The sequence below is a fragment of the Staphylococcus sp. OJ82 genome, from assembly GCF_000294465.1.
In the GTDB taxonomy this organism is placed as follows: domain Bacteria; phylum Bacillota; class Bacilli; order Staphylococcales; family Staphylococcaceae; genus Staphylococcus; species Staphylococcus equorum.
Window position 1 is genome coordinate 1 of sequence record NZ_ALPU01000002.1, and the last position, 115,343, is coordinate 115,343.

Below are 115,343 nucleotides of genomic sequence, written 5' to 3' on the forward strand. Positions count from 1 at the left end.
TATAAAACGCGTTCTCCTTTTTTATAAATACTTTAATTTCACTACCTAACTCACTCTACATACCCTAGTTCATTAACTACTTTGACCATGTCGTCATGAATGACTAAAGTTGCGTGGTTATCATAAGGTGTATGGTCTTTATTAATGATAACTAGGTTCTGTCCTTGAAATTTCGAAATAAGTCCTGCTGCTGGTTGAACTACGAGTGACGAACCTAGGACGACTAAAGTATCGGCTTCTTTTATTTTATCTAGTGCATTATAAATCGTATTTTGATTTAATAATTCTCCATAAAGTACAATATCAGGTCTAATAGGACTTCCACACACTTCACATTCGCGTAAATGATGCTTCATCACATAATATTTGAAATATGCCTTATGGCAGTCAATACAATAGAAATGATTTAACGTACCATGCAGTTCATCTACATTAAGACTCCCCGCATCAGAATGTAGACCGTCGATGTTTTGAGTGATAACCCCTAATGAACGTTTATCTTGTTCTAGTTGAGCAATCCATTGATGAACAAGGTTCGGCTGTTTATCAGCTAAAAGTAAACGTTTATGATAAAAATCAACAAATCTTACTGGGTCATCTTGAAGATAATCCGTACTTAATAAATATTCAGGCGCGTAGCCATCTTTTGAAATTTCATCAAATAGCCCACCCATAGAACGAAAATCTGGGACACCACTTGCGACAGACACACCTGCCCCTGTAAAAAACGTGATTTTATTAGAATCATTAATGATGTTCTTGAATTGTTCAATCCTGTCATTCATGCATTTCACTCCATTAAAAATTTAAAAATCATACTCCTAACCTTTAAATTAATTTTAAATTTTAAAAAGTAATTTAGCAAACAAAACATATACTTAAGCTGCTACATAGGACGGTAGATTATCTCTTGTTTAAGGGCATATTTACGCTCCTTTTGAAATTATATTATTATTTTATTGAATTTAATATTTAAAACTTATACTAATTAATTCCAAAAGTATGCTATATTTCTAATAATTATATGCATAAATTTTAATAACTAAAGGCGGTTTGGGGCTTTGAAGAAACAGAAACTAAAGTTAAGCACATTGATTATTATTGTAGTATGTATTGTAGTGTTATTTTCACTACTTATTACGAGTGTATTGATTAGTAAGACAATTAAAGAAACTATACATCAAACAACTGAAGAGAAGGCTGAAGTAATTGGTAAGACCGTTGCTCAGTCTGAGATTGTTCAATCTACTTTGAAAAAAGGTGACAATGATAACAGCATACAAACGTATGTGTCTGAAATACAACAATCAACGGATGTGAGTTTTATTGTTGTGATGGATATGAAAGGGATACGAAAATCGCACCCCAATGAAAAACTCATTGGTAAGCATTTTAAAGGTGGCGATGAAACGAATGCACTGCACGGTAAAGAAAGTGCTTCGATTTCTAAAGGGACACTCGGTGAATCATTAAGGTCATTTACACCTGTTTATGCTGATGGTAAACAAGTTGGAGTAGTTGCCGTTGGTGTGCCAATGAAAAGTGTTTCTGAAGCACTTGCAGATGGCAATAAGCAGATTATCATTGGGTCAATTGTTGGACTGATTGTCGGTGCCATTGGTGCATATTTACTGTCTAGATATATTAAGAAAATTTTACTGGGTTTAGAACCATCGAATATCGCTAAGATACTTGGAGAGAGGAACACGATGTTGCAATCTGTTCATGAAGGTATCGTTGCTGTTGATAAAGAAGGTAAGATTAATTTAGTGAATAAATCAGCGAGGGATATATTTAATAAGGCAAATTTAAAAGGCAATCCGATTGGCATGAAGATTGATGATTATATGGAGTCGACACAACTACCAAAAGTACTCGAGTTAGGTAAACCAGAATTGGACAAGGAACAAAATATTAATGGAGTGAAGATTTTGGTTAATAGAGTGCCGCTGGTTGTAAATAATGAAATTGTTGGTGCAATTTCAACATTTAGAGATAAGACAGAGGTGAACAAACTTTCGGAACAGTTAGTAGGCGTAAAGACATATGCTGATACATTACGTGCGCAGTCACACGAGTTTAGCAATAGGTTGCACGTGATTTCTGGTCTGCTGCAAATGGAACATTATGATGATTTAAAACAGTATATACATGAGATTGTTGAATTGGGTAGCGAAGAAAATGGTAGTATTACGTCGAAGATTAAAGATCCTGTGTTAGCTGGATTCTTAATTGGCAAATTAAGTTTGGCGAGAGAACAAAATATTAAATTGTCTATTATCAGCCATACAAAGATTCCTGAACCAAAACACTCATATATTACTCATGAAATGATTACGATTATAGGTAATTTAATAGATAATAGTATAGATTCTTTAAGCGCATCTGCTGTTAGTGAGAAAACAATTGATGTACATTTGAAATATATAAATAACGCATTAATTATAGATGTTGTAGATTCAGGCTTAGGTCTAAAAGATGAATTAGCACATCAGATTTTTGAAAAGGGCTACTCTTCTAAAGGTGAGGATAGAGGCTATGGGCTACACCTTGTTCAACAAAGCGTAGAGAAACTTAACGGCGAAATAAAAGTAGCTTCTAATGTAGAAGGCAATGTGACATTTTCAGTCATTATAAGTTATTCAGAAAAGGGGGGGACTATAAATGTTAAATATCTTAATTGTTGAAGATGATCCAATGGTTGCACAAATAAATCAACAATTTATTAAAAAAATAGATGACCAAACTTCAGTTGATATTGCCTCAAATGTTAAAGAAGCTATAAAACATATAGAAAATAAAGAAATTGATTTACTATTGTTGGATATATACATGCCTGAGGAAAATGGATTAACATTTCTTAAATATGTAAGAGAGCAAGGTTATAAAATAGACGCAATTCTCATCACAGCAGCTACGGATATCGAGGAGATTCAAACTGCATTTCGTTACGGCGCTGTAGATTATTTAATTAAGCCCTTCGACTTTGAGCGTTTTCAACAATCATTGTTGAGGTATAAAAAAGGGCTCACATTCTTTAATAAAACGAGTAGTATTAATCAAACGGATATTGATGCTGATTTTCTCAACAAGGAAATTGTTGATCGTGATTCAGAGCTCAAATTACCAAAAGGTGTGACGGAAGCAACGTTACAAGTGATTATTGATAAAATGAAATACTTTGAAGAAAATGAATTCTCTACAGATGACATCTCAAAGCGCGTTAATATTTCGAGAGTTTCTGTAAGAAAATATTTAAAGTTTTTAACGGATATAGAGGTTTTAGAGGAATCTTTAAATTATGGTATAGGGCGTCCCATTAATTTCTATAAGATTAAAAAGGATAATCTTCAGTATTTAAAGGGTTATATAGAATTATAGTGAAATGTTACCGAATCGAAGGGGTGAAATTCCTTTTGATTCGGTTTTTTTAATTACAAAAAGATAATTAAAATTTCATAAACTATAAATTTATATTGTCTATGAATAGAATAGATTTATACGTAACAAGGGGGTTAATAATGAATACGAAAGCAAATTTGAAAGCGCTTACTAATGATGGGATGCCAATAGAGAGCAGCTTTAAAAGTTTAGGAAAAAGGCTGATTAATATTAAAGTAGGTGTGTTGCCATTACCACTTTACTTAACACTAGCTGCAATTATATTAGCTGCATCCGTATATAATACATTACCTGCAGACATGATTGGTGGATTCGCAGTAATCATGATTTTGGGTATCTTGCTAGGAGATCTTGGTCAAAAATTGCCGATTTTAAAAGATATCGGTGGACCTGCTATTTTAGCATTACTTGTACCATCTGTTTTAGTGTTTTTAGATGTTATTAACACATCTTCAATGGAAGCGGTTACAAGTTTGATGAAGACATCGAACTTTTTATATTTCTATATTTCTTGTTTAGTTGTTGGAAGTATTTTAGGTATGAATAGTAAAGTGTTAATTCAAGGATTCACACGTATGTTTGTGCCTTTACTAGTGGGAACTATTCTAGCAGTATCTGCTGGTTTATTAGTCGGCTTATTATTTGGTTATGATATTAAGCATACATTGTTTTATATTGTTGTACCTATTATTGGAGGAGGTATTGGTGAAGGTATTCTCCCATTATCCATTGCATACTCATCTATATTAGGAGGAAGTGCTGAATCGTTCGTTTCTCAAATGATTCCAGCAGCAGTAATTGGTAATATATTTGCGGTTGTCACTGCGGGAGTCATGATGCGCGTAGGTGAAAAACATACAAAGCTTTCAGGAAACGGAAAATTAATTAAATCTGAAAACATAAATGAAACAAATGATGATAAAGAAGAGAAAGAAAAAGTCATTGATTTCTCACTTATGGGAGCAGGTTTACTCATTGCTTGTAGTTTCTTTATTGTCGGTACACTTGGTCAAAAATTCATAGGTATACCGGGGCCAGTTATTATGATTCTATTTGCAACAATTATTAAATGTTTGAAAGTAATGCCACACAAAATGGAAGATGGTGCACATAATTTATATAAATTTGTATCTACAAGTTTAACTTGGCCATTAATGGTAGGTCTTGGAATGTTGTACATACCTTTAGAAGATGTCGTTAAGATTGTTACACCAGCTTATGTTGTCATATGTGCATCAGTCGTATTAACCATGATTGTTTCTGGTTATTTTGTAGGTAAATTGATGAAAATGTATCCAGTAGATGCCGCTATCGTGACGGGATGTCATAGTGGTCTAGGCGGTACAGGAGATGTAGCTATATTGTCAGCATCTAAACGTATGGCACTTATGCCATTTGCACAAGTTGCTACCAGAATAGGCGGCGTATCAACAGTAATCATGGCCACGTTTTTGTTAAAAATATTAAGTTAAATCATAATACTATATAAGGGGTAATAAATATGTCAGTAAGAAATGAAACTACATATTCTATCAGTTTACACCATGAACGTTCAGGAAAAATAGAGATTACGAGTAAAGTAGAGGTTAATGATGAACAGGATTTGAGTGTCGTATACACGCCTGGTGTATCTGAAGTATGTAAGGCGATTACAGAAGATGAATCAAAAGTAAATTCGTTAACAGCGCGAGGTAATATGATTGCTGTAGTTACGGATGGTACGGCTGTACTTGGACTAGGTGATATTGGACCCAAAGCGGCTATACCAGTTATGGAAGGGAAAAGTATTTTATTTAAAAAACTGGCAAATGTAGATGCATTTCCGATTTCATTAAATACAAAAGATACTGAAGAAATTATATCTATTATAAAAGCGTTAGAGCCTAATTTTTCTGGAATTAATCTAGAAGATATATCCGCACCACGTTGTTTTGAAATTGAGAAGAGATTAATTGAAGAACTTGATATTTCAGTATTTCATGATGATCAGCATGGAACGGCAATCGTTGTGCTTGCAGCATTAATCAATGCACTTAAATTTGTTCAAAAAGAGGACTATTCTTCAAAAATAATTATTAATGGTGCAGGCTCAGCAGGTATTGCGATTGCTAAGTTGTTATTAGAAGCGGGATATAATAATATTACGCTGGTCAGTCTAGAAGGTGTCTTAAATAAATCAGAAACATGGATGAACGGCGCTCAACAAGATATTGCAACATATACAAATCCTGAAAGATCTACAGGCACATTGGATGATGTCATTCAAAATGTAGATGTATTTATTGGTGTATCAGGTCCCAAAGCGTTAACAAAAGATCATGTACAGTCAATGAATGATAACCCAGTTGTTTTTGCATTAGCCAATCCTACCCCAGAAATATACCCAGAAGAAGCAATAGAAGCTGGAGCTACAATCATTGGAACAGGACGTTCAGACTACCCTAACCAAATCAATAATTTATTAGCGTTTCCTGGAATATTTAGAGGCGTATTAGACGCACAATCAAGTGACATTACTACAGAAATGAAAATAACAGCAGCTAAAGCAATTGCTGGCTCAATAAGAGAAGATCAGTTGGCAGCGGATTTCATCATTCCGAATGCGCTAGATAAAAACGTCACTCACCAAGTCGCCGAAGCGGTTAAGCATAGTGCGAAAAATGAAGGGAAAATATTAGTTTAGAATGAAAAAGAAACAATTGACAGATTCATCATGCTACACAAAATAGAAATTGAGTAACCTGAAGCAGATGAATTCTAAATAAGTATTGAAAAAGCTGACAACATTATTTTCGTTGTCAGTTTTTTTTAATTTTATAAGTTACGTTTAAGATTGAAAAATTAATCAATAGGTCATTATTATAATATTGACTTTACTTATAATTCACGTTACATTATAAAACGTAATTATTACGATTTATAAAAGGGAGTTATGTCTAATGAGTAAAATTCCAGTAACTGTTTTAAGTGGCTATTTAGGTTCAGGGAAGACTACGTTGCTCAATCACATTTTAAAAAATCGAGAGGGACGTAAAATAGCAGTTATTGTAAATGATATGAGTGAAGTTAATATTGATAAAGATTTGGTTGCAGAAGGCGGCGGCTTATCGAGAACAGATGAAAAACTCGTTGAATTATCAAATGGCTGTATCTGTTGTACTTTGAGAGATGATTTATTAAAAGAAGTGGAACGTCTCGTGCACAAAGGAAATATAGATTATATTGTCATTGAATCTACAGGTATTTCAGAACCTGTACCCGTTGCCCAAACATTTTCATACATAGATGACGAACTCGACATTGATTTAACGTCGATATGTCAGTTAGACACAATGGTGACAGTTGTAGACGCGAATCGATTTACTAATGATATTAACTCAGAAGATTTATTGGTCGATCGAGACCAAGGTGCTGATGTTACGGATGAACGCACAATTGCAGATCTACTAATCGACCAAGTTGAATTCTGTGATGTCCTGGTATTGAATAAAACAGATTTAGTTACTGACAAGGAATTACAGAAACTTGAAAATGTACTGAGACAGTTACAACCTGAAGCAAAATTAATTAAAACTGTGAATGCAGAGGTAGAATTAAACGAAATTTTAAATACGGGACGCTTTGATTTTGAAAAAGCGAGTGATTCTGCAGGATGGATTAAAGAATTAACTGAAGGTGGCCATGCGACACATACCCCAGAAACTGAAGAATATGGTATTAGTTCTTTTGTTTATTCCAGAAGATTACCGTTTCACGCGAAACGTTATAACACATGGTTGGAAAATATGTCAGATAACATCGTGCGTTCCAAAGGTATCGTGTGGCTCGCGCAATATAATGAAGTCGCTTGTTTATTATCACAAGCTGGGTCATCTTGTAACATTAGTCCAGTGACTTACTGGGTAGCTGCGATGCCATTAGAACAACAAAGACAGATTTTGCACGAAAGAACAGATGTAGCAGAAACGTGGGATATTGAATATGGTGACCGAAATACACAATTTGTCATTATCGGAACGGATTTAGATACTGAAAAAATTGAACGTGAACTCGATGCATGTTTATTAAATCGTTATGAAATAGAGCAAGATTGGGGCAGTTTAGCAGACCCTTATCAATGGGAGATAAGTAAGCAACAATAAACCAAAAGAGGAAGCATTTGATTATAATGCTTCCTCTTTTAGTATTTAATTATTTTTGTGATAGGTGAATACTATTTATTTCTTTTTTGGTCTTTGTTTTCTACCAATCAATAGTAAGCAAGCGCCTAAAATTAATGACACCCATAGTGGTAGTTGGCTTTGACTTTGACCTGTGTTTGGTAATTGTTGTGCTTCAGTTGAATGACTATGATCATTTGACGCGTTTTGTTTATCGAGATTAACGTCCTCTTTATCAAGTATAGTGTTTGTTGTACTTGTTTTATTAATGCTTGTATTATATTTAGTACCATTTTGGTTATGCGTTTCTGTAGCTAGATGATGTTTAGGTTGTTCTGATTGTGAAACTGATTTTTGATTTTTCATCGTATTATTATATTGGGTATCGACGGGTGCTGTAGAAAAATCAGCTGATTGAACTGTCGAGTTGTTATTTAACTGAGACGAGTCATTTCGAACATTTGATGGAGTTTCAGAAATTAACGCGTCAGGGTTCTCAATTGCTGAATTTTGACCGACAAGAGGGTCTTCCGAATGATGTTCAATTTCAGGTTTTTCGTCATTCGAATCAATAGTATCATTATCTTCACCATCGTTGACAGGTGGGTTGTCATTTTTAGTGTTGTCTTGGTCATTAGGATGAGCTTGTTCACTTCCACCAATCTCATCTAACTCAAATGTAGATGTAGTGCCTGACAATTCAAAAGATACGATTAACATTGGTTTACCTGTCGGGCTGTCTTCTGCAGATACAAAAGTAATACCCTCAGGTGAGACGTCTTTATTTTGTTCATCATAAAGGTATTGCGTGAATTCAGGAGCGGTAGGGTTCGTAATATTATATATCATCACGCCTCCTACACGTTCTAAGCCAACGAAGGCGTATGTTTGATTGCCGATAGTACCAACTTCTATAGACTCGACTTCAGGACCTTTATCGTCACTTCTACCATCTACTTCTAGTTCATTAAAGTCTTCATAATTAGCATTAAAGCGTTCTGGCAAAATATCTTTGATACGCTGTTCAATATCATTGCCACTGTCGTAAACCATAGATAGGTCAGAACCTTTTAATATTGAAAATGAACGACCACTGAACGTTACGAGCACATTATATTTTCCATTTTCATCTCTAAATTTGTGAGAAGTTGTCACTTTTAATCTGCCCAATTGATCATCATCAAATAACCCATTAGCCACAAGTGCATCTAATTCTTCTTGCGTATAACCTTCATAGTATTTAGCGTCTAATTCAATATCATCTTTAATATCTTTGACACGGACTTCCTCTGAATAGCCTTCATAATCTTGTGAATCACCTTCATTGGCAATTAATAAATATGTTTCTCCATTATATTCGTATGAATCAATACCATCTGGTTGTAACATACCGAGTACTGGTACTGGGCGTAATTCTTTTTTACCATCTTTGTCTGAAGGGTCAATGGCATTTTCAGGTAAGGAATGATCTTTATAGGGTAATCCTTGGACTTGTACGAATTCACCATTTTCAATATCTAGTTTAGCAATAGCATTTGATTCTTGAATTGTCACATAAGCATATTTCCCGCTGTCATCTGTCACGATATACTCGGGCTCTAAATTTAGATAAGCTTCTGATTTATTAGGACCTAATTCACGAATAGATTCGTTCATATGCTCTTGTGTTAGTGGGGTAGTGCGAACGTGTGAGTTGTTTAATTCGGCTGGTACACCTGATGTGTCGATAATTGACACAGAACCTTCTGGGTTCACTTTGTAATCGTCAGAGGGTTCGCCTTCATTGGCCACAAGTAAACGCGTACCATCTTTAGTGAAAGTTACCATGTCGGGTAGACTGCCTACCGTCAAATCATTTAAGTATTTTCCTGTATCACTATAGAAGACAACGTGACCGGGTTTTGTTTTATCTTTGGCTGGTGCAGAAAGAGCAATATAATTACCATTAGGATGAACAGCTACACTTGTAAGATCCCCTGCTTCAATACCAGCATCTTATAGATAAATTCGATTTACGAGCTGAATTTCTTTGTTTTTAGTGTTTTTAATATCTAAAATGTCTAATGCTTCTTTATCACCATTTATCGAATAGGCATAACCATTTTTAGGGTTATATTTTACAATTTCTGTACCACCTTTATCAAAGCCGGCACCGCTATCATAACGGCCTGTGTGATTAATATTGAGTGATGTTGAATCTTTAGAAGCATTACGTGTATTTCTAATTGTTGGATTTTGTGCAGATGCCATTTGTAAGACTGCTTTTGGCTGTTTGTCTTGTTCCTGAGTATCATGTTGAATGGCTTTTAAAAGTGTTGCTCGTTCTTCATTGGTTAAAGTTTCTAATTTTTTAGTAGATGTGCTGTTGGATGAAATGGCATCACTGTTTTCATTATTATTGTTCAATGGTTCTGAAGCGAATTGCGATTCCGTTGATGCGTCTTCTATTTTATGCGTTGGTTTTATACTATCCTCTGTTTTGTTGACCGATTTGTTTGCTGGGTCATGTTGTTTCTGTGTTGTTGAGGTTGCATTATCTGCTGAAGTATTTGAATTTTTTGTGGATTTGTCTGGTTCATTTGGAGTGTTTGAATTATCTGTTGGTGCCTCTGATTCATTTAATGGTGTCTTTGAATGCTCTGTTGATGTCTTTGAATTCTTTGTTTGGTCTATAGATTGTTTGGATTCGTCGTTCTTTTGAACTTGTTCTTGTTTAGCTTCACTAGATGAAGATTTTGGTGATTGATCATATTTTGAGTTTTCAACATTTGAATCTTTTTTCTTATCTTTTTCTTTAAGAAGCTCATGTTGTTGAGATTTTTGTGTATTCTGCTCTGCAAATTCATCTTTATTCGTATCATGTTCTGTTATTGATTCTTCTGATTCTTTAGCGTTGTTATCAATAGTTTGTTCCTCAGAAGCATCACTTTCAGTCGGCTGTTCAGGTTTTTGTGTGTCTGAAGAATTATTTAATGAACTTTGTGTGTTTGGTGACTGATTTTCATTTTTTATGTCTTGTTTGTTGGTGTCAGTTGTTTCTTCTTTAGGTTCTTCTGTAGTTCCTTCATTTTGATTATGTATATTTGCTGCTTGATTGTTGTTCAAATTATGATTATCAGTAGGTGTTGATTTAGGTGATTCTAATGTATGGTTCTGACTACTAGTTTGATCTTGAGCAGTTGTAGTTTCAGAACCATTTTTAACGTGACTATGTTCATCGGCGGAAGCTTGATTACTCATCCCAAGTAATAGACATGTCCCAATAGTAACTGAAGCAGTTCCCATCATACCTTTTCTAATAGAATAAATTGTGTTTCTTTTCGTATTGTTAAACATAAAATCCCCCTAGATAGATAAATACGTACTTATTAAGTATCTCACTAGTATGTTTGTGTATTATTTTTTTTAAATAAAGAATTAGTAAATATGCTTTACCAAAAAATAAATAAAACTATTAATACATAGCGTTACCTATATGAATCAAGCAATTTAGAAAATACTTAATTCAATTATATTTGGGAATAGAGTAATCATATATATATTTTGATGTTGCTACGTTTCTTTTGGGTTTTATTGCGAGAGATAGTTTTACTATAAAACAATAAATATTGTACACAGTTAATTTAATAATTTATACTGGGTAAATATTAGAAAGAGCGTCTAAAGTATTTTAATAAAGCATCACTGAAGGAGGTATACTATTGAAACAAGCTACAGAATTTACGCAGCTATTAAGATCATTAGATGGACAGAAGTATGGTGCATATAAACGGCTGAAGGGTATGTATCAATTTAAGCAGTTTCGTCTTGCGATTGATCATGCACAAGTGGATCCGTATGCGCCGCCTTCAAAAATGAGAATTATCATGAATCGTAAAACGGCAAATATTCCAGACAATCTGCTAGATTCCAAAAATAAAATTGTGTCAGTATCTGATTTTCTAGCTCGAGCGTTTAAAGAAGGTATAGAATCGTTGAAACATAACGATAAACACGCAAAAGGTGCTAGAAATATTTCTATCGATCGTTGTGGTCAAGAGATATTAGAGCGGACTGCTGTTGTGATCAATAAACAGGACATTGAAGTGAGACTAGAAATTAGTCTGCCAGCAGCAGGTCGAAAAATTTTAGGAAAAGTCGCAACAAATATATTAATCGACACGTTACCAGAAATTGTAGAGCACGTATTACTTTATAAAAATATTGATCAAGCTGCATTAAAGACACAAGTTACGTTAATGTTGGACCAAGCATTTATTCGTGAAGAACTTGAGCGCAGACAACTTGTATCATTTGTCGCAAATGGTTCCATATTGCCACGTAAAAGTGGCGTTTCTGATAAACAATTATCCGGTGCTGTAGCGTTTAATAGTCCGGAAAATGTAGAAGTTGAATTGTCTTTACCGAGTGGGAAAACCATCACTGGTATGGGTGTTCCGCAAGGGATTACTTTAATTGTTGGCGGAGGTTTCCATGGTAAGTCAACGATACTTGAAGCATTAGAACGTGGTGTTTATAATCATATTCCTAGTGACGGTAGAGAATACGTTATTACGTGTCATGATGCTATGAAAATACGTGCAGAAGATGGCCGTAATATAGAAAAAGTGAACATCAGTCCTTTTATAAATAATTTACCGGGAAATAAAAATACTCAACAATTCTCGACTGAAAATGCGAGTGGTAGTACGTCGCAAGCAACGAACGTGATGGAAGCATTAGAGGCAAACACATCATTATTACTAATTGATGAGGACACATCTGCAACAAACTTCATGATTCGAGATAGCCGTATGCAACAACTGATTGCGCCTGAGAAAGAACCTATCACACCATTTGCGAGTAAGGTAACATCACTTTATAAAGATTATGATGTTTCTACAATTTTAATTGTGGGTGGCTCGGACGATTATTTTGAGGCGGCAGACCAAGTGTTGATGATGGATGAGTATGTATTGAAAGATGTTACAGCACAAGCTAAATCCATTGCGACGTCAAACGATAGTAATAAAAACACGAATATAGATAAAAAATTCGGAGACATTCCTAAACGCATCCCGTTAAAGTCTAGTTTTTCTAAAAAAGGCAAAGAAAATCGTTTTAAAGTTAAAGGACTGTATTCGATTTTATATGGTAAGGAACTTATTGATATTTCAGGTTTGGAACAATTGGTAGATAATAGCCAAACACAATGTTTGGCGGACATGATTGATTATTACCAGAAGCATCTATTAAATGAGCAGGATACTTTAACTCAAGCAGCTGACAAGCTTTATGATTTTATAGAGCACAATGGTTTAGACGCACTTACTCCATTTAATGGACACCCAGGAAATTTAGCTTTGCCAAGAAAGCAGGAATTCTGTGCAACGCTTAATCGTTATCGTGGGTTAAAAGTGAAAGATTCGTAAGAAGACGAAAAGATATCATTAATTTGACGATACAGTGCTAATCCAAAAGATATAATTCGATTTAGTATAAAAAATAAAAGTCATGTTTCCTATATTTTATAGGAAACATGACTTTATTTATTCTTAATTATTTGTTTTAAGTTATTAAGAAATTGCTTTCTTTCTGGTATGTCTAGAATCGTGTGGACATGATATAAATTGAAACCTGGTAAGAAGTCATGAGCTATATTTTTTGAAATAAGCATATTAGAGAATTTAAGCGCATCCGGGTATAACGCTTCTTTTGTACCTATTGAAACTGTAATATGGCCTAATCCTTCTAAATCTCCAAACATTGGTGAAAGTCTCCAATCGGTTAACGGAGTATCCCCAGCCCAAAGATTGATAATATATTTACTTCCTGCTGTAGCTAACATTGGGTCTTTCTTTTCATAGACATAAGCTTCAGGGTTAGATAATGTGGCATCAAGAATGGGTGAGATTAATATGATATGACTAGGTTGGGTTAAGCCTAGTTTTTTAATATATTGAGCAAATGATAATGAAATCTGTCCGCCCGCTGAGTCTCCCATAATTATAAGTTGGTGCGTATTATCATTATTTAATATCATCTTTTTGTAAATTTCTTCAAGTAAATTAAGTGTTTCTTGGTATGTGGCATGTGGTGTTTTAGGATAAATTGGCATAATTACTTTAGCATCTAATTCTGTTGCAAGTGTATCTACAAACTCAAAATGCGTTTTGAAAGGGTCTTTAAACCAAGCGCCACCATGTACATATAAAATCACTTTTTGCTGTGGGTTCGGCTGTGCATTGACTATATAAATTTTTGAGTTTTGAACAGTTTTGATGTGAACACTATTCGTAAATTTATAATCTGTACCTTTAAATTCTCCAGCAGTTTTATGTTTGGTTTTGTTAACTGCATTTTTAGCATTCGCTTCACTTAAATAAGGTTCTTTCATTTTCATTTTTCTAATGACAAGCTCATAAAGAAAGCTTTTAAAGCTACGTTTTTCTTTGAATCTCACATAAGAATATAAAGTTAACGTACTGACACTAAAGAATAAAATTATCTTTTTTAGCAACAAGCATACCTCCATATTAATTTAAATAATCGTAAATTTTCTTTGGACGTCCTAAATAAAGATTTGCAATAATATGTTGTCCATCTACTATCTTGCGCACTGGAAAATCAGCGAGTGGTGCCATGACATGTTCAAATAATTGTAGTCTGACTGGTGAACGATAGGCTTCTTGTATTTGGAAATCTGTAATTTGACTACGTGTTAATTCACTCTTTTCGAGTTCTCCATTATAATCACGCATTTGTTTTAACATAAACTGAGGTTGAGCAATGATATTTTTAGCTTCTTCCTCATCCATAGGGAAGTGTTTGTAACCCATCGTTGTTTGAGCTACACGCAAAGAACCATAATCTAAAGTTCCTACAAGCACATCATTATCTATATATAAATTTGGTTGCCCTGATTTTTTCGGAAAAGCTGCAATTTCACGTCCAGATGTAATTGCGGCTTGATTGTTAACATACATACTTAAATAAAATTCACCTTGTTCTCCATTATACTCTACCGGTATAACTTGACCTGCTTCCATGTAAGAACCTAAGCCTGTGCTATCAGGCATGTTTATAATTTCAAATTTAATTAAATTACTTGTAACTTCCAAAGGTTCTGGAACGACACGTTTTAATACTTCTATATCCGTTTCATACATTACATTGACGTATTCTCTATTTTTAAAAAATGGGTTAGTTGGGGAGAATGCAGGTGCATTAATGGGTGTTGTGACTATATTTTTTAAATCTTCTTTTTTCATAATAAGTATCCTCCTATAATTATGCCAATACTTTAAACAATTGTAATGAATGTTCAAATTTCGGAAGTTCACTTGAACTTGAAGCTTTTGAAATAATTTCTACAATTTTTTGATTACAAGGAGTAGATATATTGTGCTTTTCTCCTACCTCAACTACAAGGCCATTAATATAATTGATTTCAGTTTGTCTTTGTTTTCTTAAATCCTGTAACATACTGGCTTCTAGTTTTCTGCTAGGTTGGATCATTTTATTTAGTTTCTCTGCATTTTTATGGTTTTCAAATTCAGTTAAATCGTGTCCACTTATAGTAGCAAATTCTATATGATTGGCATGACCTACTTTGATACATTCATCAACTACGTGCCTCGCTATTTCAAAGGCATCTGGATTGTCTAAAATATCTCCGTATGTGCAATTTAATGCTGCTGATAGACCGCTGAAAGTACTGTTGATGAGTAATTTAGACCACTTTGTTCCTAACAAGTTATCAGAAAGATGGACATTACCAATACAATCCAATAGACTTTTTAACGTTTTAACTCTAGATGTGATTTCACCATTTAATTCACCAATTTGAAGTGCATAATTTTTAAACGCATTATAATCTGTTGTTAATTCTGAGACGCCAGGTGCTTTGAAAGTAGCACCAAATTCTACTGATCCTGCAACAATGTTCTCTCTTGGAATATATTGTTGAATAACTTCTTCGGGTACTCCATTTTGTAGAGATAACAGTATGCCGTCATTTTTCAAAATATTTTTGATGACTGGCAATACATCTTTATTATAAGTTTGTTTTGTTAATAATAAAATCAAATCATACTGCTGATTAATTTCATTAGGTTTTAGCGCGTTAACCGAAATATGAAAATTGTATGTTCCTTCTATCGTAGCGCCTTGACTGTTTAAAGTATTAACATGTTCATCATAGGTATCAATGAGATCGACGTTTTCGTTTGTTGAAGATAAGTACGCCCCCATAATTGTTCCTAATGATCCGGCTCCGTAAATTGCTATATTCATTAAAAATCACCTCAATTACTACTATAAATCCCTTTATTCATATACACTAATATATAATATTGATAAATATATAAGCCAAAAATTATAGATTGAAGGTGAGTACTTGGAATTATTACATCTGAAGTATTTTAAACGTGTAGCAGAAAATTTAAATTATACTAAAACTGCAAATGAGTTAAATGTGAGTCAACCAGCATTAAGTATGATGATAAAAAATTAGAGCAAGAATTAAACGTTGAGTTATTCTATAAAAAAGGGAGAAATGTATTTTTAACTGATAATGGAAGTATATTGTTGAAGTCAGCAAATAATATCTTTAACGAGCTCAACAAAGCCGAAGAATTAATATACAGAAATGAGCAAACCAAAAATAAAACTATTAGTTTTGCATCTTCTCATAGTCGTTTGATCTCGTATATATTTGATGAGTATATAAAGCACAATCCACAATATATGTATAATTGCGAAATTGACACTATGGGGGCGATTATTCAGAAAATAATTAACTATGATATCCAATTCGCTTTAAGCTCAATTCCAATAAACCACCCTAGGATTGAATGTCAGCCTATTATTGATGAAGATATTGTTATTACGTATCCTAAACAATTTGATAATAGTCCAAACTTTGATTTTATTTATAACAATGACATTATCAAAAATTTTGTATTTCCTGCTCATAACCAAGATTATAATAATCTAACAAAAAGTAAGTTAATAACAATGAATTTGAATATCCATCATTCAACTTATGTTGATGATGCCTTTATCACATCGATAGTAAAACAACGACAAAATTTTGCCTTTGTCCCAGTTAGCATGTGTAGAAAATTGGAGTTGCCTTATATTCCTCATTCAGATTTGATAAGTCATACTTCAATATATCTATCTTCATTAAAGAACGAGAAATTAAATGAGGTAAACTTAGATATGTTTAAATTTATTGAAAGCTATTTGAAAAAGAATAAAGCATTTTATGTAATCAATCGTAATTCATGACTTTAATAATATTAATTTGAAAACTGATTAAAATAAGAACAACCCTCTTAACGTTTTGTATATAAACGCGTTAAGAGGGTTATTGACTATCAATATTTATTATAGAAGTCCTGATGATACATAGTAGATAAATATGATTAAATTTAAAATAAATAACACGATTGCTGGCATTGCCTTCTTAATAGGATCGTTTCCTAAAAATACAAGAGATAACGCGCCTACTAACATTGTCGCGCCGAGTAATATGCTAGCTAAGAAAGCGAACATGCCATAGAAAATGCCGATAAGCATTGCTAAACCACCAAGCAATTCAAATGTACCAGTGATTTGATTGAAAATGGGTGGATAACCAAGTCGCGAAAAATCAGCTTTCATGGCTCCGGATAATATTTTAGAACCTGTCATTATGAAAAATATGCCTAAAATAATTTGTAATATAATAATTATAATTTCCATCTAAAGCGCCTCGTTTCATTTATTCTTTGTCACGAGATATTAAGCCAGAAAGAATGAATGGAATCACACGATTGATATAGGTTTCAGCAGGGATATCGCTATAACTTTGACACCATTTTTCAGAAGCTCGATATATACTTGCACTTAGCATCGTTGCAGCTAAGTGTCGTGTATCGTCATCCTCGAAATTCACCTCTAGCAACAATTTATAAAGTACTCTTTCAACGTGTTCTTGTATAATGTTGCCGATTGTTTCAGGATAACTCCTATGACATCTTCTATTTAACGATAATTGAAACTCTGCGATTGTTTTAAAAATATTAGAAATAGTAGCCTCATCTAATTGACGTTGTTCATAATTTGCGTAGTTCAAATTAATCAATAATTCTTCGGCAAGTACTTTATCTAGTAAATCGTAAATATCACTAAAGTGATAATAGAACGTAGCTCTATTAATAAGTGCTTCTTCTGTAATATCTTTTACTGTTATATTTTTAAAATCTTTTTCATCTGAAAGCTTAATAAATGCTTGCATAATTGACTTTCTGGTTTTAATAACTCGTAAGTCTGATTTTGATTTTAGCATTCGACTCCCTCATTTTCTCCCAACACTTTGTCATTAGTGTTGAATATCCAACATTAATATATCTTTGTTGGTACTTATTGTCGCTATTAATACTTATTATAAAGCTATATTAGTTATATTTAAACTTTGGAGGTTATCTCAATGGAAAAAAACATGGTATGTGATATGTATTCTGGTATATGTAAACCAAGTGAGGAAAATGAAATTGAAACGATAAATTTTGATGTGAGCGCACCGAATTTAACTTTGTATTATGTAACAGATCCTATGTGTTCACACTGCTGGGCATTTGAACCAACTCTAAATAAATTACTTGTACAATATGGTCATTTATTTAATTTCCAAATGGTTATGGGGGGATTATTAGAAGAATGGGGAGACGGCCCGATAGATCCAGCGAATGGTATCTACAAGCCTGCAGATGTTACCCCACACTGGCAAGAAGTAGGGAATTATTCACGCATGCCTATTGATGGCACAATAATGGAAATAGATCCTGTTCAATCTTCATTTCCTGCATCTAGACTCTATAAAGCAATTCAACATGTAGATTCACCTGCGGCTGCAATTAAATTTACTAGATTAGTTAGAGAAGCTGTTTTTGTTTTTAATAAAAATATTTCAGATAAAGCAGTGCTTAAGCATATTGTTGAAGATTTATATAAAGGTGACAATACTATAGATGTTGACTCAATTTTAAACATCGCAGACAGCGACATAGGACAAAATCTACTTGCGGAAGATTTTAATTTAGTGAGTCAATTGGGCGTACGTGGATTCCCAACAATAGTAATCGTTAACAATGATAACCAAGGAACAAAAATTGTAGGGGCTCGCTCATTAGAAACTTATATATATGCACTAGAAAAATTAGATACTTCTACAACTATAGAGCCAAATCCATTGCCAAAATTCTCATTATATTTAAATGAACAATCAAGTTTATTTTCCAAAGAAATTGAAGTAATGTACGATATCGAAGAAAAGAATGTTCCAAATTTCATAGAGAAAGACTTGGACAAATCGAAATACACTATCTCGAACATACTTGGAGAAAACTATTACGAAGCAAAATAAATTAAGCTATTATTTGTGAATTATAAAATTTAAAAAGATGAAAACACTTTGAAAATTAGTGTTTTCATCTTTTTTATTTCCCGAGAAATAATTAAATAACAGAACAGACCCTTTTTAAATTTAATAATAAAGAATGCTAGTTACATCGTTGTTACATTAAATATTTAGATGCTATAAACAGTAAATTATCTTTATATCGCCTGGTGTTTTATCATGTAATCAGCAGAGGATTTTTTTAATTGTGTGATGCTCATATACGTTTTAAATATAAAAGTATAGGCATGATATTAAATTAGAAAATCATCAATATTCAATAAGGTTTATAAAGGAGTACTAAATAAATGACAAAACATATACCATTAAGTGTCCTCGAACTTGTAGGCATTTCAGAAAATCGAACAGTCAAAGAAGCGCTTGAAGCATCTATGGATAATGCAGAGCTTGTAGATCATCTTGGGTTCAAGAGACTTTGGTTTGCTGAGCATCATAATACAAAAAATCTTGCATCCAGTGCTACATCACAACTGATTGCGATGGCAGCAGCACGAACAAAAAATATTCGTGTCGGCTCGGGCGGGATTATGTTGCCAAACCATTCACCATTGCAGTTAGCTGAAAATTTCGGCACGACTGCACAACTTTATCCTGGGAGAATTGACCTTGGACTTGGAAGAGCGCCTGGCACTGATCAAAAGACATCACAATTGATTACACGTTCTGATAGTGATGCACAGACTTTTGCAAATTCTATTTTTGACCTTATGGGCTGGTTTAGCGACGAAGGTCTCGGTAACAGTGTTCCTGTGACTTCCACAGTAGGAACAGGTACGAATATACCAATTTGGGTATTGGGCTCAAGTATAAATGGTGCATCTATTGCTGGACAGCTTGGCCTGCCGTATTCTATTGCGACACATTTTGCACCTGATGACTATAAACAAAAAATTGACATGTACCGTTCAACATTCAAGACGGATGCGCCAACTTCTCAGATTGATGAACCGTATGTCATGGCGGGGATTAATGTCGTTGTAGCACCAACAGATGAAGAAGCAGAAAAAATTTGGACAACGACGATTCAAATGATGAGAGATATGCATACTGGTCAGCAACGTAAGCTACAACCACCTGTAGATCCCGAAGAATTAGGGTCAGAAGAACAAAGAAAAATGATGGAATCAATGTTCAGTATCAAAGCGGTGGGTTCACCTGAAACAGTTCGTAATAAATTAGAAGCATTCACTGAAGAGACTGGAGCGGATGAACTTATCATTGCGACTTATGCGTATGACCCAGAAAAAAGAAAGCAATCCATGGAACTACTCGCAGACCTGTGGTTCTAAAGCAGTGATGCTCAAGGAAGTTATTTTCATGGTTAATCAAAGTAAAAAACAAAAATCGTCTGATTAGATTTAAGATAATGAGAACTGCATGTCGTTTATGATATGCAGTTCTTTTATATATAAATAAAAAGTGAATAAAAATTATTTTAAAATTGAAATTAAGGATTTAATACATCTTTTTTAAAAGCTATTTGCTATATGCATCTTTAGTTTCGTATACTATTACTATCAAACTAAAGGGGAAATTATATGAACAATTCACAAAATCAAGTTATTCAAAGTTATAAAGAATTTTGGACGCGTTTTTTGGACATTAATGGCAGATCTACTCGCCCTGACTTTTGGCATCCTTTTTGGATTAACTTCGTAATATCTTCGCTTTTAGGAATAGTGTCAGCAGGTTTACTAAGCAGTGTATTCGCAATTGCAATTATTATTCCTTCATTTACCGTTATGGCCAGACGTTTACATGATACAAATCGTACGATGGTTCTTGCAATAGTTTCTCATATCAGCGGTTTTATAGCGATGGTGGCAACTATTGTATTTATTGTCGGTGTTTTAGCAGTTGCAAGCTCCGGTAGTGGTGGCATGATTGGTGCTTCATTATTAGCTGGTGCATTTGGTGCCGTTGTTGCTGGAGTAATAGCACTATATACTTTATATGTATTAGTTATCACTGGTAATAAAGAACCTAATAATTATGGCTCAGGGGGAAGCTGTGAAATTAACCCTCAGGCTCATACTCATTAGTTAAATAAATTCATTAAAGACTGTAGATAAAGGCTCAAAAGAGTTTTTACCTACAGTTTTATTTTGTGTTTTCTTTAAAGTAATGGTTCGATTTTTAAAATACTATCTCCAAAAATTAAATAAATGTTATAGTTTAAGAAACTATAATAGCGAATGCGATTAAATATTCAAATGGTGATGTGAACATCTATTTAAAAGTAGAAGATGCTAAAGTTATCGTCATCATGGAAAATAATGCACCGAATTTAACTCAAGAAAATGTAGAACAAATATTTAATCGTTTTTATATGGCAGATCGTTCTCGTATAGGATATGGAAGCGGATTGGGCTTATCAATTGCACAAAGTTATATGAAGAAAATGGATGGTACAATATACGCAAAATTAGAGAATGAAAAAATATCCATTATATGTGAATGGGATAAACGAAGCGAGTAAAAACTATAAAACTGCTTATATATCATTTCATTGGTTGTAAGTTATACGCTATAAGTATTGGAGAAGGTTGCCTATGAATAATTTTAAAAAGATATTTACAAGTAGCACGAAAACGGCAAATAAGAAAGTAATCACCGTATATGTGATTTTGCGCTTAATTGTTATGTTCAGCCTTATTAATGAATTGATATTTATCCAAAGATGGGATGTGATTTTCACCCTTGTTTTGACGCTTGTACTCTTTACTATTCCACAATTAACTGAACGATTATTAAAAATTGAAATTCCTAATTTACTTGAATTTATAATTATACTGTTTATTTTTAGTTCTACGATTTTAGGTGAACTTGGAGATTTTTACAGTTATTTTAGACTATGGGACACAATGCTTCATTCAATTAATGGCTTTTTAGCTGCAGGTATCGGATTTTCACTAGTATTTTTACTTAATAAAAATGTACGAGGAATCAATTTAAATCCACTGTTTCTGGCAATCGTTACATTTTGTTTTTCTATGACAATCGGTGTGATGTGGGAGTTCTTTGAATATACTGTTGATCAGGGTATGGGTATGGACATGCAAAAAGATCGAGTAGTTCAAAAAGTGAATAGTGCAGCTTTGGCAAATGAGCACAATACTGTGCATCACATTGATAATATTGAGAAAACAATTATAGAGAGTAAAGACGAGTCGGGAAATCATGTAGAAAATGTGGTTGATGGTGGCTATCTTGATGTCGGCATACATGACACAATGAAAGATTTATTTGTGAACTTGCTGGGTGCAGCTACATTTAGTGTGCTAAGTTATTCATACGCGAAATACGACCGGAAAAAATATAAATTTGTGAAGAATTTTATTCTAAAAAGAGAAAAACCATAATTGTTCACTGTCGATATTATGAAGTTAACGACACCTGAAATTAAGCTCAAATAGTTAAACCTGAGGTCCTTTTTGTTCAATATAATCAATTTTATAATTTAACTATTTGAGTTTTTATCTACAGAGCTCCTTTTTGGTATTGAGTTTTAAGTAAAATAAGTAATATAGTTAATAAAATGAATGAGGGTAACCAAACAAAATCCAAATTCAACATGCCTAGATAAATACAAACAGAAAGAATGGGTAGGCCGAGTGCATTTCCCAGGGAATAAACACTTTTTACAGTGTGACTTGCGTATTCTGTCACGATTATTTTTCTGAATATGATTCTTGCACCACCAAAAGATATACCAAAGCATAGCATTAATAGCAGTTTTATTATTATTGTATCCTCGTAGTAATACCACAGAACAGATATTGATATACTTATAATTAAAAAGATATTCATCCATTTATAGGACATATACTTACTAAGTAAAATACCGATAAGTGCCATACCAAGGCCTAAAGCACTATCTAATAATGCTACTTCGTGTATCTCTCGATTTTTATATGCTGTAAATGTAGGTAACATAAAATTGATAGTTCCTAATATTGGCCACATAAGCATACCAATTAGGTAATGAACTATTTTTACAGTTTCCTTTGAAGTATGTGCAGTTTCACAGGTAACATCATGTGTAATCAATTTTACTTTTTTAATGCCTAAGTGAAGTAAGAAGTAGACTATCCCGTATATTAAAAAAATCCAAAATAAAGCAATGAATTTCATAATTACTGCAATAAACAAAGGGCCTATCATTAAAGCGACTTGATTGACTGTCATTGAAAGAGAAATATATTTATTAATAAATTCTTCATTTTTATTCTCAACTAATTCAGAAAACCACAATTCTAAACTTGTTTCTAATAGGAAAAATACAATCCATAAAGCAAAATTCAAAAGTATTAATAAAAGCGTGTTTTGGTAAAGCATAGTGATAGCGATAACTATAAAAAATATTCCTAAAAAAGATAACTTTGTAAGGTTACTGCCTGAATAATTTTTGAAAAATAAATTGATTAAAAATGGAGTGAATATTGCAGGAACGAATGAGAGAATAGTTGAAATCGCTAAATCACTTGTAGATTCAGGACTGGCTAATTCCCAGTTAATCGCTAGAATTAATCCACCACAGATAAATCTATATAAAGCCGTAATGATTAAGTAATTATTCATTATAATCATCACTACTATCAAAAATTTTATTTGCTAAATCATTAGCTTTATTTATATGTTTATATATTTTAGTAGTTGGTAGATCGGGCCAGCTAAATTGTACTAAACCATCACGACTGCTCCAATTTTCAGGATCACTTATGATATCACCGATATTTTTTAATAAACTGATACGCTTAATTTCGGTATCTTTTGATATATCTGGGAAATTGATATTTGTTATTTTTCCTTTTTGTGCCTTCATGAAAGCTATTGCTGATGTGCTGTTTGGTCTGAATGTGAATGGAGGTTTGAGTTTGTTGTTTATATACATTGAAATATGTAGTTGGTAGGGGTTAATGCTGTAAGAAGATTCAACTAAATCCATAATAGCATCTCCGCCTGGTCTAGCTGCGGCTTCAATGACGTATAGATTGTTGTCTTTGATTTTTATTTCTATGTGAGCTACCCCACGATTAATTCCTAAAGATTTACATGATTGTATTGCTAGTTTTTTAATATTTTCATCTTTATATCTGTGGCTAGGAACTAAGTGGCCCATTTCAGTAAACCAAGGTCTTGGAGATAAATATTTTTCTGTGACAGTGATTACTTCATAGAAGTTTTCACCACATAAGACTTCTACAGACACTTCCTCGTGGCTATCGATAAATGCTTCAATAAGAAACGTATTTTTAGAAACTTTGAAAGAATCAGCATAAGCAGCCATAACTTTTTGAGATTTCATGTAAGCTTCCTTACATTCTGCTTCATTATGAGCTAAGTAAACACCGCCACTACCACCAAAATCTACAGGTTTTATAATAACGGGAAATTCAAATGTTTGTATCAATTCTTTCAATTGTTCAATAGTTTCAAAAAGTTTCGATTTTGGAGTAGGGATATCAGCTTTTTCAAATACGTTCTTCATTAGATGTTTATTTCTACAAGCTTCTACGACTTCATCATCAAGGTAAGGCAACCCGTAGTCTTTGTTTAACTTATTAGCTACTTTAAGTGTCCAATCATTTAAAGGAACTATAGATTTAGGTTCATAACCTTGTGCTTTATAATAGTCTATTTCATTTTTTATATCCTCATAACTTAAGGGGTCTGCATCAATACAAAAATCAAAATAAGCATTGTATTTATATTTCGAACCTTTTATTGCTGTCCATATCTGAAAATCTCCTATTGATTTTCCACCGGCATATGATCGTTCTCTAAGGAATTGATCAGCTCCTAATAACAGTAAATATTCTTCCATATTAGCCTCCTTAATTTTTATGCATATTTTATTACATAAAAATAATACCATATTAATGTAAATTTAAACAATTGGTAAAATGATTATTTTGTTATAGTATTGTGATTTATTTTATATAGTGTTACTTTGTCTTGATTAGAAGTTTGGAAAAACTTAGTGAGCTGATTGATTAAGAAGTATCATGATCTAAGTTAGCGTACAGATTTGAGGTTAATATATTAAAGGATTTTAAAGTTATAGTTTGGGGATGAAATCAAATTTCATATTTTTGATTTCATCCCCAGTTTTTTTTATTAAAATAAAGTTTTATTCTTCTTGCAGTTCATTGTATCCAAAGTCAATTTCAAAACCTAAATCTTGAATCATTTTATAGTCTAGTTGATTTGGCTGTCCTCCAGTAATTAAATAGTCTCCTACAAATATTGAATTTGCAGCCTTCAAAGCTAAAGGTTGTAGTGAACGTAAATTAACCTCTCTACCTCCAGCAATTCTAATTTCTTTAGATGGATTAACCAGTCTAAATAAAGCAATTAGTCTTAAACATTTCATGGGAGTTAATTCATCCATTTCTCCGAACTTTGTGCCTTGAATAGGATGTAAAAAATTAATAGGAATACTATCGGCATCAATTTCTTTTAAGGCGAATGCCATATCAATAATATCTTGATTTGATTCTCCCATACCACAAATGACACCAGAACATGGTGAAATATTGTTTGCTTTCATAATTTCTAAAGTATTGGTTCTATCCTTATAAGTATGTGTAGTTACAACTGTTTCATGGTAGTTTTCGCTTGTATTTATATTATGATTATATCTATCGACACCAGCTGCCTTGAGTTTTTTAGCTTGCTCATCATTGGTTAATCCAAGACATGCACATACTTTCAACTGTGGGTGATTTGATTTTATTTCTTCTACAGTTCTACTTATATGGTCAATTTCTTTATTACTTGGACCTCTGCCGCTCATAACAATACAATAAGTGCCTATATTGTTTTCATGCGCTACTTTGGCACCACTAACGATTTGTTCTTCTGGCACTAAACTATAGCGCTGCTTTTGTTTCATATCCCTAGATTGACCGCAATAACCACAATCTTCAGGACAGATACCACTTTTTGCATTTAAAATCATGTTTAATTTAACTTTTTTGCCGTAATAGTGTTTTCTTAATATGTAAGCCTCGTTTAATAAATCTAATGTGTCTACGTTAGAATCTTCATATACTTTTAGCAACGTATCTTTAGTTAATATTTTCCCTTGTAAAATGTTTTCAGCTAATTTCATATTAATTCTCCTCATTTAATTAGGCTTTAATAGTTTCTCCTTTTTATAATAAGGCTATTTCTATGTAAATGTAAACTAAAATAAAAAATGGTTTACATTAACTCCGTACTAGCTGAAAATTCTGATGAGGGGGGAACAAGGTTTTATATTCAACTTGCTTAAGGAAGTTGAATAAAATTTACAAAAACTTAAAATTTGATTTGATTCATCTAAGTAGTCACGATAAACTAAAGTCATTGTAAAAAATATATTTACGAGGGGATAGTGTAGTGTTTAATAGTAGCGAACAATTAATTTTAGGATTTACGATCATTATTTATTTTATTTTTCTATTGCTCATGTCTGTATACATACAACGAAAAATTAAAACTTATGATGACTATAATATGGCAAGTAGAACGGTAACATTATGGCCACTGATTTTAACATTTGTCAGCACTGGTGTAGGTGGCGCGACATTGTTAGGTTATATAGAGAATGGTTATACATTAGGTATGGGACAGCAGTGGATTCATATAACTATGATGGCCGCTGTTATCGTACTTGCATTCTTTTTATTAAAACGTATTAGATTATTAGGTGAAAAGCACAATATGGTAACAATCGGTGATTATACTGCGCTTCGTTATGGAGAATCAGCACGTATTCCAACTGTTATCAGTTTCTTATTTGCTTATTGTGCGATGACAGGTATGCAGTTTGTTGCAATTGCTTCTATTTTGAATTTAACAATAGGATTAAATATGACAGCGGGTATTATTATAGGATGTATCTTGCTGACTATAAAAACTTATCTCGGCGGTTTAAAAGCTGTGATTTGGCAAGATGTTGTTCAAGGGACGATGCTAACGATTGGTATCATAGTACTATTCTTTGTGGTTATATTCTACTCAGGTAATTGGAGCGAAATTAAAGCTAATGCGAGTAGCCAAAATCAAAATGATATGTTGAACTTCCTTAATATCACACCAAATGAAATCTTAATTTATCTGTTAACATTAGCTTTTTATCAATTTATCAGACAAGATGTGTGGCAACGTATTTGGGCAGCTAAAGACTTGAAAACTGCGAGAAATGGTTATGGCCTCTCGATGATTATTGCGGTAGCATTAGGTGCAATGACAGTATTTATTGGTGTCTATGCTAAGTTTGGTTTGAATTTGGACATAGCAGAAACCCCATTAGTTTATTATAATGTCATCCAAAACGTGTTCCCATTTCCATTAGTCCTTGTAATGATTATAATATTATTAGCAGCAGTCATATCTAGTGCGGATTCCTTCTTTATTGCAGGTTCTTCATCTATAGCTAACGATATTATAAAACCAAATGTGAAAAGTGATAATCAGAATAAAATGCTGTTATATAGTAAACTTTCAGTGTTAATCGTAGCTGTGATTTCTTTAGTATTGGCGCTTATGATCCCAGGATTAGTAGATCTTATGGTAACAGGTACTGCAATGTCAGTTTCAGGCTTACTTGCGCCAGTGATGTTCGGTCTATTTTGGAAAAAACCTACGAAGCTTGCAGGTAACATTGCAATGTGGAGTGGGCTTGGTTCAGCAGTAATATGGCAAATACTAGGTCATCCGTTTGGTCTACATCCAATCTTAATTGGGTTGCCACTATCAATAATTATGTTATTACTTGTAACATTCTTTGGTAAAAAAGATTACGCAACAGTTTAAGCAAACAGTTCACCAAAACTTTATAATAAAAATCTCACTCATCTTATTTGATGAGTGAGATTTTTATTATAAGCTAATTGTGTTTTTTATATCATATACTTTCATATTAGATTATATCTCAAGTTATTCTTCTGATATTTTAACCACTTGTTTACCAAAGTTTTCACCAGAAAATAATTTTCTAAATGCATTAGGCAATTGATCAAAACCTTCATCGATTGTTACTTGTGATTTTATTTTATCTTCAGCTACCCATTTGGCAAGTTGTTCGCTTGCTTCTTTAAAATGCTCTGCAAACTGTCCTACTACAAAACCTTGCATTAGGGCTTGGCTTTTAACTAGTGTTTCTTGAATTCTTGGTCCCATTTCAGTTTGCGTATTATTGTAAGTTGAGATTGCACCACAAACAGGTACACGTGCAAATGTATTTAAATGTTTGAAAACTTCATCTGATAATTTTCCACCGACGTTTTCGTAATATACATCAATACCATTTGGTACAGATGCGGCAAGTTGTGCTTCAAAATCATCACCTTTATAATCAACAGCCGCATCAAAGCCTAATGTGTCTGTTAAATATTGTGTTTTTTCTTTTCCACCGGCAATGCCAACTACTTTTGCGCCTTTTATTTTAGCAATTTGTCCTACTACAGACCCTACAGCGCCTGAAGCAGCAGATACAACAACTGTTTCTCCTTCTTTTGGTTTACCTATTTCCAACAAACCAGTATATGCTGTCATACCTGGCATTCCTAAAATGCTTAAGTATAAATGTAGAGGAACTTCAGTGGAAGGTATTTTAGTCACTTGATTGGCATCAGTAGTGATTATTCTTTGCCAAGGTAAGACACCCGTAACATAATCTCCTTCTTCCAAGTATTCTACTTCGGATTTTATAACTTTCGCTAAAACATGCCCATCAATTGGTTTGCCGATTTCATAAGGTTTAACGTAACTTTTTGAATTATTCATTCTTCCGCGCATATAAGGATCCACAGAAATATAAATAGATTTTAATTGTACTTCACCTGTACTAGGTTCCGCTGTTTGGATTGCTTCGTATTTAAAAGTGTCATCTTTAGGTAATCCTTCTGGTCTTTCGTTTAATACAACTTGTTCATTTTGCATAATAATCCTCCGTTTTAATGTTTTTTAATTAGTGTTTAAACTGACTTGCTTAAATAAAATGATTTCTTGTAATAATGATTGCTTTTGAAGTATGAAAATCAAAGCTTTTTAATTGTTTTTCCTCCTCTTGCGTGGTTATATAATAAGATAACAGTTAAACCTTAGTTTAAGAGAAGGGATGTGCTTACATTGGAAAAATTTTATATTGATCAAGTAGCAAGCATATGTGATATAAGTAAAAGTAAATTAAGATTTTATGAAAAAAAGGAGATATTAAAATTTATAGAAAGAGATACTAATAATAAAAGGCTCTATAGTAAAGATGATATTGAAATGATAAAATTCATAAAATGTTTAAGTAATTTGAATATGAGTTTAAAAGAAATCAAAAAAAATACAGGTATGCTATATGATAATGAAATAGATATAAAAACAATATTAGAAGTACATTTAGGGGTTTTGAATAACCAAAAAGAAGTATTGAACAAAAGAATTGGAGTTATTGAAGGAGAGTTACTTCAAATCACTTAATTTATTACTCCCCAGTTAAAGTTGTGATATTAATATATGGAAAGTTCATTTGAAAAAGAGGTGTATTCATTTATGAGTATTGTTACAGTAATTTTAGTTTTATTAGTTGCTATTGAATTTATATATATAATGATATTACAAACGATTAAAACGACTTCCCTTAGAACTAGTAAAATATTCAATATTAAGCAAGAAGAATTAAAGCAGCCCAATTTAAAGGTTCTTATGAAAAACCAAGGTGTATACAATGGACTTCTTGGTGTGATGTTATTATATGCGCTGTTCTTTTCCCATAATCCTAGAGAATTAATTACTTGTATTTTAATTTATATCATTTTAGTTGCCGTATATGGGGCAATTACTAGTCAAAAATCTATAATTTTAAAACAAGGCGGGCTCCCTATAATCGCACTTATTGCATTGCTTTTTTAGTTTGGATTTAACTTATTGCCGTAATGATGAACTTTAAAATCCCCCTACTGTTATACAAGTAGGGGGATTTTATTATTCATCGACATCTGCAACAACTGTTTGTTGGTAATCAATTAAAATGACAGATCTAAGACCTGTACCTTGTTCTGATCCTTTTTCAACTGGACTCACATAATGACTTACATTAGGGTCGTAAACGCCGTAGGATTCTAAAGGGTTCTCCATTTCAAAAACTTCTATTATATTGTTTTCATCAGTATCTTCCGGATTATTCCCAGCAGCTTCCGGTACAGCGATAGCATTCGTTCCACCAACAATATTCTTTCTTTCAATTAAATGAGCAAAAGTAAACGGCTCCCCGTCTTGGTGTAAACAGTTCGGTGAGGAAACAGCTTTATCTCCGTCATTTTCTACATACAATTTAACGAAATGCACACCCACATGAATCGGTAAAATTTTATCTTCTTCGTTCCAAAACGTTTCATGATAGTTGGCTATGATAATATCGTTCAACAATTTATTACTTCTTATATTTTCATCAATAGAATGGAATTCTCTATATGAGCCAGAATGTTCTGGATTAAACTTCCCTTGAAAATAGGCAGAATAATCAACGCCATTTCTTTCAATGGTAGGAAGCCAAAAAACATCTTCTGTGCCAGGTAACACGATTGCTCTAGAGTATCTTCTATATCTATTAAGGTTAGGGGCATAATCATCTTCAGGTAGATCAGCAAAGTACGCTAATATTTCATTATAATCTTGTTCAATACCCTCATAATTTAAACTTTTCATTAAATCATATCTTGAATAACCATCTTTTTGTAATTTATTCATTATTCAATAGTATCCTTTCTGTTTTTAAATCTAATAATGTTTGAATGTCCGTACTAATTGCGTCCAATTGTTCATGATTCTTATATATGTGACTTAATAATCTCTTTTATATTTTATACCATTGTAAGTAGCAAACACAAATATCGATAAATTTTGATTTTCTAAAAATGAACAAAAACATTTTACCGATTTAATCCGACTATTCTTATATTATTTACCATTTTGGTGTTGACGAAGTATATAATATTCGCTATATTTACTAGCATAGATATTATCTGAAAATTCTATATATTGAGAATTTTCATCTTAGGAAATGAGTAAAGTAATTCAAAAAATATTAAATTAAATTTTAAAATTTCCTCAACAGTCACTATTAAGCACAACGAAACTACATTTAGGAGGAAAAACATATGCCGAAGAAGCAGATACATTTTAATGGATTTGTTCAAAACTCACCATCCCCACATTCATCTGGATTATGGAAACATGACAAAGACCAAGGTGCACATCATAATCAATTAGATTATTGGATAAATATTGCGCAAACTTTAGAGAAAGGTAAGTTTGATTCTATATTTATTGCAGACGTTTTAGGAACATATAGTGTTTATAATCAATCGAGTGATGCTGCAATTAAGCATGCAGTTCAACTGCCTGCGCACGATCCTATACCGATTATTTCTGCTATGGCTGCAGTGACAAAACATATTGGCTTTGCCCCAACAATTTCTACTACATATGCACAACCGTATAGTTTAGCTAGACAATTATCTACATTAGATCATCTAACTAATGGTCGTTTAGGTTGGAATGTTGTCACTTCTTATTTAGAAAGTGAAGCGATTAACTTAGGATTGAAAGAACGATTGCCAAAAGATTTAAGATACAACAGAGCAGATGAATTTCTCCAAGTCGTTTATAAACTTTGGGAGGACAGCTGGGAAGATGGGTCTGTAGTTAACGATAAAGACACGGATACGTACGCGGACCCTGATAAAGTGCATGAAATTAACCACGAAGGTGAATTCTTTAGTGTGCCAGGACCTCATATAGTTGAACCATCACCTCAAAGAACACCTGTATTATTTCAAGCAGGTGCTTCAGAAAAAGGTAAAACGTTTGCGGCGAAACATGCAGAAGCAGTGTTTACGAAACATACCTCAGTAGAATCATTGAAAAGCTATGTAGACGATATACACACAAGAGCTGAACAGCATGGCAGAAGTAAAGAAGATATTTTAGTATTCCCTATGGTACTCCCAATTATCGGAGAAACAGAAGAAGAAGCCTATCAAAAATACGAAGCATTAACAGAACATATTAGCTATGAAGGTTCCGCATCATTATTAAGTGGACATACAGGCATTGATTTTTCAGAGTATGACCCAGATCAGTATATAGAAGATATTGAGACGGAAGCGATGCAAGGCAATCTTAATATGTATACCAAAGACCCACACCATAAATGGACACTCAGAGAAGCTGTGAAAAATCATGGTCTAGGCAATGGCACAGCTAAATTTATTGGAACGAAAGAGCAAGTCGCTGATAAATTTGAATCATGGGCGCTTGAAGGTGGGGCCGCTGGGTTTAATATCGCCCAAAGTTATTCACCTGGCACATTTGAAGAATTTGTCGATTATGTTATCCCTGAATTACAAAAAAGAGGTCTATATAGAACAGAATACGAAGGCACAACACTTCGTGAAAATATGTTCGGTAAAGATCAAAAAACAATAAAGGAAAATCATCCAGCAAAAAACAAGAGTGCAGCGAATACTCTTATATAAATTAATAAAAAAGGAGTAAAGAACAATGGATGAAATTACTCTCTATACATGGATAGGCTTCATATTATTTATGATAGTCATGGTTATTGTCGGTTATATCAGTTCACGTAAGATGAAAAATATTGCTGATTTTGCCACTGGTGGCGGTAACATTGGGCCTAGAGTGCTTGGACTATCATTTGCAGCAACATACTTAAGTGCAGCCACCTTTTTAGGCTATCCCGGTTGGTCATATGAATGGGGTCTTAATAACTTATGGTTATTTCTAGCCATGTTTATTGGTGGACCCACGGGTGTCTTAATGGTGGCTAAAAAGGTAAGGAAATTGAATACAAATCAAAAATCTTTATCGCTTCCAGATTGGTTAGGAGATTTTTACGATAGTGATATAATGCGCGTAGGTACTGGCATTATCCTTCTTTTTAATATATTTTATATAGCCAGCCAGTTTGTTGCAGGCGCAAGGATTTTTGAATATTTACTCGGTATGTCTTACTTTAGCGGACTCGTCTTTATTGCGGTTATTGTTGTACTTTACGTATACGTTGGTGGCGCACTTGCAGATATCTATACCGATGCGATTCAAGTTGTAATTATGGCCATTGCAGGTCTTGCTGTATTTATCTCAGGAATTGTTATTTTTTGGAAAGGGAGTATAACAAGTACATTTGCTGGTATCGCAAATAATTTATCTAACCAAAATGAAAATTTAGTTAAGGTATTTAATCCAGAATCTGTACATTTCAACTCTTTTGCCATGGTTTTAGGTGCAATCGTTATACAGTGGGCGTTTGCTTCTGCACCACATTTATTCAATAAAATATTAGGTTTGAAAAATGAAAAAGATTTAGGAAAAATGATTAATACTTATATTATGGTCACGGGGCTATGTCTACTCGTGCTATTCGGTGGTATATTCGCTCGTGTCGCGCTTGGAGATAGTGTCGAAACGTCAGACTTAGCACTGCTTGACTATATCATTTGGGCATTTCCTGCAGTGATTGTAGCACTTTTCGGTGTGGTCATTTTAGCTGCAGCAATGTCGACAACAGATGGATTATTTGTATCTATTTCTACAGTATTTGCGAATGATATATTCTTGAAGTTCTTAGTTAAAAGAAAAATAATAAATATTAGTGATGAAAAAGCGAATAGAATTGCATTTCAAATAAGTAAAATCAGTGTGCCAATTGTAGGTTTATTATCATTTTTACTTGTTTTACAACCACCAAAGCATATGAGTGACATTATGTGGATTGGAATAGCAGGCATCGCAGCGGGCACATTAGGTCCTATCTTACATGCCATATACGCTAAAAGGAAAGCACCAGCGAGAGCAGCAGAGTTATCTATGTTTGTAGGGCTAGGTTCATATTTAGTCATTTACTTCGGCGGTATTATTCCAAGTACTATGTCGGCAGGGGCAGTAGCAACATTTATCGGTATCGCAACAATTACAATTGCTGCATTTTTCATCAAGCCAAAAGATAATCAAAAATATAATGTAGAAGAAGGTAATAATTAATGTTTGTTAATGAGATGTTATCGATATGGTTATATGGTTTTCTAGGAATGTTTGTTGTAGTGTTTATTTCGTTAAAAGTCGGATATTCAAATAAAGATAAATAAATAATTTTAAAAGGAGCATTTACATGCCATTAATTAAATTAGACATGATCAAAGGTAGAGAAAAAGAGGAAATAAAAAGTATTTTAGATATCACATATAACGTGATGTTAGATGCGTTTCAAGCACCAAAAGGTGATAAATATTTAATTGTGAATCAACATGAGGACTATGAAATGGAAATATTAGATACAGGCTTAGGCATCGAAAGAACGGATGACGTGATTGTATTTACTATTGTTTCAAGACCGAGAACAAAAGAACAAAAAACGACATTCTACAAAAATTTAGTGAATACGTTACATGAAAAAGTAGGCATTCGTAAAGAAGATATTATGATTAGTTTAGTAGAAAATACCGATGAAAACTGGAGTTTCTTTAACGGTGAAGCACAATTTTTAACAGGTGATTTATAATCTAACTAAAGGACATATTATTTCGTTAGATGACAACACTTATATAAAGCATAAAAAATACACTTCCACTTTGTAGCGGAAGTGTATTTTTGTGTTTATCAAAAATTAGAATTTATCTTTTAAGTCGTTAGCTTTATCTGTTGCTTGGTCTTTCAATTCTTCTTTTTTCTCGTCGTCATTTTTATAATTAAGTAATAGTGGAAATATCGATACGCTCAATTTAACAATAAAATTTGTCTAATCAAGTGTGTCCGGGTTTGCATTCAAAGGGCTAGTATCATAAAAAGTTATAGCCCTAATTTTAACCACCGCTTTTTAGCAAAAATTAAAAGTATGAAGTTGACTACAAATAATATCAGGAAAAATATAAATATAGTTAAAATTTGATTTGCAGGTAAAAACGCTTTATTACCATTTAATACTTGCTCGACTAATGGATATATATTGTTACTAGCTTCAAACGGAGCAATTATCCCAAAAATAGTTTTATTTATTGCAACTAGTATGATTGATCCTATCCAATAAATAATACTTATGCCTATACTTATAAGAACATTTGGCGATAGTACACTTATAGTTCCAATAATCAATATATATTGTAAGAGTACTAAAGAAAATAAAGTGAGTAATAGTAAAAAGTGCGAAAAATTTGAAAAAACAGCAGAAATTATTGTTAAACCAATTGTTAAAAATATAAGGCTTTCAATAAATAAAATAGCAGCTTTTTTATAAAAGAATTTAAATACGTTATCTCCAAGTAACTTATAAAACAATGTATTTTTATTACTATATTCTTTGTTTATGAAATAAGCAATTATGAAAGAGAATAATAAAAAACCAAATTCAGTAGCTACCGTGTATGTGCTGAAAAAATATTGTCCATATGTCAAATTGCTAACTTTATCTATACCAACTGGTAAAAAATAACCTAATAAAAATACAAAAATGAACAATATACCTAATGTCAAAATTATTTTATTTGAAATACTCTTTTTAAATTCTAATAACATTTTTACACCTCTTTATCTTTATAAGTTAATATAATCATTTATTAGATGATCTTTTGATGTATATTCTTCAATGCGTTTATCTTTAAATAAAAATTGCGCGCCGTTTATACTACTTAAATCTGATAAATTATGTGTTATATTTATAATTACTTTTGAAGGGTTATCTGAGATGAATTTATTTAGGAAACTATAAATATCATTAACTGTCTTTTTATCTAGAGCATTTGTAATTTCATCTAGGATTATTATTGATTTATCCTCTAGTAAAAAACTTAATAATTTTAATTTTTGTTTTTGACCATCACTTAAATTTTTAATGAGAATCTTGCTAGGTATTGACTCTAGATTAAGCATCTTACTAATCTCTTTAAATTTACTCTCATTATTAAACTTGCATTTCAGTAAATCAAATAGAAAATCCTTACTTATATCATTAGGTACATTTGATGAACTAGAAATAAGAGTTGTGTTTTGTGACACTACTTTAGGTATACAACCATTTCTATTTAATATGAAATCTTTAGCTAGTTGTGATTTACCAACACCATTTTTTCCAACAATATGATTTATTTTCCCCTCATAAAAATATAAATCTGAATTTGAAACTAATTCTTTATTCTTTAATTTTAAAAAATATGATTTCCCCAATAAAATAGCCAATGTATTAAAGTATTAACAGTAATTATTATCCCTATTCCTTGTACTAATAGAACCAACCAATGGTTTTTCGTAAAATTATGAAATTCATCTAAAGAAAGGAGGGTGTTATTCGAAAGTATTATAACACACAATCTAATTTCATTTTATAGTAACGGTAAAAATTTTCAAAAATATATTTATTGAATTGCTTAAATACATAATTTTGTCAAAATTGAATTTCTATAGTAAAAAGAACGTTAAAATTTTATATACACATAGAAAAATATAATTGAACTGTCTCCAAATTGTGGAAAGAAAACCAAATATTATCACTAACTTAAACCACTAAAATAACCGCCAATAATGAGTCATCTCATCATTGGCGGTTATTTTAATTTAACTATATTTCAAAAATTAGAATTTATCTTTTAAGTCTTTAGCTTTGTCTGTTGCTTGGTCTTTCAATTCTTCTTTTTTCTCGTCGTCATTTTTAATTTCGTTGGCCTTATCTTTAGCTTTATCTGTTGCTTGATCTTTATACTCGTCAAACTTACTCATAAATAAACGCCTCCTTAAAATGTTATATTACTATGATTCCACATATCAAAGAAGTTAAACATATTTATTTTTAACTTTTTCCATAATAAAGAAAATATTTTAAAACCTAGACAAACCCTGTGCTAAAAAGCATTAGGTTTGTCTTTTAGTTTTATTATATAACCATAAAATCTAATGAGAAAACGTTTTCAAATGACACATTTTTCAACTGTAAAAGTATTAAAAATTAATCTTTATTAAGTTGAATTCTAATTAAAATATAAAAATAAGCGTGAATAATACGAAAACAAAAATAATTTTTTAATAAAGGAATAGTATTTTTATGAATACAATGTAATATGTAATCATACCTAATATTAGAGGGAGAGTTTATGCAGTGAGAGAGAGACAGAGGTTTTCTATAAGGAAATTGGGAGTTGGCGTTGGATCTGTATTGATTGGTCTTACGATTTTTGCAACAAGTGGGAACGTTGCATCGGCTGATGAGAGACAAAATAAGGGAGATAGTTTTGAATCCGTCGTGTCAGATAAAAGTGTAGGCGAAATTGGGAGCCCTATACAAAATGATACAGAAAAGCCAAGTGAAGATGAAAAAGGTACGATTGAAACTGCTCAACAAGAAATTGAAAATGTGAAAGCTGAGAATACATCAGAAGTTTCAGAAGAAAAGTCAGAATTATCAAACGAAAGTAAAGAAGAAGTAACACAAGAAGAGATAACAACATCAACAGAAGATGTGAAAAGTACGGAAGAAGTTTCACAAGAAACACCAAAAGCATTACCTGAAGAAGATACAGAAACGTCGCCTGAAGATGAAAAAGATACAGAAGAAGTGACACAAGAAGATACAGAAACGTTACCTGAAGACGAAAAAGACACAGAAGAAATAACAAAAGAAGACTCGGAAATATCACCTGAAGATGAAAAAGAAATAATTGAACCGGCTGAAGAAGGATCAAAATCAGAAGATGAAGATATAGCAGAAACAAATGCGACACTTCAACGAAGAGCAGATGTAAATAATCAAGCTACTGAAGGTATACAAACCTATGCTGCGCTTGCAGATGTTACACTTTTGGATAATATGGAGCTAACAGCGACTCATAATAATGGTGTATTAAATCTACAATTAGAGGGGAGACCTTTAGTTGGTTTAGGCGTAGGAAATACGTATCCAACATTCCAATTGTCTCCACAATTCCGTGATTTAATGGCAGATCCTAATTTTTTAAATGCTATAGAATTAGATTATGATTTACCAGGATTGCTTGGTGTATTAAGAAATACTGGAACTTTACAGGGCAACGAATTGACGATTGACCCTAATACGGGTGTAGTTTACGGGATAGTTGAAAATTTAGTGAATTTAGGTGTTGGTAGTAGAGTTACTTATAATTTGATGATTGATTTAAACCAATTGACAGAAAATGGTATGTTACCTGAATCTGATCTACCAGGAAGACAAGAATATAATTTTTCATCAGCTGCGGGTAGTGGTTTAATAAATGTTGATCTTCTCGCAAACAGCGGAAATGACACATCTATTGTTATAGAAAACGAAGAGGATTCAGAGTCCATTAGTGAAAGCGAATCATTGAGTACGTCAGAGTCACTCAGCGAAAGCGAATCATTAAGTGATTCCGAATCACTAAGTGAAAGTGAGTCATTGAGTGCCTCCGAGTCATTAAGCGAGAGTGAATCGTTAAGTACGTCAGAATCGCTAAGTGAAGTTGAAAGTGAATCACTAAGCGAAAGCGAGTCATTGAGCGCATCAGAGTCGCTAAGTGATAGCGAATCAATGAGTACATCGGAGTCATTAAGTGAAAGTGAGTCGTTAAGTACATCAGAATCACTAAGCGAAAGTGAATCATTAAGTACGTCGGAATCACTAAGCGAAAGTGAATCATTAAGCACGTCAGAATCACTAAGTGAAAGTGAGTCATTGAGTACATCAGAGTCATTAAGCGAGAGTGAATCATTAAGTACGTCAGAATCACTAAGCGAAAGTGAATCATTAAGCACGTCAGAATCACTAAGTGAAAGTGAATCATTAAGTACGTCAGAATCACTAAGCGAAAGTGAATCATTAAGCACGTCAGAATCACTAAGCGAAAGTGAATCATTAAGCACGTCAGAATCACTAAGTGAAAGTGAATCGTTAAGCACTTCTGAATCACTAAGTGAAAGTGAATCATTGAGTACATCGGAGTCACTAAGTGAAAGTGAGTCGTTGAGTACATCAGAATCATTAAGTGAAAGTGAATCATTGAGTACATCAGAGTCATTAAGCGAGAGTGAATCACTAAGCACATCAGAATCACTCAGCGAAAGCGAGTCATTGAGCACATCGGAGTCACTAAGTGAAAGTGAGTCATTGAGCACGTCCGAGTCGTTAAGCGAGAGCGAATCAATGAGCACATCAGAATCATTGAGTGAAAGCGAGTCATTGAGTACCTCTGAGTCACTAAGTGAAAGTGAGTCGTTAAGCACATCCGAATCACTAAGCGATAGCGAATCGTTAAGCACATCCGAATCACTAAGTGAAAGTGAGTCATTAAGTACATCCGAATCACTAAGTGATAGCGAGTCGTTGAGTACCTCTGAGTCACTAAGTGAAAGTGAGTCGTTAAGCACATCCGAATCACTAAGTGATAGCGAGTCATTGAGCACGTCAGAGTCACTAAGTGAAAGTGAATCATTAAGTACGTCGGAATCACTAAGCGAAAGCGAGTCATTGAGTACATCGGAGTCACTAAGCGAAGTAGAAAGTGAATCAATGAGTACGTCTGAGTCATTAAGCGAGAGCGGATCAATGACTTCATCTGACCCAAATAATTCATTAGATTCTACAAACACAGTAGAAGCATCAAACAATTTATCAGGTTCTACAAACTCAGCAGAAGCAACGAACAATTCATCAAGTTCTATAGACACAGCAGAAGCATCAAACAATTCTTCAGATTCTACAAATACATTAGAATCAGCAAATGATTCAGATTCTGAGAATGAAGCGAATCAAAATGATAAAGATAAAGACAAAGATTCAGAGTTACCAGATACAGGTGACGATACAACGAAGAATGGATTGTTAGCAGGTATTCTTGGACTAGGTGGTTTAGCACTACTGAGAAGACGTCGTAAAAAAGAAACTGATAATAATTAATAACATTTGATTTGAAAATCAATACAAAATACAGCTGAGGATATTCTCCTTGGCTTATTTTGTTATAATAAGTTAATAAATATTTCTATAGTTATAGGAAGTGTAATATATGAGTGAAAATATAAATGAAAAAGAAGAATTAGATCAAATAAATAAACAAATTGAAGAAGAATTAAATGAATATGATGCTGAAAAAGATCAACAAAAAGCAAAAAAAGAATTTCTGACACTTAAGTTCTTTGGCACGTCTATTATATTGACCTTTATGATTTTTAGCATAGTGAAATTGTTTGTTTGATAAGTAAAATTGTGATTTTAACTTTAGTTATTGAGGTGTAATACATGACGATATATAACATGAATTATGGCATTGGATGGGCAAGTAGTGGTGTAGAGTATGCGCAACTTTACAGAGCTCAAGCTTTAAGAGGAAGAGCGGAAACATTAAAGTTTGTGTTTTTAGAATTTATAAAAACTGAAAATATACAAACCTTAACAAAAAATTTAGGGTTTAATGATGATGAAGTGGTATGGTTATACCAATTTTTCACAGATATAAAAATAGCACCTTCAAGTGTTAAATTAGATGAGATTATTCAATCACTCAATGACGACATCACTAAAACAGAAGCTGAAGGAAAAATTAAAAAGTATTTTTTTAATAAAAGCAGTAACTATATCGTATGTCATTTGAAAGACGAAGATAGCGATATTGTTGATAGAGTCGAATATGTATCAAGGGGGAAGTTACTACGCAAAGATTATTATTCCTATGTACGTGTCTTTTCAGAGTATTACGCCCCTGAAGATAATATGGCTAAATTATATATGAGAGTCTTTTACAATGAAGACGGTTCTACAGCATATAATGAATATGTAAATGGTGATGATAGTATGTTTGTCTTTAAAGATAGAATACTATATTCCAAACAAAATTTTATTGCATATTTCATGGAAAAACTTCAGTTGTCGCAGGAAGATATGATTTTATTAGATCGCTCAAAAGATATTGGTCAAGTTATGATAGAAAATAAAAATCAAGCTAAATTAGGTGTAGTGATTCATGCAGAACATTATAATGCATCGACAACGAACGACGATTATATACTTTGGAATAATCATTATGAATATGTATTCACTAATGCGCAGGAAATTGATTTCTTTATCACAGCAACGGAAATTCAAAATAAACTGCTGACAGAACAATTTGAAAAGTATAATCATATCATGCCTAAAATATATAAAATACCTGTAGGCAATTTAACAACTTTAACACAACCTTTAAATAGAAAACCTTATTCTATTATTACTGCTTCAAGATTAGCAGCTGAAAAACGTGTAGATTGGTTAGTTAAAGCAGTCGCAATTGCGAAACAACAAAGACCTGAAATAACATTTGATATATATGGAGAAGGTGCTCAAAAGCAGGCATTGCATAACCTTATTCGTGAAAATAATGCAGAAAGTTATATCACATTACATGGCCATGTAAATTTAAATCAAGTATATAAGAATTATGAATTGTTTCTATCAGGATCAACGAGTGAAGGCTTTGGATTAACATTGATGGAAGCGATTGGTTCAGGATTAGGGCTTATTGGTTTTGATGTTAATTATGGAAATCCGACTTTTATTGAGGACAAAGAAAATGGCTATCTCATACCTATTAAATTAAATGTAGAGTCAGAGTCAGAAATAGTAGGAAAAATTGCTGAAGCTATAATTCGATTTTTTGAAAATGATACAAATGATTTCCATGAGGCATCTTATAAAGTTGCTGAACAATTTACACAAGATGCTGTAAAAATCCAATGGAATAATTTAATTGAAGAGGTGCTTTATGATTAATTTATTTGAAGCTTTCGATAAACAAACAATAGTCCTTTATAATTCATTTAAATTTTCTGGTATGAATAGACAAACAATCGTTATTGAAGCAGATGGCTTTCTTCCTGATGATATTAAAACCCCATATGAATTCTTTGCAGAAAATGAAAATTTGCCAGTTAAACCATTATTTTTTAACCAAGTTAAAACACCGAAATTCTGGTTGATTGAAGGCAATAATAACGATGCTGTAATTAAAGATACAGGAGATATTAAAGCGAGAATTATTTATAAAAAGAATTATAAACATAGAATCGTAGAACGTATCGAGTGGTTAAATAAACAAGGGCATACGCAGTATATTGATTATTATAATAAATACGGATACAGTTATGCACAAGTAGTATTAGATCCTAATACCCATAAAAGAATATTAAAACGTTACTATAACGCTAAAGGTGAAGTGTTTATGGTTGAGAATTTCATCACAAATGATGTTATTTTGAATTGGCAAGGCAAAGAATACTTCTTCCATTCGAAAATACAATTTGTTAATTTCTATATTCAAGTTTCAGGATTAGAATCCGAACAATTTTTAATTAACTCATTTTCAGTACCAGCCGCAGTGATGAATGGTTTAAGCGAGCCTAGCAATGATTATTTTTATTGGCAAGGTGATATTACGAGCGATATTATTCGTCATATGGAAAATATACTATCTAAAGAACGTAGATCATTCAGTATTATTGTGCCGAGCGATGAAGCCTATGAACAACTTAAATCATCCATTAGTGATAAATGGAAAAATAGAATATATAAATCTGGATATGTATATAAATTCCTGAAGTCTAATAGTCATTCTAACCAAGTGCTAACACTAACAAATTCTGATCAAATACCGCATTTAGAACAAATTGTACAAGCACATCCACATTTAGATTTTCATATTGCAGCTATGACTGAAATGTCTAAGATATTAATGAACTTGAATAAATATACCAATGTTAAATTATATCCAAATGCTAAAAAGACTGAATTTAAAGCACTTTATAAAAAATGCGATATCTATTTAGATATTAATAAAGGTAACGAAATATTAGATGCAGTTAGGGCAGCCTTTGACTACAAACTATTAATTTTAGGTTATGATACCACTGCACACAATAAGGTAGTAACAGCACCAACTCATTTATTCGATGTAGAGCATCCTGATATGCTAATCAGTGCGTTAGAGGAAGTTACACAACACAATGACACATTCGATAATTACTTAGAATTACAATTACAACAAGCTAATGCTATCGATAAAACAACATTTATTGAATCAGTAAATTAATAAATCACACAATAATAAAAACTCCCAATGACTTTATAATTAAGTCATTGGGAGTTTTTGCTAGAGTTCTTGTTTATTAAATATTTTAATTGATGAAATGTATGAAACTATTAATAAAATAATACCTAAAAGTGCATAGGTACTAACTACGAGTAAATTACTTGTTAGGTTAGCTATACCTTCAATTGATCCAGATGAAGCGAGAATTGGCATAATAAATCCAAAGAATATTAGGAAAAATAAAGCTATTACTATAAAAGATGTTGTGATTAAAATAACATTTGAATTTTCTGGTCCAAATTTAAATGTTAAAGGGAACATTATAGCGTATGAACCAGCGCCACCTATACCTATTAACATAGATACTAACGTGAGATTTAAATTTTGTGTTATGAGTGCTAATGGTATAACACCGATGATAAGTCCTATTAAAATAAGAACACCGTAGAAGATGAAATAACTGTTTACGTATGCACTTCTACCTTTAGGTAAAGTCGACACATAATACATCCATTTTGAATCCTTCTCATGTTTAATGTTATCAGTTACAGGTGTAATAAGAAAAATCATTGGTAAAAAACATGTCATGATAGGGTTCATAAATGTGAATAGTATACTAGCGACAATCCCTACAATTAAGTAAGTAAAGAGTGATTTTTTTGATGAGTAATAACTGCTAAGTGTTAATCCCTTCATTATTTATCACCTCTCATAATTAATGTGGTTGCGTCATCAATATTTTGCAAAGATCTCGCATTTGTTATTTGGCTGCGATTATTGATTAAAGTAGTCCTCGTGTTATTACGAGCCCTTGAAGCTACAATAAGATCATTTGGAATATTGAAATCTTCTTCAGATTGCTCAATAATGCCATAATTATCCAACAAGTTTTGTTTATTTTCTTCAAAAATAACTTTGCCATCTCGCATAAATACTAGTTTAGTTGCAAGCTGTTCAATATCTTCTGAAATATGAGATGAAATTAAAATCCCATTATCTTCTTCTATGTAATCCTCTAACATTTCAATAACTTCTTCACGACTTGAAACATCCATACCGGCAGTAGCTTCATCAAGAATGAGAAGTTTACTTTCGTGTGCTAACGATATTGTCAAAGCAGCTTTCATACGCATACCACGTGAAAAGGATTTGATTGCATTATTATTAGGTAACTCAAATTTATCGATTATTGAAAAGAATTTTTCGCTATTCCATGATTGATAAATATTAGAAAACACTTTATCAATTTCTTTGATTGTTAGTTTGTTTGGTACACGCAAATCATCAAATACAACACCAATATTTTCTTTATAATTGGAATCACTTTCTGTTATAGTTTCATCGAAAAAAATGACTTCTCCACTGTCTTTAAAGCGATTTCCTACCAATGTATTAATCAATGTAGATTTACCCGAACCATTTTTCCCAATTAAACCTACAACTTCTCTTGGTTTGATTGATAGTGAAATATCGGAAAGGTGAAAGTCAGATTTTGTGTAAGACTTATTTAAATTTTGAACTTTTAAAAGGTGTTCCATAGATACACTCTCTTTCTATATATTATATTTATAAATAAAATTTACGGACTTTTAACATATAACCAAATGCATTATAGATAAAAAGAATAATAATAAGGAGCAATCCTAAAAGTTGGTTGATGCCAGTAATTAATGAGAATAAACCTAATATCATTCCACCAATAATCAATAAAGTAAGATTGATATGGTAAATTTTGAACATAGAGACGAGTGTTATATGACGTTCGCCTTCGTCCATGATATCTAGAATTTTCTCTGTATACTGAGCTTCACCTTGTTTTGGATAACGACTATCAAATTTCCTTACAAAGAAACCAATCATTAGAGAAGGAATAATTGTGATTAAATAAGGAATAATAGGATAAAAAATATCTCCTTCAGAAGCATTTACCATCACTATAATAAGCATACAAATTAAACTAATTAGAATTTGAACATAATAAATGAAGCTCGTTCTCATAAACATCATATTTGCCTTCTCTTCAAATTCATCAGCTTGTTGACCCTCTATATCATGGTTCATTTTTGATTTGAATGTGAGTGCATTTTTTTGAACTTTATATAATACTAGCGTAAGGATTATATTAATGAGGGATGCAATGAGACAAACAATGATTGTAATTTCGTGGCTTGCGAAACTTATGCTTGAAAAATGGCCGTTATTTTCAAATATGCTAAAGGATAAGCCAATAATACCACCAATGAGTCCTCCTACTAAAACAAGCAATAAATAGCGTCCTACTTTCATAAATCTTCCTCCTCAATTATGAAGATGTTTTCAACGGGTTCATTAAATATGCGAGCAATTTTAACAGCTGTCAGAATTGATGGCATAAAATCATTACGTTCTATTAAGGAAACAGTTTGTCTAGAAATTCCTGCGTTTTTAGCAAGTTGTGTTTGATTATAGCCATCACGTGCACGTAATTCTTTAAGTCGATTGCGCATTATTGATCAACTCCTTAAGGTTAATATATATTAATTTTGTCATTTTGACAACTATATTTGTCAAAATGACATATATCGTGTATGTTATATGTGAGAAATTTATAATATGAAGAGGGGGGTCATTATTATGAAAAAAATTGATATTATAGGTAATGATTCGTTAATAAAGGCATTTTCTAAATATCAAATCGCCTTATGTATTGTTTTTGGTGGCGTGTTTTTTGTCATGGTAAAGATGTCTGATACTATTGATATTTTCGATTCAATGTTAGCTAATATATTTATTGGAATAGGGTTATTTATAGGGACATATATCGTACATGAATTAATTCATGCTTTGTTTTTCAAATTATTTTCACCATTGAATAAGGTGAATTTTGGTATGGCTAACGGCATGATTTATTGTGCAATACCAGGGGGAAGCTTTACGCCATTAACTTTTGCTATAAGTGCAATAGCACCATTTGTGATTATTACTTCAACTTTCATCATAACTTTTTATATGGGAATTTTACCCAAAGTGTTCTTTTTATCATTTGCTACCATGCATACAATGTCATGTGTTGGAGACTTTTATTGGGTGATTAAAATGATACAAACGCCTAAGCATTCTAAGATTGAAACTACAGATAGTGGCATTGTTATCAGTTAAAACTTGGAAGTTACGAAAAATTATTTCGATATTCAGACGCACTAATTTCAAAATGCTTTGTAAAATTTTTAGAAAATAGTAAAGGATCCTTATATCCGACTTTACTTGAAACTTCACATATCATGTTATTCGTATGTATAAGTAATTGAGATGCATGATACATACGGATATATGTTAAGTATGCTTTGGGAGAACAATTTAAATTCTTCTTAAACAGCTTGAATAAATGACTGCGAGTGACATTAACATATTGCGCAACATCAACGACACTAATATTCTTGTGATAGTTTGAATTGATAAATTCGACTGCTTTTTGGATATCTTCGTTAACAATATCGACGTTAACTGAGAAATTTTTAGGAAACTGTTCTTGTAGCATATAAACTAATTGGTATATATGCTGCATGATTAAAATATCATGTGAGTTGCTAGACGCAATGGTTTTTGAAAGATTACAGATATTTAGAATCGTTTTTTTAATTTCAGAAGTGTCTTTACCTTTAATGACGTGATCATCAACGATATAACTGCGTGCTAAATAATCTAGAATCTGTTTACCGCTAATACCAACCCAATAATAAGTCCAAGGTTTTGAAAATGAAGGCTTATATTCAACTTCCATACCTTTTTCTAGTAAAAACATATCGCCTTTTTTTAAGTTAAAACTCTCCCCATTATATTTAAAAATACCTTCACCATGCGTCACGATATGTATGACAGATGTTTGGAAAACTGTATAATTATAACCTACGTTTGGTACACCGACTTCAATACCACATTCTACTAAATTAGCATCTATTAACTTTTTGCTAAATTTTTTCCATAAAACTTGCATAACACACCTCTCAATTCATTATATTGAACTTCTTTAGACTTATATAACCACATTATAATAACAAAATGCAACATTTTGCCATATAACATCATCATTATGCTATTCACTACACGCACTTTAAGTTGGTAAAATGACATTAACATATATGTAAACGCTTTAAAAAGTGAAATTTTAGAGGTGGAGAAGATGGATAGATATTTAACTGGAAAGCAAAAATTAGCTTTTGGATTTGGTGCAATAGGGAAGGACGCCATATTTAATATTGTTGGGCTCTTCTTAATGTTTTATATCACAGATATTGTAGGTTTATCTCCTGCGTTTGTCGGAGTTATGCTTTTTGTTGCACGTATTTGGGACGCGATTAATGACCCGATTATGGGGATGATCGTTGATAATACGCGAAATAACTTTGGTAAGTTCAAGACTTGGCTCGTTATCGGTACGCTTGCTAATGCTATTGTTACAGTCTTGCTGTTTACGAATTTAGATTTATCTCAAACGTCTATGTATATTTATATATCGATTATGTATATTTCCTGGGGAATGACATATACGATGATGGATATTCCATACTGGTCTTGGTTACCGAACTTGACGCATAATCCTAGAGAACGTGAAGAGATTTCAGTTATTCCTAGATTTTTCGCAAGTTTAGCTGCATTTATTGTAGGTACTTTTGGTTTGTTCTTTATACATAAATTAGGTGATGTCTTTGGTAGTGGCAGTGATTCAGTAGGGATTTTTGTCTTTGCCGTAATTTGTAGTATTGTTTTTATCTTTACGATAAGTGTAACAGTATTCAAAGTACCTGAAGATCATGAAATGGAAAAACAAATAGGTATTAAAGTTAATTTTAAAGATATTGGTCGTATTTTATTTAAAAACAAAGAATTACTTGCCATCATGGGTGTTTTATTAACTTTTAATTTATGTCTACAAACGCTTAATGGTTCTATCATTTATTACTTTAAATATGTAGTGAATGCGGAACATTTATTTTCAATTTTTAATTCAATGATACTGTGTGAAATGCTTGGTTTGCTACTTTTACCACGTTTTATTAAATGGGTTGGTAGAACTAGAGCGTTTAATACATCTATTACGCTTATCATAACTGGTTTGGTTATTATTTTAATATCAGGCTTCGTGGCGCCACAGAGTACTATCTTAGTCATTATAGGTGCAGGTATGTTACGTGTTGGTTCAGGATTTATGATTGGTATTACAACAGTGTCGCTTGCAGATGTGATTGATTATGGTGAAGTGAAGTTTGGACAACGTAATGAGAGTGTGATCACTTCCACAAATACGTTTTTAACTAAAGCATCACAAGCAGTTGCCGCTTTAATTGTGGGGATTGGGTTATCTGTATTAGGTTATACGCCGAATGAGGCACAATCAGAGGCCACAGTTAATGGTCTGCGTATCATGATTATTGTCGCACCGCTAGTTTTCGTTAGTCTAACAGCATTTTTATATCATAAAGCATTCCATTTAAAAGGTGACTTTTTAAATGATATTGAGAAAACACTCCGATATAAACGTCAGAGAGAACATAGAGAGAATATTAAATAGAGGGGATGTCATTTTATGTTAGAAGAACAATTTCATAAAAATATGGAGATTCAGCATGTGAACTTGATGCCAAGACGTGCATTTTATATACCTTATCAACGAGGGGAGGCTGACTACCGTTTAGAAACACGTTATAATACAAAAAATGTGACATTATTAAATGGTGATTGGCACTTTGAATATTTCAATTCTCTAGAAGCATGTTTAAACCAACCTCAACAGATTAAAAAGGATATATTGCCAGTACCGTCTGTATGGAATTTATATGGCTACGATCAAATACAGTATCTTAACACACAATATCCAATTCCATTTGATCCGCCATATGTTCCGAAGTACAACCCATGCGGACGTTATACGCGTTCTTTTGAGTTAAGTTCATATGATGTGCAGAGTGATTATCATTTGAATTTTGAAGGTGTAGCTAGCGCATTTTATGTATGGATAAATGATCAATTTGTAGGTTATAGTCAGATATCTCATGCTATTTCAGAATTTGATATTTCAAAATTTGTACGTGATGGAGAAAATACGATACAAGTTCTTGTATTAAAATATTCAGATGGCACATATTTTGAAGACCAAGATATGTTCAGACATTCAGGTATTTTTAGAGATGTTTATATTTTAAAACGAGCGCAATCACGTGTAGATGATTTTAAAATTGAAACACATTTAAATGATGATTTGGATAAAGCAACGATAGATGTGAACTTGGCACGTAAAGAAAGATTAGACCAAGTTGAATTACACTTATATAATCCATATGGTGAATTAGTAAGCAGTACTCAAGTTTCAGAACAGTGTAGCTTTACAGTTAACAAACCACAATTATGGTCAGCAGAAAGCCCTGTACTTTATACGTTAGCAATTACTACTGCTCAAGAAGTGATTACCCAAAAAATTGGTGTTCGAGAAGTTAAAATCAGAGATAATCAATTTTATATTAATGGACAATCTATTAAATTACGTGGCACCAATCATCATGATAGTGATCCTAAAACAGGCTATACGATAAATGAAGCTCAATTTATGAGAGATTTAGAGCTTATGAAGCGAGGTAATTTTAATGCAATTCGTACAGCACATTATCCGAAATCGCCTTTATTCTATGAATTAACAGACCAATATGGCTTTTATGTGATGAGTGAAGCAGATTTAGAAACGCATGGTGTAGTTCGTCTATATGGTGAAGAGAACACTGAGCACTTTAATATCATTACGGATGACCCTAAATATCAAACTGCAATTATCGAGCGTATTGAAGCGTCAATAATTCCTTTGAAAAACTATAGTTCGATTGTTTCATGGTCAATGGGTAATGAATCTGGATTTGGCGTTATTATGGTTGAAGGCTTGGCACGAGCGAAAGAATTAGATGCTACACGACCACTTCATTATGAAGGCACATTACATCGTGATAAATCAAAAGATTATGATTTATCTAATGTTGAAATGATTAGTAGGATGTATCCATCTCCAGAAGAAATTGAAACGACATATTTGAAGAACCCGAATTTAGATAAACCCTTTATTTTGTGTGAATATGCGCATGCCATGGGGAATTCACCAGGCGATCTTCATGATTATCAAAAGCTTGTTGAGACATACGATAGTTTTATTGGAGGGTTCGTATGGGAATGGTGTGACCACGGAATTCAGACAGGCGTGAAAGATGGTAAACCAATATTTAGGTATGGTGGAGATTTCGGAGAACGTCTACATGATGGTAATTTCTGTGTGGACGGTATTGTTTCACCTGACCGTATACCTCACGAAGGATATTATGAATTTAAACATGAACATAGACCTTTAAAAGTAATAGCGCAAGATGGGTATCACCTGACATTACGTAATCAACTTGATTTCACGCATATAGAAGATTATTTAAGTGTTGAAGCAACCGCTACTTATTTAAATGGAAAGCGTCAGACGTTTGAAGTTCCTTTTACTAAATTCGCGCCCCATACGACTCAAGATATTGATTTAAGTGGTTATATTAATATAAATGAACTTAGTGATGTGATGTTACACTACAAATTGGAATGTGCAGATAAGTTACGTCCGGCCCATTTTGAATTAGGATATGATCAAATCGTGTATCAACGCCAATCAATGACGTATCAGAATACGAAACCGTCATCAATATCATATAAAGACGATATTCATACAATCTATGTTTCTATTGGTGATTGGATATACACTTTTAATAAAATAGATGCGAGTTTAAAAACAGTTGCGCATGAAGGTGTAATAGTTATGAATCAGAAAACAGAAAATAATCTATGGCGTGCACCAACAGATAATGACATCAATGCTAAGCAAGAATGGGTATACGCTGGATATAAAGATGTTACTACGCGTGTGCATGATTACAGAATCGTTGAAAATAAGAGTGACGTCAGACTTATTTTTGATATTGCGTTGGTTAATGAAGCGGTTCCTCCTGTGCTTTCAGGTACACTTACGTGGACAATTCAAAACGATGGTACACTTACTGTGAATTATGATTTAGCGAAAGATACATTAGCACCATTTCTACCACGCTTCGGTTTAGCCATGACATTACCAAGTAACTATGAGCAAGTCGAATATTATGGGAATGGTCCTTATAGCAGCTATCAAGATAAAGGTTTGGCAACATATTTAGATTATTTCGAAACGACAGTGACAGATAATGTAAGTAACGATATCAAACCTCAAGAATCAGGAAGTCATAATCAGACTACATTTGTTAAAGTTTCAAATGGTCGAAATGCTATGGTTGTAACAAGTGGAGACACATTCAGTTTTAATACCACGCATTATTCATTAAATCAGCTAACGCATACGTCACATAAAGACGAATTAGAAGTTGAAGATTATACGTATTTGTATATTGATTATGCTCAAAGTGGGATTGGCTCTAATAGTTGCGGTCCAGAATTAAATGAAGCTTATCGACTCAATGATACACAATTAAAATTTAATTTTAAATTGAATTTTGAGTAGCTAGTGTTTAAGGTGTTTACTCATATTAGTCAGCAACATAGAACTGTCGCTTAAAAATTACTTATAATACAAAAATCCCGTTATCAAATAAAGTGATAGCGGGATTTTTTAAATATAAGTATTATGATAATCAGCGTATTAACTAAAAATTTATAGCAATTATTTAATCAATAGTAGCTGGTTCGCTAGTTAGATTATTTTTAGAGTTATTAACGATTTTTGATTTCTTAGGTACTGGTACAATATAATTTCCATTAGGTATCTTAATGAGTAACCCGATAATCACAATTGATATAACTACAATGATTACAAATGAAAGACCGTATAGGAAGAAACTATCTCTATTGTCAAAAACTGGGATTTTGTGCACGAGCCATTTCACTAATGGATGCACTAGATATATTCCCATAGAGTAATTACCTATATGAGTTAATGTCTTTATAATTAATTTATTATTTTTAATAAGAGCATTAAAGTAAATTAAAAGAGCTAAGAAAAATGGTATATACAATAAGAATATTGGATGGGATGAAGTTACGAAGTTATCTAAATCTATAAATAATAAAAAAGATATAAATAATACAGTAATTATTGGTAAACATACAGCTTTGTATCTTTTAATCATTATGTTTATTTCTTCATAATATTTGGCAAAAACAATCCCCAACATAAAATATGAAATCCAATTTAAGATAAAGGATCTACTAGAAATAAAAGTACCTAAAATAGGTATGTCTAGAGTAAAATGTTGATTATACAAAAGCCATAATGCATTCACTAAAGTTAGTGTGCCATAAGCTAACAATAAAGGAATACCTTTTTTGATTTTTTGTAAAATAGGAAACAATATGTAAAATTCAATTACAGTTAAAATAAAATATAAATGATAATTTCCTGTTCCATATAAATAATACTCTAAAAAATTAGTGTCACTGTTTAAAGTCACTTCTACTACACCCAAATAATATAAATAAACAGTTGTCCATATTAAATAAGGGATAAATATTTTAGTGAACCTTGATCGTATAAAATAATTCAAATCAAATCCACGTCTTAATGCAGAATTAGTTAGTAGAAATGCACTGATTACAGCAAATATAGGGGTTCCTAATCTAGCGATTTGACTTAAATAGCCTGCTATTACTGTCATACTCTGACTATTTTCACTATTAGTATATGAAACAGATAAATGAACGCATACTACTAGTAGTGTTGCAATCGCCCTTATTATTGGAATCTCGTCAAAATACTTCAAAATGATCCTCCTCATGTTGTTCTCTCTTGTTCTTACATAAAATGCACAAAATGATATACTCATTAGACATTTTATAAATATTGCTAAATATCACATTGCTTAATATTATCTAAGAATTATCTTTTAATCTATACAAAAAACAAAGAATTTTTAATTTTTATTAATATATTGTATTGAAATGTTAAAATAAAATAATGAATATATACTTGTTGGGCACATAGTAAATCTAACTATTTCCTTGGAAAATAATAAGACAACATAAAAATAAACCATGGTGTTATATTTCCAATACATGCTAAAATTAAAATTAATAATAATGCTAAAAATTTCTGTATTATAAAATATAAAAATAATTGAACTATAGAACACTACATTCATAATATAAAAGAAGGTGTGATTTTATTGGAACTTAGACATATGCAGTATTTTGTTGAAGTCGTAAAACAAAAAAGTATGACGAAAGCAGCAGCTAAACTTTTTATTACACAGCCAACAATTAGTAATACGATTAGATTACTAGAAAAAGAATTAGAAGTAACATTATTTAATAGATATAAAAACCAAATATACTTAACTGATGCAGGGGAGGCATTCTTTTTTCAATGTAAAGAAATGCTAAAAATGTATGAAAACATCCCTAATGAATTAAGTAATCTTTTAGAATTGAAAAGTGGACATTTAAAAATAGGCATCCCTACAATTATTAATATTCGAAGACTAATAAAACTCATCTCTCAGTTTCATGATTCTTACCCAAATGTAACATTTCAACTTTTTGAAAATGGAAGTAAGAAAATCGAAAATGACATATATTATGGTGATTTGGATATGGGGATTACTGTCTTACCGACGAATCATAAAATCTTCAGTACATTCACTTTTTTAGAAGAAAAATTAAAGCTTGTAGTTCATAAAGATCATCCATTATCTGATAAAGATACGATTGATATTGAAGATTTAGAGCATCAAGAATTTATTTTATTTAATTCTGATTTTTACTTAAACGATAAAATAAAAAATACGTGTAGAAACTATGGGTTTAATCCTAATATTATTTTTGAAACGACTCAATGGAGCTTTATAGAAGAAATGTTAATAAATAATATGGGCATCTGTATATTACCTGAGGGGATACTTGATTTATTGGATAAAGATTTGAAAGCTATTAGTATTAACGAACCTTCAATGAAATGGGAACTTGCCATTATTTGGAGAAAAGATATCATAGTTGATTCATTAACTAAAAATTGGATTAAATTTATACAAGAAAACTACTTATTACACCATTAAACGCAAAGTCATTCACAAAATTTATACCCTTATAAAAAAAGGATATTTTCTATTTATATGCTCCCGCTCTATAATTTATGACATAAACATTATAGAACGGGAGTTTTTCATGGAAAATTATAAATATCCGAGCGATAGTAAAATTGTCAGTACCGATCAAGTGTTAATTAATGACTTGAATAATTACAACACACTATTTGGTGGCGTATTGATGAAAAAAATCGATAATAATGCGACATTGTCTGCTAGAAGACATGCAAGAGTTAAAGAATGTGTCACAGCATCTACAGATAGTGTAGAATTTTTACATCCTATTACTCAATCTGATTCAGTTTGTATAGAATCTTCTGTAGTTTATACAGGAGAAAAATCTATGGAAATATTTTGTAAGGTTATTTCGGAAGATATGATTACAGCAGAAAGAAAAATTGCTGCTATCGCTTTTCTTACGTTTGTAGCCTTAGATGAAAACAAAAAATCAATTAAAGTACCTAAAATTACAGCGCAGACTGAAGATGAAAAAACATTATATATGTATGGTGAAGAAAGAGCGAAAATGCGTAAAGCGAGAAGAGCACAAAGTAAAACATTAATTAAGTCTCTTAATTTATGTAAACCATGGGAATTGGAGAAGTGATAAAAATGGTTAATGAAATGGATGAACTCACACAATGCAAATTAGATTTAAAAACTTTGAGAGAAGAATCTCCTCAGTTATATGAGCAATTAGAATATATAGCAAGTTTAACAAGACAATTAAGTATTCATTATAAATATTTAGGATTACTTATGTTTTCAAATAATAATGAAGCTATTCAAAACAACAGACCTATCTTAATTAGAGATTCTGTTTTAGAGTTATATGAAAGAGAAGTTGAAAAAGTTAAACAAAATAATGAATTCAAATTTGTTAATGAAATGATATTAAAATTCCAATTTGTAGCTTACTCACAAATATTCCTTATCGTTTTAGGTGCAGAACCTAGTTTTGTATTTAATAACACGATTATTAAATAATACAGGGCTACTTCTATCTTGAAATGAGGCAGCAATAAATGAGCATATCAGAATGTAGATATTTATGTATCAAACAAGACAAATCCTTTGAAAAAGGTAAGCTATATTGGCTTTTCCCAACAGAGGTGTCTACACTTGATGAAAAATATTTTTACGTATCAAACGATGGACAACTTTTAACAGAAGCGTACAAAAGTAGTAACTTTATTAAAAGTGTCTCGCACTAATGTAATATAGCATTTTCGAATACGACAAGAATCCTAAACTACTATTATTTAAAAACACGATTTTGAACGTGTCTGGTTACCTATTTTATAGTATGCATCCTCAATCATACTATGCTTTGGAGCTAAACCTTTCAAAATCTGACAAGTATAGATGAATTTTAAAAGCAGTCACAAGTTTAATAATTTGTGACTGCTTTTTATAATTTCATTCTTTTTCAATATTTGATGCACATGCAAAGCAATATAAATGATTGTCTTGATATTCACCATTCAAGAAACCATTTAAACAATAAATATCTTTTTGGCAGACAGAACATTTTCCTACTAATTTTTGACTCCTCTCTGATATTTCGTCATTACACATATGCTTTGATAATTAAACGTAATATGGACCTCCCAATTAGTATAATATTGTCTTGATATCAAGTTATAAGCAAATTTTCAAAAAAATAAATGTAATTTTATTCAGAGAATAGTTGATTTATTCAAACACTTAAATTTGATTAATCGCGCACGATTAATTATACTTTAATAAATTGACAGTAACTGAAAAGGTGGACGAAGATGGACAATGAAGAAATGAAATTAACAAATCAATTATGTTTTTCTGCTTATAATGTTAATCGCTTATTCGGAAAATTTTATGAGCAACAGCTTAAACAATTTGGTTTAACATTTTCACAATATCTTGTATTACTCGCATTGTGGGAAGAGAGCCCACAAACTTTACTATCTATTGGTGGAAAATTAGATTTAGCAAGTAATACCTTAACCCCTGTACTTAAGAGGCTTGAACGGGCCGGATGGGTTAAGAGGAAAAAATCTGAGTCTGATAAAAGACAATTGATTGTCACACTAACTGAAAAAGGTCATCAAGAAAAAAATGCGGTACATAAGGCCATTTCTGAATGTATTGCGGGAGAGTTTGATCTGGATGAATATTTACGTGCTAAAGCAATAATGGATAATTTAGAATTAACTTTAAGTAAATTATTAAAGGATGGCTAAAGATGAATAAAAACATTTATGATATTACAGTAAAACAGAAAGATGGCTCAACATATCAATTAAGTGAATATCAAGCGCAAGTCATCATTGTAGTAAATACTGCGACAAAATGTGGGTTGAGTGGCCAATTTGAAGAATTAGAGGAACTTTATCAAAAATACAAAGAACAAGGTTTAGTTGTACTGGGCTTTCCATGTAACCAGTTTGCTAATCAAGAGCCAGGTACAAATGAGCAAGTGGCTGAAACATGCAAAATCAACTTTGGGGTTACATTTCCAATACACTCAAAAATTAATGTGAATGGCAAGAATGAGAGTCCTTTATTTACTTTATTAAAAAATGAATCATCAAGCTTATTGGGTAAAAGTATTAAATGGAATTTCACTAAATTTTTAATTGACCGTAATGGTGAGGTAGTAAAAAGATACGGTCCTAAAGATAGTCCATACAGTATGGAAGAAACGATACAATCCCTATTGTAAAAAGAGAAAATTGGAGGATGAATTATGACTAGACAAAGAAAAGTGATTGTTCTATATTTTATAGCATTTTTAATTATGATAGTAATGAATTATTTGAATAGTGGGAACATTGGTAACGTTGCACAAGATAAACAAGCAATTATTCAACCTGCAGGCTTCGCATTTTCAATTTGGGGTGTAATTTATGTACTTATTTTAGCATGGCTCATTAAATTATTTGTTTCAAATTCGAAAACAAGTAACTTAGTAAATCAATTAAAGTATCTACCTATTATTAATTTTCTATTAAATGGTTTGTGGATTATAGTTTATACACAAAAGTGGATATTAGTTTCAGTCATTGTGATTGTAGCGCTACTTTACACTATTGTAAAAATCTACGTAATCTTATATAAATATCAAGGCTTTAATCGCTTACCATTTTCAATTTATTTTGGCTGGGTTACCTTAGCTACTATAGTTAATATCTTCACTCTAGCCGTAAGTAATAATATTGAAACAATTTTGGGATTAAATGAGCTAAGTTGGACAATTATTCTTCTTATTGTAGCTACAGTAATCGGTGCTTTTATAGCTATATCCTTCAAAGATTGGTTATTTCCATTAGTACTTATATGGCCTTTATACGCCATATATAGTGAAAATAATAATGACTATTTAAACTTGGACATTACACTACTGATTACAAGTTTAGTATTAATTATAATTTCTATTACTACTGGTGTTCGAAAGAAAAAACAAGTGATTTAACCTCATACTGTTCAATATATGAGTTGAAAGATATTACTAACACATCAAATATTTACTCGTAATAAACAGAATCCACAAAATGAAAAAGCATCAACGGCACGTAACTGCTAACGATTAGCTAAATTATATAAGGGTAATTTAATTTTAAGAGACATATAGCTTCATAATTAAATTGAATTAATTTGGCGAAGACATTATTACATCGTTTTGATGAAATGTAAGTTAAGGATGTTTTCTGCTCACTTTTAATAATTAAATTGGAGGTAAGTTTATGACTAGAATACTTCTAACAGGTGCTTCAGGTTATATCGGAAGTCACTTGATGAAACAACTAAAAGAAAATCATGAAATTGTAGCTATTTCAAGAAATATAAAAAATAAATCAGATGAACACAATGTGATATGGAAGTCAGCTGACTTATTTGATTTGAACGAGATTTCAGAAGTTATGGAGGATGTAGATGTCGCGATATATTTAGTGCATTCTATGATGCCTTCTGCTAAGTTAACGCAAGCAAGCTTTGAAGATATGGATGCCTTGCTTGCTGATAATTTTGCGAAAGCAGCAAGTGTAAATAATGTGAAGCATATTGTATTTATGAGTGGTTTGATACCGAATACAAATGAATTATCACCGCATTTAAAAAGTCGTTTAGAATGTGAAAGAATTTTGGGAGACTATGGTGTACCAGTGAGTACATTAAGAGCGGGGTTAATTATTGGTGCTAAAGGAAGCTCATACCCAATATTAAAAAAATTAGTAGAACGTTTGCCAGGACTTGTGTTACCAGCGTGGTCATATAATACGACATTACCAGTAGCTATTGAGGATGTAATAGACGGTCTTTCTAAAGTAGTAGAACGTAAACCGGCATATAATGAAGCAATAGATATTGGTGGACCAAACCATATGACTTATAAAGATTTATTTAAACAGACAGCCGAAGTGTTAGATAAATCTTTACCGACGATGGATTTACCCATTATTCCAATTTGGTTAAGTAAATTTTGGGTGAAATTGATTTCTGGAGTGCCAAAAGAAATGGTTTATCCGCTTATGGATAGTTTAATCCATGACATGACAAGAAATAAAAAAAACATAGTGGACGGCATTTCTATTGGAAAAACAAATTACAAACAAAGTGTACGCAATGCTTTGGCAGAAGAACAAAATAAAACAGATAAAAAGAGTAAACCTAAAAAATCATACGACACGTCTATTAAAGATGTAAGAGCTATTTCAAGAGTTGTGTTACCCAAAGACGTAAATATTAGTGAACTCACTGAAAGTTATGCTCAATTTTTAAATAAAGTTACTTTAAATATAGTTAATAGTAATTTAAATGAAGCACATTTTTCTATAAGAATTCCTTTACTAAATAGACAGTTACTTATTTTAGAAAAAGATACAAAAGCTTCTGATCAAAATAGAGTTTTATACCGTATTATTGGTGGAGATTTTGCATTAGCATCTAATGGAGGTAATGCTAGATTAGAATTTAGAAGAATACTAAATTCTAATGAGTGTATTATTGCGTTACAAGAATATGAACCTACTTTACCTTGGTGGGTCTATAAGTATACGCAAGCTAAACTTCATAAGACGGTTATGAATAGTTTTAAACTCTATTTAAACCTTAAATCTCAAAATAACAAAGGTAGTTTAAACGTTAAAAAATTTATTTTACCACTTATTATTACGTGCGGGGTTGTTACAAAATTATATGGGTTAAAGAAATACTTAGCTCGAAATAATAATATGTCTAATGCTGAATTATTGTAACCCGAAATTAAGTGTTAAATAAAAATAATTTAGATGGTGGATTAAGAATTAGGTGGCTAAGTAAATGAAAAAATTAATAATAGGTAATGTGCTGTACTGGTTTATGATTCAAATGATTATTTCTACATTGGGCACCTTCGTTACTAATGCATTTCTAGAACGCCATTTGAAATATTTTAGAATTTGGCCAATAGAACAAAATGGTGCTTTATGGCAAAAATATTTTAAAGTAAAACGTTGGAAGCGTTATTTGCCTGATGGGCAACGGATTAATCCAAATATTTATAGTAAGTCAAAGTTTGATAAATCTATTACTTCTGAAGCGTTGCATCAATTTATCATAGAAACAAGACGCGCAGAACTCGTTCATATACTCTCAATTGTCCCAGTAGTCATATTTTTGAGAGCCACCAAAATGATTAAAGTAATTAATGTTATATATGTATTGTTAGCAAACGTGCCATGCATGATTGCACAGCGTTACAATAGACCGAAATTAGAACGTTACTATCTTGCAAAAGTTAACAGAAAGGGTGATTAAATGAATAACGAACATGTAGTAGTCATTGGTGGTGGCTTAGGTGGTATTTCTAGTGCGATTCGAATGGCACAGGCTGGTTATTCTGTTGACTTATATGAACAAAATAATCATATCGGTGGCAAGGTTAACAGGCTAAAAACAGAGCAATTTGGTTTTGATTTAGGACCTTCGATTTTAACAATGCCTAAAATATTTCAACGATTGTTTAGCTATAGCAACAAAAACCTAAAAGATTATGTACATATCCAAAAATTAGATATGCAAATTAGAAATTTTTATCCAGATGGTACGATTATTGACTTGTATGAAGCGATGGAAGATACATTAATCAATAATGACGCATTAACAAAAACTGATATTAATCAGTTAAATACATTTTTTGATTATGCGAAAAATATTCATAAGTTTGCCGAAAAAGGTTATTTCAATAAAGGATTAGATACATTATTAGAAATTGTTCGATATCATGGTCCCTTTACTGCATTAAAGGAGTTTGATTATTTTCATACAATGCAACAAGCGATTAACCGTAGGGTAGAGAGTCCATATTTAAGAGAAATGTTAGGCTACTTTATTAAATATGTCGGTTCTTCTTCTTATGATGCGCCAGCCGTATTATCATTATTACCACAAATGCAGCATGCAGAAGGCCTTTGGTATGTAGAAGGGGGTATTCATAAATTAGCTGAAGCAATGGAACAATTAGCGAAGGAACTGGGCGTTCGGATACATTTAAACCAAAAAATTATAGACATGAAATATAACAATCAACATGAGATCACTGAAATTGAATGTGCAAATGGTCAGCGTATTGAGACGGATTTCATAATTTCTAATATGGAAGTTATACCGTTATATAAAAACTTATTACATTTTGAAGAGAAAAAGTTAAAAAAATTGGAACGTAAATTCGAACCAGCAAGTTCAGGCTATGTTATGCATTTAGGTGTTGATAAAAGCTATCCCGAATTAGGACATCATAACTTTTTCTTTTCATCGAATTCAGAAAGAAATTATGATGAAGTATTTAATCAATATGTATTACCACAAGACCCGACAATTTATGTAGTGAATTCTAATAAAACAGATGAGACTCAAGCGCCTAAAGGATACGAAAATATAAAAGTTCTACCACATATACCGTATATACAAGCGCAAGATTTTACTGAAAAACAATACCAACAATTCCGAGAAAACATATTAGATAAATTGGAAGGCATGGGATTAAAAGGTTTAAGAAAGCACATTGTCTATGAAGATACTTGGACGCCGCATGATATAGAAACAACTTATGGTTCAAATAAGGGGGCTATCTATGGTGTGGTATCTAGCAAGAAAAAGAACAATGGTTTTAAGTTTCCCAAACATAGTCAATATTTCAAAAATTTATATTTTGTAGGTGGTTCCGTTAATCCTGGCCCTGGTATGCCTATGGTAACGTTAAGTGGTATGCAAGTTGCAGAGGCTATTATAAGTCAAAATAGAAAGTAGTTGGTAAGATGTTTGTTTTTTACATGATCATGGTTGTACTTGTTCTAGTGTCCATGATAAGTGGACGCCTGATGTATCAACAACGCCAAAAAATTAGTGATGAGAAGTTTCCAAATAACAAAATGGCTGTTAGCTTAATTATCCCTGCTAGAAATGAAGCGCAGAATTTGCCAAACTTACTTGCTACGATAACAGGAATAGATAATAAAGAGATAGAAGTCATTGTGATGAATGATGGATCAACAGACAAGACACAAGAAATTGCACAAGGTTATGGAGCGAAAGTTTATAATATCGACAACAAGTCTTCATGGAAAGGCAAATCCCGTGCATGTTGGGAAGGTAGCAAGCACGCTAGTCACGATTTATTATTATTTATCGACGCAGATGTACAATTTTGCGGAAGTGAAAGTATTGAAAAAATTGTGCAACAATATCAACGCCAAAACGGTCATGGCTTACTTTCTATACAACCTTATCATAGGATTCAAAAAGTTTATGAGAATATATCTGCAATATTTAATTTAATGACAATAGTAGGTATGAATAAATTTTCAATTACTAGTAATAACAAAGATAAGAAGAATGCGTTTGGTCCAATTATGCTAACTAATAAAAAAGATTACCATGAAACGCAAGGTCATTTAAATGCAAAGGATAAAGTGATAGAAGGTTTTGCATTGAGCAAAGCTTATAGTGATGCAAATATGCCAGTAGAAATCTACGAAGGTGAAGGTATAGCTAACTTTAGAATGTATCCTCAAGGTTTTAAGGCACTTGTTGAAGGTTGGAGTAAACATTTTGCCCTTGGATCTACAACAACTAAAAAAAGTACATTTTCTTTAATCATTTTATGGCTTATGGGCTCTGTCGTTTCTAGTTTAACGGTATTATTATCAGTAAAATTAAGTATAATTTATATTATGCTGTCACTTCTCATTTATATCGCATATACGATACAATTTCATTTGTTAATTAACAGGACTGGAAATTTTTCCTTGACTGCGAGTGCTTGTCATCCATTTCTCTTTATATGTTTTTTAGCAATATTTTTCAAATCATGGCTAGATGCAAATATATTTAAGAGGATAAAGTGGAAAGACAGAGATATAAAATTATAAGCCTTTTTAATATAAATATAAAATAAAATCTTTTCAAGAGGTGAAATAATTGAATCAATTAGAGAGAGATTACCAATACTGTCACAACGTTATGAAGTTTCATTCAAAAACATTTTCATATGCATTTGATTTCTTAGAATTTAAAAAGAAGAAAGCAATATGGGCTATCTATGCAGTATGTCGAATTATTGACGATAGTATAGATAGAGACAAAGATGTAAAACAGCTATCAAAAATAGAAAAAGATTTAGAAGGCATCTATAATAATTCACTTGAACAGTATCATAGTGATGAAGCTATAATGAATGCTTTTAATGATACATTGAATTATTATGACATACCGCATGAACCATTTCGTACTTTAATACATTATGTTAAAGCAGATTTAAATTTAAAAAACTTATCTACAGATGAGGAATTATTTAATTATTGCTATGGTGTGGCAGGAACAGTGGGTGAATTATTAACACCAATATTAGCTTCGCAAAATAGTAAAAATATTGAATGCGCAGAATATGCTGCTATCGAATTAGGTAAAGCACTTCAATTAACAAACATTTTAAGAGATGTTGGTGAAGATTTTGAAAATGAGAGAATTTACTTAACTGAAGAAAGGCTAAACCAATATAAAGTAAATTTACAAGAGATTTATCAATCAGGGGTTACACAGGATTATATAGATTTATGGGAAAGCTATGCTCAAGATGCTGCTCAATTTTATAAAAATGCATTAAATGGTGTGAATAATTTTGATGAAGAAGTTCACTACATTATTGAATTAGCTTCCCGAGCTTATCTTGAAATCTTAGAAGAAGCAAGAAGAGCAGATTATACGCTACATAAAAAAGTGTACATAAGTAAAATTAAAAAAATGAAAATATATCATGAAATGGTTTCTAAATATAATAGGAGTGAAAAAATATGAAGATTGCAGTAGTAGGCGGCGGTGTTTCAGGTTTAGCTGCAGCTTCAAGGTTGTCAGCAAACGGTCACCAAGTCGATGTATATGAGAAAAACAAGCAAATCGGTGGTAGGATGAACCAAATTAAACAAGACGGTTTTACGTTTGATATGGGTCCTACAATCGTTATGATGTCTGAAATATATCATGACGTATTTAACTACGCACAGAAAGATATGAATGACTATTTAGAAATTAAGCAGTTAGCTTATATATACGATGTGTACTTTAGTGACACAGATAAGATTCGTGTCCCTACCGATCTTGCACAATTAAGAGATATGCTAGAATCGATTGAACCAAATTCTACGCACGGATTTATGTCTTTTTTAACTGATATATATAATAGATATGAAATTGCACGTAAATATTTTTTAGAGCGTACATTTAGAAAACCTTCAGACTTTTATAATCCTTTTACGTTATATCAAGGTATGAAGTTAAAAACATTTGATACTGCGGATAATTTAATTGAGAAATACGTAGATAACGAGAAAATTCAAAAGTTATTAGCATTTCAAACATTGTACATAGGAATTGATCCTAAGCGTAGTCCTTCACTGTACTCTATCATTCCGATGATTGAATTGATGTTCGGAGTTCATTTTATTAAGGGTGGCATGTATAGCTTTGTAAATGCCCTTGAACAATTAAACTATGAATTAGGAACTCAAATTTATACGAATGCAAGTGTTGAAGAAATTATTATTGATCAAAGATTTAAGCGTGCCGAAGGTTTAAAAGTAAATGGTAAAATTGAAAAATATGACAAAATACTGTGTACCGCAGATTTCCCTTATGCCGCATCTGAACTATTAAATGAAGATAATCAAACTAAAAAATACACACATGAAAAAATTGAAGAAATGGACTATTCTTGCTCTGCATTTTTAATGTATATAGGCATAGATAAAGACTTGTCAGAGGACGTGTTGATTCACAATATTATTTTCTCCAATGATTTCAACAATAATATCGAAGAAATTTTTGGAGGTGAATTATCACATGACCCTTCAATATATGTTTATGCACCAAGTGTTGAAGATGAGTCATTAGCACCCAAAGGTCAGACTGGTCTTTATATATTAATGCCAGTTTCTGAACTTAAGACAGGAAACGTTGATTGGTCTGATGAGCAATCTATAGAAAATGTAAAAAAAATAATTTATAAAAAATTGGCTACTGTCAAAGCATTAGATAATTTAAAGGAACATGTAGTTACAGAAATCATCTATACACCCAATGATTTTGAAGGGGATTATAATGCCAAATTTGGTTCTGCATTTGGCTTAATGCCAACATTAGCACAAAGTAATTACTATAGACCACCTAATGTAAGTAGAGACTACAAAAATTTATATTTTGCTGGGGCAAGCGTACATCCTGGGGCAGGCGTGCCAATCGTATTAACCAGTGCCAAAATAACAGTTGAAGAAATATTAGAAGATATAAAAAATGGCATCTGAAAAATAAGCGTTTAATTTACTTATAAGGTAAGATTAAACGCTTGTTTGTTTTATAAATTAGTCAAACTTAAGCGTTTGAGGGGCTTCTAAAGTGTCACGGTTCATAATTTTAATAGACTTTAGTGTTACTTTGAGTACATATAAGTCAGAATTTTATTTAGAGTTAAAATAATTTTTATCTTGTTTTCCATATCTAATCAATTATTTCTTTGTTTTAGATGATTTCAACAATCGCTTCTATTTCAAGAAAACTGCGATTTTTTTCTATTATCATATTCTAGTAAGATATAGGCTTTTGGATCATTTTCAAACTCAGTAACTTTGGTAAAGTTGATACTCGTTGTAGTATAAAGTGTAAGATCATCATTATAAAAACTATGAAAGTTATTTTTATTGGGCAAATGAATTATAAAGAAAGCCTTGAAAAAGTTTTATAAAGAAGAAAAAGATACTAAATCTAAAAAGAAAGACTAAAAAACATCTAAATTATAAGGAGTGTAAATTCATGTCTATAATAAAAAATCTAGCTAGAATAACCGTACCATTTGTAGGTGGGAAATTAATTGGGAAATTTGCTGTTAAAAATGCACGTAAAGATTATAAGAAAAATATAAAACCCCCATTTTCACCCCCAGGATATATATTTCCAAAAGTTTGGCCTGTCTTATATGCAAGCATGGGTATTGCATATACTATAGCTAAAAACACAAAATATAGAAAAATGACTAAAAATATTACAATATCTCATTATACTCAACTAGGATTAAATTATTTATGGTCTCTTTTATATTTTAAATACAAATTAAGAGGTTTAGCGCTGATAGAAAGTTACGTACTTTTACTAGCAGTTATTGCAATGAGTATAAATTTTTATAAAACAAATAAATTTAGTGGCATAATTATGATTCCATATATTATGTGGTCTGTGTTTGCAAGTTACCTTACAACTGGTAATTGGATATTAAATAAAGATAATCCTGATTATCTTTAAGGCGGAGATGTAATTCATGAAAAAAAGTAGCTTTTTACTTGTATAATTATTTGTTTTAATGCAAGTGACTATATCAATGTTAGGTACTATAGTATCTAACAACTTTTGAAAAGAATGCTAAATATTTCAAAACTTTTAGTTGTGAATATGGAGACAAATTTGGAGATGAATAGTTTAGATCAAATCTTGAAAAAATTATTTTCTTGATGGAAATAAATTAAATGAAGTGAGGAGGCAAACTATGCATTTAGGTGTCATGCTTAACCGTGTGTTTAGAATTAAAGATAACCCATTATTTGATTATGTAGTTAATAACAAAAATATGGTTGGAAAATTATACTTTCTTTTACCTTTGGAGGATTTATCAGACGCGGGTGAAGTAAAGCGTCAGTACTATAATAATGTAGTGAGTGGATTCGTTAAATCATTACATAAACGTAATATTTATCCTTTTATCGTTACGTATAAAAATTTAGGGAGGTTAGTGGATCAATTAGAATTAACACATGTGCTTATTGGTAAAGACATTATGAGCTATCACAAAAAAGAATATGATTTTCCCCATGTTAAATTAGCATTTCAAAAACATAATATCAAAGTTATTGGTCAACGTGTGAATCATTATTTACAGCCATCAATGACATTAAATAAGCAGAGACAACCTTATAAAGTGTTCACAAGTTTTTATAGAGCGAATAGAGGTAGTTTGATAAATACATCAAGTAAAAAGTATCAATATAAACAACTAAGTGAATATGCTGAAAAAGGTTCAAATCAAAGTGGGGTATCACTGAATTCATCGACGGGCATAGAAGAACAAGCTCGAAAAGATTGGGAAACATTTTTAAGTGAAGACATTTCAAATTATAAGCAAATGACAGACGACGTTTCACAAGATTATGTTAGTGGTTTAGGCAAATATTTAGCATATGGGTTATTAGACATTAGCGAAATTGTTAATGATTTACTTGAAGGTTATGAGAGTGATGAAGTGAATTACGAGGCATTTTTAAGAGAAGTAATGTTCCGTGAATTTTATTATATTTTAATGACTCAATATCCAGAAACTGCAACTAAGTCTTTTAATGAAAAATACCGCAATATGCAATGGTCGACGAACTATAAAAAATTTGAAGCATGGAAAAAAGGCGAAACTGGTTATCCAATTGTTGATGCTGCGATGAAAAAGTTTAATCAAACAGGTTATATGCATAATCGTTTGAGAATGGTTGTTTCACAATTCTTAACCAAAAACTTATTTATTAATTGGACATGGGGCGAGGAGTATTTTAGACAATATCTTATTGATTATGACAATGCATCTAACGTCCATGGTTGGCAGTGGTCTGCTTCTACTGGTACCGATGCAGCGCCTTATTTCAGGATGTTTAATCCAATACGTCAAAGCGAACGTTTTGATGACAAGGGGTATTTTATTAAATCTCAACTAGAGGTATTTGATAATGTTTCAAGTAAATATCTCCATAATCCTTCAAACTATGAAGATAAATTGAAAGAAGTATATGATATTGAAATTGGTAAAGATTATCCAAGAGTAATCGTAGATCATTCTGAAAGTAGAAAGCACGTTATGGACAAATTCAAACATATTTAATAGAAGTTCTAATAAGATAGTATAATTTAGTAACTTGGGAGGAAATTAAAATTTTAAAAAATGAACAGTATCATTTATATATAGAAGAGAAAGCGAATGAAGTTACAATTACGGAATTCAACGAAACAAAGGTCTACCAAGTACTAGAAAAAACAAATGACTTACCGCAAACTTGTCATGCGGTTTTAAATCATTTGTATGTAAACCCAGGTCACGAAGAAGAGTTTGAGGGTACTTTTTTAAAGCGAGATAAGCATTTGGAAAGTAATGAAGGTTTTGAAAGTTTATTATTTTTAAAACCGCAGAGTTTGAATAGCCATTATGTTATTGTGACGCTATGGTTTGATGAGACATCTTTTACAAATTGGCAAAATTCTGAAGACTATAAGCATTCTCATCGAAATAGAGGCACTAAAAAAGGAGTGGATCAAAGTATTGTCAATAGAGATTTATCTTTTAAAATAAGTGTAGAATTATCTAGATAATATTATAGCTTTCAATGAATATCTAAAGAAATATACAATTTTAAAATAGAGGTGATCTCGTGAGGCTTCAAAAGAGTTTGAGGTTTTGCCTTATATTTTAAAGCCATCAAGTAACTAATACTATGATAATAGGCTTTGCTAATTAGCTGAATAGTTTCCATTATTTTTATAAAGGAGACACTTCGTTTTAAAGTTATGTCAAAGTAATTTTATTATACGAGGATGTCTTTTTTTTATTGTTTATATAATTGTATCGATTTTGCAACGTGCTGACGCCCAGGGGAATAGTATGAGGGAGAGACTACAGGCTCGAACCATACCCCTAGGCAAGCATGCACTTTCAAATTCGTAAGATTTTAGTATAGAAAAAAGAACTAATACATAATTTAATGTATTAGTTCTTTGCATTTGAGAATATATGATCGTATCAGAGTTTTTTTACAGTCAATAATAAATAGATAAAGAATGGGGCGCCGAATGCAGCAATGAACACACCAGCTGGAACTTCTTTTGGTAAAAACACCGTTCTTCCTATAAGATCCGCAATGACGATGGAAAGTGCGCCAAAGATCGCTGACATAAATAAGCGCTTTAAATAATTCCCTTTAATCAAAGCTTTAGCAATATGCGGTGAGATTAAACCAACAAAGCCAATGTTACCCACAAAACTAATCGCTGCACCAGCAAGTATCGTTGTAATCACCATTTGAATGAGTCGCGTTTGATGAACCTTTACGCCTAAACCTGTGGCAACATTATCATGCATAACGGATACTTTCATTCTCGGAAGTACAATAACCAACAATGGCAAAGTGCACACTATAAATAACCCCAATATCAAACTGTTTTCAAATGTGGCACCAGATAAACTACCGACAAGCCAAGTATAGGCTTTAGACGCAGCAAGTTGTTTTGTAAGCACAAGCGTGCCATTAACGAGCGCCATAAATAACGTTTGAAGTGCGATACCAATAATAACTAGAGTAGTAGGCTGTATATTGCCTTTTTTCTGGAAACTCATCAAGATGAACATCACAACAGCTGCACCAGTGAGTGAAAATGCGGGCAGCCAATGGACACTAATATCTCCTAAAAACGCAATAAATGTTACTGCACCAAATGTTGCGCCACCTGTTACACCTATAATATCTGGAGAGGCAATAGGATTTTTAAGTACATTTTGTAGAATCAAACCACTTACGCCTAGTGCTGCACCAGCTACAATCGCCAATGTAATTCTTGGCAAGCGCAACACTTCGATTGTAAATTGATCAGGACTTGAAATAGGATCAATAATATAAGAAAGGATACTATTTAACGATATAAAAGTAGACCCCAACATTAAACTCAATATTGAAAAAACAATCAATATGAGAACGGCAATGACTAAGCGTTTGGTATCTTTTTTATGGACTGTCTCATTCATATGCGTTGAATTCCTTTCCTAATAATATAAATAAGTGTAATTGAGCCAATGACTGCTGTGATAACACCTATAGGAGGCTCGAGTGGTTGAATAATTGTCCTAGCTAAAATATCGGACAATGCCATTAATATAGCGCCACTAACCGCAGTGAAAGGTATTAAATATTTATAGTTGGCTGGCATTAACTTTTTACTAATATTCGGTACGATTAACCCGATAAACATAATAGATCCTGCAAGTGCGACCGAAATGCCGGCAAGCGCACTAATAGTTAATACCATAACCATTTTTGTTAATTTGACCTTTTGACCAAGTGAAGAAGCAATTTCATCACTCGTCATTAAGATGTTGATATGTGACGACATCGCAAAGGCAATGAGCAGAAATATAATAATTATTGGAATGACCCAAGGCACTTCCCACACATTACGCATAGCAACAGAACCACTTAGCCAAAACAGAAAACTTTGTAAATTGCTTTGGTTCATAATTAAAATGCCCTGTGTAAATGCTCCGAATAATGCTGAAATCGCTGCGCCAGCCAATATCACACGTTTAGGTGAAAATTGCGCTTGTTTAAACATGCCAAGTGTAATGACAAGAACAGTTACAATAATTGCCCCGATAAATGAAATAGTTATGAGCGCTTCAAATGATTGCACTTTAAAAAATGTTAAGCCACAAATCACGAAGAACACGGCGCCTGAATTAACACCGAACAGCCCGGGTGAAGCAATTGGATTACGTGTTAATACTTGCATAAGCAAACCAGATACAGAGAACGCCGCGCCGGTAAGTAGAGCAATGAGTGTTCTTGATGCGCGTGATTCGGCAAGTAGAATATGTATATCGTTATTGCTATTAAAGTGGAACAACGCTTGTACCAACTGTGAAAGTGATACAAGCGTGTTTCCAATTATTAAACTTAAAATCGTTACAACGATAAGGCATAAACCAGAAAGCATTAATTTATACCGCGGTTTAAGTAACATGAGGTAACTCCTTATTGATTAAGATTGTTTTTCAATATCTAATTTTTTGTATAAATCATCAATGAGTTCAAGAGATGAAGTATAACCACCAGCCATGTTCCATGTGATTTCATCTACATTTTTTGAAACTTCATCATTTTTTACTGCATTTAAGTTTTTCCATTGATTACTTGATGTCCAATCTGCTTCTGTCTTCTTAGTTAACTCTGCGTCTTTATCAGTAGTGTTAGACTTGAACATAAATATATGATCAGCATCCACAAGTGGAATGCTTTCTTTAGATGTTAATTGAATGATGTCTTTACCTTTATCAACTTGTTTTTGTTGTCCTTCTGGTCGTTTAAACCCTAAGTCATGTAAGATGTCTCCAGCGTAACCACTTGCATAAATACGTGCATGATCTGGTCTGAAGTTGATAACTGAAGCTGACATTGGCCATTGTTCTCCATACTTAGCTTTTGCATCTTTTTTAAATTGTGCAACTTTATCATTATATTTCTTTAATAACTCATCAGCTTTGTCTTCTTTACCGAGTGCTTTACCCATCATTTTCGTTGTATCTTGAAATTTATACACTGTATCGTGCGTAATTGTTGGTGCGATTTTAGAAAGTTGTTCATATTGTTTTTCATTTCTGACTTTAGAACCGATGATTAAATCTGGTTTTAACTTAGATATTTCTTCTAAGTTTGGTGAAGGTTCTTGACCTACTATTTTTGTATCTTTTAGGTCGTCTTTTATGTAATCATATTTAGGTTGTTGCGTCCAAGATTCTACAGCACCGACAGGCTTGACGCCTAATGCGACAGATACATCAGTCGCGCCTTGATATAATGTTACGACACGTTTTGGTTTTCCTTTAATTTCAGTGGTCCCCATAGCATGTTTGATCTTCGTTGTTTTACTATCTTCTTTTGACTCCGATGACTTTTCGGACTCCCCATTTCCACAAGCTGCTAACACCATAACCGCTACTAAAACAGTAATGAATACTTTTGCTAAATGCTTCATTTCTCTAAAACCTCCAACTTGGATTGATAATCATTATCAATCCTAATATCTTATAAAGCAAACGATATGTCAACAAAAATTTTTAATTTTTTTAAAAATTAAATAAAGATTTGACATTTTTGGAAAGGATACATAGAATACAGTTTACTGATAATGATAATTGTTATCATTATCGTAATGTTATTAATAATCCATATTTTTTAGGAGGAATTTAAGTGAGACAAGAACCTAAGCATTGTCATGATTCTTTACTTTCATGTATAGGCAAAACGCCAATGATACAGCTCAAGCAACTGTTCCCGGAACATAATGTTTACGCAAAATTAGAATATATGAATCCAGGCGGCAGTATGAAAGATAGACCAGCTCAATACATCATTGAAGATGGTTTTAAAAAAGGAACAATTACTAAAGGTACACATTTAATTGAGAGTACTTCAGGAAATTTAGGTATTGCTCTAGCAATGATCGCTAAGATAAAAGGATTAACACTAACATGTGTGGTAGACCCGAAAATTTCAGAAACAAATTTAAAAATTATTAAAAGTTATGGTGCAAATATAGATATGGTAAACGAAGCGGATGAAAATGGTGGGTATTTAATGACGCGTATTCAACGTGTTCGTGAATTACTTGATTCCACTGACAACGCATATTGGATTAATCAATATGCAAATGAATTAAATTGGAAAGCACATTATCATGGTGCTGGTGCAGAAATCGTAGAGCAAATAGAAACTCCAATTGATTATTTTATAGCGCCAGTGAGTACTACAGGTATCATTATGGGCATGAGTAGAAAGATCAAAGAATATCACCCGAATGCACATATTATTGCGGTGGATGCGAAAGGGTCAGTTATTTTTGGTGAAACGCCTAAAGATAGAGAATTACCAGGTATTGGCGCGAGTAGAGTGCCTGAAATTTTAAATAAAGAAGAAATAGACCAAGTTGTTCATGTGGATGACTACCAATCAGCACTTGGATGTAAACGCTTAGTTGATTATGAAGGTATTTTTGCAGGAGGATCAACAGGTTCAATTATATCAGCGATTGAAAAAGTCATTAATTCAATTGCTAAAGATAAAACAATTGTGACGATTTTACCTGACAGAGGCGATCGCTATTTAGATTTAGTTTATTCAGATAAATGGTTTGATGAAGTGAAAAACAAAAAAGGAGCGCTAACACGATGAACAAAGACATGTTGTATTTAAATAGATCAGATATTGAACAAGCAGGAGGTAATCATTCAACAGTTTATGTAAATGCATTAACTGAAGCATTAAAAGCCCATGCGAATCAAGATTTTGTGCAACCATTAAAGCCATATTTACGCGCAAATGGTACAGAAGGACATATTGCGGATCGTATTATTGCCATGCCAAGTCATATTGGCGGTCAAGATCCAGTATCAGGTATTAAATGGATTGGTAGTAAACATGACAATCCTTCAGAACGTAAGATAGAGCGTGCAAGTGGTGTCATTATCTTGAATGATCCTGAAACAAACTATCCCATTGCAGTGATGGAAGCGAGCTTAATTAGTAGTATGAGAACGGCAGCTGTCTCAGTTATTGCTGCTCAGAAATTAGCGAAAAAAGGATTTGAAGCATTAACAATTATTGGCTGTGGTCTAATCGGTGATCGACAATTGCAAAGTATGCTAGAGCAATTTGATCATATTAAACAAGTATATGTTTTTGATCAATTTGAAAAAGCCAGCGCTAGTTTTATTGAAAAATGGGCCGAAGCACGTCCAGAAATTCACTTTGTTCAAGCGACAACAGCGAAAGAAGCAGTTGAAAATGGAGAGGTAGTCATTACTTGTACAGTTACGGACAAACCTTACATTGAATATGATTGGATTCAAAAAGGCACATTTATCAGCAATATTTCAATTATGGATATTAAAAAAGATGTCTTTACACAAGCAGATAAAGTCTTGGTAGACGATTGGTCACAAGCAAATCGCGAGAAAAAGACAATTAATCAACTTGTATTAGAAGGGCGCTTTAGTAGGGAAGCCTTACATGCTGAATTAGGAGAATTATTAACGGGTGCTAAACCAGGAAGAGAAAATGATGACGAAATTATTTTATTAAATCCAATGGGTATGGCAATCGAAGATATTTCAAGTGCTTATTATATTTATAAAGAAGCTAAGCAACAGCAAATCGGAACAACATTAAGTCTATATTAAGGAGTGTCGTACAGTGATAGAAGTCACAGCGAATCATCAACAAAATCATGCACACACTACTATTTTAAGAGATCTAGTGGATGGTCTATTATTTGAAGATATCTTTGGTCTTTTGACAAAAAGTGAAGCATTGCAAATCGCTTCAGATACGATATTGAAATATGGCAATGAAGATAAGGTGCTCTATATACCTGTTTATCATAGTGGTTTAAATATTTATAGATTAAAAGGAACGACCGTCTTTGTAAAAGACAATGACGAACAACACGCGATCAATGCTTTAGGGTTATGGGATGCATTAGTTGAAATGAATGCACCATCGAGCCATGAATTGAATACAGTACGTTTTCGAGAAGGGGTAGAAGTTGCGATGGATCAGTTAACAGCGCAATTGGCAGGATTAACCTTATCAGAGCATCCCTTTATCAAATCAGAACAGTTTGCGAGTTTAAAGGATCGTCCATTTCATCCTTTAGCTAAAGAAAAACGTGGTTTAGGTAAATCAGATTATCAACAATATCAACCCGAATACTTTAAAACTTTTTCTTTAAAAACGGTCGCGATACATCGTGATTACATTTTAAAGAGTGAGTATTTAAACGAAAGCTTACTCAATGAAGCATTAGCAATCGAAGACGAGGATATATTACCGCACACACTTGAGTCAGCAGACTTAGATTCAGAGTCGTATATGGTATTTCCTGTACATCCTTGGCAAATGACACATGTGATTCCCGAAATGTTTCAAGCAGAAATCGCAGCGCGCATCATTGTGCCATTAGATTATGAGTTCGGCGAGTTTCTACCCTCATCATCTATGCGCTCGCTTATTGATATACAACGTCCGTTTCAGCATATTAAAGTACCGTTTTCAATGCAGTCGTTAGGTGCACTGAGATTAACACCGACACGCTATTTGTTAAATGGTGAGAAGGCAGAACAATTATTAAGTGAAATTATAGCTCAAGACAGCACTTTAGAGAATAAGGTAGCGCTGTGTAATGAAAAGCAGTGGCTATCGTTTATTAATGCAGATAAAGATATATTCCAAGATCAAATAGGCCATCTGACAACACAGATTAGAAGTTATCCTAAGCAAGTGACAGCATCATCGTCACAATTCGTATCGATGGCTGCATTAGCGGCACATGATGCCACATTATATGAAGATATTCTTGGCATAGCCCAAGATCAAATGGAAAGTCAGCAATTAGAAGTGTTATTTGATGAGATGATAGATCAATTTCTTCATATTATGCTTAAATTTATGCAAAATGGTGTCTTACCAGAAGTACATGGACAAAATATTTTAATTTTATTTAAAGAAGGGCATGTGGATCAATTTATATTGAGAGATCACGATACAGTGCGTATTTATCCACGGTGGATGCATGAAAGTAACATTGATATTCCACAATATGCGATAAGCAAAAATTCTCCAAATACGTTAATTAATGAAGATATAGAAACATTCTTTACATATTTTCAAACATTAGCAGTATCAGTGAATTTGTATGCAATTGTAGATATGCTACATCACGTCTTTGGATTGGATGAACTAATGTTAATGAATAAAATTAAATCATCACTTTCAAAGTATGTGCAGCAGATGGATTGTTCGGAAGTGGATAAAGCCCAAGTGCAACATATTTTGTTCGAGAAGCAAACGTGGCCTTTTAAACGCGTACTCTTACCACTTTTACATCAACAAGAATCAGGTGGCGGTAGCATGCCATCCAGTATTGGGACAATACCAAACCCAATGATGCGTCATGAACAGTGAAGCGATTTGGTATAGGAACTTTCGCATCTTATGGCTGAGCCAGTTTATTTCGATAGCTGGACTGACTGTACTCGTTCCTTTGTTGCCAATCTATATTGCATCACTCAAGGATTTATCTGTTACAGAAATTCAAATGTGGAGTGGGATTGCGATTGCAGCGCCCGCTATCACAACGATGATTTCATCACCGTTGTGGGGCAAACTTGGCGATAGAATCAGCCGAAAATGGATGGTACTCCGTGCATTATTAGGTTTAGCAGTTTGTTTATTATTGATGTCACTCTGTACGACGCCACTGCAGTTTGTGTTAGTCAGATTATTACAAGGTTTATTTGGCGGTGTCGTAGATGCTTCTAATGCATTTGCGACGAGTGAAGCACCTGAAAAAATGCGTGGTAAAGTACTTGGGAAATTGCAAAGTTCTATTAGTGCGGGCTCTCTTGTGGGACCACTTATAGGAGGCGTTGCAGCAAGTATTGTTGGATTTCAGTCGTTACTGTTAGTGATTGCTATTTTGACATTTATTGTCTGTGCAGTAGGTATTAAGTTACTTATAGAAACCACACATCAGCGTAACAGTAGCGAACCAGAACCTATACGTTGTGGTGTAAGACAATCATTTAAATGTTTACTGTGTTCGCAAGTGACATGTCGCTTCATTATCGTTGGTATACTTGCCAATCTTGCGATGTATGGCATGATGACTGCACTCGCCCCTTTAACAACTGGCGCCAACCAGACATTTTTAGATGATAAAGCAGCAGTGGGTCTTGTTCAATCTGCATTTTGGACTGCTTCTATTTTAAGTGCACCATTATGGGGAAGCTTAAATGATAAAAATTACGTCAAATATGTCTATTTAATCACTGCACTCATTTGTGGCTTAAGTGTTATATTCCAAGGTCTGTCCAGCACACTGTGGATGTTAATCATTTTTAGAGTGATACAAGGCTTTACGTATAGTGCATTAATTCAAAGTGTGATGTATGTCGTTGTTAAGGCATGTCATCAAGATTTAAAAGGCACTTTCGTTGGTTCCACGAACAGTATGTTAGGCGCTGTGATTACAAGTAGCTATAACCCTACGATTACATTTATCGTGATGGGTAGCATATTTATAAGCAGTTGTGTTGTCTTATTATCATCTCGAGTAAACGCTGTGAAAGATTATAAATTAACAATGAATGTATGGGAGTTGAATAATAAACGTGCAAAGTAATCAGAATATTGAAATAGCTGAACATGCAGCTGTAGAACGTATATTGAATGTATATTTTAGAGAACAAAATTTGTACAATGCGCAGCCAGAGCAAAACATGTGGCACATCACGCTCGGGCCGTCTAGAACGTTAATAGGTAAATTTAATTATTGGTCAGTAATGGGTCATCACACATACCACCCAGTGATGTGTGCACAAGACAATGGCACGTCTTCACAGTTAGCACCAAGGGAAGTGATTGAGCACGTGTTTGAGATGCTCGCACAACAAACAGAAGATGAAGATAAAACCGGATTAAAAGCAATACAACAAAATATTTATAAAGATATTAACAATAGTGTAAAACGCACCGCACTCTATTTAACACGTGCGCAACAACAAACAGAAGATGAGTATATTATTTCGGAACAATCCCTTTATTTAGGTCATCCGTTTCATCCAACACCCAAAAGTTCTGTCGGATTTAGCGAAGAAGATTTATTGCATTATGCACCAGAATGCCACGCACAATTTCAACTGTATTATATACAAGTTGATCGTTCTATCATGCTAGAACGATATGTGGAAGGCAGAGCGGCGGCAGTAAATGAATTGGTATTACAGTTGGCACAGTTAGATACTGATGACATAGACGACGGTTATACATTATTACCCTTGCATCCATATCAAATAACCGGATTAAAAGATAACGCTAAGTTTAAACAATGGATGGATGACGGCTTAATTAAAGACATCGGTATCAGCGGACATTATGTCTATCCAACGTCTTCTGTTCGTACGGTATTTTCAAAAGAGCTTAACATTTACCTGAAATTACCGATAAATGTCAAAATCACAAACTTCGTAAGAACGAATGATTATGAACAAGTAGAACGAACGATTGATGCTGCAAATGTCATCGCATCGATAAAAACATACTATGAAACAAAGCATTTTAAACTGATGTTTGAAGAAGGTTATCGTGCATTGAAATATTCGTCTGAAGCAGGGGCTTTTGATTTATTAGCAAATACTGCAATGATCGTGCGTGAAGGTATTGAAGATTATTATTCGGAGAAACAAATTCACGTGTTAGCAAGTCTATTTGAAACGATGCCACATGAGCCGGACTCTATGTTAGGAGACTTGATTACTCAAAGCGGTTTGTCGGATGAGGAATGGTTAAGTGCATACTTAGACATCACCTTATATCCAATGCTTGAATTACTATCTGAAACTGGCATTAGTTTAGAAGCACATGTACAAAATACTTTAATTGAATTTAAAGACGGCCATCCGGAAGTATGTTACGTCAGAGATTTGGAAGGCGTATGTATAGCAGAAGATATCGCAAAGCGTGCGCAAATTATTCCCAATATAATACAAAGCGATAGTCCAGTTGTCTATAGTAATGAAGCAGCGTGGCATCGTTTTAAATACTACATTATTGTAAATCATTTAGGACATTTGGTCGCTACAATGGGCAAACGCGTTGGCAGTGAAACGACATTATGGCAAACGGTTCGCAATAAATTGTTGAATTGGTCTCAAGACGCCAGTACATCAGCACAAATGAAAGTCTATGTGGATGACCTATACGAAAGGCCAACATTTTCAGCAAAAGCAAACTTTATGAGTAAAATAAAAGATTGCGGTGATAATCCACTTTATACCAATATACCGAACCCAATGTTTATGGAAGAGGAGGTACGACAACATGATGCACAATATTGAACAACAAGTAAAGCAACGCATTATGAATCAACTTGTAACTTCTATTATATATGAGGATGTTGTGCAATATGAGGTGACACAACAAGATGCTACTTCGATAGTAACTATTGAAGCTGAAGACGCAACGTATTGTGCTGAAGTGAGAGAATTAGATAGCTTTCAAAGGTTAGAACTTACGTCACCTGTATGGCGAATCACAGATGATGGCGATACAGCAGTAACGGTTGATTACGCTACAATGTTACGAGAAGTCATATATACATTTGAGAAAAATAATGAAAAAGTTGAGGCGTTTATCAACGAATTACTACAAACGGAGCTGAAAGATACACAAGCCATGCGATATAAAGAGATGACTGCGGGTAGTGTTAAATTAACGTTCGATGCACTTGAATCTTATGCGATGGAAGGCCATCCTTATCACCCAAGTTATAAATCGCGCCTTGGTTTTACGCCTGTAGATAATTTGCAATATGGCCCTGATTTCCAACCGACATTTACATTGAAATGGCTCGCAATTCCCAAACAATATATTGAACAAACTATCTCTCGAAATATTAAATCGCAAGACTTACTTCAACAACAATTAGGTGATGAAGTTGTGCAGCAGTTTAAAGAAGTGCTACAAGCATTAGATAAATCATTGGCAGACTATGAGTGGTTGCCAGTGCATCCTTGGCAATTTGATCACATTATTGCGAGTGAACTTGCTGAACAATGGATTAATGGTGAAATTATATTACTAGGCGAATCAGAAGAATACTATACACCGCAACAATCAATTCGTACATTATCACCTGTGGACACGTCTAAATATTATATTAAAGTGCCTTTAAGCATTACGAATACATCCACTAAACGTGTATTAGCGTCACATACGATTGAGAATGCAGCGCAAATTACAGATTGGTTAAAGTATATTCATGAACAAGATAGCTATCTAAATAAGGAATTAAAAACAGTATTCTTAGGTGAAATATTAGGCATGTCTTATATTAATGATAATTTAACTGAATCAAAGCGTGAAGCAATATATGGTGCAGTATCTGTCATATGGCGAGAGAACTTACACAGTTACTTAACTGAAACAGAAGATGCGATACCGTTTAATGCTATTTATATTTTAGACCAACGACAGAATCCAATTATTCAGCAATGGATTGCACAATATGGTGTAGCAGCTTGGGTTAGACAATTTATCAAAGTTGCAGTGCAACCGATTATCCATATGCTTTATTATCACGGTATTGCACTTGAATCACATGCGCAAAACATGATGCTTATTCATGAAGACGGTTGGCCAACACGTGTAGCAATTAAAGATTTTCATGATGGTGTGCGTTTTAAACGTGGATTACTTAGTACAGAGGCACAAAATCCTCAATTAAAAGACACACCAGAGGAACATAAGAAAATTAATCGTAATTCATTTATCGAAACAGAAGATGTGGAACTTGTTAGAGATTTTGCTTTAGACGCATTTTTCTTTATTAATATTTCTGAAATCATTATGTTCTTTGAACGTCACTACAATTTGAGTGAACATAAACAATGGATGTATGTATACGATGAAATCAAGCAGTATCGTCAAACCCATCCTGACCTACCTAATTATGAGCACTTTGATTTGTTTGAAAAAACGATACAAGTAGAAAAATTAACGACAAGAAGATTATTAGAGGATACGGAAATAAGAATCCATCACGTAACTAACCCGTTAGGAGTGATTCATCATGATGACGTTATCCCTCAAAGATAAATTGGCACAAGACGCTGAAGTCTATGGCATTTTCAATTCGATTCCGAATCCTCTTGTTATTGAAATCATCGCAGCAAGTGGTTACGATTTTGTAATTATAGATACTGAACATGCTGCCATTAACGATGAAACGTTAGAACATTTAATTCGTGCAGCTGAAGCAGCGCAAATCACGCCAATTGTCAGGGTCACTCAAGTTATTGATCGAGATATTATCAAAGTGTTGGACATGGGCGCAAGAGGTATTATTATCCCTCGTGTTAAAGATAAAGCGACCGTAGAACATATTGTGGAATTAAGTCGCTATTATCCTCAAGGTATGCGCAGTTTAAATGGTGGACGTATGGCCAAGTTTGGTGAAATTCCATTAACGGATTACATGGCGAACGCAAACGACAAAATTATTGTCATGGCGATGATTGAAGATCAAGAGGGCATCAGCGCCATAGAAGATATTGTACAAGTTGAAGGCTTAGACATGATTATTGAAGGTGCTGCCGATTTATCGCAATCGTTTGGCATACCATGGGAAACGAGCAGTGAAGTCGTACAATCAGCATTACGTTACATGCATGACGTGACAAGTGATTACAATAAACACTTTTGTGCCTTACCAAGAAATAAAGAACAACAAGATATATGGGCACAACGTGGTGTTAATACGTTTGTACTTGGAGACGATCGTGGCAAACTCTACCGTAACTTAAAATCAGAATTAACCTCATTTAAAGGAGGAGCAGAACGTGACACAAATATTCGACAAAATTAAAGAGATAAAGCAAAGTGGCGCACCTGTTTGTCATTATATATATGATTTAAACGCATTACGTCAACATGTGCATAAAATCGTGTCGTCCTTACCAGAGAACTGCGAGATGTATTATGCGATGAAAGCGAATAGTGAAGATGACATTTTAGCAACGATGAGTGAATCCGTTGCTGGATTTGAAGTTGCATCTCAAGGTGAAATACAAAAAGGCTTAGCATATAAAAAAGCGAACCGTATTATTTTTGGTGGCCCAGGAAAAACAGATGAAGAATTAATATTTGCAATCGAGCAAGGCATTCAACGTATTCATGTGGAAAGCATATATGAATTAAAAAGGTTAAACGCTATCCTAGATACCAAAAATAAACAGATGGATGTCTTATTACGTGTGAATTTATCAGGACCTTTTCCAAATGCGACGCTACACATGGCAGGACGCCCAACCCAATTTGGTATATCGGAAAATGAAGTCGAACAAGCAATTAAGCTTGCACTTGAACTACCGCATATCAAATTAGAAGGATTTCATTTTCATTCTATTTCAAATAACTTAGATGCAGCGTTACATTTAGATGTTATGCGACTCTATTTTCATAAAGCCAAAATATGGTCAGAAGCTTTTCAATTTCCACTGAAACATATCAATATCGGTGGAGGTATCGGAGTCAATTACGCAGATTTAAATCAACAATTCGAATGGCAGAAATTTGTGGAAGGCTTTCAAGACGTCATTAATGAAGAAGCGATGAATGACGTTACGTTGAACTTTGAGTGTGGCCGATACTTAGTTGCGCAAATCGGTTACTATGCGACTGAAGTCATTGATATCAAGCAAGTGCATAATGCGTATTACGCTATTTTAAAAGGGGGCACGCAACAATTCAGACTACCAGTGTCATGGCAACACAACCATCCTTTTGAAATATGTCATATTAACCATAACCCTTATCACTTTGAACGCATGGAAGTCGCAAATGAAAAGGTGACATTCGTCGGTCAACTCTGCACGCCGAAAGATGTTTTCTCAAAAGAAACACCAGTAAAATTTGTGAGAACTGGGGATGTCGTAATATTTAATTACGCTGGGGCTTATGGTTGGTCTATTTCTCACCATGATTTTTTAAGTCATCCACATCCGACATTTATCTATTTATCTGATAAATAAGGAGGACTACAATGGAACAAATGTATAAAGCATTAAAACTTGTACCAGTGGAACACATAGACTTACACGAAACATTTGAGCAAAAGCGTTTAGAAAAGACAAAGCAAAGTATTGAAGCGGAACAAATTATGAGACATCCAGTGTTAGTTACACAAACACAGTCAGGTAGATATATGGTCATTGACGGTGTGCATCGTTTCACGAGTCTCAAGGCACTTGGATGTCGCGTTGTACCAGTGCAAGATATTAATGAAACACAATATTCAATTAGTACATGGAACCATAAAGTGGCTATTGGTCAGTGGTGGGAAACTTTGCGACAAGATAACAGTTTGCCATGGACGACAGAAATTAAAAATACAACGCCATTTATTACAATGTGCAAAGGCTATGACGAACAATATTTATATGTAGAAGATTTAGGAGAACAGAAACTAGAAGCGTGGGCAAAGGTCGTTGCCAGTTATAGTCAAACCTATGATGTGGAGCGTATAGCACAGAGTGATAATACTTGTGTATCTAACCAGCATATTTTGATGAAATATCAGCCGCTCGGTTTTCAAGAAATCGAAACAATCGTCAATAGAGGAGAAACTGTCCCAGCCGGTGTCACACGTTTTAACATTTCTGGTCGCTGTCTTAACTTACAAGTGCCATTAACCATTTTAAAAGAACAGAGTGAGCTAAATAGAAATGTAAAATGGAATAAATTCTTAGAGGAAAAAATGGATAGTGTACGTTGTTACTCTGAAAAAGTATATTTAGTTGAGCAATGACGTCTTATTATAAATAGAAAATGAGCCTGGGACATAGCACATGTCTCAGGCTCATTTTTTATATTGGCAGGGGCTGACTGAATTGAAAATGCGATTATATCAAGCTTTTAAAGAACTACTACTTCATTTATGAAGACAAGTAGTTCTTATGCAAGAGCTGAAGCGCTTGTATTCCATTTTACAGTAGCTGTGCCGGGCTAGCTCATACGATGAAATTTTATTAGAAAAATGTCAGGGTCTAATTATTGTTTGTTTTTATTGTCTTTCTTTGCCTGTTTTAAATCAATTTGAGCTAATAGTGGATCATGATCACTCGCACGACCTGACATATCAGTGAAATCACTGTTTACATGAATTGGATCTAATTCTGTATGGTTTTTCAAGTTATTTGAAACGAATATGTGATCAAGTGCTTGCGAATTACCTTGATAATTGTATGAATAACGTTCGTTTTCAGGTAAATCGTAAATCATATTGCTCATATTAAAGCTTTCAAATGTTTTTAACGGTTTTGACCATTGGAAATCATTATAATCGCCAACGGATACGATATTTGCATTAGGATTGTCTTTTTGAACTTGTTCTACAAAACGTCCAACTGACTTCGCAATTTCAACACGCTGATTTTCACTTTCTAATACAGGTGGTTGTTGACTACCGAATAGCGGTGTATCACCATTTTTAGAGTTCCAATGATTCGCTAATACGATGACTTGTTCGCCATGGAATTTAAATTGAGCAGCCAATGGTTTTCTAGAATCATCAAAGGCAGGGTTATTTGGGTCGATGCGACCTGGATTTAATGTTAAGTCGCCATCTTTATATGAGACTGCTGTGTCCGCATCTCCAGATTCAATAGATTTATCAAATTGAACACGCTTAGGATTGTATAAGAAACCAACACGAATATTTGCATCAGGCTGTCCGCCGTCTTCATTCATTGAAGGATCTATATTTAAATATTTATATTTAGGACCACCAGCTTCTTCAATATCTTTAATTAAGCGTTCATAAGATTTATTAGCTTCTGGTCCGCCTTCTTTTGGACCATCATTATCTTGTACTTCAGTCACGCCGATAATATCAGGATTTTTCATGTGTTCTGTGATACCATTCGCAATTTTATCCGCTTTATCTTCTGTTGTAGATGATGAATTGTTAGAGAAATTTTCTAAATTATACGATGCAACATTGAGCTTTTGATTACTCGGTTCAATGGAAGTTGGTTCTGGCTCAGTGTCACCCTCGACATGTGCTTGTTTCATGTCATCTAAATCTACATTTAATTTGTAATTTTGGAATCCATAATTCACATGACCAATAATTGGACCTTTAAATTTATCGCCTGTTGCTACATCAAAATCACGCGCTTTATTATTATCATACATTTTAAAAGGAATACGCTCACCATGCTGGTCATTTTCTGTTAAACGTACACCGCCATTGTCAGTTTCAGCAGATTGGTCGTCTAAAACAGTGAAAAGGTCACCGTGTTCTTGTGGGCCAACACTTCTGACATCGCCAACTTTAACACGCATGCCCTCTAGCGATTCCCAGTAGTCAATTGCGTATTGCTCACGATCAAAGGTTTGAAAGTTATCGTTTGCAGAAATTTTGCTTGGTACTTTTTCAATCTCATACGGCTCGGGCAATTTTTGGTTACTTTCTTCAATAGATACATTGCCACCTTTATCGTCACGCGCATTAATTTGAGTTACTGGTAAGTCGGTTTCTTGTTTATCGCCATAACCGTCAATATAATATTCATCGACAGTGCCCGTAACAGTAACTAAGTCACCTTTTTTAGCGTCATAATTTTGATTACCCGTATAAATAATAAGCCCCTCAGATGTATTTGGGTTTTTATCCTTTTTATCGTCAGGTGTTTCGATATGTAAGTACTTGCCACCATTTAATTCATATTGATATGTAACAATGCCTTTTATATTGTTCACTTTTTGGCCATCGTAAGGTGATTGATGACCTTCACCTTGAATATCGTGAATCTCTATACTTTTTGTCGAACTATCTTTTGTATCTTGCGCATCTTTCTCTGTCGTTGTTGCGTGAAGTGTAGTAGGTGCTATGACAGTAGTTGCTAATGCCATAGATGTGATTAATGACCAAGTTAATTTATTCAAAACCATTCCCCTTTAAATTTCAAATTTAATTATATTGTAACAAAGCTAATTCAAAGGAATTGTTAAAATAGCGTAAATTAATATTAAGTTTGGATTGGTTGATGGTAATGGGAAATAAAAGTGATGGTTAAGTCACATATGCAATGGTAAGTACTTGTTTAAAAAATAAAAACTGTAATTCAAGACTGGGGTGGAGTTAAAAGAAGGAGTGATAAATTAGTAATTAAAATAAATAGCCATCTTTATAAGATGACTATTTTATTCTTCTATGATATATCTGTAAAGTTCATCTTTTACGGGTGTTTCTAGTGATAAATTCATTGTTACAATATTGTCTTGTTTTTCGTTAGGCATTATCGTTTGTTCTGCTGTATCTTCAATGTAATGTGCTTTGCCTAAGTAATAATAATCTTTACCATCTGTTAAGGCTTCTTTTTTTACAAAAACATGCATAGTAATACCATCTCTTTGATGATTTAAAATATCTTTAACTTCAGGTGAATCTATCTTTCTTTCAGATTTTGTAAACCATTTTATTTTCTCATTACTTAAAAATGTATCTTCATACTTTGTATTATCACTTATATCATCTTGTTTATGATAATTAATAAAAATAGGTAACGTTCCAGAACCAAACATATAACCATTTACTACTGAAGATACATCGCTATCCCAATTTAATAGTTTTACAAAATCTTTTCGTGAATATTTATTATATAAAATAAGCGAGTTTTTACCATCATAATGTTTTTCATTATTATATTCAGCCAATTTGATAATATCTTCTACATAACACTTAAACAAATCTTTGGATAAAGATTCGATAAAGGTTTCTGTTAAATAAACATTATTATTATCTACCTTGATAATGGGGTTGCCATAAGATACATTTATATTTTCACTGAAGAAACTAAAATCCAAGACTTTCAAACTTGTAGAAATATCGTCAATTGTAACGGTAGAGTCGACTTCTTGTGCTCTAGCAAATAAATGATTGATATTTTGTTCTTGATTCATAACTGCTTTCAAAACTATATGGTCTACATTTTTTAATCCTTGAGCAATTTCTCGTGATAAAAATGTTAAATTCTTTTTCTCGTTTTCATTTAATTCATCTGAAACTTTATTGTATCTAACGAGAAAATCATGATAGTTTTTATATGGGCTCCTTGAATTTCCGTTTGAATCAGTTTTAGAGGTGTATATGATTCCCGGATCGATAGAATTCTGTTCAATAAAATCCATTAACATAGGTATTCTACCAATTCTACTTTCAACTGTTGTATAAGCTTCTTTAATTAATTTGGCTGAGTTTAATTTAACTGCTTTCAATGAGTCATAGATTTTCTTCTTAGCTATTTCTTCAAAATTGATTGTCGATACGCCATTAAGTGCTGAATTATTTGTTAAAAATTTTCTGTAGTTATCCTTATTTTGCGACTGATCTCCAGACAAGGCTATTGGAATTAGATAGTTTTTATTATAGTTACCAATAAAATCTATGATTGTTACATATTCTTTATTACTACTTTTTCTTAACCCTCTACCTAACTGTTGGATGAAAATAATACTAGATTCTGTTTCCCTCAGCATTACAATTTGATTAACAGAAGGTATATCAATACCTTCATTAAATAAATTAACGGTTATTATATAATTAATTTCACCTGATTTAAGCTGTTGAATAACTTCTTTTCTTTTTTGAGGATTATCTTCTCCAGTTAGTGCGATAGAAGGAACACCACGTAATGACAAGTTTTTTGCTAAATCATAAGCTTCTTCTTTTCTACTTACAAAAATCAAACCTTTTAATTCATCACCTGAGTAGCCATAATAGCTAGTTTTTTCTAAGACATGCTCAACTCTTTCATTAGAAGTTAAATCCGACAAATTACTTACCTCATCGATTTTTTCTCCGTTATGGACATAGTCAGTTACTCCAAAGTAATGGAAAGGGCATAGCACTTCGCTTTCAAGTGCTTTTTGTAATCTAATTTCGTAAGCAATATTATAATCAAACATTTCAACTATATTTAGACTGTCTGTCCTCTCAGGCGTAGCTGTCATACCTAGCAAAAAATTAGGTTTGAAATAATTAAATACTTTTTGATAAGTAGCGGCTGCAGACCTATGAGCCTCATCAAAAACGATATAATCAAAGTGATCTTTTTCAAATTGATTGTATATATTTTCGTTAGAAAGGGTTTGAATAGTAGCAAATAAATATTTAGCATTAATATCTTTATTTTTACCAGTTAATAATCCGAAATCTGCGTCATTTGATTAAGATAATACTTTTTTGAATTCATCTATTGCTCTGTTTAAGATCCCCTCGTTATGCACTACAAACAAGAATTTTTTTGGATCATAGTTTCTAACATCTAAAGCACTTAAAATAGTTTTTCCTGTACCAGTCGCCGAAATGATAAGTGCTTTATCTTTTGCATTTTTTCTCAGTGACGTTAATGATTTTAAGGCTTCTCTTTGGATTAAATTCGGCTCAATTTTATTTAAATTTTTTGTTTGTGTTTCAACTAGTGATTGCGTTTCTGCAACTTTAACTGTATTTTTAAAAGTTTGGTATTCAAATGTATTTTCATACACTTCTATCCATTCATGTGAAAGAGGTAAACTTGTTGCCCATAATTCATCAAATTGTGATTTGATGTTATATATAAGGTCACCACTTTGCTGTGTGGAAAAAAGGATATTATGTTCATAGTTTATTTTTAATGCATTAGAGGTTAGATTAGAGCTTCCAATAATTATTGATGAATAATCAATATGATCAAACATATAACCTTTTGCGTGAAAACCATTCACATCTGTTAATCTAACTTCTACGTTTTTAAGTTTTAATAACTCTTTATACATATTGGGTGTGTTGAAACCTAAATAGTTTGAAGTAATAATCTTACCTTTAATTCCTTTTTCATTTAAGTCATAAAGATAGGATTTCAAACTCGCCAAGCCACTTTCAGTTATAAAAGCTACTGAAATCGTAAATGACTTACACTTATGAAGTTCGTCTATAATTGTAGACAAAACATTCTCTTCTTTATTATTTACCAGTAATTTCGGCATAAAGTTTCCTTTGTGAGCAATAGTACGGTCAATAAATCCTTTATGTAATGATTGATTAAAGTCTTCTAACAAATTAGTCATAATTATTCCTCATTTACAATGATTTCAACTGCTGGAATGTCCGCTGGCGCCCATTCTAATTCTTCTAATTTTTGGGTTGCTACCCATTTGATTTCTTTATGTTCTGTTAAAGTTGGTAATTTTTCATTCAATGTACATTTATAAGTGCTTAGCTTTACGATACCAAAATCATATTCATATTCAGTAGTGGTGATTTTGTCACCAACTTCAATATCACATAGCATTTCTTCTCGTATTTCTCTTTTTAATGCATTAATTTCTGATTCATCTTTTTCTATTTTTCCACCCGGGAATTCCCATAATAGAGGTAAACTCATATTTTCATTTCTTTGTGCACATAGCACTTTATTTTCAGAAAAAATGACAGCACCCACAACTTCAATTTTTTTCTTCAAATTACTTCCTCCTAAATTTTACGTTTGATTTAATTCTAACAAACTATGAAGATTAGCGTAATTATTTAAAAAACTGTTATAAAGTAATACTTTAAATCTATCTAAATAAAATTAAATAGTAATTTGAAATTTACAAAATCCATATAGCATTAACTTTAGATTAATATTACATTGCTAGAATAGTGAATGAAACATTAAAAATTCATATTGGGAGGTACGTGTGATGGCATATAAGTATCGTTCTATTGCTGTAAGTACTGTAATGAGTCTAGCTATAGTATTTACTACAGTTTCAGCACCAACAGCTGATGCAAGTGGTTCAGGTAGTGCAGCAGAAGGTGAAAAAAACGGTGATATTGAATTACTGGATAAAAAACCTAAAGTAGCTGAGGTTCCAGAGAACAACAATCCTAACCGTGTAATTACAAATTTAAAGGGTGACACTAAAACAGAAATGGGTTTTAGTTGGTATACAACAGACAAGTTCAAAGATTCTAAAGTATGGGTGTCAGAATCTAAAGATTTTTCAGATGCAAAATCATTTGATGCGAAACCTAAAAAAGTAGACTCTAAGTATCTTGAAAGAGATAAAGATGGAAATATCATCTATAAAGATGTAGCCAAAGATGATGAAGGCGAACCTATTGAAAAAAATGGCAAACCTAAAGTGAATGGTTATTATACCGATGAAAATGCAGGTGGCCCTGAGTGGACGAGTGGCGACAAGCACGGTAAAACAGATTTAATCAAAGAAAAAGAATATACATACAAAGCACAAGCTAAAGATTTAAAACCGAATACACAATATTACTACAAAGTGGGTAGTGAAAGTGGGAAGAAAAGTGAAATAGGTAAGTTCAAGACTTCCGGTGATAAAGGCGATCCATTTAGCTTTGTACAATACACAGATACGCAAAACGCTTTTTGGAATGAGAACGTAAGAAATGAAGCAGCATTTGGTGCTGATACATTGAAAAACGCAATCCAAACAGCAGGAGATCCTAACTTCGCACTACATACAGGGGACTTTGTAGAAACTGCTGAAGTTGAAGATGAATGGAAAGACTTGTATAAACAATCTAGACCATCATTTATGTCGTTACCAGTTGCTGCAGCACCAGGTAACCATGATGAGTATGCGTTAAATGAAGAAGACGAAAAATTATTGAATAAATTCAATGAACACATGAACGTACCAAAAGAAAATGACGCAGTAAATGGCGGTTCGTACTATTCATTTGATTATAATGGGGCACACATGGTAGTAGCGAATACAAACGATAATAAGAAATCAAAAGACAATCCAGATGAAAAGGCCATCGGTGATGAACAGATGGAATGGATTAAGAAAGATATTAAACAGGCGCGAGACAATGGGGCAAAATGGGTTGTTTTAAACTTACACAAACCAATGTATTCTAAATCATATCATGCACTTTCAGATGAAGATGTGAAGAAAGTAAGAGAAGAATTAACAAAAGAAATTGATGATCTTGACGTTGACTTAGTATTACAAGGACATGACCACGTGTTATCACGTACACATCCTTTAGAACACACATCTACGAAAAATAGTTTTGTGAACGCGAAGAAAGAAGATACTGAACAATTCGTTGGCGAAGATGGCGTGGAATATTATGACGATCCAGAAGGTTCAGTTTATGTGCTACCTAACACTGGTGGTACGAAAGAATACGATAGTATTTATGACCGTTCATTAGAGCACATTAAAAAGGTTAGACCAGAATTAAGCTGGTTAACTCAGAAAGATTTAGATCATTACAACAGTCTATTCAAACTAGGTGAACAACCACAAGAAACAGATGCATTTGAAGATAAACACGAAAATAACAGAGATTCATCAGCTCAAAACTTCTCAGTATATGAAGTTGAAGGCGATCAATTGAAAGTTAAAATTTATCAACTACGCGGTGACATCAGTAAAGGTGAACAACGTAGTGTAGAATTAGTAGATGAATTTGGTATTCAAAAAGATTAAATATAATTAAAACCAATACCTAAGCTGTAATTTATTTTATAGCTTAGGTATATCGGTTTTCCTTTGAAAAAGGAGACTTGTTTTATGAGACAATATATTAAAGCTTTATCAATAATATCTATTTGTACAGCGTTACTTATGGGTTGTAGTAATGAAAAAGCTGAGACAGATAAATCGACTGGAAAAGAAGCAATGGCACAAGAGTCCAGTAAAGAAGAAGCATCAAATAAAACTCAAATTTCTGATAAAGAACAGAAGAATATAAAAGAAGAAATGATAGATTGGTTAGCTGAAGATAAAAAAGAAGACGGTAAGGCAGTCTCCAATCGTTATTTTAGTACAAGTAGTATTTCTGATGGTGATTGGTATGCGGGTACGGAAAAAGGAGAAATACAAATCAATAATACTGGCAAACCTGGACCTGAAGCATTCGATTTACATGCTGTAACTGGCGCCGTTGCCTATACACCTAAAGATGGTGAAACAGGCTTTGATAAAGAAGTGGAAGACCTTTCTAATGTAGAAGGTTATAAGGAAGTTGCAGACTTAAGTAAGCCAGTGACAAAATACATTTTCACTGAAGAGGGCAAGGTCTACGAATACCAATTTGAAGGTAAAGATGATGTGACTTTAGCATCAGGCTTCGCACCAAAAGATCATACTGGTAAAGACCCGAACCTACGCCCAGACCAACAATTTAAAGAAACCGAAAACAAAGCGTTGAGTAAGTTTTATAAAGAATTGGTTGAAGAATATAAATAAGAGAAGTCTTAAGTAAAAGCGGAAAAGAAATATATTTGAGATTAAGCAACGATAAGTTGTTTGATCTCTTTTTTGTTTTGACGATAAATTATAATAATTGTACGTGTAAGATTAATAAAAGAATATTAACGTCGTTGCTCACATCTTTTTATATTATAAAAACGAAAAACATTAAAATTATAGCATCAATAGAACCTCACAAAGTTCCTAAAAGTAAAATTAATAACATAGTGTATTTATTTGTGGTGTGTTTGATGCTAACCACAACGTCCATTGTCTTAGCGATATTAACAATCGATTATAATGAATGGGTGGCATATGGATTATGTGCCATGTGTTTTATAGTTCTTAGTGTATTTTATGTTTACTATATTAAAATCAAAAAATAAGGATATGTTATTTTCAACATGTACACTTATATTGAATAAAAAACCCAAAAGCCATGGCACTGAACCCTTAAAATGGGAACTTAATAAAAACACTATTTTCTAGGATGCTAATTTCCTGAACTCTATAGGAGATAAGTAGCCTAGTTTTTGTTGAATTCTTACTTTATTATAGTTTTCAATGTAATTTTCGACAATATCTATTACAATGTTATTAGAGCTCTTGAGCTCTTTATTTAAGTAGAATGTTTCACACTTTAGCGAGGAATGGAAACATTCAATTGGGGCATTATCAGCTGGCGTTCCCTTACGGGACATGCTTCTGGTAATGCTTTTTTCTTCGCATAATTTATAATATTCATACGATGTGTAAACACTTCCTTGATCGCTATGAAGTATACAACTATCTGGAATTTCTAATTGGTTCAAAGTCTCGTTCACTAAATTTTGATTCTGGTGATTATCTATAGTATAAGCAACTATTTCCCCGTTATAGACATCCATAATTGACGATAGATACAACATTGTATTACCGAAAGGTAAATAAGTAATATCTGTTACAAGTACTTCTAATGGACGATTTGCATTAAAATTCCTCTGTAACAAATTGCCTGTTTTATAGAATGGATTACCTGGTTTTTTAGATTTTTTAGGTTTAACCCTACAATTCAATTCGTTTTCTTGCATAAGCCTTTGCACTTTCTTGTGATTAATTTTTTCCTTACTAAATTTATTTAATTCAGCAGTCACTTTTCTATAACCATAGGTATATTTGTGCTTATGACAAATCGATTTAATTGCTTCTAATTCCGAATTTGTTTCATGTTTTTTACATTTCCAGCGATAATAGGTAGATTTGGGTATGTTAAATACCTCTAATATCATTTTAACTGTATATTTTGATTCTAATGCTTCAACCACTTGTATTATTATTTTGGGCGACACTCCCTTTCCAATTCCTTGTACTTTTTTAAAATTTCTAATTCTGCGTTTTTTCTTTTATTCTCCAATTTTAATTGTTCAATTTCTGAAAGTTCTTCTAATCCCTTTCCGTAGGAATATTGTTTTCCAACTTGTTGATGAAATCTATAATGTTCACCATTTTGGTACCATTTCCACCAAGTTTTCACTTGTGATCTATTTCTAATGTTTAATGTATTCATAATTTCTTTTGCACTATATCCCTCAATTTTCATTTCAATAGCTTTATTTTTGGTTTCTAGTGAATAAGTAACTCTTTTCATAGAAAAACACCTCCGTATAAATTCATTTTAGTATGAATTCAACGAAAGTGTTTTTATTTTATTCCCACAATTGGGGGTCAGTTCACATCTCAGCTTTTGGTTTTTAACATTTCTATTTTATAATTTCAATCGTTAGTGGGACTACAAAGTCTTCACCTTTATTTACTGTAACTATTCCAATAATAGTGTAAATGAAAGCTGCAATGCTTAGTACAAACAATGGGATATAGCCAATAATTATAATCGTAAGAATTAATGAAATAATGAAATAAGATGTATAACTAATTGCGAAATTCAAGTAATTCTTACCTTGCTGATTAATGAAAGCTGATTCGTCTTTTTTCATTAACCAAATTATAAGTGGACCAACAAATCCTGTTAATATATTTAAGATCCAAAGCAACATAGCCATACTTTTCTCGTTTTGTGTAACATTTTGGAAAGCGTGTGGGTTTCTAGATTGGTTTTGTAAATTCATATTCTCACCTTTACTTTCAAATTTTTAATTGATTAAAGCAATTTACTTTTACAAGACATATGTTACATGGATTGGTAGTCAAAATATGACTATGCTTAACAAACACTTTTTTAAACGAACCTATAACTAACTTAGGCTTATGCTATAATGCTCATATCGATAAATAAGGCGGTATTTTTATGGCGAAATCTACAGAGATATTAGAACTATATTTAAAATTTGTGAATGGGGAAAGAGTATCTAAACAAGAGATAAGAGGTTTTTTTGATAATAAATCAGCAAGAACTGTACAACGTTATATTTCGAATTTAAATGCATTTTTAGATAGTAAAGAAGAGACTTCGCATTTAAAAATTGAATATGATACTCAGAATAATGTTTATTATATGTTGAATAATGGAGAAAATCATTTTGATAAGAAACAAATTCTTGCAATACTAAAAATTTTAATTTCTACTAGAGGTCTAACAGAAGAAGAATTGTATATGATTATCGATAATTTAAATTCTAAGTTAAGTGACACAGATAAAACTATAATTAATAAAACGATACAATCAGAGTTAACAAATTATATATCAATGAATAACGGGGAACCATTATTAGATAAAATTTGGTATATTAATGAAATCATTTTAAAAGGTAAAGCTATCACATTTGAATATTTTAATGCTTTGAACAAAGGCAGACAACATACAATTAAGCCAATGTATATAACATATTCAGAACTGTATTTTTATATAGTCGGAGTTAACACTAAAGGAACTGTTTTAGTTTTTCGATTAGATCGAATTCAAGAATATAATGAAATAACTAAGCAAATAGAATTACCCAAATCTCCTTACTATAGAGAAGGCGAATTAAAAAAGCGCATTTACTATATGTACGGTGGCGATTGGAAGAGAGTTAAATTTGAATTTAACGGTGGAATTATTGAATCTGTGCTAGATCGCTTTCCAACAGCACAATTACTTAAAAAAGATTATGTGAATAATAGATTTTTAGTAGAGATTGAAGTCATTGGCGATGGGGTGATGATGTGGTTGCTTTCTCAAGGGAGTAGAGTGAAAATTATATCGCCACAATCTATTAAAGCGTCGTACTTAGAGGAAATTAATAAAATAAATCAATTATATAAAGATTAAAACATAACAATAGCGCTAATCATTTCGAAATGATTAGCGCTATTGTACTTTCCGTATAACTTTAAGGTTTTTGGTTAATTTTTTGAGAGGTGTATCTTTAATTGAGGCATAAAATAAGTGTCTACCTACAGCGCTAATAACTTTACCAGAGTAAACTTTATTATTTAACACGATGTGATAAGAATCGAATTTCTTCATATATATCGTCTCCTTTCGATTTATGATAATTATACATAAGATAGGTAGTCAATTTTTGACTATTCAAATTGATGTTATAGCTTTAATAAATAAGGAGTTGATTACATGTTTAAGTTAGATGATAAAACTAAACAAAAAATAGTTGAAATGATTTTTGTTATTGAAGATGATAATAGTGGAAAAAGGAATCGATTTAAAGAAATAAAATTAAAATATAACGACAAATCAATATTTAATAAATTGAAGTTATATTTAAAAAACTAGACGGTTAATAGCTGTCTTTTTTGAGTTATTGAATGTTTAAAATAAAAAAAGCGTAATAATTTTAAAAGATAAAATATTTTTATAGTAATTCTTAACATAGTTGTGCTAAACTCAAAATAAGGGGGATAGTTGTGAAATTAATACCAAAATATACACGAGCTGAAATTATAAAATTAGTAAAACAAAAGGTACTAGATTCAAATGAAGACTTACAAAGAAATTCAGAAAAAATTAATATTCCTTATAGTGATTTACAAAAACTTTTATCGTTAAATGCTATATGGACGCCTAAAGAATATCAACTAGCTTCAAAAATTCTCGAGATCAGTGTTGAGACGCTATTAGAAAATTTAGAACAAGAAGATTTAAGTAATGTTTCTTTCAGAGCACTTGAAAATAATGAAGAAATTAATAATAAAGTAAGTCAGTTAAACGATATTTTCGAAGAGCTTACTTACCAGTTGAAAATCGGAAGTGAAATAGATGGAAGAAAAATATAAAGAGACGATTAAACGAATTCAACCAATTGCAGAGACTTTTATAGTGAATAATAAATTACAGTATCCCATAAAGGATTCTTTAACTCTGTTATCCAACATTGGCTATTATATTATAAAAGCAAAAGCGCCAAGCAATTTGTCTGGATTTTACATGAAAAAAGACAGATTTCCATTTATTTTTGTAAATGCGAGTCATAGCTTAGGACGACAAAATTTTTCATTATGGCATGAGGTATATCATCATTATATGAAACATCAAAATGGTATAAGTGATTTTGCATCGAATTCAATTGAAGAACGAGAAGCAGAAATTTTTGCTGGATTAGTGCTATTACCTGATGAAGAAATCAAAAAATGGTCAGAAAAATTTAATATTGAAGATGCAAGTACAATAGCTCAAATGAGTGTTTATTATCAACTGAGTTTTAACGCAGTGGTTATCAGGGGGATGCAACTAGGTGAAATAGAGTTTAATACATACAAAACATTGAAAAAATTATCTTCACTAGAAAAGCAACAACAACTCCTGGCAATATATGAACAAAACAATCTTTCAACATCAGTCATTCAACCGACCAATAATATCAAAATATCCTCTAATATTATGTCCATACTCCAAAAGAATCATCAACAAAATTTAGTAGACAGTCATAAACTTAATAGCATAATTGAGAAAATCGAGGTGCTAAATGAGTCTTAATAATAACAATATAGAAGTTCCGATAGTAGACACAGACATATGGGTCTTTTTAGTAATGTCAGGTTATTATAAGCGGTTAATAAAATATTATGGTTACTTACAATTTTCAGATGTAGTTGAAAAGGAAATTATGCGGTGGAAAAAAAGTTCTGATGATTCCAAAGAAATAGCGATGAATTTTCAAACGCTAAAATATGAAGGAAAGCTAAAAGTTATTTTATTTGAAAATTTTGATATTTTAGAACAAAAAAGCATTAATCATCAATTAAATGAATACGGTCTTAAAGCAGTAAACATTCAAGAAAAAAACAAGGGTGAATTCACAAGTTTGTTATATGCATTGCACAAAGGCATTGAGAAATTTAAGACAAATGACCGCAAATTTGTATCAGAAATTAGTGAAGATAATTACGAATACATCAATATCATAAATTGGGACAAAATTTTGGATAAATATAGTGTGAATCCAAAGGAAAAATTCGAGACAAGAAAATTGATTACTAATAAAGAAATCAAAATGAATAATAATAAACAAGAATATAAAAAACAAAATCAAGATCCCAGATGGGATAAATTGAAGTTATTAATTGGATAGGGAGAACGATAAAATGGCATTAGATATTAAAAATCTTAGAGAAAAGAAATTAGAGATAAGTATAGAAGAGTTAGCAAAGAAAATTGATTTAAATGTGGAAGAGGTAAAAAAATATGAAGAAAATCATTTACTATTACCAAATAACATAATAAATCAAATTATAAGTAAATTTAATTTAGATGTTATAGAAATGGGAGATGAAGGATATATATACTCAACACCAAGTTTTAAAGCATGGAAATTTGAAGATAAAGAAAATATAGGTTTACTTAATGAAGAATATGAAGATTTAAAAGAGCATTATAAAGATTTGAAAAAAATGGAACTTGAAAATAGAAATAATGACAACAGCAAAATTCTGAAAAACTTATATAATAAAAAAATATTAATATTAGATCAATTATTTTCTAAAATCAATAAACCGAGTATCAGTTTGACAGGTGCTAGTAGTTCTGGAAAATCTACAATGATAAATCATATGCTAGGAGATAGCACCCTACCAAGCAACTATACTCCAACGACAAGTGTCAGTACTAAAATAATTCATATAGAAGATAAGCCGAAGTTTATGGGAGAAAATAACACAGCAATTTTCAAAATTAGTAATAAGCAAGAAAAGATGATTGAAACTCATAAATTACATGATAACTCATATTTTACTAACCATTTAGTGGAAATGGGAGAATTGAATATTATTTCAGAGTTTGGTAATCATGAAGGAGAAAAATATAAAAAACGCAAAAAAGAGCTTATTGATAATGATTTTGTAATAGTGTGCTATTTAGATAAGCCAATATTAAAATTATGTGATATTTGGGATATACCTGGTACCAATGTAAAAACTGAAGATGATTATATTGCTACAAAATCTAGGAAAGGTGCAGATATTACATTATATTTATCAACAGCTACACAATTTATGCAATTAGCAGACATGCAATATTTAACAGATATTTTAAAAACTTCATCAAATTACGCTGTGAAATCTAGTGAAATCGACCAATTCGAGAATGTATTTATTATAGCAAGTCAAGCTTCAAATGTGAAAAAAGGAATAGCTTCTACACAAACTGTTGAACAAATACTAGATGATAGAATAATGGAATTATGGCAGTCTATAGATCATAGACACATTACTAATAATAATTTGAAAACTGATTTTTCATATGAGGCTATAAGAAATAGAGGTTTTGGTTTTGATGTTTTAAATGAAAAAACTCAAAAATCAGTAAAGGATAGTTTGCTAGCATTATTAATTAAAATTGTTGACTACAGATTGAACATTATAAGAGAATTTAAAGAAAATGAATTTCAAAGGTTTAATGACTTGATATCAAATAATCTAAAAGAACTAAGAGATCAAGAAAAGACTCAAAATGAACTAGAAGATTTTCTACTAAATAAAGAGAAAAATAAGAAGAAAAATAGTGAATTAGTAAATTTTATTGTAAATAAAGCGACAACTTATAAAGAAAGCTCTCAAAAAGATATCCAAAGTTACTTAGATGAAACATTGGAAATAGAAAATATAATAAAACTTATTGAAATTAAAAACTATGGAAAAAAGAAAAAAGGAAAAGAACAGTTTACTAATTGGTTTCAAAATGAAATTACTTACAGAGTAGAAAATATCCTTACTAAATACGCCGAAAAATTTTCTGAGGACATAAATGACAAATTGGAAGCAGTGGCAGAAAAAGATCAAAAGCAATTCAAAGTAAACCAATTTAATTTTGTTTCAAGTTTTATTGGAACTTTAAGTTCAATCGCAACAATAGGGGCCTTTAGTTTTTATTTTGGAACTTTAGGAAATTTAGGTGGCTATATTTTCTTATCTCAAATTGTTTCTGGATTTTCTGCAATAGGTATTTCTTTAGGAGGAACAGCGACAGTCGCAAGTACTGTTTCAATTTTTGGTGGACCTATGACATTAGTAGTTGGAATTGCAATATTAACGGGAACTTTAGTTAAAGGAATTATAGATAAGACTGCATGGAAAAAAGATTTTGCTAAAAAAATAGTTAAAGCTTATAACCAAAAAATAAAACCTAAAAAAACTGAAGATACAACTTATAAAGGGTTAACAGGAAAAGAAGTTTATATTTATCAAAGTGAAGAATTTTGGAATGAAACAATTCATTCATTAAATGTAAATGATTTTAACAGAAAATTAAATGAAACAGAAGTAGAGTTAAGAGAAAAAGCAGGCAGTGATGTAATTGAATTAAAGTCAATAATAAAGAAAGTAGAATATCTTAAATTTGTATAAGGAGGATTTTTATGAAAGAAAATAATGATTATAAAGATATAATCAGAAAAACAATTGAAACTTATAAAAAGATTTTGAAAAATAAAAGAGAACTTAGAAGTGAAGGTATGAGTGATTTTGAAATTTATAAAGACCGTATAAAGAATTATAAGGAACAGTTAAAAAGTTTGGACTTAAAAAAGTTTTATAATCAGGGCTTAGCTAAAATTCATGAAGTTAGTTCCGATGAACTTACAAATAAGTTTAGTGAATTTAAATATATGTATAATAAATATAAAGAGTATTTACAGTCAGAAACAGAAGATTTGTTAAGTGATGTAGTTGAAGATATTTTAAAGTTTGAGAAATTTAATGATAACAAATTGAAAGAAAAACTTGGAGAAAGTCATTATAATGAGTTATTGACAATTATAGTCGTTAATAGCGTGAAGATGTCAAAAATCACTTATCAATATGCTGAAAATATAATTAATAAAGTTGAATATGTAAATAGAATTAAGACTCAATTAGAAAATTACACTATACAAGTGGTTAAGTTTCTTAAAGATAAGGTTGAATTACAAGACTATATTCCTGAAATAATTAACTTTGCATTTGGTAACAAAGCTAAAGCTATTATAGGTATTTCTATGAAAATAACTGCTAAAATATTTAATGAAAACAAATCAAAAGATAAAGAATTTGAGAACATAGTTAGTGATTTTGAAGTTAAAGAAGAATCACAAATCAAAAAAGATAAAGTAATTGAAAAAAAGGATAACTATGAAACTAATTAAGCCTAAAATTATGGTTAAAGATGAAATGATCACTCAAGTTGACGATATTATAAAAAACAGACAAAGTATAGAACTATATGAGAAATATTGTTCGAAGAATCTAATAATATGGTTGTATAGATCTGATTTTATAGACAAAGAGACATTTATAAAATATTTCAATAATAATATAAATGATTCAATAACGTATTATCAATTTCTGAAAAAATTAAGCATTGACATAGATAAAATAAATAATGATTTTGATACATTCGATAAATTAGCAGCTAAATTGAAAAATAATAATATTCAATCACTATCTAACTTATATCAGCTAATTTCTGATTTTTTAAAATTTGAAGTATATGTAATTGAACATGAAAAATCACAGTATGAATCAGTAATTTTAGACTGCATGGATAATTATTTAATGGTCCTAATCGTATTACACATGGAAAGCAATAGTTATTCAGATACATTTATTAAAAAGATTAAAAAGCTTATGAGTAGTAATTTACCATTTAGTGATAATTTTAGGTTATTTGAAAATGAGATTATTACTAGTGAGGATAACCATTCTTTTGTAATCGAGCATCCGTTTATAATGATTGATTCTGAACACATTGATTTAATGCCACTTAATAATAAAATAAATTACGCAAATTATGATAGTCTTTTGAGTAAATATCAAGTTAAGAATAAAATGAAATTAAGGTTAAGAAGAGATAAAGGTTTTATAAAATACGTTAAGGTGAAAGAATATGAATAGAATATATAACTCTGTTATTAAATACATGGAAACTGGTATTCCTTTTATCTTTTTAGAAGGATTTGAAAATGGTCCTGATAAGTTAGTGGAATATATTGAAGATAAAAATTTAAAGGAAAATATTTATTTTTATAATTTAACCACTTCAAAAACATTAAATGGTAGGGTTGAGAATAATTTACAAACATATAATGATATTGGAAATCAGATCAAAGATGCCGAAAATGGAAATAATTTAGTTATTATAGAAGGATCACAAGGGCTTTTAGATTATGAAAATGGTGAAATATTAGAAAATATAGCAGTGAAAGTTAATAAATACAGTAAAAAAAACCTTACAATTATTTTTATAGGAAATAATTATAACATCCCGGAAAATATAAAAAAATATTCAATGCTAATAGAAAATAAATTGCCTGATGAGGAAGAAATTAAAGGTATAATTTTTGAATTTTTAAAATTTCAAATTCCAGAATTGAATTATAATAACTACAATTATGACCATTTAACAAAACAACTAAAAGGCTTAAATGAATTAGAAATTAATCAAATACTTGCAATACTGTATTATGAATATGGAATTAATATATTTACTACTCAAACTTCTGAATATTATAATTACATTACACAAGAAATAAAAGATATCAAAATTCAAATTTTAAAAAAGACTGGTACACTTAATATTGTAGATTCAAATGCCTCGTTAGATAAAGACATTGGTGGTTTAAACAGGTTAATGGAATATATTAAAAATATTGATGGAGTTTTAAAGAATTCTAATGAACTAATCGAACGTAATGTGACACTGCCTAAAGGTATATTATTGATTGGAAAACCTGGCAATGGTAAAAGTTTAACGGCAAGGGCAACTGCTAGTACTTTGAATTTACCATTAATTAGTTTTGATATTAGTAAAATTCTAGGGAAATACGTAGGTGAAAGTGAAAAGCAAATGAAAAAAAGTTTGCAAATTGTTCAAGCTATGAGCCCGTGCGTATTATGGATAGATGAAATTGAAAAAGCCTTTGCTGGTATTAATAATTCAGAAAATGACACAATGAGGAAAATACTAGGGATTTTTTTGACTTGGATGAGTGATGAAAATCAAGGTGTATATGTGATTGCAACAGCCAATGCTATTGACGGAAGTATACCACCTGAAATGGTCAGAAAAGGTAGATTTGATGATATTTTTTATATTGATAATCCCAATATCAGCGATAGGAAAAACATTTTTGAAGTACATCTTAATAAAAGAAATATAACATTAAATAATGATGAGTATTTATATGATTTAGCTCGTAAATCAAAACATTTTTCAGGTTCAGAAATAGAGTATTGTTGTAATAGCGCAGCTACATCTTTAATAGTTGAAAACTATAGTGGGATAATTGATGATAAAACTATAAGAAACAAAGTGAATGGATTTATTAAGGAAACATTAGAAAATAAAAATAGTTTAGAATATGAAACGAATATTGAAGATGCTATGAAAAATATTAAGAACAATAATAAAGAGATATATTCATTTTTAAAAAAATACAATGAAAGTGCCGACGAAATTAGTACATTATTTAAAGAGAAAATTTCATATGTTTTAGGCAAAGAAATAGAAAAATACATTAACTTTAATAAAATTGATAATGAAAATAAAAACAAATTTAAAAGTGCCTCTCAATAATACGTTGAAATTCCCATGGTTTTTCAAATGAAATATTATTTAACTAGAAAATATAGATTAATTTTATAGTTTGGACCAAAGTTTTATAAATAATTATCAGATTAAAAAGACATTCGTATTTATGACGAATGTCTTTTTTCTAGTAAATATTAGCTTTCATTTTCTAATATAATGTCTTTATACTTATGGACATCGATACGGTTAACAATCTCTCTTTTGATTGATTGAACATGTTGTACTTTGTTCATACTACTAGGCATATTAACTGGTTTGTAATTTTCCCAATAGTCGAGTTCCGTGAATAATTCGTGCAATGATTTCATAAAAAATACCATCTTTTCATTTTTTATAAATAAAATAGCCCTTCTTAGACAAGAAGAGCTTTCGCACATCTTCTCATCTTTCAATCCATATAAATGAACTGTTGGAGTTAGCACATCGCTTGTTAAAGCTGTTGCTGGAGTTTCACAGGGCCAAATCCCTCCACTCGCTCTTAATAAGAGAACTATTCTATTTAAAAATACTATAACCAAAATTTAACAGAATAGCAAATAACTAGTCTAAATATGTATTCCACATAAACATTTACTTCTATTTAATTTTGAATTAATACTATTTTGGTAAATTCAAGAGAAAGAATAGTATTAATAAATAACTAAACGAGGAGTGGGTACGTTTTATGAAGAAAAAGTCAGCGGGTATATTATTTAGTCTATCAGTTGCAGGATTTATAATTGCATCTTCAAATGCACATGCTAACACCTCAGGAGAAACAAGCGAACCAATACATAATATTGAACAATCGGTAAATAAAAATGACTATATACAACAAAATATATCGTCGACAGAAGATAAAAACATTTCTTCTAAAGATACAACAAGAACAAAAAATGAACCTCAAAATGACACTTTAAACGCTGAAGATAATAATCAAAATAATATAGAGCCAGCAAAAGAAAATGGACAGATGAACATAAATTCATCAGATGAAAAGCAAGAACAGCAAGAACAAAATGAGCAAGATATTACTGATCAACAAACTCTAGATGCTACAAATACAGAAGAGAATTTACTAACTGAAAAGACTCAAAGTAAAAAACAAAACGAGGAAATAAGTGAAACACCGCCTAAAAACACAATTAATTCCAATGAGCATATAGCATCAAATCATAACCCAGGAAATACTGAACAAAAAGAAACAAGCGCAACAAATGAAAATACCAATAATACAACTAAAGAAAAAAGTGAAGATCAATCAGATAACAAATTTACAGAACAACAAGACCATCACAATGGAAGTACAAAGATGGACCAATCAGTGAAAGCAACAAATACTGAAACACAAAAAAATGAACAACCATCAAATGAAATGCCACAAACGTCTCAAAATATTTCAGAAAAACCAGCTAGTGAATCTCAACAAGCGACTCAAAATCAACAATCAAACGAACATCGTTACCCAATTTTAACAATTGGTGCGGATAATTCAGAAAAAAATCTCACTTGGTACCATGAATCAGATGAACAAGGCTACGTGGAAATTGCAGAAGCAAACAAAGATGAAGATTTTTCTAATGCAAGACGTATTAAAGGACAAACGCATGAGGGAAGTAACACGGAACTATTTTTAAATAAAGATGTACCAGATATGAATTATACACAAGCCACGCTATCCAATATAGAAGAAAATAAAGAATATATGTATCGTTTTTATAATGGTGACAACGGAGAGAAATCAGCAATACGCCGATTTGATACTAATAATAATGGCGAAACTAACTTTATTGCAATAGCTGATCCACAATTAGGTGCTTCAGGTAATTTAGAAGAAGATAATGCAGGATGGCAAAACACAGTAAATCAAATGGATCAATTAAACAAGAATCCTGATTTCTTATTGAGTTTAGGTGATCAAGTTAATGAACCTTGGGATGAAAAAGCTTATAGTGGTTTCATTGAAGCACAAGGTATGGAGAATTTTACAGTTGTACCCACATTAGGTAATCACGATAGAGCAAACAAAGCATTTTCCCAACATTTCAACCTACCGAATTTACAAGATGATGGAAAAAATTTAGCGAGTTCAAATTTTTACTATACTCATAATGATACTTTGTTTGTAAGTTTGAATTCGGAAAGCTTGGATTTTAAAGGTCATGAAGAAACACTTCGACGTGCAATCGAAGATACAAAGGGTCAAGACCCTAAATGGATTGTTGGTTTAACACACCGTAATCCATACTCTGCAGGTAAACACTCAGATACATTAGCAACTAAAAATAGATGTAATCACATTGCACCTTTAATGGAAAAATATAATGTAGATCTTGTATTAGGTGGTCATGATCATTCTTACAGTCGTTCGCATGTCATGAAAGGTAAAGAACCACAAGTACAATGGGATGAAAATGGTGAAGCACCGCAATCGTATACAAATCCAGATGGTACAGTTTATGTTACTTTAAATTCTTCGAGTGGTAGTAAATTTTATGAGCTTGATGGTGAAAAAGATTACGCTGCGAAATCAATTCAAGACAACACACCTACATTTAGTAAAGTAAATATCAAAGATTCATATATTGAAGTCCTAACATATCATGTACCTCAAGGTTCAGAAGAATTAGGTGAACCTATTGATAAAGTACGTATTAATAAATCATAAATGTTTTACATGAAACATTCCTTGTAAAACCCCTCACATCAGAAAGGTCAGTCATCGGGTTGTCTGGCCGAACAATGCCAGGCGTCTAGAAAAAAACAATGAAGCACGCACTTCTTATCTAAAAGGAGTGCGTGCTTTTCATATCTTAAAAGGTAACTACTAGCCTAGATATTTCCGCATTTTATATACTTTAATATCGCCTTCACCAGTTTCACCTACATAATCGTAACCTTGTTTCTGGTACAAGCGCTGGGCAGAAGTGTTATTAATTTCTACCGTCAGTGAAATAATATCATAGCCTTTATGTAAGGCAAGTTGTTCAGCATAAGTAAGTAGCTTTTTAGCTATACCCATACCTCTAAATTGAGAAAGTGTGGCAAGCATGCTTACATGATATTCTCCTGAACTACCTTCATCTAAATTAATCAAAGCGACTATAGCTTTAAAGTTATTGATGAACTGAGGCACTATTTGCAGTTTCTGTATTTTTACTATCTGTTCGACAGTGGCTAATGTCTGACTTTCAAGCGTATCATAAGGAAGACAAGAGATAGCACCGGCGGGTTGACCATTTACAAAAAGCAATCATCGTGTTATTGTAGCTAAATCGATTGCTATTTTGTCGCCATAGATTTTGCATGCCTTGTTCAAGTTTAATTTCATCTTCTGTATTGAAAAAGACTTTGGCCATGTCATGAATTGCTAATATGTTAAAATACCCACCTTTTGGTAATTCAGGATAGGCAGGTTTAATTACTAAACGTGACAAAATAATCCTCCATTCATGATTTAAGATTTATATTAACATTTACCCTTAAAGTGACAGAAATAAATTGAATATCAAATTATTTTACAAAGAACTATCTGATATTACGGTAATTGATAATATGTAAAGTGTTCAACTTATTCGTTGTAAAATAAATAACCTAAACAATTAATAATAAAATAAATAATTAGACGTTTGCAATACAAGTGTATTGTGCTAAACTTAAAATCAAGGCATTCGAACGTGAAGGGATACCTAAGTTTATATTAAGGGGAAAATGAATAATGAAAGAAAAACTAATTTTATCAACGATACTTGCTGGAACGCTTGTGTTAACAGGATGTACGAATGACTCATCGCAGAAGGGTTCCGAAGAAAGTAATAATAAAAATCATGCAAGTGAATCGAAAAATAAAGAAAATGGCAAACCTTATAGTGACGTGGCGTATCCTAAAGATGGCGTGAAAGGTATTTATGTTAGTGCAAATTCAACAAATGGAGGAAAATTTAAAGAATTAACAACATTTATTGATGAGACTGACTTAAATGCGATGGTTATTGATGTTAAAGATGATACAGGTAATGTGACTATCAATTTTAATACTGGTAATAAGCAGATTGATGATAATACGATTGATATCGTAGATGCAAAGCCATTACTAAAAAAAATGGAAGAAAAGAATATTTATCCCATTGCGAGAATTGTTACTTTTAAAGACTCAAAATTAGCTGAAGACCACCCAGAATGGTCATTTAGAGAAGAAGATGGCAGTGTATGGGAAAGTGATGGCGGTGATAAATTCGTTAACCCATTTAACAAAAATGTATGGAATTATAATATTGATATTTCTAAAGAGGCGGCTAAAGCTGGATTTAAAGATATCCAATATGATTATGTACGTTTTCCTGAAGGATTTGAAAATGTGGAAGGTAGCTTGCAATATAGCAAAGATGGATACGAAGATAGTAAGTTAAGTGATGTAGACCAGCGTGTTGATACAGTCACTCAATTTTTAAGTACTGCTAGAAAAGAATTAAAAGATTATGATGTGAAAGTATCAGCTGATGTATTTGGCTATGCGGCAATGGTAGAAGAGGCTCCTGGAATAGGTCAAAGCTTCCCTAAAATAGCTGAAAATACAGACGCAATTTCATCTATGATTTATCCTTCGCATTGGAGTCCAGGAGATTTCGGTCTTGCAGCACCAGATAAAGAACCTTACAAAGCAATAGATAATTATTTAGATAAAGAAACGTCAGTGCTAAATGCATTAGGCAAAGACAAACCAAAATCACGCCCATGGTTACAAGATTTTACTGCTCAGTATTTAGGTGAAGGTAATTATAAAGCGTATGATAGTCAAGCAATTGAGGATCAAGTTAGAGCGCTTAAAGATCACGGCGTAAATGAATTTTTACTGTGGAATGCTGCGAATGATTATACAACAGGCGTAGATTACACACCTGAGGCAGATAAAGAGAAATCAAAAGAAAATAAACAAGAGTTAAAGGACGAATCAAAAGAAAGCAAAGATAAAGAAAAATAATATTTAACTAAATTAAATGGCCGACAAAGACTCAAACTTTGTCGACCATTTTTGCGTGTGTTTGTATTGCTCATTCACAAAAAACTAAAAGAGATTACTTACTATCCTAATAAAATTCATGGGGGATAGTAGTCTAGAAATAATAAGTTTACTTAGTATCTATTTGAGTAATGAATTTCTTATACAGGAAGGTTTATATATTTTTGAACTTTATCAATTTGTTCTTTAAAATCGCCACCAAATTTATTTTCAAAAAAAGCTCCACCGATTGTAAAGGCCCAGGGTGAAAGACTTTTTATGAGATCTAATCTTTCATAGCTATCAATACTACCTGCCACACAAACAGGAACGTCTATTTTTGATACAAATTCAGTAATTAATTCAACTGGGTCGCCTGTATATCTGTAACCTAATAAATCGAAACCATATATGCCATTATTTAAGCACACTTGTGCCTCATCTAAAATTTCATCAATAGTACCATTGAGCACAGAAGGTCTATCACTTATTTTTCCAGCAAAGGGTAAATACTTTAAATTATTGTTTTTACAAAACTCGTTAACTGATTCAAAATATACAGTCCCCATGAGTAAATCACAGTTACATTCTCTTGCTAATAATGCACCTTCCATACATTTTTCCTCAGTATATTCTACAATTTCGAGTATAGTTATTTTTTTACAATTTTTCATATAAGAAAATAGTTCCTTCATTTCTGTTAATGGAAGTCCTTTATCTTTAAATCCCCAATATTTCACATTAGAATCTTTGCATTGTTCAAAAATTTCATATGCATTTTTAACTGTATAATCATTATGAGTAAGCATTACAATTAGTTCACTACTGTTCACTGAGTATCTCCCTTTCAAAACTTTTTAAAAAGTAAAATTAATATAAAAACGCTTAATTGACTTTCATTTAGTGTTAGCTTACACTTAAATTATAATTAGAACAACCTTACATTTAAATATAATTAATATATTTTTTTATATTGAATTTGAATAATGTGATTTTATGGAGGATAAAAGTGAAAAAAATATTGTTTCCACACGCATATTTAGAAAGCGTATTTGATATTGATTTTGAAAAAGTTTATAACCTTGGTTACGAGGCACTAATTTTTGATATAGATAGTACACTTGTACCTCATGGAAATGATTCAACTGATGAAATAGATGAGTTGTTTAAATTTATACATAGTTTAGGTTTGAAAACTATTTTACTCTCTAACAATAGTGAAGAACGAATTGAATCATTCAATACAAACATAAAAACCTCGTTTATTCCATTAGCAAACAAACCACATAAATCGAATTATCTAAAAGCCATTAAAATGTTAGGTGTAGAAAAATCCAAAGTTTTATTCATTGGCGATCAAATTTTCACGGATATTCTAGGAGCAAACTTGTGTGGTATCAAAAATGTATTGGTCAAGTTCTTAGTTCATGAAGGTGAAATTAAAATAGGAAAAAAAAGAAAAGTAGAAAATATAATATTGAAAATATTCACTCTAAATCAATCCTATACAAAATCGCAATTTAAAATAGAAAGGTGAAAAAAGCATGGCGAAAAGAAAGCAGTTAAGCGAAATCAGCCCATTGTTTTATAATGTAGCTGTTAAAAAAGAAACAGTTAAAAGACATATGGAAAACATTTTAAAGCAAAAAACCTTTTCTACAGAAATTGGAGAAGAGATATTGCCCAATATAGTATATAAGTACGCTTCAGACCTAATAAAAACAGGTAAAGATATAGACCCAATATTACAAGAAAATAAAGCTTTTAATATCAATTTATCTGCATCAAAAATAAACGGTATTATTATTCATCCAAATGAAGAATTTTCATTCTGGAAGTTAGTTGGTAAGATAAAAGAAAGTAATGGATATAGAGAGGGACGCGTCATTATCAACAATAAAGTGCAAGCAGGAATTGGTGGTGGATTATGTAATCTAGCTAATTCATTAAATCTTTTAGTATTGCACAGTCCCTTAGAAATAACTGAATTTCATAATCATTCTGATGCTTTAGCTCCTGATAATGGGGAAAGAAAACCTTTGAAAAATGGTACGTCTGTTTCATACAATTATGTAGATTACCGTTTTAAAAATACAACGAGTCAAAATATGCAAGTTCGTCTTTGGTGTGAAGAAAATAAATTATTTGCAGAATTAAGAAGTGAACATGAATTAGCAGAAAAGCATTACATAGTTGAAGAAGACCACCATTTTGTAGAAAATAGTGATAAATATTATAGGAAGTCTAAAATATATAAAATAACACAAGACGCTATCACATCAAAAACATTAAAAAAAGAGTTAGTACTGGATAATTACTCTGAAGTTATGTTTGATTATAATCTAATTCCAAATGAACAAATTAGAAGAAGTGCTACTATCGAAAATAAGAAGGAAGTATCTTAACAAGATAGTTGAGTTTGTGAACATAACTTAATTGGACAGAGTTCATTATTATTAGGATTTTCTTAAATGTGTTGAAGGTAAATACATGCATCCACCTATTACTTAAAAATAAGTTCTTCATATTTGTAAAAAAATTTGAAAAGCACCTTCACTAAAACCACTACTCGTGGAATTGGTGAAGGTGTTTTTTAATATAATAAGAAAGTATATAGTCCAAAGATAAATTAAAGCTTCAAACAATTTTAACAATCTTTAAATGTGATGACGTATCTGTATTAATAAAATAATGCTTAAATAGTATTATAGATATTTATAAAGTGGAGGATAAAATGAAAGACAATAGAGTAGTGATTGCATCTGTGACAAATGAAAAACAGTTAGAAACTGTTCTAAAATATCAAGATAATATAAAAGCAGTGTTTATTTTAACGGGTAACTTTATAAACATAAAAGAGTATGTGAAGTTGTATCAATCACATGGCATTGATGTTTATATTCATGTAGAGATGATTAAAGGATTAAAATTAGATGATTTTGGTTTTAAATACATAAAACAAATGATCCAACCCCAAGGTGTTCTAACCACAAAAACGAGCCATGTTAAATTAGCTAAGAAAAATGCCATCTTTGTGATTCAACGTTTCTTCTTAGCGGACCATGATATGAAAGAAAATATCATTAATACTGCTCGTGTAAGCCAACCTGATTTGTTAGAAATAATGCCAACAATTACATCATTTTTAATCAACTCAATTCAGTCACAAGTGAAGATACCAATTATTATGGGTGGTTTAGTAGATAAAGAAAGTTATTTAACTCAAGCACTTGAAGATGGTGCATTAGGCGTATCGACAGCGAATGAAGAGATGTGGAGAAGAGAATTTACTAAATTTTTACATGAGCATTGATGAAACTCAATATTGGTTTGTTACATTGAATATGACAAGTAAACGATAGGCAATTGGAGAGCCAAATAAGCGTGTATTTACACGTTTATTTGGCTATTTTTTTGGGAGGTTTTAAGGAAAATGAAAAAAATTGGTTTTCTATTGTGTATTGGATTGTTGTTTTTAGCCGGTTGTAGCGCTGAAGGAAAAAACAATAAGACAAAAGATGGCAAGGTCAAAATAGAATATTGGCATGTCAATGCAGAGACGCAAGGCGGTAAAACTGTAAAAGAACTTGTGAAAGATTTTAATGCGCAAAGCGATGATGTTTACGTGCAATCTAAATATAATCCAGACATGTATAAAGGATTAATACAAAATATGATGACTGAAGCGGCGGGTGGAAGGACACCAGATGTTGTTCAAATTGGTTGGTCATTTAAAAATTATTACAAAGATAACTTTGAATATACATCACCTGAAGATGTCATTAATGAATCATTTCCAGAAGATAAGAAATTTATAGAGGAAAAATTTGATGACAAAATGTTGAGTATTGCACAGGATGAAAAAGGTGAGCAATTAGGCTTGCCATATTCTGTCAGTAGCCCCGTAATGTTTATAAATAAAGATATTTTACGTAAGGCAAATTTAGATGAAAGTGGTCCGAAAACATGGGAAGAAGTTAAAACATATGCTGAAACGATTCGAAATAAATCAAATCAATATGGCGTGTTTATACAAGAACCAGCTGATAGTTGGGCACAACAAGCAATCGTTGATAGTAACGGTGGCAATATTGTTAAAGATGGAAAAGCGTCATTTGCGAGTGAAGAAGGCGTAGAAGCGTATCAATTGATGCAAGATATGGTGAAAAATAAATCAGCATTACATACAAATGATGAACAAGGACAACAAAGCTTTATTAACGGGGAAGTTGGTATGTTATTTACAACCAATGCGAAACAAACACATATTAAAGATAATGCCAAGTTTGATGTGGAAGCGATAGAAATGCCTGGATGGGAAGGCAAAGAGAAAAAAGTCCCAGCTGGTGGATCAATGCTAGGCATTACTTCAGATACAAAAGAAGAACAAGAAGCATCGTGGAAGTTTATGAAGTACCTATATAAAGTAGAGAACATAGCGAAATGGACAAAAGGTACAGGATATGTGCCGCCTCGTAACGATGTTGTAGATGACCCAAAAGGCTTGAAATCATATGTTGCAGAAAATGAAATGATGCAACCCGCAATTAAACAGATGAGGAATGTTGTACCATGGGCTGCGTTCCCGGGTAATAGTGGTTTAGAAGCCGAGCAACAGCTCATTGATATGCGAGATAAGATACTCGGTGAAGATGCAAATGTAAACCAAACAATGAAAGAAACACAAAATATAATTAATCAAGAATTAGATTAACAAGTTGAGGAGGACACTTAATGAATAAAAAATGGTTACCTTATGCGCTGTTATTACCATCTGTAATCATCATTTTAATATTTAACATTATTCCTTTAATTTATACCGTATATTTAAGTTTTTTTGATTGGAATATGGTTAAAACACATAAAGAATTTGTGGGATTGAATAATTATATTGATCTTTTTACAGATCCTAAATTTTATATGATTATCATTCAAACATTTGCTTATATTGTATTACTAATCGTATTTAATACAGTGATGACTTACATTTTTGCATTTATTGTAGATTACTTTGTAGGCAAAGGTAAACGGATTTATCAAACGGTATTATTTATACCTTCCGTAATTTCTTTAGTGGTAGGAGCGATGGTGTTTCTTTGGATATTAAATCCTGTATCAGGACCTGTAGCACAAATACTTGGTGTGTTTGGCTTATCGATACCGAATTGGACAACAACAAATGGCTGGGTCATATTTGTGATTAGTTTAATCGTTGCTTGGAAAGTGTTTGGTTATAACTTCCTAGTACTATATTCGAGTATTATCGGTATTCCAAGAGAGATGATTGAAGCGGCAAAAATAGATAATGTAAAACCATCGCGTATTTTTATCGATATTATTTTACCAATGAGTTCGGCGACAGGGTTTTATATTTTAATTATGACGATTGTCCAAGGGTTACAGTATGTCTTTACGCCCATTAGCGTCATTACTAAAGGCGGCCCAAATTATCAGAGTAGTAACTTAATCTATCATGCTTACCACGAAGGTTTTACTTTATATAAGACAGGAATGTCAGCTGCAGTATCAACAATTACACTAATTATTTTCTTTTTACTATTACTGGTTCAGTTTTTAGTGGTTGAGAGGAGGGTTAAGTATGAAAACTAAATCTTATATTGCGCATATTGTATTAATTACGTGTATATTATTGGCAATTTATCCGATTATTTTTGCGGTAAGTAATTCATTAAAAAAGTTAAGTTATGCGTATGATTCTATGCTTAATTTAATTCCGATACCATTTACGATGGAGAATTTCGATAAGCTAGTTAATGATATTCCATTGCTACAAATTACGACGAATACATTCGTAATTGCGAGTGTGATTACGATTGTTAAAGTAGCAATCTCATTTTTAGCAGCGTTTGCCATTGTCTTTTACCAATTTAAATTTAAAAAAGTGACATATATAGTACTTGTAGCAACTATTTTCGTGCCATTTACAGTAACAATGGTTCCGAACTATATTATTATGGCACGTTTAGGATTTGTGGATTCGGTTTGGGGTGTCATTTTACCACAGCTCGCAGACGCAATTGGTATATTCATGTTAACGCAGTCTATGCGTAATATTCCGAGAGCTTTATTAGACTCGCTTCAAGTAGATAATATTTCAGTGTGGCACACGATGAAAGATGTAATTGTACCGATTACTAAGCCCGCACTAACATCTACAAGTATTTGGTTTTTTATATTGTCATGGAATGAATATATCTGGCCGAATTTAATGTTGAAAAATGAAGAAAATTATACGTTACCTTTAGCATTACAACTGTTCGTAAGTTCAGAAGGTGGAACAAACTTTACTGTGGCGATGGCCTTAAGTGTATTAACGATGGCGATTCCACTCATTATATATTTAGTGTTCCAACGTTTTATTATCGATACCTTTACTACTAGTGGAATTAAATAGGAGGATGACAATGGGTATTTTAGAATTGAAAAATTTAAATAAATCATTTGGTGACACCAAAGTAATTGAGGATTTAACTTTAAAAATAAATGACGGTGAACGTGTTGTGTTTTTAGGTCCTTCTGGGTGTGGAAAGTCTACCATACTCAGAATGATTTCAGGTATTGAGAGTGTTTCAGACGGTCAAATTCTTTTTGATGATAAAGATGTAACAAGTTATGAACCGGGGGAAAGAGACATTGCGATGGTCTTTCAAAACTATGCATTGTATCCGCATATGAGTGTAGAGAAAAATATTACTTATGCATTAAAACGGAATAAAGTACCACAAGAAGAGATTAACCAGAGACTGGACCAAGCACTTTCTATACTTGATTTGAAACATTTAAAAGAGCGTAAACCGAGTGAATTATCAGGTGGTCAACGTCAAAGGGTTGCGTTAGGGCGCGCAGTTGTTAAAAATGCTTCATATTTCTTATTAGATGAACCATTGTCTAATTTAGATGCCTTATTACGTGTTTCTGCAAGAAGAGAGTTGTTGCATTTACATGACATGTACCAACATACCTTTATTTTTGTAACGCATGATCAGTTAGAAGCGATGGCATTGGCAGATCGTATTGCATTGTTTAATAAGGGTGAAATACAAATGTTCGACACACCTGAAAATATTTATAATCATCCACGTAATGTCTTTACGGCACGTTTTATTGGTGCACCTCCGATGAATATTTTGGATGCAACATATGAAAAGAATCGACTTAAATTTGATGACCAACTTTCAATTAATGCAGAAAGTTTAAAACAACAACATCTAAATCAGTATGAGGGGCATCAACTTTTAGTTGGTATTCGTCCTGAAGCAGTTCATATTACAGACGAACCAACGGAGCTGAAATTTGAAATAGAAGATATTGAAAATTTAGGTGAATGCTACAGTCTCATTGGTAATTTAAACCAACAGACACTGACTGTGAAAAGCTATGACAAACCTGAACAATTAGTTGTAAATGTAAAGTTTGAGATGAATAAAGTAATATTGTTTGACCCAAATACAGAAATAAATATTGAGGAGGGATAATCATGGCATTAATCTTAAGTACAAATGCATATATTAGAAGCGGGTTAGCACCAATTTATAGTCTATTAGAAGTAAATCCCAATTTAGGCATAGAACTTTTTGGTAACAATCAAGATGAAGCTTATACGAAGGAATTACTTGAGCTAGGTAAAGATTCACAACGTTTCTTAACATATCATGAACAAATTTTTGATGTAGAGCATTCGCGTCCTAGAGAAGAAGACCCATATAGCTTAAAACAAATTAGATTGGCAATTGAACACTGCGTGGCATTAGGGATTAAAGATATTGTTTACCATGTAAATAATGTAGCTATTAACAATAAACAGCAAATGATTGCTGAGACAGCATATAATTTAGACGATATTACGTCAGAAGCGAAAGTACAAGGTGTAAACATTTTAGTAGAAAATGTAGGGGTAGATACTAAGCAAAATAAACTGTTTACAGAATCAGAATTTATTGA

Annotated in this window: 106 protein-coding genes, 1 pseudogene and 1 riboswitch (1 of these 108 running past the window's edge); of the genes and pseudogenes, 72 read left to right on the plus strand and 35 right to left on the minus strand. The window is 32.1% G+C overall.

Translation table 11 applies throughout. The annotated features are described in order from the left end of the window. Positions 1 to 50: 50 nt before the first annotated feature. Positions 51 to 785 (minus strand): NAD-dependent protein deacylase, encoded by a 735-nt coding sequence (locus SOJ_RS01450; RefSeq protein ID WP_002506281.1) that lies wholly within the window; start codon positions 783 to 785, stop codon positions 51 to 53. Positions 786 to 1,061: 276 nt separating this feature from the next. Here SOJ_RS01450 and dcuS point away from each other — a divergent pair, with 276 nt between their 5' ends. From dcuS to SOJ_RS01475, 5 genes are all read left to right on the plus strand, one after another. Then, the gene (dcuS, locus tag SOJ_RS01455; RefSeq protein WP_002506282.1) at positions 1,062 to 2,687 is read left to right on the plus strand and encodes a DcuS/MalK family sensor histidine kinase; all 1,626 of its coding nucleotides are present in this window, start codon (positions 1,062 to 1,064) and stop codon (positions 2,685 to 2,687) included. After that, positions 2,665 to 3,381 (plus strand): response regulator, encoded by a 717-nt coding sequence (locus tag SOJ_RS01460; RefSeq protein ID WP_002506283.1) that lies wholly within the window; start codon positions 2,665 to 2,667, stop codon positions 3,379 to 3,381. The genes dcuS and SOJ_RS01460 overlap by 23 nt, the downstream gene beginning before the upstream one ends. A gap of 140 nt (positions 3,382 to 3,521) precedes the next feature. Continuing rightward, positions 3,522 to 4,874, plus strand: a complete 1,353-nt coding sequence (locus SOJ_RS01465; RefSeq protein ID WP_002506284.1) for a 2-hydroxycarboxylate transporter family protein — start codon at positions 3,522 to 3,524, stop codon at positions 4,872 to 4,874. A 29-nt stretch (positions 4,875 to 4,903) separates the two neighbouring features. Continuing rightward, positions 4,904 to 6,085, plus strand: a complete 1,182-nt coding sequence (locus tag SOJ_RS01470; protein WP_002506285.1) for an NAD(P)-dependent malic enzyme — start codon at positions 4,904 to 4,906, stop codon at positions 6,083 to 6,085. A 256-nt stretch (positions 6,086 to 6,341) separates the two neighbouring features. Beyond that, positions 6,342 to 7,544: a GTP-binding protein gene (locus SOJ_RS01475; RefSeq protein WP_002506286.1), complete on the plus strand. Its 1,203-nt coding sequence runs from the start codon at positions 6,342 to 6,344 to the stop codon at positions 7,542 to 7,544. A 75-nt stretch (positions 7,545 to 7,619) separates the two neighbouring features. On the opposite strand, the gene SOJ_RS14650 is transcribed toward SOJ_RS01475, so the two are convergent. Then, positions 7,620 to 9,548, minus strand: coding sequence for a choice-of-anchor I family protein (locus tag SOJ_RS14650; protein WP_261677020.1), 1,929 nt, complete (start codon positions 9,546 to 9,548; stop codon positions 7,620 to 7,622). 9 nt (positions 9,549 to 9,557) lie between these two features. After that, entirely contained in the window at positions 9,558 to 10,898 is a 1,341-nt protein-coding gene (locus SOJ_RS14655; RefSeq protein ID WP_002506288.1) for a YSIRK-type signal peptide-containing protein, read from the minus strand. Between the two features lie 365 nt (positions 10,899 to 11,263). Between SOJ_RS14655 and SOJ_RS01485 the strand changes: the two genes are divergently transcribed. Next, positions 11,264 to 12,973 carry an ABC-ATPase domain-containing protein gene (locus SOJ_RS01485; protein ID WP_002506289.1) on the plus strand — a complete coding sequence of 570 codons (1,710 nt, stop codon included), beginning with the start codon at positions 11,264 to 11,266 and terminating at the stop codon, positions 12,971 to 12,973. Between the two features lie 113 nt (positions 12,974 to 13,086). On the opposite strand, the gene SOJ_RS01490 is transcribed toward SOJ_RS01485, so the two are convergent. The 3 genes from SOJ_RS01490 to SOJ_RS01500 are packed head-to-tail and all read right to left on the minus strand — an operon-like array spanning position 13,087 to position 15,836. Next, positions 13,087 to 14,061 (minus strand): alpha/beta hydrolase fold domain-containing protein, encoded by a 975-nt coding sequence (locus SOJ_RS01490; protein WP_002506290.1) that lies wholly within the window; start codon positions 14,059 to 14,061, stop codon positions 13,087 to 13,089. A 16-nt stretch (positions 14,062 to 14,077) separates the two neighbouring features. Then, positions 14,078 to 14,812, minus strand: a complete 735-nt coding sequence (locus tag SOJ_RS01495; RefSeq protein ID WP_002506291.1) for an acetoacetate decarboxylase — start codon at positions 14,810 to 14,812, stop codon at positions 14,078 to 14,080. A 19-nt stretch (positions 14,813 to 14,831) separates the two neighbouring features. Next, complete coding sequence (locus SOJ_RS01500; RefSeq protein ID WP_002506292.1) at positions 14,832 to 15,836, minus strand: ketopantoate reductase family protein; 1,005 nt, start codon at positions 15,834 to 15,836, stop codon at positions 14,832 to 14,834. A 103-nt stretch (positions 15,837 to 15,939) separates the two neighbouring features. On the opposite strand from SOJ_RS01500, the gene SOJ_RS14660 reads away from it, so the two are divergent. Both SOJ_RS14660 and SOJ_RS01505 read left to right on the plus strand, forming a co-directional pair. Continuing rightward, positions 15,940 to 16,056, plus strand: coding sequence for a LysR family transcriptional regulator (locus SOJ_RS14660; RefSeq protein ID WP_002506293.1), 117 nt, complete (start codon positions 15,940 to 15,942; stop codon positions 16,054 to 16,056). Between the two features lie 74 nt (positions 16,057 to 16,130). Next, positions 16,131 to 16,835, plus strand: coding sequence for a LysR family transcriptional regulator (locus tag SOJ_RS01505; RefSeq protein WP_238536955.1), 705 nt, complete (start codon positions 16,131 to 16,133; stop codon positions 16,833 to 16,835). Between the two features lie 99 nt (positions 16,836 to 16,934). On the opposite strand, the gene SOJ_RS01510 is transcribed toward SOJ_RS01505, so the two are convergent. Together SOJ_RS01510 and SOJ_RS01515 are read right to left on the minus strand one after the other, a co-directional pair. Beyond that, the gene (locus SOJ_RS01510) at positions 16,935 to 17,291 is read right to left on the minus strand and encodes a DoxX family protein (RefSeq protein WP_002506295.1); all 357 of its coding nucleotides are present in this window, start codon (positions 17,289 to 17,291) and stop codon (positions 16,935 to 16,937) included. 19 nt (positions 17,292 to 17,310) lie between these two features. Continuing rightward, on the minus strand, positions 17,311 to 17,877 hold the full coding sequence (locus tag SOJ_RS01515; protein WP_002506296.1) for a TetR/AcrR family transcriptional regulator: 567 nt from the start codon (positions 17,875 to 17,877) through the stop codon (positions 17,311 to 17,313). Between the two features lie 141 nt (positions 17,878 to 18,018). Between SOJ_RS01515 and SOJ_RS01520 the strand changes: the two genes are divergently transcribed. The 5 genes from SOJ_RS01520 to SOJ_RS01540 all read left to right on the plus strand — a co-directional run bounded on the left by SOJ_RS01520 (position 18,019) and on the right by SOJ_RS01540 (position 22,370). Further along, positions 18,019 to 18,954 carry a DsbA family protein gene (locus SOJ_RS01520; RefSeq protein WP_002506297.1) on the plus strand — a complete coding sequence of 312 codons (936 nt, stop codon included), beginning with the start codon at positions 18,019 to 18,021 and terminating at the stop codon, positions 18,952 to 18,954. A 341-nt stretch (positions 18,955 to 19,295) separates the two neighbouring features. After that, positions 19,296 to 20,297 (plus strand): LLM class flavin-dependent oxidoreductase, encoded by a 1,002-nt coding sequence (locus SOJ_RS01525; protein ID WP_002506298.1) that lies wholly within the window; start codon positions 19,296 to 19,298, stop codon positions 20,295 to 20,297. 249 nt (positions 20,298 to 20,546) lie between these two features. Further along, positions 20,547 to 21,050: a DUF805 domain-containing protein gene (locus tag SOJ_RS01530; protein WP_002506299.1), complete on the plus strand. Its 504-nt coding sequence runs from the start codon at positions 20,547 to 20,549 to the stop codon at positions 21,048 to 21,050. Positions 21,051 to 21,196: 146 nt separating this feature from the next. Continuing rightward, complete coding sequence (locus SOJ_RS01535) at positions 21,197 to 21,487, plus strand: sensor histidine kinase (RefSeq protein ID WP_256092435.1); 291 nt, start codon at positions 21,197 to 21,199, stop codon at positions 21,485 to 21,487. A 73-nt stretch (positions 21,488 to 21,560) separates the two neighbouring features. After that, positions 21,561 to 22,370, plus strand: coding sequence for a hypothetical protein (locus SOJ_RS01540; protein ID WP_002506301.1), 810 nt, complete (start codon positions 21,561 to 21,563; stop codon positions 22,368 to 22,370). Between the two features lie 118 nt (positions 22,371 to 22,488). Here SOJ_RS01540 and SOJ_RS01545 read toward each other — a convergent pair whose 3' ends face one another. From SOJ_RS01545 to bioB, 3 genes are all read right to left on the minus strand, one after another. Next, the gene (locus tag SOJ_RS01545; protein WP_002506302.1) at positions 22,489 to 23,589 is read right to left on the minus strand and encodes a hypothetical protein; all 1,101 of its coding nucleotides are present in this window, start codon (positions 23,587 to 23,589) and stop codon (positions 22,489 to 22,491) included. Continuing rightward, positions 23,582 to 24,835, minus strand: coding sequence for an ATP-grasp domain-containing protein (locus tag SOJ_RS01550; protein ID WP_002506303.1), 1,254 nt, complete (start codon positions 24,833 to 24,835; stop codon positions 23,582 to 23,584). The genes SOJ_RS01545 and SOJ_RS01550 overlap by 8 nt, the downstream gene beginning before the upstream one ends. 306 nt (positions 24,836 to 25,141) lie before the next feature. After that, entirely contained in the window at positions 25,142 to 26,125 is a 984-nt protein-coding gene (gene bioB / locus SOJ_RS01555) for a biotin synthase BioB (protein ID WP_002506304.1), read from the minus strand. 269 nt (positions 26,126 to 26,394) lie between these two features. On the opposite strand from bioB, the gene SOJ_RS01560 reads away from it, so the two are divergent. Then, positions 26,395 to 27,813 carry a sodium:solute symporter family protein gene (locus SOJ_RS01560; RefSeq protein WP_002506305.1) on the plus strand — a complete coding sequence of 473 codons (1,419 nt, stop codon included), beginning with the start codon at positions 26,395 to 26,397 and terminating at the stop codon, positions 27,811 to 27,813. Positions 27,814 to 27,936: 123 nt separating this feature from the next. Here SOJ_RS01560 and SOJ_RS01565 read toward each other — a convergent pair whose 3' ends face one another. Further along, the gene (locus SOJ_RS01565) at positions 27,937 to 28,941 is read right to left on the minus strand and encodes an NADP-dependent oxidoreductase (protein WP_002506306.1); all 1,005 of its coding nucleotides are present in this window, start codon (positions 28,939 to 28,941) and stop codon (positions 27,937 to 27,939) included. A gap of 189 nt (positions 28,942 to 29,130) precedes the next feature. Between SOJ_RS01565 and SOJ_RS01570 the strand changes: the two genes are divergently transcribed. After that, the gene (locus SOJ_RS01570; RefSeq protein WP_002506307.1) at positions 29,131 to 29,472 is read left to right on the plus strand and encodes a helix-turn-helix domain-containing protein; all 342 of its coding nucleotides are present in this window, start codon (positions 29,131 to 29,133) and stop codon (positions 29,470 to 29,472) included. 72 nt (positions 29,473 to 29,544) lie between these two features. After that, a complete protein-coding gene (locus SOJ_RS01575; protein ID WP_002506308.1) occupies positions 29,545 to 29,904 on the plus strand; it encodes a DUF1304 domain-containing protein in 360 nt (119 codons plus the stop codon). A gap of 72 nt (positions 29,905 to 29,976) precedes the next feature. Here the strand turns inward: SOJ_RS01575 and SOJ_RS01580 are convergent, their stop codons facing one another. Next, on the minus strand, positions 29,977 to 30,741 hold the full coding sequence (locus SOJ_RS01580) for a 2OG-Fe dioxygenase family protein (RefSeq protein WP_002506309.1): 765 nt from the start codon (positions 30,739 to 30,741) through the stop codon (positions 29,977 to 29,979). A gap of 410 nt (positions 30,742 to 31,151) precedes the next feature. Here SOJ_RS01580 and SOJ_RS01585 point away from each other — a divergent pair, with 410 nt between their 5' ends. The 3 genes from SOJ_RS01585 to SOJ_RS01595 all read left to right on the plus strand — a co-directional run bounded on the left by SOJ_RS01585 (position 31,152) and on the right by SOJ_RS01595 (position 34,573). Then, on the plus strand, positions 31,152 to 32,531 hold the full coding sequence (locus SOJ_RS01585; protein ID WP_002506310.1) for an LLM class flavin-dependent oxidoreductase: 1,380 nt from the start codon (positions 31,152 to 31,154) through the stop codon (positions 32,529 to 32,531). 25 nt (positions 32,532 to 32,556) lie between these two features. Beyond that, complete coding sequence (locus SOJ_RS01590; RefSeq protein ID WP_002506311.1) at positions 32,557 to 34,056, plus strand: sodium:solute symporter family protein; 1,500 nt, start codon at positions 32,557 to 32,559, stop codon at positions 34,054 to 34,056. A 127-nt stretch (positions 34,057 to 34,183) separates the two neighbouring features. Further along, complete coding sequence (locus SOJ_RS01595) at positions 34,184 to 34,573, plus strand: tautomerase family protein (protein ID WP_002506312.1); 390 nt, start codon at positions 34,184 to 34,186, stop codon at positions 34,571 to 34,573. Positions 34,574 to 34,860: 287 nt separating this feature from the next. Here SOJ_RS01595 and SOJ_RS01600 read toward each other — a convergent pair whose 3' ends face one another. The 3 genes from SOJ_RS01600 to SOJ_RS14525 form a co-directional block, all read right to left on the minus strand. After that, positions 34,861 to 35,583, minus strand: a complete 723-nt coding sequence (locus SOJ_RS01600) for a peptide ABC transporter permease (protein ID WP_002506314.1) — start codon at positions 35,581 to 35,583, stop codon at positions 34,861 to 34,863. A gap of 18 nt (positions 35,584 to 35,601) precedes the next feature. Next, a complete protein-coding gene (locus SOJ_RS01605; RefSeq protein ID WP_037539396.1) occupies positions 35,602 to 36,231 on the minus strand; it encodes an ATP-binding cassette domain-containing protein in 630 nt (209 codons plus the stop codon). 405 nt (positions 36,232 to 36,636) lie between these two features. Continuing rightward, the gene (locus SOJ_RS14525) at positions 36,637 to 36,780 is read right to left on the minus strand and encodes a hypothetical protein (RefSeq protein WP_002506316.1); all 144 of its coding nucleotides are present in this window, start codon (positions 36,778 to 36,780) and stop codon (positions 36,637 to 36,639) included. 376 nt (positions 36,781 to 37,156) lie between these two features. Here SOJ_RS14525 and SOJ_RS14150 point away from each other — a divergent pair, with 376 nt between their 5' ends. The 4 genes from SOJ_RS14150 (at position 37,157) to gtfB (ending at position 43,106) form a co-directional block, all read left to right on the plus strand. Further along, complete coding sequence (locus SOJ_RS14150; protein WP_083846523.1) at positions 37,157 to 39,943, plus strand: YSIRK-type signal peptide-containing protein; 2,787 nt, start codon at positions 37,157 to 37,159, stop codon at positions 39,941 to 39,943. Positions 39,944 to 40,052: 109 nt separating this feature from the next. Continuing rightward, positions 40,053 to 40,241 (plus strand): hypothetical protein, encoded by a 189-nt coding sequence (locus SOJ_RS01615; RefSeq protein WP_002506318.1) that lies wholly within the window; start codon positions 40,053 to 40,055, stop codon positions 40,239 to 40,241. Between the two features lie 44 nt (positions 40,242 to 40,285). Next, positions 40,286 to 41,791, plus strand: a complete 1,506-nt coding sequence (gtfA, locus tag SOJ_RS01620) for an accessory Sec system glycosyltransferase GtfA (protein WP_002506319.1) — start codon at positions 40,286 to 40,288, stop codon at positions 41,789 to 41,791. Then, positions 41,784 to 43,106 carry an accessory Sec system glycosylation chaperone GtfB gene (gene gtfB, locus SOJ_RS01625; protein ID WP_002506320.1) on the plus strand — a complete coding sequence of 441 codons (1,323 nt, stop codon included), beginning with the start codon at positions 41,784 to 41,786 and terminating at the stop codon, positions 43,104 to 43,106. Before gtfA ends, gtfB begins: the two co-directional genes overlap by 8 nt. A 60-nt stretch (positions 43,107 to 43,166) precedes the next feature. On the opposite strand, the gene SOJ_RS01630 is transcribed toward gtfB, so the two are convergent. Genes SOJ_RS01630 through SOJ_RS01645 form a run of 4 tightly spaced genes read right to left on the minus strand, consistent with a single transcriptional unit; the run spans position 43,167 to position 45,592 of the window. After that, positions 43,167 to 43,802 carry an ABC-2 transporter permease gene (locus SOJ_RS01630; RefSeq protein ID WP_002506321.1) on the minus strand — a complete coding sequence of 212 codons (636 nt, stop codon included), beginning with the start codon at positions 43,800 to 43,802 and terminating at the stop codon, positions 43,167 to 43,169. Beyond that, complete coding sequence (locus SOJ_RS01635; protein ID WP_002506322.1) at positions 43,802 to 44,644, minus strand: ABC transporter ATP-binding protein; 843 nt, start codon at positions 44,642 to 44,644, stop codon at positions 43,802 to 43,804. Before SOJ_RS01635 ends, SOJ_RS01630 begins: the two co-directional genes overlap by 1 nt. A 28-nt stretch (positions 44,645 to 44,672) precedes the next feature. Then, positions 44,673 to 45,392: a DUF3169 family protein gene (locus SOJ_RS01640; RefSeq protein WP_002506323.1), complete on the minus strand. Its 720-nt coding sequence runs from the start codon at positions 45,390 to 45,392 to the stop codon at positions 44,673 to 44,675. Then, the gene (locus SOJ_RS01645; RefSeq protein ID WP_002506324.1) at positions 45,389 to 45,592 is read right to left on the minus strand and encodes a helix-turn-helix transcriptional regulator; all 204 of its coding nucleotides are present in this window, start codon (positions 45,590 to 45,592) and stop codon (positions 45,389 to 45,391) included. The genes SOJ_RS01640 and SOJ_RS01645 overlap by 4 nt, the downstream gene beginning before the upstream one ends. Positions 45,593 to 45,719: 127 nt before the next feature. On the opposite strand from SOJ_RS01645, the gene SOJ_RS01650 reads away from it, so the two are divergent. Then, a complete protein-coding gene (locus tag SOJ_RS01650; RefSeq protein WP_002506325.1) occupies positions 45,720 to 46,244 on the plus strand; it encodes a DUF3267 domain-containing protein in 525 nt (174 codons plus the stop codon). Positions 46,245 to 46,254: 10 nt separating this feature from the next. On the opposite strand, the gene SOJ_RS01655 is transcribed toward SOJ_RS01650, so the two are convergent. Then, positions 46,255 to 47,079, minus strand: coding sequence for an AraC family transcriptional regulator (locus tag SOJ_RS01655; protein ID WP_002506326.1), 825 nt, complete (start codon positions 47,077 to 47,079; stop codon positions 46,255 to 46,257). Between the two features lie 186 nt (positions 47,080 to 47,265). Between SOJ_RS01655 and melB the strand changes: the two genes are divergently transcribed. Together melB and SOJ_RS01665 are read left to right on the plus strand one after the other, a co-directional pair. Next, entirely contained in the window at positions 47,266 to 48,654 is a 1,389-nt protein-coding gene (melB, locus tag SOJ_RS01660) for a melibiose:sodium transporter MelB (protein WP_002506328.1), read from the plus strand. Between the two features lie 15 nt (positions 48,655 to 48,669). After that, on the plus strand, positions 48,670 to 51,645 hold the full coding sequence (locus tag SOJ_RS01665; RefSeq protein WP_002506329.1) for a glycoside hydrolase family 2 TIM barrel-domain containing protein: 2,976 nt from the start codon (positions 48,670 to 48,672) through the stop codon (positions 51,643 to 51,645). Between the two features lie 163 nt (positions 51,646 to 51,808). On the opposite strand, the gene SOJ_RS01670 is transcribed toward SOJ_RS01665, so the two are convergent. Continuing rightward, positions 51,809 to 52,900 (minus strand): acyltransferase, encoded by a 1,092-nt coding sequence (locus SOJ_RS01670; RefSeq protein ID WP_002506330.1) that lies wholly within the window; start codon positions 52,898 to 52,900, stop codon positions 51,809 to 51,811. 402 nt (positions 52,901 to 53,302) lie between these two features. Between SOJ_RS01670 and cidR the strand changes: the two genes are divergently transcribed. From cidR to SOJ_RS01750, 16 genes are all read left to right on the plus strand, one after another. Then, positions 53,303 to 54,190, plus strand: coding sequence for a cidABC operon transcriptional activator CidR (gene cidR / locus SOJ_RS01675; protein ID WP_002506331.1), 888 nt, complete (start codon positions 53,303 to 53,305; stop codon positions 54,188 to 54,190). Between the two features lie 109 nt (positions 54,191 to 54,299). Further along, positions 54,300 to 54,827: an acyl-CoA thioesterase gene (locus SOJ_RS01680; RefSeq protein WP_002506332.1), complete on the plus strand. Its 528-nt coding sequence runs from the start codon at positions 54,300 to 54,302 to the stop codon at positions 54,825 to 54,827. Positions 54,828 to 54,832: 5 nt separating this feature from the next. Further along, the gene (locus SOJ_RS01685) at positions 54,833 to 55,207 is read left to right on the plus strand and encodes a hypothetical protein (protein ID WP_002506333.1); all 375 of its coding nucleotides are present in this window, start codon (positions 54,833 to 54,835) and stop codon (positions 55,205 to 55,207) included. A 38-nt stretch (positions 55,208 to 55,245) separates the two neighbouring features. Further along, the gene (locus SOJ_RS01690) at positions 55,246 to 55,434 is read left to right on the plus strand and encodes a hypothetical protein (protein ID WP_002511717.1); all 189 of its coding nucleotides are present in this window, start codon (positions 55,246 to 55,248) and stop codon (positions 55,432 to 55,434) included. 564 nt (positions 55,435 to 55,998) lie between these two features. Next, a complete protein-coding gene (locus SOJ_RS01695) occupies positions 55,999 to 56,442 on the plus strand; it encodes a MarR family winged helix-turn-helix transcriptional regulator (protein ID WP_002506335.1) in 444 nt (147 codons plus the stop codon). Between the two features lie 2 nt (positions 56,443 to 56,444). Further along, on the plus strand, positions 56,445 to 56,924 hold the full coding sequence (locus SOJ_RS01700; protein WP_002506336.1) for a glutathione peroxidase: 480 nt from the start codon (positions 56,445 to 56,447) through the stop codon (positions 56,922 to 56,924). 24 nt (positions 56,925 to 56,948) lie between these two features. Beyond that, a complete protein-coding gene (locus SOJ_RS01705; RefSeq protein ID WP_002506337.1) occupies positions 56,949 to 57,674 on the plus strand; it encodes a tryptophan-rich sensory protein in 726 nt (241 codons plus the stop codon). Positions 57,675 to 57,945: 271 nt separating this feature from the next. Continuing rightward, positions 57,946 to 59,457, plus strand: a complete 1,512-nt coding sequence (locus SOJ_RS01710; RefSeq protein WP_002506338.1) for an NAD-dependent epimerase/dehydratase family protein — start codon at positions 57,946 to 57,948, stop codon at positions 59,455 to 59,457. A gap of 64 nt (positions 59,458 to 59,521) precedes the next feature. Further along, positions 59,522 to 59,998, plus strand: a complete 477-nt coding sequence (locus tag SOJ_RS01715; protein ID WP_002506339.1) for a hypothetical protein — start codon at positions 59,522 to 59,524, stop codon at positions 59,996 to 59,998. Further along, complete coding sequence (locus SOJ_RS01720) at positions 59,999 to 61,489, plus strand: phytoene desaturase family protein (protein WP_002506340.1); 1,491 nt, start codon at positions 59,999 to 60,001, stop codon at positions 61,487 to 61,489. 71 nt (positions 61,490 to 61,560) lie between these two features. Beyond that, the gene (locus SOJ_RS01725) at positions 61,561 to 62,610 is read left to right on the plus strand and encodes a glycosyltransferase family 2 protein (RefSeq protein ID WP_002506341.1); all 1,050 of its coding nucleotides are present in this window, start codon (positions 61,561 to 61,563) and stop codon (positions 62,608 to 62,610) included. 49 nt (positions 62,611 to 62,659) lie between these two features. Next, a complete protein-coding gene (locus SOJ_RS01730) occupies positions 62,660 to 63,535 on the plus strand; it encodes a phytoene/squalene synthase family protein (RefSeq protein WP_002506342.1) in 876 nt (291 codons plus the stop codon). Next, positions 63,532 to 65,037, plus strand: a complete 1,506-nt coding sequence (locus SOJ_RS01735) for a phytoene desaturase family protein (protein ID WP_002506343.1) — start codon at positions 63,532 to 63,534, stop codon at positions 65,035 to 65,037. The genes SOJ_RS01730 and SOJ_RS01735 overlap by 4 nt, the downstream gene beginning before the upstream one ends. Before the next feature lie 505 nt (positions 65,038 to 65,542). Continuing rightward, complete coding sequence (locus SOJ_RS01740) at positions 65,543 to 66,028, plus strand: TspO/MBR family protein (RefSeq protein WP_002506344.1); 486 nt, start codon at positions 65,543 to 65,545, stop codon at positions 66,026 to 66,028. 241 nt (positions 66,029 to 66,269) lie between these two features. Continuing rightward, positions 66,270 to 67,643 carry a cryptochrome/photolyase family protein gene (locus SOJ_RS01745; RefSeq protein WP_002506345.1) on the plus strand — a complete coding sequence of 458 codons (1,374 nt, stop codon included), beginning with the start codon at positions 66,270 to 66,272 and terminating at the stop codon, positions 67,641 to 67,643. Positions 67,644 to 67,750: 107 nt separating this feature from the next. Continuing rightward, positions 67,751 to 68,128: an antibiotic biosynthesis monooxygenase family protein gene (locus SOJ_RS01750; RefSeq protein ID WP_256092440.1), complete on the plus strand. Its 378-nt coding sequence runs from the start codon at positions 67,751 to 67,753 to the stop codon at positions 68,126 to 68,128. Positions 68,129 to 68,555: 427 nt separating this feature from the next. On the opposite strand, the gene SOJ_RS01755 is transcribed toward SOJ_RS01750, so the two are convergent. Genes SOJ_RS01755 through SOJ_RS01765 form a run of 3 tightly spaced genes read right to left on the minus strand, consistent with a single transcriptional unit; the run spans position 68,556 to position 71,557 of the window. Further along, positions 68,556 to 69,554 carry a FecCD family ABC transporter permease gene (locus tag SOJ_RS01755; protein ID WP_002506347.1) on the minus strand — a complete coding sequence of 333 codons (999 nt, stop codon included), beginning with the start codon at positions 69,552 to 69,554 and terminating at the stop codon, positions 68,556 to 68,558. Further along, positions 69,551 to 70,546, minus strand: coding sequence for a FecCD family ABC transporter permease (locus SOJ_RS01760; RefSeq protein ID WP_037539386.1), 996 nt, complete (start codon positions 70,544 to 70,546; stop codon positions 69,551 to 69,553). Before SOJ_RS01760 ends, SOJ_RS01755 begins: the two co-directional genes overlap by 4 nt. Positions 70,547 to 70,564: 18 nt before the next feature. Then, the gene (locus SOJ_RS01765) at positions 70,565 to 71,557 is read right to left on the minus strand and encodes an ABC transporter substrate-binding protein (protein WP_002506350.1); all 993 of its coding nucleotides are present in this window, start codon (positions 71,555 to 71,557) and stop codon (positions 70,565 to 70,567) included. 215 nt (positions 71,558 to 71,772) lie between these two features. On the opposite strand from SOJ_RS01765, the gene sbnA reads away from it, so the two are divergent. The 9 genes from sbnA to sbnI are packed head-to-tail and all read left to right on the plus strand — an operon-like array spanning position 71,773 to position 82,945. Then, positions 71,773 to 72,753 (plus strand): 2,3-diaminopropionate biosynthesis protein SbnA, encoded by a 981-nt coding sequence (gene sbnA, locus SOJ_RS01770; protein WP_002506351.1) that lies wholly within the window; start codon positions 71,773 to 71,775, stop codon positions 72,751 to 72,753. Then, on the plus strand, positions 72,750 to 73,760 hold the full coding sequence (gene sbnB, locus SOJ_RS01775) for a 2,3-diaminopropionate biosynthesis protein SbnB (protein ID WP_002506352.1): 1,011 nt from the start codon (positions 72,750 to 72,752) through the stop codon (positions 73,758 to 73,760). Before sbnA ends, sbnB begins: the two co-directional genes overlap by 4 nt. A 13-nt stretch (positions 73,761 to 73,773) precedes the next feature. Continuing rightward, complete coding sequence (gene sbnC, locus SOJ_RS01780; RefSeq protein ID WP_002506353.1) at positions 73,774 to 75,543, plus strand: staphyloferrin B biosynthesis protein SbnC; 1,770 nt, start codon at positions 73,774 to 73,776, stop codon at positions 75,541 to 75,543. Beyond that, on the plus strand, positions 75,533 to 76,762 hold the full coding sequence (locus SOJ_RS01785) for an MFS transporter (RefSeq protein ID WP_037539388.1): 1,230 nt from the start codon (positions 75,533 to 75,535) through the stop codon (positions 76,760 to 76,762). The genes sbnC and SOJ_RS01785 overlap by 11 nt, the downstream gene beginning before the upstream one ends. Further along, on the plus strand, positions 76,752 to 78,476 hold the full coding sequence (locus tag SOJ_RS01790; RefSeq protein ID WP_002506355.1) for an IucA/IucC family protein: 1,725 nt from the start codon (positions 76,752 to 76,754) through the stop codon (positions 78,474 to 78,476). The genes SOJ_RS01785 and SOJ_RS01790 overlap by 11 nt, the downstream gene beginning before the upstream one ends. Further along, positions 78,463 to 80,235, plus strand: coding sequence for a staphyloferrin B biosynthesis protein SbnF (gene sbnF / locus SOJ_RS01795; RefSeq protein ID WP_238536961.1), 1,773 nt, complete (start codon positions 78,463 to 78,465; stop codon positions 80,233 to 80,235). The genes SOJ_RS01790 and sbnF overlap by 14 nt, the downstream gene beginning before the upstream one ends. Continuing rightward, positions 80,210 to 81,004 (plus strand): HpcH/HpaI aldolase family protein, encoded by a 795-nt coding sequence (locus SOJ_RS01800; RefSeq protein ID WP_002506357.1) that lies wholly within the window; start codon positions 80,210 to 80,212, stop codon positions 81,002 to 81,004. Before sbnF ends, SOJ_RS01800 begins: the two co-directional genes overlap by 26 nt. Continuing rightward, positions 80,979 to 82,169, plus strand: a complete 1,191-nt coding sequence (locus tag SOJ_RS01805) for a type III PLP-dependent enzyme (protein ID WP_002506358.1) — start codon at positions 80,979 to 80,981, stop codon at positions 82,167 to 82,169. Before SOJ_RS01800 ends, SOJ_RS01805 begins: the two co-directional genes overlap by 26 nt. An 11-nt stretch (positions 82,170 to 82,180) precedes the next feature. After that, on the plus strand, positions 82,181 to 82,945 hold the full coding sequence (gene sbnI / locus SOJ_RS01810; RefSeq protein WP_002506359.1) for a bifunctional transcriptional regulator/O-phospho-L-serine synthase SbnI: 765 nt from the start codon (positions 82,181 to 82,183) through the stop codon (positions 82,943 to 82,945). Positions 82,946 to 83,187: 242 nt separating this feature from the next. Here sbnI and SOJ_RS01815 read toward each other — a convergent pair whose 3' ends face one another. The 3 genes and pseudogenes from SOJ_RS01815 to SOJ_RS01825 form a co-directional block, all read right to left on the minus strand. Beyond that, on the minus strand, positions 83,188 to 85,086 hold the full coding sequence (locus tag SOJ_RS01815; RefSeq protein ID WP_002506360.1) for an endonuclease/exonuclease/phosphatase family protein: 1,899 nt from the start codon (positions 85,084 to 85,086) through the stop codon (positions 83,188 to 83,190). A gap of 258 nt (positions 85,087 to 85,344) precedes the next feature. After that, a pseudogene (locus SOJ_RS01820) lies at positions 85,345 to 88,251 on the minus strand (DEAD/DEAH box helicase). A 2-nt stretch (positions 88,252 to 88,253) separates the two neighbouring features. Then, a complete protein-coding gene (locus SOJ_RS01825; protein ID WP_002506363.1) occupies positions 88,254 to 88,646 on the minus strand; it encodes a (deoxy)nucleoside triphosphate pyrophosphohydrolase in 393 nt (130 codons plus the stop codon). A 223-nt stretch (positions 88,647 to 88,869) separates the two neighbouring features. Here SOJ_RS01825 and SOJ_RS01830 point away from each other — a divergent pair, with 223 nt between their 5' ends. Together SOJ_RS01830 and SOJ_RS01835 are read left to right on the plus strand one after the other, a co-directional pair. Further along, the gene (locus tag SOJ_RS01830; RefSeq protein ID WP_002506364.1) at positions 88,870 to 90,645 is read left to right on the plus strand and encodes a purple acid phosphatase family protein; all 1,776 of its coding nucleotides are present in this window, start codon (positions 88,870 to 88,872) and stop codon (positions 90,643 to 90,645) included. An 84-nt stretch (positions 90,646 to 90,729) separates the two neighbouring features. Then, positions 90,730 to 91,407 carry a hypothetical protein gene (locus SOJ_RS01835; protein WP_002506365.1) on the plus strand — a complete coding sequence of 226 codons (678 nt, stop codon included), beginning with the start codon at positions 90,730 to 90,732 and terminating at the stop codon, positions 91,405 to 91,407. Positions 91,408 to 91,895: 488 nt separating this feature from the next. Here the strand turns inward: SOJ_RS01835 and SOJ_RS01840 are convergent. Together SOJ_RS01840 and SOJ_RS01850 are read right to left on the minus strand one after the other, a co-directional pair. Further along, positions 91,896 to 93,037, minus strand: a protein-coding gene (locus SOJ_RS01840) for an IS3 family transposase (RefSeq protein WP_156789159.1) whose coding sequence is annotated in 2 segments (ribosomal slippage) — positions 91,896 to 92,767 and positions 92,767 to 93,037 — 1,143 coding nt in all. Because the reading frame shifts where the segments join, the coding sequence is not laid out codon by codon here. 112 nt (positions 93,038 to 93,149) lie between these two features. Next, the gene (locus SOJ_RS01850) at positions 93,150 to 93,515 is read right to left on the minus strand and encodes a DUF4870 domain-containing protein (RefSeq protein ID WP_002506369.1); all 366 of its coding nucleotides are present in this window, start codon (positions 93,513 to 93,515) and stop codon (positions 93,150 to 93,152) included. Positions 93,516 to 93,694: 179 nt separating this feature from the next. Here SOJ_RS01850 and SOJ_RS01855 point away from each other — a divergent pair, with 179 nt between their 5' ends. After that, positions 93,695 to 94,657 carry a helix-turn-helix transcriptional regulator gene (locus SOJ_RS01855; RefSeq protein WP_002506370.1) on the plus strand — a complete coding sequence of 321 codons (963 nt, stop codon included), beginning with the start codon at positions 93,695 to 93,697 and terminating at the stop codon, positions 94,655 to 94,657. Between the two features lie 39 nt (positions 94,658 to 94,696). Here SOJ_RS01855 and SOJ_RS14330 read toward each other — a convergent pair whose 3' ends face one another. Further along, on the minus strand, positions 94,697 to 94,855 hold the full coding sequence (locus SOJ_RS14330) for a hypothetical protein (protein ID WP_002506371.1): 159 nt from the start codon (positions 94,853 to 94,855) through the stop codon (positions 94,697 to 94,699). Positions 94,856 to 94,960: 105 nt separating this feature from the next. Here SOJ_RS14330 and SOJ_RS14335 point away from each other — a divergent pair, with 105 nt between their 5' ends. From SOJ_RS14335 to SOJ_RS01890, 8 genes are all read left to right on the plus strand, one after another. Continuing rightward, positions 94,961 to 95,119, plus strand: coding sequence for a hypothetical protein (locus SOJ_RS14335; protein ID WP_002506372.1), 159 nt, complete (start codon positions 94,961 to 94,963; stop codon positions 95,117 to 95,119). A gap of 131 nt (positions 95,120 to 95,250) precedes the next feature. Beyond that, a complete protein-coding gene (locus SOJ_RS01860) occupies positions 95,251 to 95,619 on the plus strand; it encodes a hypothetical protein (protein ID WP_002506373.1) in 369 nt (122 codons plus the stop codon). After that, positions 95,603 to 96,319 (plus strand): ImmA/IrrE family metallo-endopeptidase, encoded by a 717-nt coding sequence (locus SOJ_RS01865; protein WP_002506374.1) that lies wholly within the window; start codon positions 95,603 to 95,605, stop codon positions 96,317 to 96,319. Before SOJ_RS01860 ends, SOJ_RS01865 begins: the two co-directional genes overlap by 17 nt. Continuing rightward, the gene (locus tag SOJ_RS01870) at positions 96,309 to 96,914 is read left to right on the plus strand and encodes a hypothetical protein (RefSeq protein ID WP_002506375.1); all 606 of its coding nucleotides are present in this window, start codon (positions 96,309 to 96,311) and stop codon (positions 96,912 to 96,914) included. Before SOJ_RS01865 ends, SOJ_RS01870 begins: the two co-directional genes overlap by 11 nt. Before the next feature lie 13 nt (positions 96,915 to 96,927). Further along, positions 96,928 to 99,183, plus strand: a complete 2,256-nt coding sequence (locus tag SOJ_RS01875; RefSeq protein WP_002506376.1) for a dynamin family protein — start codon at positions 96,928 to 96,930, stop codon at positions 99,181 to 99,183. A gap of 11 nt (positions 99,184 to 99,194) precedes the next feature. Further along, positions 99,195 to 99,959 (plus strand): hypothetical protein, encoded by a 765-nt coding sequence (locus tag SOJ_RS01880; protein WP_002506377.1) that lies wholly within the window; start codon positions 99,195 to 99,197, stop codon positions 99,957 to 99,959. Then, positions 99,946 to 100,707 carry a hypothetical protein gene (locus SOJ_RS01885; protein ID WP_002506378.1) on the plus strand — a complete coding sequence of 254 codons (762 nt, stop codon included), beginning with the start codon at positions 99,946 to 99,948 and terminating at the stop codon, positions 100,705 to 100,707. The genes SOJ_RS01880 and SOJ_RS01885 overlap by 14 nt, the downstream gene beginning before the upstream one ends. Then, entirely contained in the window at positions 100,700 to 102,388 is a 1,689-nt protein-coding gene (locus tag SOJ_RS01890; RefSeq protein WP_002506379.1) for an AAA family ATPase, read from the plus strand. Before SOJ_RS01885 ends, SOJ_RS01890 begins: the two co-directional genes overlap by 8 nt. Positions 102,389 to 102,537: 149 nt before the next feature. Here the strand turns inward: SOJ_RS01890 and SOJ_RS14530 are convergent, their stop codons facing one another. After that, complete coding sequence (locus SOJ_RS14530; RefSeq protein WP_002506380.1) at positions 102,538 to 102,711, minus strand: hypothetical protein; 174 nt, start codon at positions 102,709 to 102,711, stop codon at positions 102,538 to 102,540. Between the two features lie 70 nt (positions 102,712 to 102,781). After that, positions 102,782 to 102,891: riboswitch (SAM riboswitch) on the minus strand. A gap of 176 nt (positions 102,892 to 103,067) precedes the next feature. Between SOJ_RS14530 and SOJ_RS01895 the strand changes: the two genes are divergently transcribed. After that, on the plus strand, positions 103,068 to 105,050 hold the full coding sequence (locus SOJ_RS01895; protein ID WP_002506381.1) for a metallophosphoesterase family protein: 1,983 nt from the start codon (positions 103,068 to 103,070) through the stop codon (positions 105,048 to 105,050). Between the two features lie 159 nt (positions 105,051 to 105,209). On the opposite strand, the gene SOJ_RS14670 is transcribed toward SOJ_RS01895, so the two are convergent. Together SOJ_RS14670 and SOJ_RS14675 are read right to left on the minus strand one after the other, a co-directional pair. Then, positions 105,210 to 105,518 (minus strand): GNAT family N-acetyltransferase, encoded by a 309-nt coding sequence (locus SOJ_RS14670; protein WP_238536956.1) that lies wholly within the window; start codon positions 105,516 to 105,518, stop codon positions 105,210 to 105,212. 64 nt (positions 105,519 to 105,582) lie between these two features. Next, complete coding sequence (locus SOJ_RS14675; RefSeq protein ID WP_238536957.1) at positions 105,583 to 105,819, minus strand: hypothetical protein; 237 nt, start codon at positions 105,817 to 105,819, stop codon at positions 105,583 to 105,585. A 281-nt stretch (positions 105,820 to 106,100) separates the two neighbouring features. Between SOJ_RS14675 and SOJ_RS01905 the strand changes: the two genes are divergently transcribed. Beyond that, the gene (locus SOJ_RS01905; RefSeq protein WP_002506383.1) at positions 106,101 to 107,363 is read left to right on the plus strand and encodes a putative glycoside hydrolase; all 1,263 of its coding nucleotides are present in this window, start codon (positions 106,101 to 106,103) and stop codon (positions 107,361 to 107,363) included. A gap of 179 nt (positions 107,364 to 107,542) precedes the next feature. On the opposite strand, the gene SOJ_RS01910 is transcribed toward SOJ_RS01905, so the two are convergent. Beyond that, the gene (locus tag SOJ_RS01910) at positions 107,543 to 108,214 is read right to left on the minus strand and encodes a hypothetical protein (RefSeq protein WP_002506384.1); all 672 of its coding nucleotides are present in this window, start codon (positions 108,212 to 108,214) and stop codon (positions 107,543 to 107,545) included. Positions 108,215 to 108,390: 176 nt separating this feature from the next. Between SOJ_RS01910 and SOJ_RS14680 the strand changes: the two genes are divergently transcribed. From SOJ_RS14680 to SOJ_RS01950, 8 genes are all read left to right on the plus strand, one after another. Then, the gene (locus SOJ_RS14680; protein WP_002506385.1) at positions 108,391 to 108,918 is read left to right on the plus strand and encodes a YqeG family HAD IIIA-type phosphatase; all 528 of its coding nucleotides are present in this window, start codon (positions 108,391 to 108,393) and stop codon (positions 108,916 to 108,918) included. Positions 108,919 to 108,925: 7 nt separating this feature from the next. Beyond that, positions 108,926 to 109,786, plus strand: coding sequence for a VanW family protein (locus tag SOJ_RS14685; protein WP_002506386.1), 861 nt, complete (start codon positions 108,926 to 108,928; stop codon positions 109,784 to 109,786). A 329-nt stretch (positions 109,787 to 110,115) separates the two neighbouring features. Further along, a complete protein-coding gene (locus tag SOJ_RS01925) occupies positions 110,116 to 110,694 on the plus strand; it encodes a glycerol-3-phosphate responsive antiterminator (protein WP_002506387.1) in 579 nt (192 codons plus the stop codon). Positions 110,695 to 110,814: 120 nt separating this feature from the next. After that, complete coding sequence (locus SOJ_RS01930) at positions 110,815 to 112,095, plus strand: ABC transporter substrate-binding protein (protein WP_002506388.1); 1,281 nt, start codon at positions 110,815 to 110,817, stop codon at positions 112,093 to 112,095. 20 nt (positions 112,096 to 112,115) lie between these two features. After that, a complete protein-coding gene (locus tag SOJ_RS01935) occupies positions 112,116 to 112,991 on the plus strand; it encodes a carbohydrate ABC transporter permease (RefSeq protein ID WP_002506389.1) in 876 nt (291 codons plus the stop codon). Further along, on the plus strand, positions 112,981 to 113,796 hold the full coding sequence (locus SOJ_RS01940; RefSeq protein ID WP_002506390.1) for a carbohydrate ABC transporter permease: 816 nt from the start codon (positions 112,981 to 112,983) through the stop codon (positions 113,794 to 113,796). Before SOJ_RS01935 ends, SOJ_RS01940 begins: the two co-directional genes overlap by 11 nt. A 10-nt stretch (positions 113,797 to 113,806) precedes the next feature. Then, positions 113,807 to 114,877 carry an ABC transporter ATP-binding protein gene (locus SOJ_RS01945; RefSeq protein ID WP_002506391.1) on the plus strand — a complete coding sequence of 357 codons (1,071 nt, stop codon included), beginning with the start codon at positions 113,807 to 113,809 and terminating at the stop codon, positions 114,875 to 114,877. 2 nt (positions 114,878 to 114,879) lie between these two features. Continuing rightward, positions 114,880 to 115,343, plus strand: partial view of a sugar phosphate isomerase/epimerase family protein gene (locus SOJ_RS01950; RefSeq protein WP_002506392.1) — the 5' portion only. It continues 316 nt past the right edge of the window; 464 of the gene's 780 nt are visible here — the first part of the coding sequence; the start codon lies at positions 114,880 to 114,882; the stop codon falls past the right edge of the window.

What these genes read in the sequence shown, in the direction of transcription:
- SOJ_RS14685 (WP_002506386.1), top strand. Translation starts at nt 108,926, where the DNA reads ATGGCGAAAAGAAAGCAGTTAAGCGAAATCAGCCCATTGTTTTATAAT.
- SOJ_RS01595 (WP_002506312.1), top strand. Translation starts at nt 34,184, where the DNA reads ATGCCATTAATTAAATTAGACATGATCAAAGGTAGAGAAAAAGAGGAA.
- SOJ_RS01760 (WP_037539386.1), bottom strand. Translation starts at nt 70,546, where the DNA reads ATGTTACTTAAACCGCGGTATAAATTAATGCTTTCTGGTTTATGCCTT.
- SOJ_RS14655 (WP_002506288.1), bottom strand. Translation starts at nt 10,898, where the DNA reads ATGTTTAACAATACGAAAAGAAACACAATTTATTCTATTAGAAAAGGT.
- SOJ_RS14335 (WP_002506372.1), top strand. Translation starts at nt 94,961, where the DNA reads ATGTTTAAGTTAGATGATAAAACTAAACAAAAAATAGTTGAAATGATT.
- SOJ_RS01655 (WP_002506326.1), bottom strand. Translation starts at nt 47,079, where the DNA reads ATGCAAGTTTTATGGAAAAAATTTAGCAAAAAGTTAATAGATGCTAAT.
- SOJ_RS01650 (WP_002506325.1), top strand. Translation starts at nt 45,720, where the DNA reads ATGAAAAAAATTGATATTATAGGTAATGATTCGTTAATAAAGGCATTT.
- SOJ_RS01745 (WP_002506345.1), top strand. Translation starts at nt 66,270, where the DNA reads ATGCATTTAGGTGTCATGCTTAACCGTGTGTTTAGAATTAAAGATAAC.
- SOJ_RS01925 (WP_002506387.1), top strand. Translation starts at nt 110,116, where the DNA reads ATGAAAGACAATAGAGTAGTGATTGCATCTGTGACAAATGAAAAACAG.
- SOJ_RS01565 (WP_002506306.1), bottom strand. Translation starts at nt 28,941, where the DNA reads ATGCAAAATGAACAAGTTGTATTAAACGAAAGACCAGAAGGATTACCT.
- SOJ_RS01905 (WP_002506383.1), top strand. Translation starts at nt 106,101, where the DNA reads ATGAAAGAAAAACTAATTTTATCAACGATACTTGCTGGAACGCTTGTG.
- SOJ_RS14525 (WP_002506316.1), bottom strand. Translation starts at nt 36,780, where the DNA reads ATGAGTAAGTTTGACGAGTATAAAGATCAAGCAACAGATAAAGCTAAA.
- SOJ_RS01645 (WP_002506324.1), bottom strand. Translation starts at nt 45,592, where the DNA reads ATGCGCAATCGACTTAAAGAATTACGTGCACGTGATGGCTATAATCAA.
- SOJ_RS01945 (WP_002506391.1), top strand. Translation starts at nt 113,807, where the DNA reads ATGGGTATTTTAGAATTGAAAAATTTAAATAAATCATTTGGTGACACC.
- SOJ_RS01865 (WP_002506374.1), top strand. Translation starts at nt 95,603, where the DNA reads ATGGAAGAAAAATATAAAGAGACGATTAAACGAATTCAACCAATTGCA.
- SOJ_RS01545 (WP_002506302.1), bottom strand. Translation starts at nt 23,589, where the DNA reads ATGAATAATTACTTAATCATTACGGCTTTATATAGATTTATCTGTGGT.
- SOJ_RS01500 (WP_002506292.1), bottom strand. Translation starts at nt 15,836, where the DNA reads ATGAATATAGCAATTTACGGAGCCGGATCATTAGGAACAATTATGGGG.
- SOJ_RS01680 (WP_002506332.1), top strand. Translation starts at nt 54,300, where the DNA reads ATGGAAAATTATAAATATCCGAGCGATAGTAAAATTGTCAGTACCGAT.
- SOJ_RS01590 (WP_002506311.1), top strand. Translation starts at nt 32,557, where the DNA reads ATGGATGAAATTACTCTCTATACATGGATAGGCTTCATATTATTTATG.
- SOJ_RS01630 (WP_002506321.1), bottom strand. Translation starts at nt 43,802, where the DNA reads ATGAAGGGATTAACACTTAGCAGTTATTACTCATCAAAAAAATCACTC.
- SOJ_RS01735 (WP_002506343.1), top strand. Translation starts at nt 63,532, where the DNA reads ATGAAGATTGCAGTAGTAGGCGGCGGTGTTTCAGGTTTAGCTGCAGCT.
- SOJ_RS01855 (WP_002506370.1), top strand. Translation starts at nt 93,695, where the DNA reads ATGGCGAAATCTACAGAGATATTAGAACTATATTTAAAATTTGTGAAT.
- SOJ_RS01890 (WP_002506379.1), top strand. Translation starts at nt 100,700, where the DNA reads ATGAATAGAATATATAACTCTGTTATTAAATACATGGAAACTGGTATT.
- SOJ_RS01470 (WP_002506285.1), top strand. Translation starts at nt 4,904, where the DNA reads ATGTCAGTAAGAAATGAAACTACATATTCTATCAGTTTACACCATGAA.
- SOJ_RS01690 (WP_002511717.1), top strand. Translation starts at nt 55,246, where the DNA reads ATGAGCATATCAGAATGTAGATATTTATGTATCAAACAAGACAAATCC.
- SOJ_RS01930 (WP_002506388.1), top strand. Translation starts at nt 110,815, where the DNA reads ATGAAAAAAATTGGTTTTCTATTGTGTATTGGATTGTTGTTTTTAGCC.
- SOJ_RS01685 (WP_002506333.1), top strand. Translation starts at nt 54,833, where the DNA reads ATGGTTAATGAAATGGATGAACTCACACAATGCAAATTAGATTTAAAA.
- SOJ_RS01800 (WP_002506357.1), top strand. Translation starts at nt 80,210, where the DNA reads ATGATGACGTTATCCCTCAAAGATAAATTGGCACAAGACGCTGAAGTC.
- SOJ_RS01700 (WP_002506336.1), top strand. Translation starts at nt 56,445, where the DNA reads ATGAATAAAAACATTTATGATATTACAGTAAAACAGAAAGATGGCTCA.
- SOJ_RS01705 (WP_002506337.1), top strand. Translation starts at nt 56,949, where the DNA reads ATGACTAGACAAAGAAAAGTGATTGTTCTATATTTTATAGCATTTTTA.
- melB (WP_002506328.1), top strand. Translation starts at nt 47,266, where the DNA reads ATGGATAGATATTTAACTGGAAAGCAAAAATTAGCTTTTGGATTTGGT.
- SOJ_RS14330 (WP_002506371.1), bottom strand. Translation starts at nt 94,855, where the DNA reads ATGAAGAAATTCGATTCTTATCACATCGTGTTAAATAATAAAGTTTAC.
- SOJ_RS01510 (WP_002506295.1), bottom strand. Translation starts at nt 17,291, where the DNA reads ATGGAAATTATAATTATTATATTACAAATTATTTTAGGCATATTTTTC.
- SOJ_RS01640 (WP_002506323.1), bottom strand. Translation starts at nt 45,392, where the DNA reads ATGAAAGTAGGACGCTATTTATTGCTTGTTTTAGTAGGAGGACTCATT.
- SOJ_RS01495 (WP_002506291.1), bottom strand. Translation starts at nt 14,812, where the DNA reads ATGAAAAAAGAAGATTTAAAAAATATAGTCACAACACCCATTAATGCA.
- SOJ_RS01695 (WP_002506335.1), top strand. Translation starts at nt 55,999, where the DNA reads ATGGACAATGAAGAAATGAAATTAACAAATCAATTATGTTTTTCTGCT.
- SOJ_RS01600 (WP_002506314.1), bottom strand. Translation starts at nt 35,583, where the DNA reads ATGTTATTAGAATTTAAAAAGAGTATTTCAAATAAAATAATTTTGACA.
- SOJ_RS01940 (WP_002506390.1), top strand. Translation starts at nt 112,981, where the DNA reads ATGAAAACTAAATCTTATATTGCGCATATTGTATTAATTACGTGTATA.
- SOJ_RS01465 (WP_002506284.1), top strand. Translation starts at nt 3,522, where the DNA reads ATGAATACGAAAGCAAATTTGAAAGCGCTTACTAATGATGGGATGCCA.
- SOJ_RS01870 (WP_002506375.1), top strand. Translation starts at nt 96,309, where the DNA reads ATGAGTCTTAATAATAACAATATAGAAGTTCCGATAGTAGACACAGAC.
- SOJ_RS01475 (WP_002506286.1), top strand. Translation starts at nt 6,342, where the DNA reads ATGAGTAAAATTCCAGTAACTGTTTTAAGTGGCTATTTAGGTTCAGGG.
- SOJ_RS14530 (WP_002506380.1), bottom strand. Translation starts at nt 102,711, where the DNA reads ATGAAATCATTGCACGAATTATTCACGGAACTCGACTATTGGGAAAAT.
- sbnI (WP_002506359.1), top strand. Translation starts at nt 82,181, where the DNA reads ATGGAACAAATGTATAAAGCATTAAAACTTGTACCAGTGGAACACATA.
- SOJ_RS01740 (WP_002506344.1), top strand. Translation starts at nt 65,543, where the DNA reads ATGTCTATAATAAAAAATCTAGCTAGAATAACCGTACCATTTGTAGGT.
- SOJ_RS01525 (WP_002506298.1), top strand. Translation starts at nt 19,296, where the DNA reads ATGACAAAACATATACCATTAAGTGTCCTCGAACTTGTAGGCATTTCA.
- SOJ_RS01450 (WP_002506281.1), bottom strand. Translation starts at nt 785, where the DNA reads ATGAATGACAGGATTGAACAATTCAAGAACATCATTAATGATTCTAAT.
- gtfA (WP_002506319.1), top strand. Translation starts at nt 40,286, where the DNA reads ATGACGATATATAACATGAATTATGGCATTGGATGGGCAAGTAGTGGT.
- SOJ_RS01895 (WP_002506381.1), top strand. Translation starts at nt 103,068, where the DNA reads ATGAAGAAAAAGTCAGCGGGTATATTATTTAGTCTATCAGTTGCAGGA.
- SOJ_RS01725 (WP_002506341.1), top strand. Translation starts at nt 61,561, where the DNA reads ATGTATCAACAACGCCAAAAAATTAGTGATGAGAAGTTTCCAAATAAC.
- SOJ_RS01515 (WP_002506296.1), bottom strand. Translation starts at nt 17,877, where the DNA reads ATGCTAAAATCAAAATCAGACTTACGAGTTATTAAAACCAGAAAGTCA.
- sbnF (WP_238536961.1), top strand. Translation starts at nt 78,463, where the DNA reads ATGCACAATATTGAACAACAAGTAAAGCAACGCATTATGAATCAACTT.
- SOJ_RS01665 (WP_002506329.1), top strand. Translation starts at nt 48,670, where the DNA reads ATGTTAGAAGAACAATTTCATAAAAATATGGAGATTCAGCATGTGAAC.
- SOJ_RS01460 (WP_002506283.1), top strand. Translation starts at nt 2,665, where the DNA reads ATGTTAAATATCTTAATTGTTGAAGATGATCCAATGGTTGCACAAATA.
- SOJ_RS01530 (WP_002506299.1), top strand. Translation starts at nt 20,547, where the DNA reads ATGAACAATTCACAAAATCAAGTTATTCAAAGTTATAAAGAATTTTGG.
- SOJ_RS01835 (WP_002506365.1), top strand. Translation starts at nt 90,730, where the DNA reads ATGAGACAATATATTAAAGCTTTATCAATAATATCTATTTGTACAGCG.
- SOJ_RS01575 (WP_002506308.1), top strand. Translation starts at nt 29,545, where the DNA reads ATGAGTATTGTTACAGTAATTTTAGTTTTATTAGTTGCTATTGAATTT.
- SOJ_RS01875 (WP_002506376.1), top strand. Translation starts at nt 96,928, where the DNA reads ATGGCATTAGATATTAAAAATCTTAGAGAAAAGAAATTAGAGATAAGT.
- SOJ_RS01715 (WP_002506339.1), top strand. Translation starts at nt 59,522, where the DNA reads ATGAAAAAATTAATAATAGGTAATGTGCTGTACTGGTTTATGATTCAA.
- SOJ_RS01885 (WP_002506378.1), top strand. Translation starts at nt 99,946, where the DNA reads ATGAAACTAATTAAGCCTAAAATTATGGTTAAAGATGAAATGATCACT.
- SOJ_RS01615 (WP_002506318.1), top strand. Translation starts at nt 40,053, where the DNA reads ATGAGTGAAAATATAAATGAAAAAGAAGAATTAGATCAAATAAATAAA.
- SOJ_RS01710 (WP_002506338.1), top strand. Translation starts at nt 57,946, where the DNA reads ATGACTAGAATACTTCTAACAGGTGCTTCAGGTTATATCGGAAGTCAC.
- SOJ_RS01540 (WP_002506301.1), top strand. Translation starts at nt 21,561, where the DNA reads ATGAATAATTTTAAAAAGATATTTACAAGTAGCACGAAAACGGCAAAT.
- SOJ_RS01765 (WP_002506350.1), bottom strand. Translation starts at nt 71,557, where the DNA reads ATGAAGCATTTAGCAAAAGTATTCATTACTGTTTTAGTAGCGGTTATG.
- SOJ_RS01880 (WP_002506377.1), top strand. Translation starts at nt 99,195, where the DNA reads ATGAAAGAAAATAATGATTATAAAGATATAATCAGAAAAACAATTGAA.
- SOJ_RS01585 (WP_002506310.1), top strand. Translation starts at nt 31,152, where the DNA reads ATGCCGAAGAAGCAGATACATTTTAATGGATTTGTTCAAAACTCACCA.
- SOJ_RS01635 (WP_002506322.1), bottom strand. Translation starts at nt 44,644, where the DNA reads ATGGAACACCTTTTAAAAGTTCAAAATTTAAATAAGTCTTACACAAAA.
- SOJ_RS01830 (WP_002506364.1), top strand. Translation starts at nt 88,870, where the DNA reads ATGGCATATAAGTATCGTTCTATTGCTGTAAGTACTGTAATGAGTCTA.
- SOJ_RS01755 (WP_002506347.1), bottom strand. Translation starts at nt 69,554, where the DNA reads ATGAATGAGACAGTCCATAAAAAAGATACCAAACGCTTAGTCATTGCC.
- bioB (WP_002506304.1), bottom strand. Translation starts at nt 26,125, where the DNA reads ATGAAATTAGCTGAAAACATTTTACAAGGGAAAATATTAACTAAAGAT.
- SOJ_RS01785 (WP_037539388.1), top strand. Translation starts at nt 75,533, where the DNA reads ATGAACAGTGAAGCGATTTGGTATAGGAACTTTCGCATCTTATGGCTG.
- SOJ_RS01580 (WP_002506309.1), bottom strand. Translation starts at nt 30,741, where the DNA reads ATGAATAAATTACAAAAAGATGGTTATTCAAGATATGATTTAATGAAA.
- gtfB (WP_002506320.1), top strand. Translation starts at nt 41,784, where the DNA reads ATGATTAATTTATTTGAAGCTTTCGATAAACAAACAATAGTCCTTTAT.
- SOJ_RS01935 (WP_002506389.1), top strand. Translation starts at nt 112,116, where the DNA reads ATGAATAAAAAATGGTTACCTTATGCGCTGTTATTACCATCTGTAATC.
- sbnB (WP_002506352.1), top strand. Translation starts at nt 72,750, where the DNA reads ATGAACAAAGACATGTTGTATTTAAATAGATCAGATATTGAACAAGCA.
- SOJ_RS01520 (WP_002506297.1), top strand. Translation starts at nt 18,019, where the DNA reads ATGGAAAAAAACATGGTATGTGATATGTATTCTGGTATATGTAAACCA.
- SOJ_RS01850 (WP_002506369.1), bottom strand. Translation starts at nt 93,515, where the DNA reads ATGAATTTACAAAACCAATCTAGAAACCCACACGCTTTCCAAAATGTT.
- SOJ_RS01720 (WP_002506340.1), top strand. Translation starts at nt 59,999, where the DNA reads ATGAATAACGAACATGTAGTAGTCATTGGTGGTGGCTTAGGTGGTATT.
- SOJ_RS01550 (WP_002506303.1), bottom strand. Translation starts at nt 24,835, where the DNA reads ATGGAAGAATATTTACTGTTATTAGGAGCTGATCAATTCCTTAGAGAA.